Below are 115,343 nucleotides of genomic sequence, written 5' to 3' on the forward strand. Positions count from 1 at the left end.
AGGCGCATTCTCACTGACCGACTTCCGATGCCTTTACCAACGCGACGGGGAAACCATACAGAAGTTCCTAAAAAACGCCGACCGGGAAATGCACGCTTCTTATCCGAAAGGATTCGGCCGTGAAGATGTGCAGTACACCACATTGTCTAACGACAAGGTGATGCTGCTCAACTATACCTCCGGCACTACCGGTTTCAGCAAGGGAGTGATGCTGACGGGGAACAATCTTGCCGGCAACGTCACTTTCGGTATCCGCACCGAGTTGCTCAAAAAGGGAGACAAAGTGCTTTCTTTCCTTCCATTGGCGCACGCTTACGGTTGCGCGTTCGACTTTCTGACAGCAACGGCCGTCGGAACCCATGTCACCCTGCTTGGAAAAACTCCTTCGCCCAAAATCATCATGAAGGCTTTTGAGGAGGTGAAACCCAACCTGATTATCACCGTCCCGCTCGTCATTGAGAAAATATACAAGAATATCATACAGCCGCTTATCAACAAGAAGGGGATGAAGTGGGCGCTTAATATTCCTTTGCTCGACACGCAGATTTACAACCAGATACGCAAGCGGCTGGTCGATGCATTGGGTGGGCGTTTCAAAGAGATTATCATCGGGGGCGCAGCTATGGATAAAGAGGTGGAAGAGTTTTTCTATAAAATCAAATTCCCTTTTACCATCGGCTACGGAATGACAGAATGCGGACCGCTCATCAGTTATGCTCCGTGGAATGAGTTTGTATTAGGTTCTTCGGGCAAAATCCTCGACATCATGGAAGCCCGTATATATAAGGAGAACCCCGAAGCGGAAACAGGAGAAATACAAGTACGCGGTGAGAACACGATGGTAGGGTATTACAAGAATCCCGAAGCCACACAAGAGGTATTCACCGCAGACGGCTGGCTGCGTACCGGCGACCTCGGAACGATGGACGCCAATGGCAATATCTTCATTCGCGGACGCCTCAAGACCATGATTCTGAGTTCAAGCGGGCAGAACATCTTCCCGGAAGAGTTGGAAGCGAAGCTCAACAACCTGCCGTTTATACTCGAAAGTATTGTTATCGAACGCAACAAGAAGTTGGTAGCACTCGTTTATGCCGACTACGAAGCACTGGATTCACTCGGACTGAACAACCCGCACAACCTGCAAACCATCATGGATGAGAATCTCAAGAATCTGAATGCGAATGTAGCTGCCTACGAGCGAATCAGCAAGATACAACTCTATCCCACAGAATTTGAAAAAACTCCGAAAAGAAGCATCAAAAGATATTTGTATAACAGCATTGCTATCGATTGATATGTTCTAAAACATAGAGAAAGGACGAAAAAGAGGGGAGTTACCCAAAAAAGTATAAAAAAAGTTGGCTTTTCGAGAACAACGTATTGAAAAAGTACATACCTTTGCGCCGTTTTAATAAAGCAATTGATTGTATTACGTTTTTTAAAAGCAAAGAAAATGAAAAAATTAGTTTTGATGGCAGTAGCTATCGCAGCAGTATCTTTCGCATCTTGTGGCAACAAAGCAGCTGACGCAGCAAAAGCAACAGCAGATTCTATCCGTATCGCTGACTCAATCGCAGCAGTAGAAGCAGCAGCAGTTGAAGCAGTAGAAGTAGCAGATACTACAGCAACAGATAGCGTAGCAGCAGAAGCAACTGAAACTGTAGCTGAATAATTTCGGTAACAGCCAAGAGAGAATTGAAAGTCTGACCATGCACAAAGCATGAACAGACTTTTTTTTATGCCTTATCGCAAGCTGTCTTACAGTTACTTGAAATAGGAACTCTTCACAAAAGGAGCATTCAACAAATAATCCAGGCTCACCTCCACACTCTCCTCTACCGGAATGCTATATCTTTCAATTTCAGCAACAAGATGGTTTACCCCTGCCGTCTTCGCAAGATTAAAGATGGCATCGAAACCTACCATTCCACTCTGGCCAATTTCTCTGTGGTCTTTGATATGGAATATCTTGAAACGTCCCGGATACTTAGCAAAATAATCGACCGGACTGTTCTGTCCACGAACTACCCAGTAAACATCCATCTGAAAGAATACATATTCGGGGTTCGTATGTTCCAACATATAATCATACATCACATTCCCTTCCACTTTCTGAAACTCATGAGCATGGTTATGATAGCCGAACAGCAAGCCTTGTTGCTTACAGCGTTTGCCTATTTCATTGTAATAGGCACAGTAAGTTGCCAAATCCTTCAACGTTTTGGGCACATCCATCCAGGGGGCTACAATGTATTTCATTCCCGCCGCCTTATGGTCGGCAATGCATTTGTCCCACCAGGCGAGCGATTCGGAACAATCGCCCGAAGCAAGCTCTTCTGCCGACAACTGGCGTGTGCAATGCGAAGAGAGTACTTGCAAACCTGCCGATTCAACGTCTTTCTTAAACTGGCGGGGAGTGCGGTCGTAAAATTTACCGTTATTGTAATTGGCGGCTTCGACACCGGTATATCCCATGTTCGCCAACTTTTTCAGAAGGGCGATATAAGCAGGGTCGCACTTGCCGTCTTTGTTGTCGACCTTATCCAGCAAATCGCGGACGGAATAAAGCTGGATAGCTACTTCTTTTCGATTTTTCTTCTTTGTTTGCGCCGCCATAGTCATGGGCAATACGAACAGGGCAGCCAAAATATATATGTAAGTTTTAGTTTTCATGATAAATAGAATAGTATGATTATCCGCTATCTCCTCCCCTATCTGCCAAACAGAGTAATTTCACTCTCATAATCAGCCTGTTACAGCACATATATATGCTGGCTGTAGGACATATATGCGGTAGACGCAGGACATATATGCCGTGGAAGTTGGACATATATGCGGTGAAAACAGGATATATATGCGCTGCAAATACCTCATACAGAGAGGGAAAACAGCGGGTAATCATTAGAATAATAATGTTTACTCAGGGATAGAAAACAGGCACGAATCCCGCGAACTACACGATTGTCAAACAACAATCAAGGGGTCAGAAAACCGTGTTGTCCGACGTTATTCGTGCCTTCTCTCGTTTAGTTTATGTGTTTAGTCTAAAATTTTCACGCGAATGTTGCGGAACCACACATCGTCGCCGTGGTCTTGCAGTCCGATAAATCCTTCATGGTTTGCACCACCGCAGTTGTTCAGCAGTTCAAAAGCCAACGGCCATCTCTCTTCGCTGAACTTGCTTGCCTGCAACATTTCCGTCCATTGTTTGGTCCACAAGTGATATTCCACTACGTTTTCACCGTTCTGTCCGTGTACAACTGTGCCTTTGTAAACCATAATCTTCGCCTTGTTCCACTCGCCGAAGGGTTTGGAATTTTGAGGAACAGCCGGAATCATGTCATACAAAGAAGCAGACTGACGGTTGCAATCTTTACCGAGTTTCGCATCGGGATGGTTGGCATTGTCCAATACCTGGTATTCGGGTGCGGAAATATAAATCGGTTCAAGTACCTCATTGCCGTTGTTGTCCTTTGATGTCACCTCCTGGGCCAGATAGAAAATACCGGAATTACCGCCTTTGGACACTTTCCATTCCATCTCCAATTCGAAGTTCTTAAACTTATGGGCAAAAATCAAGTCGCCGCCATCGCCGTCCTGGGCTTCACCGCCGCCGGTACCGTTGAACTTGATGCAACCGTCCTCGATGGTCCATTTCGAAGGAACGCGGTCTTTTCCGTAACCACGCCATCCGTTGAACGTTGTGCCGTCAAAGATAGTGATGTAACCATCCTTATCGATAGGTAAATTCAAGCTATCTGTTTCCATTGCTTTCAATGATTTGGAGTAAGACAAAGCCACTTCTTGAGCTGCCGGCTCACTGCCGGACTTCTGACCACCGCAGGAAGTGAAGGCTCCTGCCATTAAGCAACAAGCTAAAGGATAAAATACTTTTTTCATGATACTGTTTTTTTTGTTATTTGGTTAAGTTTTTCTTCTATTATCTGGGCATATCGGGCAGTCTCCAGCCTTCGCGGTAGTGATGTTTCACCAGTTCGGCGGCAAATTGTTTGGCATTGACCGGTTCTGTCCAGGTCTTGTCGAAAGTAGGGTGTCCGTCGTGAATCTTGAATCCGTCTTTCACACAAGTACGAATCGTTTCATTATCGCCGATGTTGGTGAAGCACATATTGGCACCGTCCCATTCCAATGTTCTGTGCAAGGCCTGCAAGCGGATTGCCAATACGCCCATTACCACCATTTCATTCATCGGTCCTGCTTCCGAGAAGTCGGACTTGGTCATGACGCGGCTCGATTTGTCCTCTTTACAAGCACGCACCCAGTCCATCTCGTGACCGCCATTCATGGCATTGGGCACACGGCGGCATACTTTCGGAGCATTCGGCTTACGTCCGGAAAGCAACCACGGGTTCTGTCCGTAGCATCCGCAAATGAGCGTGTCTTTCGTTCCGTGGAAAATAGTCAGACCGCCACCGCTCTGCATCAGTTCTCTACCTTGCGGGAATCCCTTCGGACGTTCGGGCATCAGACCACCGTCATACCAATGTATCTCTACTTCGGGCATCGCTACTTTCGGCATATTGTCGCGGGCAGGGAAAATCATCTTCACGTGCTGCGCCTGAGGAGCACAAGCACTCAGCAGCAGTGTAGAAGAACCTTCCACCTTCGTAGGATAACCTAACTTCAAAGCCCGGAACGGCTGATGCAGAATGTGGCAAGCCATATCGCCCAACGCACCCGTTCCGTAGTCCCACCATCCGCGCCAGTTCCAGGGATGATAAATCTCGTTATACGGGTTCAGTTTAGCCGGTCCGGTAAACAAATCCCAGTTCAGTGTGCTGGGAATGCGGTCTGCTTTCTCAGGAGCATTCAGTCCTTGCGGCCAGATAGGACGGTCGGTAGCGCATTCCACTTTGGTCACTTCACCGATTTCACCATTCCATATCCATTCGCAAACCAAGTCTGTACCTTCGTCAGATGCTCCCTGGTTACCCATCTGTGTGGCAACTCCGGTGGATGCAGCCAACTTTGTCAGCAAACGGGATTCATAAACCGAGTGGGTCAAAGGTTTCTGGCAGAATACGTGTTTGCCCAATGTCATCGCATCGGCAGTGATGATGGCGTGCGTGTGGTCGGCAGTAGCAATCATCACGGCGTCAATGGATTTACCCATTTCATCATACATCTTGCGATAATCCCAATATCTCTTTGCTTTCGGGAATTCATCAAACACACCTTTTGCATATTTCCAGTCTACGTCACAAAGAGCCACCAGGTTTTCAGTAGCTTTCACTTTGCTGATATTGGCATGGCCGATACCGCCGATACCCACAGCAGCGATATTCAGTTTATCGGTCGGCGAAACATGACCGTGACTCATACCCAAAATAGAACTGGGAGCAATGGTTATACCTGCCAAAGCGGCAGCCCCCGTCTTGAGAAACTTTCTTCTTGAAATGTCTGACATGATGTTATTTATTTAAGAGTTAATAATTTTTGGAAGGTTACTGTGCAACAATCCATATCCATTTTTCATATTTTTCCTTCGCTCACGAATCTGCTCCAGCGTATGCAAACTGCCGATAGCAGGCAAGTCGTGAGTACGTGTATCTTGCAGGAATGTCCATGCATACTCTGATGCAACGACAGAATCACGCATCAACGGCAGGCGGGGATTGCGCTGCCCGGTCAGCAGCGACTCGGCAAACAGTTCACACAGCACGTCTATGTTTTTCCCGCCGAAAGGTTTCTCTACCCGAAGCGTCCGGTTCACACCGTGAAGTTCGACTACAGCCGTCTTGAAGTCATGCGTCATACGCACCACCCCTTTGGTTCCGATAATATCTACATAGGAATTATGTGTCTGGTCTTTGGATAATTGCCCGTAAACAAAACCTTGAGTAATATCAAAGACTACGCCGTTCTGAAAGGTTCCGTGACACTGTACCCACCACGGGTCTTTGTAGCTCCACATATTCACTCCCTGCGCATTCCACGTCCGGTAGTCGCAACCGGCATACCAGCGGGCGATGTCTACATAATGCATTCCGCAGTCATGAAAAGCAGGTCCTTCGTATTCGTGCCCTTCGCCGGGCGCCAACCCAGGCGTCATGTGGCAAATCCGCACAATGGCAAGTTCACCGATTTCTCCCTCCTGTATATACTCCTTCATCAGATTATGATACCAGGAATTGCGCAAATATAAATTCACGGTAGAAAGAAGCCCTGAATTTTCCGTCATCTCCACCACTTTCCATTCGTTTTCTATGGTATCTGCCACGGGTTTTTCCGAAATGATATGCTTGCCGTAACGAACCGCCTTTGCTATCTGCTCCATCCGCGAATCGGCCAACGTGAACAATCCGACTACCTGTACGCTTGCATCTTCAAAAATACATTGATTATCTTCTACCACAAGCGACTCCGGAGATAACTCCTCAGCCAGACTGCGCAGCTCCGGATTCGTATCACATATATAAGCAATATCCCATCGCCCACTCTTACGCATCGCCTCCCAATAGAATCGTCCCATTCTACCGAAACCGATGATGCCAACCTTTACCTTTGTGTCTACTGAAAATTGCGTGTTCATAAAAAACATAGAATTTAAGTACAAAAAAACAAACCCGATTATCGACCTTTTCCTCCAAACGGAGTTATCGAAAACCGACAGTGCAAAACTAACCAAATAAGCAACACGCTATCCGGCTTGAACAACTTTATGTAGATTAAAATAAAAGCTAAATATCGTTTATACAGATATTTAGCTTTTCAAAGGATTACCAAAAATGTAGATAATATGGAAGGGATTTTCACCCCATTATGGTCTATTATTTCTCTTGATTGGAATTTATTTTCATGATTTCATTCTCAAACTCGTCTCTATCTACCGCCGCTTTGTTCCTCATCTTGGTGCGATAGTTATAGACCGTACTCGTAGAGCAACGAAGGAAATTGGCAATCTTATTGCTATCGGTAATTCCCAAGCGCAACAAGGCGTAAATGCGAAGTTCTCTATTCAACAGTGCATTCTGTTTCAACACAATCTGCTCTTCCTCTTTCAGCAACGCATTAAAATCGGCAACGAAAGTAGGATACAAACTCAAAAAGACTTTGTCGAAACGGGCATACAACGCATTCAGTTCTTCGTCAATGAGCACAGATGACTTCAATTTTTTAATCAACTCCTCGTATTGCTTATTGATAGCACACTTATACAACACATTTTGATACTTCTCCATCTTGCTGATATAGCTGAAACATACATCGAAAAACTCTGCTATATAATGTTCTTTGACATTACTGATTTCGTACAACTGGTTATTCGTATCATTCAACTGGCTATTCATGCAGTTGAGTTTGTCGTTCAACCGCAAAAGTTCCTTATTACTTTGTGCTAATGCCTGCTTGATTCTCAATATCTTCTTCATTTGAACATAGATACATATCACCAGCAAGACCAAAAGAAACAAAATGATACTCGTTGAAATAAGAAAAGTGGTAAGATTCGACTTGGAACGTGCCAGCTCCGCCTGATAAGCAGTATTAATAATGGTATTGAACTTATAAATTTGGATTGCCCTGAAATGAATACCCGAAGAAATAACATCGTCAATGGCAGATTGTGTAAACTTAAAAGCATCTGCCAACTTCTTTTCCTCATAGTTTATCAGCGCGAGATTCTGCAAAGACGCATTCTCCCGTGTAGCATTCCGCGTATCGGCTATTGCCGATAGTATCAAATACTTCTTCTCGTCATCATACTTTTTCTGAACCCTGCATAAAATCGAATACAGGTGGGTAGCTCTTGCATAATTAGGTGTTCCTACCTCTTCGGTATTCAGCAATTCGATAAACATCTCTTTCGCTTTCAGTGTATCCCGCCAAATATAATACGATGCACGATGTATTTTATACTCCCAGGAAGTATGGTCCATAAGTGCAATCAGCGAATCCTGATAAACTGCCTGCTGCCGTCCATACGTATTATTGGCAGCCGAAACGGAATAATGATCCCAAAAACTGGCATACGTTTCATAGTAAGTAATCCGTAAATCTTTGGAAAGTGTGGAAGAATTTATGTCTTTCAATATCATTTCCGCCTCCCTGAATCTGCCGGACATGGAATACAAAAGACTCAAGTGCAAGGAGGATTGGACTGTCAAATCAGACTTGTTCAATTTGCGGGAGATTTCAATATTATCTTTCACATAGTGAATAGCCGAATCTATATGAAACTTTTTATATTCTTCGTACAACCGAAGATTGATTCCATATTTTCCTTCAAGCGTCAGACCGGCGCCTTTTAACATACACTTTATTCGGCTTATTTTATCTTCTTTCTTCTGAATAAAAATGTGTTTTCCATCTATAACCCTATGCAAAGAGTCCGTCAACAACTTCAATTCATTATCCGCATAAAGAGCACTGCCGATTCCTAAAGCAACCAACAGAAGCAACAATCTCTTTCTCAGCAAAAAACACTTGATTTTCATAATATTAACAGGGGATAAAAACAAAAAAGCGATTTATTCCTCGGAACAAATCGCTTTTTGTATATGAAGTAAATCTGCTCTTATTCAGCAACTACCTCGAAAGGAATTTCTACAGAAACTTCCTTGTGAAGTTTAACTACAGCTTTGTAGCTACCTACTTCTTTCACAGCGTCTTTTACAACGATGATCTTTCTGTCGATTTCGTGTCCAAGTTTTGCCAATGCTTCAGCAATCTGGATGTTACCAACAGAACCGAAGATTGTACCGGTTGAGCTAACTTTAGTTGCAATAGTCAAAGATACGCCTTCCAACTTAGCAGCAGCAACTTCAGCGTCTTTCTTGATTTTCTCAAGTTTGTGAGCACGTTGTTTCAGTTCTTCGGCCAACATTTTCTTTGCAGAAGGAGAAGCGATGACAGCTTTTCCAGTCGGGATAAGATAGTTACGACCGTATCCGGATTTTACGTTTACGATATCGTTCTTATAACCCAAGTTTACTACGTCTTCTTTTAAAATAATTTCCATACTTTTCCTCCTTCTTATTTCATCATGTCAGTTACATAAGGCAGTAATGCCAAGTGACGAGCTCTCTTCACAGCCTGCGCAATACGACGTTGGAACTTCAAAGAAGTACCTGTGATACGACGCGGAAGGATTTTTCCCTGTTCGTTCAAGAATTTCTTCAAGAATTCAGGATCTTTGTAGTCGATGTAACGAATACCGCTTTTTTTGAAACGGCAATATTTTTTCTTCTTAACGTCTACTGACGGCGGAGTTAAATATCTGATTTCCGATTGAACTTGTTGTGCCATGATTAATCCTCCTTTTTGTTTGATTTAACACTTCTTCTCTTCGCAGCGTATTCAGCAGCATACTTATCCATCTTGAAAGTCAAGAAACGGATTACGCGTTCGTCACGACGGAAGTTTATTTCCAACTTGTCAATTACAGTAGGTTCTGCATTGAACTCAATCAGTTGATAGAAACCTGTAGACTTCTTCTGAATGGGATAAGCCAATTTCTTCAGTCCCCAGTTTTCTTCATTGATAATCTCAGCACCTTCAGCTTGAAGAATACCTTTGAATTTTTCTACCGCTTCCTTCATCTGAACATCAGATAAAACGGGAGTTAAAATGAAAACGGTTTCGTATTGATTCATACTTTCGTTTAATTAAATAAATAAATCTTTGATTTTTAATTGCGAGTGCAAAGGTAGGCATTTTATTTTGAACTACAAATATTTAATCTTTTTTTGTATCCGAATGTAGGAATTATCCGTGAAGTGGCTTAACTTTGCAAAGTTGTTTAAACAATAATTTCATGATAGAGCAATTTAATTTCGACATCCGGCTTATTTTCGCCATATTGAATGGTAAAGTTTCAGCGGCAATCAACCGTAAACTGTACCGTAACTTCCGACAGAATGGTTTGGAAATCAGTCCGGAGCAATGGACAGTACTCATTTTCTTATGGGAAAAGGACGGAGTGACCCAACAAGAGTTGTGCAATGCAACTTTTAAAGATAAACCCAGTATGACCCGTTTGATTGACAATATGGAACGGCAACATCTCGTTGTACGCATCTCTGACAAAAAAGACCGCCGCACCAACCTGATACATCTCACCAAAGACGGAAAAGAACTGGAAGAAAAAGCACGTGTCATCACAGGGCAGACATTGAAAGAAGCCCTTCAAGGTATCACACTTGAAGAACTGAGCATCGGACAGGAAGTATTGAAAAAGGTATTCTTCAATACGAAGGATTAGATAGAGAAACAGCCCTTTAAATCCTAAAATCCACTAAATAGTACCGCCATAGTGGATTTTTTATTCAAATAATTTCGCCCGTTAAAGAATTATGCTTTAATTTGTGACTGGAATATAATAATCTATTAAAATACACACACATGAAAGGCTTATTAAAGAACTTGGGATTGATTTTAATCTTGGTTGGAGTCGTTATCCTGCTGGGTTGTTCCTTTACAGGCAATGTAAACAACAATGCCATTCTGGGTACTTCGGTAGTATTGGTAATACTGGGACTCATTTCTTATATCGTTATCAATAAGAAAATCGCTGATTAATTTCGTAGAAATCAATAAAAAATCCCGAAAACGAATGTTTCCGGGATTTTTTATTGCGGTTACCGGGCTACAACCTCACATTAAGACTCAACGTCCGGCGTAATCAGTTTATAACCTTTTCCGTGGATGTTGATAATCTCGATAGAATCGTCTTCTTTCAGATGCTTACGCAACTTGGTGATATACACATCCATGCTGCGGGCGTTGAAATAATTATCGTCAATCCAAATAGTCTTAAGCGCGAAATCACGTTGCAGAATCTCATTGGCGTGAGCGCAAAGCAAGCCGAGCAATTCGGATTCTTTGGTAGTCAGTTTGGTCTGCTTGCCATCCGCAGCCAAGATTTGTTTTTGGGTATCGAAAGTAAACTTACCAATCTTGTAAGAGTTGCTTTCTTTGTTTTTCTTTCCGCGGACACGTCTCAGGATTGCTTCAATTCTGAACGTCAGTTCTTCCATACTGAACGGTTTGGTGATATAATCATCCGCACCAATCTTAAATCCTTCGAGAATATCTTCTTTCAGCGTTTTTGCCGTCAGGAAGATAATAGGTATTTCAGCATTCGCCGCACGGACATCCTGTGCCAGCGTGAAACCATCTTTCTTAGGCATCATCACGTCAAATACGCACAAATCATATTTATTCTTCAAGAAAGCCTTATAACCGGCTTCGCCGTCGGGATACAACTCGGCAGAATAACCTTTTGCCTGTAAATATTCTCTTAAAAGCATGCCAAGATTCTCATCATCCTCGCACAATAAAATACGCAGTTTCTCGTCCATATCAATTATTTTTTAATAAAGGTAATGCTATAATAAATTTAGTTCCCACGTTCAGGTCGCTTTCCGCCCGGATGGTTCCCTTATGGTCGGTGATAATTTTCTTCACATAAGCCAATCCCAGTCCAAAGCCCTTCACATCGTGCAGATTACCCGTATGCACACGATAGAACTTTTCAAATATCTTTTTCAGGTTTTCCTTCTTGATTCCGATACCGTTGTCCTGTATCGAAATCATCAGTTTGCCTGATTCATTCCATGTTCTCACTTTCAGTTCCAAGTCTTCCTCCGGTTTCTTGTATTTCACCGCGTTGTCCATCAGATTAAAGATTACATTCGTTATATGCATCTCATCTGCAAATATAACAGGATCGACGGCTTCAAGGTTCGATGTTATCTTACCATTGTATCTCTCCACTTTGAGGGTGAAGGTATTGATAACTCCTGCTATCAGTTCGTTCGCTTCAATCTCTTTCATCTTCAGCGTTGCTTTCTGACGGTCGAACATCGACATCTGGAGTACTTTTTCCACCTGGAAGCGCAATCGCTTGGTTTCATCGTTTATAACTCCCGATATATGCTGAAACATCTGCGGGGATTTTCCTACCGCGGGGTCTTTCAGCATTTGCGCCGCCAACGAAATGGTGGATATCGGCGTTTTAAACTCGTGCGTCATATTGTTGATGAAGTCATTCTTCATCTCTGTCAGTTTCTTCTGACGGAATACGATATAAATTGTAAAGATGAATGTCACCAACAACACGATTGTAAATATCAGCGACGGAATCATGAAGCTGATTGAGTCGAAGAGATAATCTCTTCTTCCCGGGAAATGCACCTTCAATACACTCATCTTTGCAGGGGGGTCGTTCTTGAACAACGCCTGCTGATAGAATTCGTCACTTCCCTTTCCGTCGTAATCCGCACAACGATAGACTTCCCGTCCGTCTTTGTCAATCACCGAAAAGTGAAAAGGCAAGTCTATACCATTATTATATAGGTTCGATTTCAGATAACCGTTCAAGTCGCCAAACCGTACTCTTTCGCCAATCGACTTGTCGCTTGCCCGATAAATCATCTGCCAAACCACTTCGTTGAGCAACTCGCGCTGGTACATATATCGGTTTTTGATAGCTTCGATAAGCGAGCGCGAGGTTTCCGGAATCGTTTTCGTTCCCCTATAAGGAGAAATCATCGCTTTCGGAAGTTCGGACGGTTTGGTAGTCATCACCTTCAATTCAAAATCCGTATATACCTTTCCGTCTTTAGACTTCATGGTAAACCGTTGCGTCTGCTGAACCAAGCCGTTCTGCCGCAATGAAGCACTGTTCTCCATCAACGCTTTTCTCTCGGCTTCGGAGACGTCTTCAATCAACCATCGTTGCGTTTCCGCATATTCCACATCCTTAGATACCTGATCCAAGCTATTGCGTACTGCCGCATCGAACCCTTCTTTCCGGGTCTTCATCATTTCCTCTATGTAGCTGACCTGCAAATACAGCAAACTGAGGAAAGAAAGCCCCATTATAATACCTAATATCCAAATTGTTGACTTCTTCATAGCAACAAAATTAACACAGCCTAATTAACACTCCTAACACATTAACTTGATTTAACCGGAACTTCCCGGAAATTAACCGAAAGGAGAAATTTAGGTTGTATTCTGATTACTACAACAATATAACCCCTCCTTTGGTTTGCAAATTTAATAAAAAATTAAATTTTCACCTTGCGTTTTTCTATCTTTATTAATCATGGTTAAACAAAAACCGCCCCTTTTTACTTAAAAAAGGAGGCGGTTTTAACACTATTAAAAAACTACGGACTATTCTTCGGTTTGTTTGGCTTCAAAATCCTTCATCAGTTTATCCTGAACATCGGTCGGTACAAGTTCGTAGCCGGAGAACTTCATGATAAACGATGCGCGTCCGCCGGTAAGCGAGCTGAGTGCCGTAGAGTAAGACGACATTTCTTTCAAAGGCACCTTAGCCACCAGTTTTTCGAAACCTTTCTCGCTGCTCATACCCATAATCATGGCACGGCGTCCCTGGAGATCGCTCATCACATCTCCCATTCTGTCGGACGGCACGAATACTTCCACATCATAAATCGGTTCGAGAATTTTCGGGCCTGCATTCTTGAATGCTTCGCTAAAGGCGTTGCGTCCGGCAAGCATGAAGGAGATTTCGTTGGAATCTACCGGATGCATCTTACCGTCGTACACAATGACCCGTACGTCGCGTGCATACGAACCGGTCAGCGGACCTTGTTCCATGCGCGACATGATACCTTTCATAATGGCAGGCAGGAAGCGTGCGTCGATAGAACCACCTACGATGCTATTGATGAATACGAGTTTGCCACCCCATTCCAACGTCACTTCTTCGGTACCTTTTACGTTTATCTTGAATTCCTGTCCGTTGAACTTGTAGGTATCGGGCACAGGCATACCTTCTTTATACGGTTCGACAATGAGGTGAACTTCGCCGAACTGGCCTGCACCACCGGATTGTTTCTTATGGCGATAGTCGGCGCGGGCAGCCTTCGTTATTGTTTCGCGATACGGAATCTTCGGTTCTTCGTATTTGACTTGAAGTTTTTCGTTGTTTTCCAAACGCCATTTCAACGTACGGAGATGGAATTCTCCCTGTCCGTGCACCAAAGTTTGTTTCAGTTCCTTCGACTGTTCGATTACCCACGTCGGGTCTTCTTCGCGCATACGGTTAAGGATGGTCATCATCTTTTCCACATCAGCTTCGTTGACGGGTTTGATGGCACGCGAATATTTGGAGTTCGGATATTTGATAAAGTTGAATTTATAGTCACACTCCTTGCCGTTGAGTGTGTTTCCGGTCTTTACGTCTTTGAGTTTCACGGCTGCGCCGATGTCGCCTGCACGTAATTCTTCCACTTTCACGCGGTTGCCGCCTGCCACGACATAAAGTTGTGCGATACGTTCTTTCGAACCACGGTCGGCATTCAGCAAATCGTCGCCTTCGTGCACTTTGCCGCTCATTACTTTAAAATAAGATACTTCGCCGATATGCGGCTCTACGCTTGTCTTGAAGAAATAGAGCGACTGCGGACCGTTTGCATCGGGAGCAATCTCCTTTCCGTCCGTATTTGTCACCTTCGGCATTTCAGATACGAAAGGAACCACGTTGCCCAAGAACTCCATCAGACGGCGGACACCCATATCCTTACCGCCGCAGACACAGAACACGGGGAACATACCTCGGGCGATGAGTCCTTTGCGGATACCTTCGCGCATTTCGTCTTCCGAGAGGGAATCCTGTTCAAAGAATTTCTCCATCAGACTTTCATCGTTTTCGGCAGCCGCTTCGACCAAAGCTTTGTGCATTTCCATTGCTTTGTCCATCTCTTCTGCCGGAATATCTTCAATCGTGGGAGCACCGCCTTCGGGTTTCCACGAGTATTTCTTCATCAACAATACGTCAATCAGGGCATTGAAGCCGGGACCCGTACTGATGGGGTATTGGATGGGAACAACTTTGGAGCCGTACGCTTCTTTCAGTTGTTCGAGGATGTTATCGTAGTCGCATTTTTCATTATCAAGCTGGTTGACAAGGAAAATGACGGGTTTATTCAACTTTTCTGTATATCGGAAGTGGTTTTGCGTGCCGACTTCGACGCCGTATTGGCCGTTGAGGAGAATAATTGCAGTGTCGGTCACGTTCAAAGCAGTCACAGTGCTGCCTACGAAGTCGTCCGAACCCGGACAGTCGATGATATTTAGTTTTTTATTGTTCCATTCTACATGGAGAACGGTGGAGAAAACGGAGTAACCATACTCTTGTTCAACAGGGAAATAATCGCTTACAGTGTTTTTGGCGGCAACAGATCCGCGACGTTTTATAACTCCACTCTCGAAGAGCATTGCTTCCACGAGAGTGGTTTTCCCGGCGCCCGAACTACCTAACAAGGCTATGTTCTTGATTTCATTCGTCTGATATACTTTCATAATATATAAGATTTTAGTAATTACTCAGTATGTTTCTCACATACCATTTATTTAGTTGGCGCAAATTAGGGATTAATTGGGGGAAAAACAACTTTTGGGGTAATGTTACTAAACAATGTTATGTAGCATATGACCGGCAGAAAGAGATTTCGGGCCGTTGTTTTGTGTTAAGAGAAAACAATTCTTTGATACATTCTCCGATAATAGTCTTACTTTTGCAGGCAAGAAACTCTAACAACATAGTCATGGCAGGTATTTATCTCCACATTCCTTTCTGCAAAACCCGTTGCATCTACTGTGATTTTTACTCAACTACGCGAAGCGAACTGAAATCGCGCTACGTGCAGGCACTCTGCCGGGAGCTTGAGATGCGGAAGGAGTATCTGAAGGGGGAGCGGATAGAGACGGTTTATTTCGGTGGCGGCACTCCTTCGCAACTGGAGGAGGAGGACTTCAAACTATTGTTCGACACTCTGCAAAAGTGTTATGGGATGGAGCACTGCCATGAAATCACGTTGGAAGCCAATCCCGACGACTTGTCGGCAGAATACCTGCAAATGTTGTCTTCGCTGCCGTTCAACCGCATCAGCATGGGGGTACAGACGTTTGACGATGCCACGCTTACATTGCTGAAACGCCGCCACAACGCCCGCACTGCCGTCGAAGCGGTGAACAGATGCCGGCAGGCCGGGTTCCGCAACATAAGTATCGACCTTATATACGGACTGCCGGGCGAAACGAAGGAGCGTTGGGAAAGCGACCTCCGGCAAGCCATCGGCCTGCAAGTGGAGCACATCTCTGCCTATCACCTGATTTATGAGGAGGACACTCCTATCTATAAGATGTTAAAGCAGCATCAAGTGCACGAAGTAGACGAGGATTCCAGCCTGGAGTTTTTTACGTCGCTGATAGAGATGCTGCAAAAAGCGGGATTCGAACATTACGAAATATCCAACTTCTGCCGTCCCGGCAAGCACTCTCGCCACAACTCTTCGTATTGGAAGGGAATCCCCTACTTAGGCTGCGGGGCTTCCGCCCACTCCTTCGACGGAGCAACGCGTGAATGGAACGTTTCGTCCATCGACCTATATATAATAGGTATAGAGAATGGCCAACGCAACTTCGAAACGGAGCGACTCGACCTCACTACCCGCTACAACGAGTTTATCATCACTACCATGCGCACCACCTGGGGAACTCCTTTGGAGAAGCTGAAACAGGCTTTCGGCAACGAACTATGGGAGTATTGCCGGAACATGGCTGCGCCTTACCTGCAAAACGGAAAATTGGAAGAACGCGACGATGCTTTGTGCCTGACGCGTGAAGGGATTTTCATTTCCGACAGCATAATGAGCGATTTGCTTTGGGTGGAATAACACAAGGGTAATCCGTAGACAAACTCTCCGCATCGCACTACTTTTCAACAACCGACACGACAAATGCGTTAAAATGATTCTTTTTCACTCCAAAAAGGACAGGTCGTTTGTGCGCAAACAACTGGTAATAAAATCATTATATATCAGTAACAAACTTCCATCCGATTAGATATAAAGTTACGTTTGATTGTTCATAAACTATAAACGCAAGTTTCGTTTTTATAAATGAAGCCTTCGTTTATAAAAATGAAAGCTCCGTTTATATAAACGAAGGCTTCATTTATAGTTTGCAATCGGTAAAAAGAAAGATGGATATTACGCTCCGAGAAGTTTGTATCCGATAGAGGAGAACTTTATGACGGGTCGTCTGAGGGCAGGATAGCGGTCGTTCTTGTCTGCAAACCGCTTGATTTTCCAACAATATCCCCATCGCTTACCATCCAATTCAGATGACATTAAAATTGCGAAAAGTTTTTTTATACAAGAATGTTTGCTAAATTTACACGAAAAACACCGGACATATGGGAAAGAATACTATATTCGTACTGATTGTAGCTGCTATTTGCGCGTGTTGCCAAGCAGATTCAGTTGCCACAAGCGAAGCGGTTATCATTGATTCGTCACAGGTCGTCCATAAAAAGACAACACTCATGTCTTCCGTTATGGAAGTTTCCAATGTCATACCGCTCGAAACATCCGATTCCTGCCTATTGGGCGAAATAGAGAAAATAATCAAACGGAACGGAATCATTTATGTAAAATCACGCAACAACCCTTTGATGCTGTTTGACGAAAAAGGCCGTTTCCTACATACAGCCGGAAAGATAGGAACAGGATCGGAAGAGTATTCCATGCTGGTGGATTTTGACATAAAATAGAGTATAAGATAAAAGATTGATGAAAATCTGCCATAGTCATTATCAACGCTAATCCTAATAAACAGATGAAAACCAACAGGGAAAAACTACTGCAAGATGCGTTCGTCATGTTTCTGCAATACAACTACGAACGGGCAAGCTACAGCCTGCTCACACAAGCTACCGGAATTTCCAAAGCAGGAATCTCATACTATTACCCCACCAAGCAGGAATTATTCGTGGCAGTGGTAGACCGCTACATATTCGACGTGCACGATGCAGACCTCAAGTTTACACCGGCTTCTTCGCTGGCCGAATTTATCGACCACTTCATTGAAAACGTGCGACGGACAATGGAATGGTATATCATCATACTCCAACAAGCTGAAAATACGGGCGACAGCACCGCTTTCTCCAATTTCTTCGGCTTCATGCTGCAAATACAACGCTATTATCCCAATGCCAAAGTCAAGCTATCGGCCTTTTGGGATAAGTTTCTCTCGCGGTGGAACACAGCCATCACCGAAGCCATAGAACGCGGAGAGCTGCGCCGGGACATTGACATAGAATGGGCAGGCAAAATGTTCTGCAACGCCTACTTAGGTATGTCGTTCATGCAATCTTTCTCCACAGGACTCGACGTTGAAGAGCTGAGACGCTCCTACAACCACCTTTACGATATGCTGAAAACACACTGATATACAAGCATTTCATTCCAACGCTACGGACTAAGCAAGTATAAAACCGACCAATCTTCCGAATTTAACCGGAAGATTGGTCGGTTTTATTTATAAATTACTTATATTTGCCCCCGAAAAGCATTATTCAAACATCAGAGAGACGAAGTAAAAACCTTATTTTCAATAATAATTAAAAAACAAAAGAGTATGACGTATCTTATTACAATCGGATGTATCGCCCTCTATCTGGGTTACTTCTTCTACACGAAACAGAAAAACGCACAACGCGCAGCAGTAGTCAGCCGGACGGATTTCAAAACGGAATTCACAAAGGCAGAAGCGTATCGGAAACAATTCCTCGATTCCGACGGACTTTTCCTGAAAGATGTGATGAAGCAAGAGCGAATCGACGCCGTCAACTACGCCAATATAGAGTATAGCGTGGCTGATTCGCTGAAAGACGGTATGAAAAACAAACTAAAGGGTATGGCAACATTGGGCACGGTGCGCTTCCGTTCGGTGCACACGCCGAAATACCTAATACTGAGCAACGAAACCCTGCATCTGTTCGATACGGACACGGACGGAGAGATAGATGCACATCTGACGTTTTCTCCCCACCACCTGCGCGAATCTCATTTGGAAGAATATCCGCTCAAAGGGCAGGAACAGGCACAGGCGGAAGCACGCGGCAACAACGTGCGTGCTTACAAACTGTCGTTGCAGACAGACGAAAGTCCGGTAGAACTGATTATTTACTCCTGCCTGATTTTCACCAATATTCCCGAACTGCCAGGCAGTCCCGAAGAAACTGTACGCGACATTGTGGTAGCGAACGACTTCCTCAAACAATTAGGCGACCTATACCCCAACCTAAAAGTTTCGCTTCCTATTCTCTGAACAACGCAATAGCGTATTGCTACATGAATAAATTAACCAAACAACAGATTCTTATGATTACAAAAGCAATGAAAAACAGTCGGATTGCCTTCATGACAATCGTCATCGTCACACTCTCTTCCTGTTCCTCCGGCAAAAACCGTTTAGGCATGGCCTCGGAAGAGGGTATCAATAAAGTAAAAGAATTAGTCCGCGCCCACGTCAACCCCGACGAAAACAAAATCTACCGCCTGCAATGGAAAGAGGACCGCGACGAACGCAAGTTGGACAATATACTGACGCACATCGATGTAGACTATATCGACAAGAACGACAAAGACTACTCTCTTTCCATCAACCTGAAAGACGGAGAATTCGTACCCGACGAACCACGGAAAAGCCCAAGAGACCTGTACTCTTACGAATATTCCACCCCTATCGACCTTGCTGACATCACCGTTGCCGACATCCAACGAATGACACAAGAGGGGCACGACCTGTTCAGCACACAAGAAGACGCCAAAGAGTATGAAATGAAATCGGTGGAAGCCTACGTGTTCTATATCCGACCCGTAGATAAAAGAGATATCGACCTTTGGAAAAAGAGCGAAAGCTGCAAAACTGAACACAAAGAGCTAAACTTCTCTTTCCAACTAAACTACATCAAAAAGGACGAACAACCGGAAGTGCGGGGACGCCATACTTGGACCAATTATTACACCATACCATTCACCGTAAACAAAGAAGGCAAGGTGGAGATAAAGGAATAGCCGCGCCTACACAGAAAATGCTCTTACCATCGCACATACCGCCTGCCGTCCGCTCCTGTAATATACGGACGGCAGGTTTTGTTTGTTATAACAAGCACCATATTTCTTCCCGGCCTTTGTGTCGGAAACCGTTAAATCCCCTTCAGTTATACAATTTTTTTCTTTATCTTTGCCATTCAATCTTTAAAAAGGCATACCAACAATGTTTATCATCATCGGAATCATGCTAACAGGCATACTCGCAGGCTACCTGCTGCGCAACAAACGGTTGACATGGATTTCTAAAATCATCACTTTCCTGATATGGGTGTTGCTGTTCCTACTCGGAACCGATGTAGGTGCAAACGAAGCCCTTATCAAAGGATTGCCCACCTTAGGACTGGAAGCGGTCATTATTACTTCGGCAGCCGTTGGCGGGAGTACCCTATGCGCGTGGGGACTTTGGTACCTATTATATATAAGGTATAAAAAGAAGGAGGTAAACCGATGAAAGGCAGTCTGATTATCGTTTCTTTCTTTATAGCCGGTATGCTGTGCGGAACTTTTCACCTTATCCCGTACGATTTCTCCGGAAGTAATCTCAGCTATTATGCCTTGTGCGGGCTGATGTTTTGTGTAGGTATCAGTATTGGCAACGACACAAACACACTGAAAAGTTTCCGTTCGCTCAATCCCCGACTGCTACTTCTTCCGGTTGCGACGATACTCGGTACATTGGCGGGATGTGCCGCAGCAGGAGCGCTGATAAGCCAGCGAGAAGTGACAGACTGGATGGCAGTAGGCGCCGGATTCGGTTATTATTCCCTCTCCAGCATCTTCATCACCGAATACAAAGGAGCGGAATTAGGAACCATCGCCCTGCTCTCCAATATCATGCGCGAAATCATTGCTCTGCTATGCGCCCCTTTGTTAGTGAAATATTTCGGAAAGTTGGCCCCCATCTCCGTCGGCGGTGCTACGACGATGGATACCACCCTGCCCATCATCACCCAATATGCGGGAAAGGAGTTTGTCATCGTCTCCATCTTCCACGGCTTTGTGGTCGATTTCAGCGTTCCTTTCTTAGTGACGTTCCTTTGTTCCGTTTGAAAACGGCTAATGATATACGCCGCCACCGGAAAACCCTATCTGACCGTCACCAACGTAGCACCGAAACCGTATTCCTGAAAAGAAGCATCCTGATAACGGCAAGTGTTGTATTTCCGTTTCAACTCGTCGATGATGGCTTTGCGGAGCACTCCGTCGCCTTTGCCGTGGATAAAGACAATCTTCTGTTCGCGCCGGTTCTTATAAGTATCCATCACTTCACGAAACTTATCCAGTTGGTAATTCAGCATTTCGGCATTGCTCATTCCCCGGATATCGTCCAGCAATTCGTCAATGTGAAGGTCTATCTCGATAATCCCGTTTCTGCCACCGCGTGGCTGTCCGGGCTTCATGGCAGGTTGCTGTTTCGGTTTATCGGTTGACTTCTTCTGCAACAAGGCAGCCTGAATCTCTTCTGCCGACACATAGACTTGCTTGGCGGGGATATCGTCCCTTACAATGTCGTATATCAGAGCCGGTTCTTCAAAGAATACGGAGTCGCTAAAGGTATGGAGTTTATAGAATTTCACTGTGTCTATTCGCAACTCTACGCTGACGGCAGGTTTGATAGCCGCAGGTTTGCCGTCTTTGAATGCTATCAATTGTACTGCTACCCGTTCTATTTCATTGAGCGCGTCTTTGGTGAATTCCTCAAGCAACAGTTTGGTATTAGGTTCCACCAAGCCGTACGAACGGTTTTTCCAGACTTTTCCTTCGGCACTCAGGTAGGTATAATAAAGGTAGTAGTTACTATCGTTCACCAAATAGGTTTCAAAAGGAGTAGTCATCATTGCTTTGGCGTCTTCGGGCACGTAGGCAAGGAATACGTTCAATACATCACCGCCACGCATTTCAGGTTGTCGGCGGATGACGGGCATTTCGAGTTTCGACGGTTTGGCAGGTTCTTCCGGTTTTGGCGACGAAGCGGCCGGCTTTCGCTTGATGTTATAATCGTCTGTTTCAATCACTACACATTCGCGCATCGGCATCGGGATGTCAAAACCGTCCGCATCTTCTACCAATACCGTATCTTTTCCCTGGAATCCTTTTACAATTCCACCGCCTACTTCACTGAGGAAGCGTACTTTATCTCCTATTTTCATGATTACATATTCAAATTAAAGTTCTAATTATAAGAAATATGAAGCAAAGATAGAGATTTTTATTATAACTTTACCGCACGACGGATTGGATATATTTTTAAAACCCTGCCAACAACAGCCAATGAACAAATCTATAAAAGTCATCGCTTTCGATGCAGACGACACCCTGTGGAGCAACGAACCATATTTTCAAGAAGTAGAAAAGCAATATATCGCCCTGCTGCAACCTTACGGCACTCCCGAAAAGACTGCCGCCGCCCTCTTTCAAACCGAAATGAATAACTTGAATTGTCTTGGTTACGGTGCCAAAGCCTTTACCATCTCCATGATTGAGACAGCTTTGCAGTTGAGCGGACAAACGATTCCGGCAACGGACATCGAACGCATTGTCAGTCTGGGGAAATCATTACTGCAAATGCCCGTCGAGCCACTTGCCGGAGTAGAAGAGACACTGAAGATACTGAAAGACACAGGAAAATACAGATTGGTAGTCGCCACCAAAGGAGATTTGATTGACCAGCAGAACAAATTGGAACGTTCCGGACTGGCGCCCTATTTCGAGCATATCGAAATAATGCCCGATAAGACAGAGAAAGAATATCTACGGATGCTGAATATCCTGCAAATCGCACCTGCGGAACTTGTCATGGTCGGCAATTCATTGAAATCCGATATTCAACCCGTTCTTTCTTTAGGAGGATACGGGATACACATTCCCTTTGAAGTGATGTGGCAACATGAAGTAGTGGATACATTCACACATAAGCACTTGAAACAGATAGAAAAATTCAACGAATTGCTTACCCTATTCGGATAGTCATACGTTGCTTGTCGGAACATCAGCTATCAGGATTGTCAGCAGAGAAAATTCAAACAGGCTCTTCAAATCCGAGGAATGCCAGATATCTCCGTTTTGCCCGGTTCACAAGTTCTTCATTCACACAACTATCCGGTGCAAACCACGAATACGGCAATTCAATCTTCTTTTTCCTGACAGACTTGTCCCAGTTGCCCACCACCTGTCCTTTATGAAGAATAACCGGATAAAACAAACCGTTGTTGGTAAATGCTTTGGAATAATGTTCTTTGGGCAAAACATCCGTCCGGTCTTTATAACCCAAAAGATATTCGTCGTAGGAAGGAAGAAGATGCAAACTATCGGAAACTTTACCGCAAGTGCGGCACGCTTCATGAATATACCATATCTGCCCGTGCCATTGCTCTACCGTCAATTCCGAGTTTATCAAATAGATAGCCTGTCGTGCTTCCGATACCGGTAGCCCCGACCACCAGACAAAATCCTGCAATACAGCCGGAGCATGACTACGAAAATAGCTCCGCGCCAAGCGAGCCAACGACTCGTCTTTCGTCAGTTCCGGTACGGAAGGGACACGTTCTTCCAAAAGAGCATACGTAAACTTCCCGCCTTTATCCTCTCCGCTACAAACAATGCCTTCCTGCTCCGCACGTGCCATAAGCCGAGTCATACGCTGATTGTCGGCCTCAGCTACAATCCCCGCACGACAAAAATGTTCAGTGATTTCCTGCTTGGTCAAACTTTTATTCCCGCAAAGAATCTTCTCCAGCAAACGATTGCTTTTCGAGAAAAGTTCATCGATTATCTCCAAATCATACCCTTTGGCAAAGGAGTCATTGGCTGCCTTGATGCGTTGGGCAGAAAGTTTCAGCATCCAGCGTATATCTTCCGCCGCTACAAGGTGCCAAGTAGGACGCATCACATGGGTGCGCAGAATTTCACCATCCTTCAAAGCCTTCTCCACTGTCTGAACAGTAGCCGACTTCAACCGCATTCCTACCGCCCATTTCACCATCGTATAGTTTTGCGCCTGTACTGCTCCCATCCAGGAAACCAACTCTTTCGGCGTACGGAAAAGAGGGTTCAACAACTGCTGATTCTGCAAACGGATATCCGGTATCTTCATAGAAATAAATTTTATAGCACAAATATATTCATTCCCTCCAACAAAACCACCACAAAAAGAGATAATCTTGAACGTTTGGAAAGAAGAATCAAAGAAAAATATCTATTTTTGTCATCTCAAACTTAAGATTATAAAAATAATGCGTTATAGACTTTCAGCTCCTTCCGCCATCAAAGCCACCATTCAATTACCGGCTTCCAAGAGCATCAGCAACCGTGCACTCATTATTAATGCACTGGCGGAAGGCAAATATACTCCCGACAACCTGTCCGATTGCGACGATACACTAGTGATGATAAAGGCGCTCACCCGAAATGAAGCAACCATAGACATCATGGCAGCCGGAACCGCCATGCGTTTTCTGACAGCCTATCTGAGTGTCACACCGGGCGAACGAACCATCACAGGAACAGCACGTATGCAACAACGTCCCATACAAATATTGGTGAATGCTCTTCGCGAATTGGGAGCGGAAATAGATTATACCCATCAGGAAGGATTCCCGCCTCTACACATAAAGGGAGCGGTATTGAAAGGAAATGAAATTACGCTGAAAGGGAATGTCAGTTCGCAGTATATTTCTGCTCTGCTGATGATAGGACCGACTCTTAAAAACGGGCTGGTGCTGCATCTGAGCGGTAAGATTATCTCACGTCCTTACATCAACCTTACCTTACAATTAATGCAGGATTTCGGAGCCAGAGCAATATGGACTTCTCCGGACAGCATCTCCGTAGCTCCGCAACCTTATACAAGTATTCCGTTTACGGTGGAGAGTGATTGGAGCGCAGCTTCCTACTGGTATCAGATTGCAGCATTATCTCCGAAAGCGGAAATCGAACTATTGGGACTATTCCGCAACAGCTATCAGGGAGACAGCCGTGGAGCGGAAGTCTTCTCACGGTTAGGGATTACCACAGAGTTTACTGCCAAAGGTGTCAAACTCAAAAAGACAGGAAAAGCTCCTGAACGGCTGGAAGAAAACTTTATCGACATACCCGACCTGGCACAGACATTTGTCGTTACTTGTGCCTTGATGAATATTCCTTTCCGTTTCACAGGGCTACAAAGTCTGAAAATAAAAGAGACCGACCGCATTGCTGCTTTAAAGAATGAACTCAAAAAGTTGGGATACGTTATCGAAAAAGAAAATGACAGCGTACTGATGTGGAACGGCGAACAATGTGAACCGGAAGCAACTCCCGTCATTGCAACCTACGAAGACCATCGTATGGCAATGGCCTTTGCCCCGGCTATAATCTGCCACCCAACTATGCAAATTGCCAATCCTCAAGTGGTCAGCAAGTCGTACCCTCGTTATTGGGACGACTTGAAACAAAGCGGATTTCAGATTATAGACGAAAAATAAACAACAAGCAATCGTCTGTTCAGAACGATTGCTCATTCGCCATCTTCCACATATTAAGGAAAGACGCTTTGGTGATTTCCACCACCTTGTCCCAGTTCAGCCGTTCGGCATGGTCGGACGGAAGGTGATAATCGGGATGTCCGTCCGTGTGATACCAAATGATGGGAATACCGACTTTGGCAAACGTTCCATTATCACTTCCGCCCACTGGGTTATCCCATGCACGGTAATCCGGTTCCAACCGCAAACCATATTTCTTGATATCCTCTTTCAGCCACTCGCCAAAGGCAGGATGGGCAGAGGTATAGAAGTAAACCACATGACGGGGTTGCTGCGGCTTGCTATTACGCCCAATCATATCGAAGTTCAAATAACCTTTAATCTGAGAGACAAAGGGACACGTCTGCACAAAATACTTTGAACCAAGCAATCCTTTTTCTTCTCCGTCCCAAAAAGCAAAGATTACATTTCTTTCGGGTTGTTTTCCGCCGACTACAAACGCTCTTGCTATTTGCAGTACCGCCGATACGCCGGACGCATTATCGTCCGCACCATTATAGATTTGGTCTCCGTCAAGTGCCGGGTCTATCCCCAAATGGTCAAAATGAGCGCCTACTATCACATACTCTTTACTGTTTTTACCGGGAATCATTCCCAATACATTTCTCATGGAAAGTTTTTGGTGTACTTCCTGTTTCAATTTGGCAATAGAGTCGGGATGCACTTCCAGCCGTCCTTTTTGCTGGCGTTCTTTGCGATAGGCTTCGAAAGGTTGGAAATAGCTGTCGTTCAAAGGCTGCACCCCCATCCATTGCAAGAGAGAGGCAATATATTCAGAAGCGGCAAACGAACCGTGGAATCCCGCTTCACGTCCTTGCAGTTCGTCACTTGCCAGGAAACGGACAGTGGCTTCGGCAGAAGAGCGGTTGATGGAATTCAAGGCTTTGTCTACGGGAGACTGAGCGAACACAAACATTGATGCGCCCAATAAAAAAGAAATAAGCAAATAAAATCTTCTTTTCATTCGATGAAAGTTTATGTTTATAATCGGTTTTTATCTTTAAGTTGACAACACACAAAAGTAAGAAAAGAAATAGATATCATACACCTGTAGAATACAAATTTATAAGTAACTTTGCAGAAATTTGATTTAGTACGATTATGTGGATACTCATTATAGGTTTGGTGTTGCTGGGTGTCGTCGCACTGACAGCCGGAATCATCCGCAACAAGAGACTGCAAAAGAAAATAGAAAGAGGCGAACTGGACCATATGCCGGAAGTGAAGGAAGTAGATACGGAATGCTGCGGTCAACACGAGGTTTGCGAAAAAGACAGTCTGCTGGCTGCCGTCAGCAAGAAAATCGAATATTACGATGACGAAGAACTGGATATGTTCATCGGACGAGAAGGAAATGCATATACGGAAGAAGAGACGGATATGTTTCGGGATGTATTGTACACCACCAAAGCTGATGAAGTGGCAGGATGGGTGCGCAGCCTACAGCTTCGCGGCATTGAATTGCCCGACGACCTGAAAGACGAAGTGTTCCTGATAATCGGAGAGAGAAGGGTTGTTGAGAAGAAAGAAACCTGACGGATATATATCTGTTCTTCCGATTCTTAAAATTAGAACTTGTAATCAGTAAATTAAATCAGTGGATCTACTACAATATACATTCTTTCAACACGCCTTGTTAGGAAGCCTGCTGGCAAGCATCGCCTGTGGCATCATAGGTACGTATATCGTCACCCGTCGCCTGGTATTTATTAGCGGGGGTATCACTCATGCTTCTTTCGGCGGAATAGGATTAGGATTGTTTGCGGGCATTTCCCCGATACTCTCTGCCGCCATATTCTCCGTGTTGTCCGCTTTTGGTGTCGAATGGCTCAGCAGGCGGAAAGATATGCGTGAAGATTCCGCCATTGCCGTATTTTGGACATTAGGTATGGCGCTGGGAATCATGTTCAGCTTCCTGTCGCCGGGATTTGCTCCCGACCTCTCCGCCTATCTTTTCGGGAATATCCTGACCATCAATCAGACCGACTTATGGATGTTGGGCATACTGGCATTCATACTGACGGGATTCTTTTATCTGTTCATCCGCCCCATCGTATATATCGCCTTCGACCGCGAGTTCGCACGTTCGCAGAAAATTCCGGTCGCCTTGTTTGAATATGTGCTGATGATGTTTATCGCACTGACAATAGTAGCCTGCCTGCGCATGGTAGGTATCGTGCTTGCCATCTCACTCCTCACCATTCCGCAGATGACAGCCAATCTGTTTACTTACAGTTTCAAACGAATCATCTGGTTTTCCATCGGCCTCGGTTTTTTAGGTTGCTTAGGCGGATTATTCATCTCTTATCATTGGAAAGTCCCTTCGGGAGCCTCAATCATATTTTTCTCCATCCTGATTTACGCAATCTGCAAAATAGGAAAAAGTTGCCGCAGGAAACGGGTCTCCCGGCAGGAATAACGTAAAGACATTATTATAAAGTTAGTATATGGAAATAAAGATTCAATCACTAGAAAATATCCGCCAGGCAGCGCATGAATTTATCGCCGCTATGGGCGACAACACAGTATTCGCCCTTTACGGAAAGATGGGTGCGGGCAAAACAACCTTTGTCAAAGCACTCTGCGAGGAATTAGGCGTAGAGGATATCATCAGCTCTCCTACCTTTGCCATCGTCAATGAATACCGTTCGGACAAAACCGGAGAACTGATTTATCACTTCGATTTTTACCGCATCAAGAAACTGAGTGAAGTGTACGACATGGGATACGAGGATTATTTCTACAGTGGCGCTCTTTGCTTTATCGAATGGCCGGAACTTGTAGAAGAATTATTACCGAGTGATGCGGTAAAAGTGACGATTGAGGAATTGGAAGACGGAAGCAGAGTCATCAAACTATGACAGGACAATACATCGTACAAGGAATCTTTGCGCTGGCAGGTATCGTATCCCTGCTGGCGTCATTACTCAACTGGGAATGGTTCTTCACAGCACACAATACACAAACCGTTGTCAGGCATGTGGGACGCAATCGGGCACGATTATTTTACGGCCTATTGGGAGTTTTCATCATCGGTATGGCAGTTCTCTTTTTTGTAAAGACACTAAAGGCCGATACACTATAATATTTTTCAGACCGAAGAACCTAAGAAGATATTTCGTGACTCAATGTTCTTAGGTCTAAAATTATTAAAGGCCTGTTTATAGCAACTGCCGTGCCTTCATCTCCAAATACTTATTAATCACATCGATCGAAAGATTCTCCGGCGTAGTCAACAAAGAATAGATTCCATGCTGTTTCAGGGTGGAAACCACCAAGCGTTTTTCATAAGCGAATTTCTCGGCAATGATATGGTGGTAATACCCTTCCGTGTCCGTTGCAGGAGTAGCGATGTATTCCTTCAAGTCGGCATCTTCGAAAAAGACAACCAACAGACGATGCTGACGGTTCAGTTGTTTCAAATAAGCCAACTGACGTTTCATGCTGGAGATACCGGAAAAATTGGTATATAGCACCAGCAGACTCCGTTTGCTGATATGCTTGTTCAGGTGCACACACAATGCAGAGAAATCGGTCTCTCCGAAAGTTGTCTTTTGACTGTACAGTTTCTCAAGCAATGTCTGCATATGTCCCGGTTGCTTGGCGGCGGGAACAAACGTATCAAAATGCTCGTTAAAAGTGACGAGTCCCGCCTTGTCTTCCTTGCGCATTGCCACATATGAAAGCACCAGCGAAGCATTTATCGCATAATCAAGCAGGGTCATTCCGCAAAAAGCCTGCTGCATCACGCGCCCCTTGTCTATCACACCGTAAATCTGCTGCGAACGTTCGTCCTGATAGACATTCACCATAAGTTGGTGCCGTCGGGCACTCGCTTTCCAGTTTATCGTACGGTAATCGTCTCCTTTCACATACTCTTTTATCTGCTCAAATTCCGTGTGATGACCAATCCGGCGAATACGTTTGATACCCAGTTCGGTAAGATTATCACTTATTGCCAACAACTCATACTGATGCAACATTAAGTAAGAAGGATATACCTTGATATCCAACGGTTCGCCACAGGTATATCTTCGCGAAACCAATCCTATCCTACCCGTCACAAATACCCTGATTCGACCGAAAGAATAAACACCCCGCCGCGTAGGACGAAGCTGATAGCTGACGGTTTTCCCTTCATTCGCCTGCAAACCGATACGAAAGGAAACATCGCGTTTCTGAAATACAAAAGGGATTTCGTCTATGATTTCCAAAACAACCGGACGGGGATAGCTACTCTCCACCCGGATACCTACCTCATTCTCATCCCCATTGGAGAAACGAGGAGCACACTGACGGTGAGCCTGAATTCCCCGGATGCCGTAAAGCAGAAAACCATCCACCAACACCGCAAGGACAAAGGCAAGAAGTGCCCACTGCCCGATAGTAAAAAGCGGAGCAAATAAATACCCACTACCCAACAGTAGGATAATTAGGATAAGGGCAATATAGAAACGACGAGTTAAATACAAGTTGTGTCAATTAAAAATTAAAGATTAAAAATTAAGGACCGTAATCAGCCGACAACTGACTATCCATTATTTCGGAACTTCGACCTTATCAATCAAACGTTGCGTCACCTTCACCGGAGAATATCCCTCCATCTCCGCTTCCGCCGTCAGGATAAGACGATGCTGAAGCACATAGGGAGCTACAAACTTGATATCTTCCGGCGTCACAAAATCACGTCCTTGCAGAAGGGCGTACGCTTTCGACGCTTGCAGCATGGCAACGGAAGCACGCGGAGAAGCACCGAGATAAACAGCCTTGCTGGTGCGCGTCTGCTGCACAATCAACGCAATGTACCGAAGCAACGTACGGTCTACAAACACCTGATTCATAAAGGCACGCAGCGAAAGAAGTTCTTCTTTCGTTATGGAAGGCATAATATTTTCGAGCTTCACCAAAGCTGCATTGGTATGGTGGCGTTCGAGGATGTCCACTTCCTCTTCCAACGAAGGATAATCCATCGTTATCTTCATCAGGAAACGGTCGAGTTGTGCTTCGGGAAGTTTGTAAGTTCCCTCCTGCTCCACTGGGTTCTGAGTGGCGAGAATAGTATAAAGTTCTCCCATCTGGTGTGTGGTTCCATCAATACTAATCTGACGTTCTTCCATCACTTCGAACAAGGCAGCCTGTGTTTTGGCAGGTGCACGGTTGATTTCGTCCACCAATACCATATTGGCAAAGATAGGTCCCTGATGGAAATCAAAACCGTTGGTTTTCATGTTAAACACGGTTGTACCTAGCACATCGCTCGGCATCAGGTCCGGTGTAAACTGAATGCGGCTGAAATCGGCCTCAATCAGCCGGGCTGTCAAGCGAGCCAACAATGTCTTTGCCACTCCCGGTACTCCTTCTATCAGTACATGACCATTGGCAAGAATGGCGGTCAGAACCAAGTCCACCATCTGTTCCTGTCCCACAATGACAGAAGCAATCCGGGCCTTCAACTCTTCTATCTTCCCGGAAAAGAGCGTTAAATCTATTCGCTGTGCTGTATTCTCTTCCATATGTTTCTTCTTTATATATGATTCATTATTTCATTCATTTTATCGATCCACATTTTCATTTGCTCCGCATCTACGACACGACCGCCGTAAAGTACCGACCTGATTTCGCAGACAAGCTGCGCTATCTCTTCGCTATCCATTCCTGTTTTATGCGCAATCCGCTCGAATGTACGTCTGTCATCGGCCACTTCTTCTATGTCCACCTGTATTTCCCGTCGCAACTCTTCCGCCAGATAAGCGAATTTCTTACGCACCAGGTCGGCGTGGTCTTTCTTCTGAAAATAGAGAGTACCTATCAATTTGACAAATTCGAGCGTTCTGTTTGCCGGTTCGTGCACCACAGGAATCACCCGTTGGCGTCTTTTTGCCGTAAACAGCATAAAGAGCAGAATGGTCACCATCGTCAGATACAACGCCCAGCGTAGCGGACGATGTGCAAGCAGATAGCGCAAAGGAGACTGCTGCTCTTGTGCGGTTGCCTTCATGTATCCCTCGCTACGGACGATGGGAAGCCCCTTCATCTGCGACAGCAGACGGAAGATATAGTTCACATTGTCGCCATCCATCACTCCATAATTGGTGAACAGCAACGGAGTAGAGACAAGTATAACCTCCCCCTTCCCCCACGGACGGGCCATTGCCAACAACGGATGATAGTTGTTATATGCCCTCACTGAATCGGAATCTTCCACTACCACCTTGACAAGTTCCGACATATCTTTCTCTGCCAGTTTCCGTACCGGTAACGAATCGTATCGTCTGAAACAGGAATTGCAGAATTGCGGATAACACCGGTATAAATGGCGGGAATAAACGGAATCCGCCACCCAATAGATACTATCTCTCTTAAATATGGAAGAAGCGTATTTCTTAAAAGCCGCCGCATTAAAATAGGAATACGCGCAATAGAACTGCAACGTATCTCCCAGGTATTTGGAATAGCTGCCGCTTACCAGCATAATCTTATTGCCCCGTTCCGCCAACTTCAATAAGGCATTCACATCCGCCTCTACCATAGACAAATGGTTGGCTATCACTAAAAAGCCCTTCTTACTACCCGTCGTATCGTCTTCCATCTGGTAGAACGTTTTCTTCGTTACGGAGTAGCCATGCGGCAAAGAAGACGACAGCAAACTGTCGAACAGCGCACATCCGAACGGCTGTTCGTCCTGATGGCTGAAAGTCGGCGTCCATACAAACTTTTTCGGCAGATGATATTCCGCCGCAAACACAACCAGCAGAAATAGAACGATACAGACTATAAACCAACGGCTTCCTTTCATGCGACTCCTCCTTTCGTTATCTCTTTCTGCAAGGTCTGCATGGTTTGGAAAAGTTCTTCCGTGGCTTCAAAATTACCATAGCGTACCCGAAGAAAATGATTGGTAAGTTGGCGGAAAGCCGGCAAACGGACTTCATTGATATATTGCGTAGGCGTTTTGTACAACTTCCAGTCAATACGTTCCGCATCGCTAAGCTGTTTCAATGTCTGCAAATAGAGCAGGCGCACCGCTTCGCGATAGTCCCGGCGGGAAAGCGCAACGTCAATTCCTTCCGGAAAGTCGATTCCGTAAATCGTATCCTCTTCTACCGTGTAAGCCACCGCACTCTTGGACGAACGCATGAATAATTCGGGACGCTTCCTGTAGACAAACCAAATAATCAATAGCAGGATAACGATGGCAATACAGATAAGCACTGTCTCCGAATATTCTGTAGCAAAACGGCTGCCGAACAATTTGCGCATGAACTCCTGAAACTGCCTGCCGAACCACTCGAAAAGGTTAATTTCCGGAGTAAGCAGTTCGCGGTTATACCCATATGCAGCGTCAGACCGCCATCGGGCAAGCAACGCCGTATCACAGGCCAATGTATCAACCGGAGGAGTAAAGTCCATCTGTACAAAGTTTGTTTCAGAGTTTGTCAAAATTGTCAATATCACTCTCTACTGTGATACTATCCACCACTTCCGACGCATGACCGTACTGATATACCAGCCCGACTATGCTGAATATAGCAGACAGATAAGTACCATACCACATCAGGACTGAAAACAGATAGTGTGCAAAATTCAGCCAAACGGACGTATCCGCTTCGCCACCATCGCTCATGGAGAAAATTGCCTTCACCACATAGATTACATAATATGGTATAGAGAGAACACCCTGCAACGTACTGGCAATGATTCCCATTACAATCAACATCAGGAAAATTCCTCCCCAAGTGGCAAATCCCAACCGGAACGTCTTCTTGAACGCCTCCATCACCGAAATATCTTCAAACAAATAGATGGGAGCCATCAGAGACAAAGGAATAAGGAAGGCAAACAGCAACGGCAGCGTTAACGCCAAAGTAAAAGGAGTGAGCACGGCAAACAGCACCATGACAACCATTGCCAGCAAAACCAGAAAACCGACAGTCACGCCCATGACAAACAGCCGCTTCATATTGCGAAGCAGCAACGGCTTTATGTCTTTGAACGTAATATCGTTCAGCCGTTCTTCCCGTTCGTTGTACAACCGGACCAATCCGTAAACCAAAGAAGTCATCAGCCATCCTCCCAAACAGGCAAAAAAGATAAAGCCTGCATAGTTCAACGCAAACATTTCCGCATTAAAGGAAGCGCTATCCGTAGCTTCCGTGAGCCACGTTCCGGTTCCTACCCCCATCATTCCGTTGAAATTCATTGCCTGGAGCAGACACACCGGAAGTATCAGATAAGTTGAATAGGTAAACAACAGTTTCCAGTTCTCTTTTATAAAGTCAAAAGATACATTCAGCTTCTCGCCGAAAGAACGTTTGGCATACATCGCAATCTTAGGTTTCTGTGATTCCATGTTTTTTCCTGTTTGGTAAATAAATATAGTAGAAGATAATAAACGCCAGCGAAGCAAGAATCATTCCCAGCCGCAACGCATCCGGAAGTTCGGTGTGGCGGGTAAGACATCCTTCGATAAAGCCTGCCATCATAAATACGGGAACAGTGCCGACCACGATTTTCACTCCTCGTTTCGCCCCTCTCCGGAACGACTCCATCCTCGAATACGTTCCGGGAAACAGCCATCCGTTTCCTAAAGCCAGTCCGGCGGCACCGGCTACGATAATCGCCCAAATCTCAAGCGTCCCGTGCAGCCAAATGGCAAGGCTGGACTCCCAAAGCAATCCGTGCTGATGGAAGAATGTCTGAAAGGCTCCCACCATCACGCCATTGGAGAAAAGCATATATCCCGTACCGAAACTGGTCAATATACCCATAGCAAAACAGTTGAAAGACACCATTATATTGTTGAGCGTGATGTGCAAAAACATCGGAAGTTCAGAGAGACTGCCATAGACTCCCATCGGTTCGCCTTTGGCTATGTTTTCCAATGTCATGTCCACATAATTATTTCCCAAAATCAAACGTACAAACTCCGGATCGTTTGCAGCAGAGAGTACTCCTACCAACACACTAACTACAAAAATAAGAAACGAAGCAAGCAACTCCCGGCGTGCATCGTGCATGGTTCGGGGAACTTCCTGCGTCCAAAAAGTGATAATCCGTGTCCACTTCTCGCGCTTGTTGCGGTAGATTTCATTGTGCAAGGCAGAGGCCAGATTGTTCAGATAGATTGTAATGCGGGAGGTGGGGAAATGCGTCTGGGCAAATGCCAGGTCGGCAGTCAAGTCCGCATATGCATCGGCAAGTTGGTCGGGGGACAAACTTGCCGCCTGCTCCACTACCTTCTCAGTCTCCTTCCATCTTTCAATGTTCCGACGGATAAACGTAACTTCTTTCATACATTTCGATAGTTTCCGAATAAGTTTTGTCCGAAACCGAAAGCAAAAATAAGAGAATTAAATTATATTTGCAACGGAATCCTAAAATGTTTAACCTCAAATGTCAGAATCTACCATAATCACCGGGCAATTTGTCCGCATCAGCCAGACACCCGCCAGCATCGGCGAACGATTTGTAGCGCTCCTCATTGATTATATCTTGATTACAGTCTACATCTACTCTACGACTGCCCTGCTGTCGGTACTCTGTCTGCCGTCCAATTTCAAGTTGTACTTCTTCATGTGTGTGGTATATCTGCCGATGCTCGGTTATTCTTTTTTGTGCGAGACCTTCAACCACGGACAAAGCCTCGGCAAAAAACTGATGAATATACGTGTTGTCAAGGTAGACGGCTCTACGCCCACCGTAAGTTCCTACCTGCTGCGTTGGCTTCTCTTCATTATAGACGGGCCGCTGACAGGAGGCTTGGGACTTTTAGTCATTCTATTGACCAAAAACCACCAACGGCTGGGCGACCTTACCGGCGGAACAATGGTTATCAAAGAGAAAAACTACCGTAAGATACACGTCAGCCTTGACGAGTTCGACTACCTGACAAAGAACTACCGTCCGGTCTATCCGCAATCGGCCGACTTGTCGTTGGAACAGATCAACGTGATAACCCGGACATTGGAATCCGGAGAAAAAGACCGTATGCGGCGCATTACAGCACTGTCGAATAAAGTGCAATCGCTCCTTTCCATCACTTCGCGGGAGGAAAGCGCAGAGAAATTTCTTCGGACAGTACTGAGGGATTACCAATATTATGCGCTGGAAGAGATATAAAAAAGCATATCACTCCGAACAGCAGAATGATATGCCTTATTTATTTGAAATGAGACCGGACAATGGTTAATCCACCTGTCCCAAAGAATTTCCGTACTCCATCTCTCCCTGAACGACAAACAGAATCTCTTCAGGATCATACTCTCCCTGCCCGTCATGCTTGGCTTCTTTCACAATAAAAGCCGCAATCTCTTCCAAATCGATGTTGACATAACCGTCTTCGTCGGGCTGAGCTTCGAGAATACCACTTTCAGCGTAATATTCGTCAATCAAGTCGATAAAGTAATATAACTCGTCGTCAACGAATTTCTCCTTCAATTCCTGAGGCAGATAGTTTTTGATAAACTCGACTGTTTTTTCGTCGTCGGCATCTGCTAATAAAAAATCCTCTTCCAGTCCCATAATCATTTAAGTATTTAAGTGTTAGTATCAAGTGTCAACCGCTTAGAGCAAATTCTTCACTTTTTCTACAAATACAGGTTTGCCTACGGCTCCCACCTGTTTGTCTACAACCTCACCGTTTTTGAAAAACAATACGGTAGGGATGTTACGGATGCCGTATTCGGCGGGCAGGTCGCTGTTTTCGTCCACATCGCATTTGCCGATGATAACCTGTCCTTCAAACTCCGTAGCCAACTCTTCAATAATAGGAGCTACCATTTTGCAGGGGCCACACCACGGAGCCCAAAAGTCTACAACAACCGGTTTGCCTTCAGCAAGGAGTTCCTTGTAATTGCTGTCTGTAATTTCTAAAGCCATTTTCTTCAAGTATTAATTGTTAAAAAACTATTTTACGGGTTATTTACGCCACAAATATAATCAATTTATATGGAATCCAAGTTCGGGACGGTCTTTTAAATACGTAATTAAATCACGACCTACCGAAAGTTTTATCGGGCGGGAAATCAAATCGACCGATATATGGTTTACATCGGCATCGTCCGTCACTCTAAAGTAAAGTTCCGTATTTCCCGGACGGTCTTTCGTCAATGTTGCCAGTTCGGTGACAAGGGCGGAGTTCAATACCGACAATGGGATGACTATCGTTATCTTCCGTACCAAATCTTCCTTTACGTCCGGCAGAAGTTCCATAGAGGTAATCTTCAATTCCAGTTCATCCTGCCGCCACTGCCTTGCCTGGCAACGGGCCTTGATGTATAGGAAAGTACCTTCGTTGAGGTATCCCTGATAGGTTACCCAGTCATTTCCCCAGAAGGGAATTTCGGTAGAGCCGGAATAGTCTTCTATCTTGGCTATGCCATAAGGATTTCCGTTTTTACTGATTCCGCGACGGACACTGGTCACAATGCCTCCCATCGTTATTTCACGACCGGCAAGTGCCGCTTTATCTTCCAATTCGGTCATACGGGTATTGCAGACATAATCCAGGACAATGGCAAATTCATCCAACGGATGGGCGGAGAGATAAATACCGACCAAATCACGCTCTTTGTTCAGACGGTCGAGATCACTCCAGCGTTCCACACCCTGAGGTATTTCGGGAGTTGCCACATCAATCACATTCTCACCGCCAAACAAAGAGTTGACCGCAGCCATCTTATCTGCCTGATAACGGTTTCCGTAACGCATCAGAGTTTCCAGGAATACCTCTCCTTTGGAGTTGACTGCGAAATATTGTTCGCGCTTCAACTCCGGGAAACTATCAAAACCGCCTGCCAATGCAAGACACTCCATGTTCTTCTTATTGCAGGCGTTCAGATTGACACGTTGCACAAAATCGAATATTCCGGTAAAAGACCCGTTCTTTTCACGCTCTTCCATGATACTTTGCACGGCGGCTTCGCCTACTCCTTTCACCGCACCAAGCCCGAAACGGATATCACCATCGTGATTGACGGTAAATTTAAGGTTACTCTCATTCACATCCGGCCCGAGTGTCTGGATACCCATTGCCTTGCATTCGTCCATCAGTTTCGTGATATCGGTAATATTCGACAAACTTCGGCTCATAACGGCAGCCATATATTCCGAAGGGTAGTTCGCTTTCAGATAGGCGGTCTGATAAGCCACCCATGAGTAGCAGGTAGCGTGCGATTTATTGAATGCATAAGACGCAAACTTCTCCCAGTCTGTCCAAATCTTTTCGAGGACTTTCGGGTCGTGTCCGTTCTTACGTCCGCCCTCGATAAATTTAGGTTTCATGTGATCCAACTTGTCGCGCAACTTCTTACCCATCGCTTTACGAAGAGCATCGGACTCACCACGGGTAAAGTCTGCCAACAAACGCGACAAAAGCATCACCTGCTCCTGATAAACCGTAATACCATAGGTATCCTTCAGGTATTTCTCCATGATTGGGATATCGTACTCAATCGGTTTACGGCCATGCTTACGGTCGATAAAGTCAGGAATATAGTCCATCGGGCCCGGACGATAGAGGGCATTCATGGCAATCAAATCTTCGAATGTAGAGGGCTGCAACTCACGCAAATACTTCTGCATACCGGCAGATTCAAACTGGAATGTACCAATCGTACGACCGTCACTGTATAATTTATAGGTAGCGGGGTCGTTTATATCTATCGTGTCCACATCCACTTCGATGCTGCGGCTCAGACGGATATTCTCAACAGTTTCTTTAATAATGGACAACGTTTTCAGCCCGAGGAAGTCCATCTTAATCAGTCCCGTATCCTCTATGACCGAACCTTCATACTGGGTGACGAGCATCTTCTCGCCCGTTTCCTTGTCGTCGGCAGTGCTGACGGGCACCCAATCGGTTATATCGTCGCGGCAGATAATCGTACCGCAGGCGTGTACACCCGTACCACGTACATTCCCCTCAAGCATCTTGGCATATTTGAGCGTATCCCGCACCAACGGGTCGGGAGAGACTTCCGCTGCCTGCAATTCGGGAACGTATTCGATGGCGTTGCGGAGGTTCAGTTTCTTATCAGGAATCTTGTCGGGCACTAATTTTGCCAAACGGTCGGATTCGGAGAGAGGAAGTTTCTGCACACGGGCAACGTCTTTAATAGCCAATTTCGTAGCCATTGTACCATAGGTGATGATATGGGCAACCTTTTCCTGTCCGTATTTATTAGTCACCCACCGGAGTACCTCACCACGGCCATCGTCGTCAAAGTCCACATCAATATCAGGCAATGAAATACGGTCGGGATTCAAGAAACGCTCGAACAGCAAGTCATACTGGATAGGGTCTATCTTGGTAATCCCCAAGCAGTAGGCAACTGCCGAACCGGCGGCGGAACCACGGCCGGGACCTACCGACACGCCCAGTTCCTTGCGGGCTGCATTGATAAAGTCCTGCACAATCAGGAAGTATCCGGGGAAACCCATCGTCTTCATGATGTACAATTCAAAATTCATACGTTCCTTAACCTCTTCGGTCAACGGTTCGCCATATATCCGCTTCGCTCCGTCGAAAGCCAATTTGGCAAGATAGTCTCCCTCCAGTTTGATACGATACAGTTTATCGTAACCACCCAGACGTTTGATTTTCGCCTTTCCGTCCTCCTCACTCAGCACCACGTTGCCGTGTTCGTCCTGGGTAAACTCATCGTAAAGGTCTTTTTCCGTATATTTAGCCCTGTATCCCTCTTCCGTTCCGAACTCTTCGGGAATAGCGAAAGTAGGCATGATGGGAGCATGGTCGATGGAGTAATATTCTACTTTGTCGAGGATTTCCAATGTATTGCTCAGCGCTTCGGGCACGTCGGCAAAGAGTTCGTTCATCTCTTCGCGCGTCTTCATCCATTCCTGTTTGGTATACAACATACGAGTAGGATCATCCAAGTCCTTACCGGTGCTCAAACAAATCAGCCGGTCGTGCGCTTCGGCGTTCTCTTCATCCACAAAATGGACGTCGTTCGTACAAATCAGTTTGACGCCAAACTTTTGGGCATATTCCATCAGGTATTTGTTCACATTGACTTGCAACGGATAACATTCGTGATTGGCACGCGGCACAGTTGCTTTATGGCGCTGAAGTTCAAGATAAAAATCATCGCCAAACAGGTTCTTGTACCATTGTATGGCTTCTTCCGCTTCCGCAAACTGCCCGGCAGTAATCCGTTTCGGAATTTCACCACCGAGACACGCCGAACAGACAATCAGCCCTTCGTGATACTTTTCAAGTTCGCTTCGGTCTGTACGCGGACGCATATAATAGCCGCGCGTCCACGCGTGCGATACCAATTTAATAAGGTTGTGATATCCTTTTTCGTTCTTAGCCAACACAATCAAGTGATAACCGCTTTGGTCGGGTTTTCCCTCTTTCAAGTCCATCGTACGGCGAGCCACATACATCTCACAACCGATAACGGGTTTGAAGAGTTTATTTTCCGCCTCGGCTATCTTAGCTTTGCAAGCGGCAATCTCCACTTCCTTGTCTTCACACGCTATGGCACCGGATTCGATTCCTGCTATCCGTTTCTTCAGGTCTTTGACTTCCCCTTTGGGACCGCTATTCTTCTTATTGACATAGTTCGTAAATTCCTTAATACCGAACATATTTCCATGATCGGTCACGGCGATACCCTTCATCCCATTCTTCATCGCTTTATCGACCAGACGGGCTACACTTGCCTGGCCATCCAACAGAGAATACTGGGTATGAACGTGTAAATGGACAAAATCCTGCATAATGATAAGTAGTTAATTTGAAGGCCTAAAATTACTACCTCCCGGATTATAAACAAAAATAATCCCCAAAAAGTTATCAACATCCGCATTTCTATGCTCATTTACTTGCTGATTTTTTAAATTAAGTATATTTTTGCAGACAATATCATTAAACAGCACTCATGGGTCGACTAAAAAAATTGAAGAAGATACGTATTCACCGCGAAGGAACACATATATTATTGGCAAGTTTTTTACTGTTGTCATTGATCAATGCTGCCCTTTACTGGGGGATAACTTGCAAAATACCATTCTATATAGTAGCTGTGGTAAGTATCACGGTCTATCTGCTGATGGTAAATTTCTTCCGTTGTCCCATCCGTTTTTTCGGGCAGGATACGGAGAAAATAGTCGTAGCGCCTGCCGACGGAAAAATCGTTGTCATCGAAGAGGTTGACGAGAACGAATATTTCCATGACCGCCGGTTGATGATTTCCATCTTCATGAGCATTGTGAATGTCCATGCCAACTGGTATCCGGTAGACGGGACAGTGAAGAAAGTAGCCCACCACAACGGTAACTTCATGAAAGCCTGGTTGCCGAAAGCCAGCACGGAAAACGAACGGTCGACGGTAGTGATTGAAACTCCAGAAGGCGTGGAAGTACTTACCCGCCAGATTGCCGGCGCCGTGGCGCGCCGTATCGTGACCTATGCCGAAGCAGGCGAAGAGTGTTACATTGACGAACATATGGGATTCATCAAGTTCGGTTCCCGTGTGGATGTATATTTGCCCATCGGCACGGAGGTTTGCGTCAGCATGGGGCAATTAACGACCGGCAACCAAACAGTTATCGCCAAACTAAAATAATCCCGTCAACAATGACAAACGTTATCAAAAAGAATATTCCGAATACAGTTACTTGCCTGAATCTTTTCTCCGGCTGCATTGCCTGTGTCATGGCTTTTGAAGCAAACTACAAATTGGCGTTGCTTTTCATTATCCTAAGTGCCGTTTTCGATTTCTTCGACGGGCTGTTGGCACGCACGCTCAACGCCTATTCCGCCATCGGAAAAGACCTGGATTCGCTGGCCGACGACGTAAGTTTCGGTGTCGTACCCTCATTGATTGTCTTCTCCCTATTTAAAGAGATGCACTACCCCGCCCCCATCGGATTCATAGCTCCCTATCTGCCTTATGCAGCCTTTCTGATTTCCGTATTCTCCGCTTTGCGCCTGGCAAAGTTCAACAACGATACCCGGCAGACAAGTTCTTTCATCGGACTACCCGTTCCTGCCAATGCCTTATTCTGGGGTTCTTTGGTAGCAGGAGCACACGACCTGTTGATTTCCGAAAACTGCCATCCTGTCTATCTGTTTATCCTTATCTGTCTGTTCTCATGGTTGTTGGTGTCAGAGATACCCATGTTTTCGCTGAAGTTTAAAAACCTGTCATGGAGAGACAATAAAATCAGCTTTATTTTCCTGATTGTATGCATTCCTTTCCTCGTCTTTTTAGGAATCAGCAGTTTTGCAGCCATTATCGTATGGTATATTTTACTTTCACTTTTTACAGGAAAAAAGTAAATAAACAATCTCTTGGCACGTTTGTTGTACTATGAGTTACATCAAAGTTACAATATAAAAAATCATAGGCTGATGCATTTACTTTTATTTATACTTATCTTTATTGTCGCCATTGTCGTATTCGGACTTTCGGCTATCGGATACCTGTTAAGAGCCATTTTCGGAATAGGTCGCCCGTTGTCACGTCCGCGACAGGCGGAATCCGGACGTAACGCAACAGGACAACAAGACTACAGGCAGAGTACCCGAAATTCAACAAAGAATGAAGAAGAAATATATTCGGAGAATGTATCGGGAAAAAGGCACAAGAAAATATTCACGCAAGACGACGGTGAATATGTGGACTTTGAAGAAGTCAAGGAGTAGCAAGGAGAGCGGATATCAAAAGGCTGTGACCGACAGCCGCGTATGCGGCAGCATAATGCCGGCCGCTATCTCCGCTTAGCGGCAAAAAACTCTTTCATCAGTGCGGCACATTCCTCTGCCAGCACCCCTTTCACCACCACAGTTTTCGGATGCAGGGCGGAAGCAGCATATTTCTGATACCCCCGTTTCTCGTCTTCCGCGCCAAATACAATCCTGCCCGTTTGTGCCCAGGCAATGGCTCCGGCACACATCACACAGGGTTCGACCGTCACATACAAAGTACATTCATTGAGGTATTTGCCGCCAAGCACATTGGCAGCGGCAGTAATCGCCTGCATTTCGGCGTGAGCCGTCACATCATTCAGCGTCTCCGTGAGGTTGTGGGCACGCGCGATGATACGTTCTTTGCACACCACGACAGCACCTACAGGCACCTCTCCCCGCCCGGCAGCCTTATGCGCCTCTACCAAAGCCTGTTTCATGAAATAAGTATCGTCCAGCACACCCCTTTAATCTTTAATTGTTACTTATTTAATCTTCACCGCCTCATATCGTGTTCGCCGAAAAGAGTCGGATAATCCTCTTCCATATTCTTGTGAATAAACATGAGAATGGTTTCGCGAAGCCAACGTGACTTGTTTGTTATCTTGTATTTTTCAAGATAACGGTCAACAATCAGTTGTTCCTCGTCGCTCATCAAAATGCTCATCCGCCGTTCACGTTTGGCGCATTCGACGTGCATTTTCAGGCACTTCTTACTTCTTTTTCTCATATTCTTTTGCAAAATTACTTTTACTTCTGTAAATTCAAAGAATAAAAGCAGTAAATTTGCGAAAAAAAGATGGCGAAACATAACGAATTGGGCAAAGCCGGAGAAGCGGCCGCAGCCGCCTATCTAGAGCGGCAAGGCTACGTCGTACGCGACCGGAACTGGAGAAAAGGTCATTACGAACTGGACATTGTGGCAGTAAAAGACCAAAAGCTGATTATTGTGGAAGTGAAGACACGCAGCAACACCCAGTTTGCAGCACCCGAAGACGCCGTCGGTTTGCCCAAGATAAGACGTATCGTACGCGCTGCGGATACGTATATGAAACTGTATCAGATTGACATCCCCGTGCGTTTCGATATCATCACGGTGGTGGGCAACGAAGACAGTTTCAGGATTGAGCACATGAAAGAAGCCTTTTTTCCTCCGCTATTTTAAGTTCGCCACAGCAGAATACCGAAAACATCACATAAAAATCGAACAAGTATGAACGTAGAAACCGCCAGAGAATACTGCCTAAGCAAAAAGGGGACAACAGAGTCTTTCCCTTTCGACGAAGTATCGCTTGTCATAAAGGTCGTGGACAAGATGTTTGCCCTTATCGACTTGGAAGGAGCAGTCAGCATCTCCCTGAAATGCGACCCGGAGAAAGCGCTCGAACTACGCGAACATTATTCGGGCATCGAAGGTGCTTATCACTTCAACAAAAAATACTGGAACAGCGTCCGCTTCGACAGCGACGTGGACGACAAACTGATAAAAGAGCTTATCGACCACTCTTACGACGAGGTAATCAAGAAGTTTACAAAAAAACTACGTGCAGCATATGACGCCCTCCCCTGAATCGTTTCCGGTACCATTGATTCACATCAGTGAAACAAACTCTACCAACAGCTACCTGCAAACGCTTTGCATCCGGGAAAAGGTGGAAGAGTTTACCACCGTAGCCGCCGACTTTCAAACCGCCGGACGGGGACAACGCGGGAACTCGTGGGAATCGGAACCGTACAAAAATCTCCTTTTCAGTTTTGTGCTCTTTCCCGGTTTTCTCGAAGCACGGCGCCAGTTTCTCATTTCGCAGATTGTCTCATTAGCCATTAAAGAGGAACTGGAGACTTACACCCCCGACGTTTCCATCAAATGGCCGAACGACATCTACTGGAAAGAGAAAAAGATATGCGGCATACTGATAGAGAACGACTTAATGGGACGGAACATCAATCAAAGCATTGCAGGAGTCGGAATCAATATCAATCAGGCGGCGTTTTACAGTGAGGCGCCCAATCCCGTTTCGTTACGGCAAATCACAGGCAAGGAGCATGATGTTTTCGAGATACTCAAAAACATCATGTTACGCATACAGTCCTACTATTGCCAGCTTCAAAAGAATGACACCTCCTCCATTGTTGCCCGCTACGGAGAATCGCTGTTCAGAAAAGAGGGAATGCACCAGTACAAGGATACCGGCGGAACGTTTCTGGCACGGATTGTATGTGTAGAGCCCGACGGCAGGCTGATACTGGAAGACGAGACGCTGACTAAAAGAGGGTATATGTTTAAGGAAGTGGAATATTTACATACATAAACTTTTTTCATCTATGAAAACAAAATTAATACTCCTGTTTTCACTGTTATGGGTGCTGGCGGGTTGCAGCGACTCGAATTCGGATTCGGCAACGATAGAGATTTCACCGTCTGCATTCGACAATGTGAGTCCGGAAGGGGCTACCCTAAAGGTATCCGTAAAGTGCAATTCCGCCTGGCGGGTCAGCAGCAATCAGAACTGGTGTATTCCCACCCTGCAAGAGGGCAGCAATAACGAAGAGCTTGTTTTAACCGTACACGCCAACACCACTTCCAAAGAAAGGAGTACCACCGTCACCCTCATGGCAACGAAAACAAGCAAGACCCTCCGAATCACCCAATCGCCCGCTACCGCCACAGCCGGCGAGCACCACTACAAACTGCCCGTCATATTCCACGTTCTCTACAAAGACGCCGACAACAGGATGCAATATGTAGACAAGGGGCGCCTTGCCCAAATCATCAACGTGTGCAACCTGATGTACAGAAACAAAATCTACCAAAGTAGCATCCACAACACCAGCCAGGACATGAACCTCGAATTTGTCATGGCTACGGAAAAGCCGGACGGCACTGCTTTGGAGGAAGCGGGCGTTGAACGTATCAAATGGGAGCCCATTCCCATGTCCTGCGAACAGTTCATGAACGGAACAAGCGAACAAACCAAGAGCCATACGGCAATGCTGTGGAATCCGAAAGTGTACATCAATATTTTCGTATATCCATTCAGCGAAGACAATGTTTTAGGTATTTCACATCTGCCTTACTGTTTATCATCGCATCCGTTGGACGGTCTGCACAATGGAAACTATTATTTAAACCACGAGGTGGGATATCCCCATTGCGTATCTGTCAACAGCAAGTATATTTACACAAACGGCGATGAAACATATTACAACACCTCGGATGTCTACAACACGCTCGCACACGAATTGGGGCACTACCTCGGACTGCATCATGTCTTTTCGGAAGACGGGGACAATACCGACTTGTGCAAAGACAGCGATTACTGCACAGACACACCGACCTACAACATGACCGAATATACCAGCCTCATGAAAGGCATCGAAGATTTCAGTAAATACTCCTTCGACGACCTGTGTACAAGGACGAACTGCGAGACCGGCGATACGTTCATTTCGCACAACATCATGGACTACGCCTTCTGTTATTCGGACCGGTTCACGCCTCAACAGCGCAAACGCATCCGCCACGTACTGTCTTACAGTCCCCTCATTCCCGGAGCCAAAGCATACACATCGGCAGATACTCGTTCGTTGAGCTGCGACGAGCAGCCTCCGATACAGTTCAGGTATTAACGCATCCAGACAATAATCGAAAAAGAGGTGAACCGCCTAACGGTTCACCTCTTTTTCGATTACCAATATCTTGTCCAGCGTCTTCCGGGCTTCCGTCGAGGGGAATCGCAACACGACTTTCTGCAACGAACTCCGTGCCTTTTCATACCCCGTAGCAAACACCTTCGACAGTCCGTCCCGATAACGGGCATACTGCATTTTCGTGGGCGATGATATTTTCCGATAGTCAGCTTCCAACAGCTTCTTCTCCCGTTCGGCCATCAGGTAATAATAGTTTCCCAAAAAGATGTTGGCTGCCAAATTGTCCGCATCCAGTTGCAAGACCTTCTCATACAGACGCAACGCCTCTTTCTCCTGCCCACGTCCGACCTGCATTTCGGCACACGATTCCAGATAGCCTACATTGCCGGGCTCCCTTTGAAGCAACTCTTTGTAGAACAGATAGCCCTTGTCATAATTCCGCTTCTTCCTATAGGCAACCGCCAGTTCGTTTGCCAACTTCGTGCTGATTTCACTGTTTTTGTCAACACTTGTCCAATAGAACATCTCTGTGCGGTCTATATCCAGGCGGATTGTCTGCCGGAAATAACTCACAGCCTGTCCGTTCTGTCCGGCTTCGATAGCGGCGGCGACTTTCCGCAACATCTCGCCCGCCGATTGTGCGTTCAACGCCGTCGGCAAGGCGGAAAACAATAAAAAGAAGATAGTTAAGGTTCTCATAATCCAATATTTGCTACTTAGTTGGCGACACGCAAAGATACAATAAAAAAATAAAAAACGTACCTTTGCACACAAAAAGAACAACCCGTCCGATAAAAGTGTTTTCGTAAAATGAAAGATAAAAAACAAACGTCCGTCAACAGACGGATTTTACAGATTGCCATACCGTCGATTGTATCCAATATTACCGTCCCGCTATTAGGGCTGATTGACGTCACCATCGTCGGCCACCTCGGCTCGCCGGCCTATATCGGTGCCATTGCCGTGGGCGGAATGCTGTTCAACATCATCTACTGGATTTTCGGGTTCCTGCGCATGGGGACAAGCGGCATGACTTCGCAAGCCTACGGGCAGCACGACCCCGGCGAAAGCACGCGCCTGCTGATACGCTCCGTCGGAATCGGGCTGTCGATAGCCTGTTGCCTGCTGCTACTCCGGCATCCGATTCTGAAACTGGCATTCACGTGGATAGAGACCACACCCGAAATCGAACAATTGGCAACCGCCTACTTCCACATCTGCATCTGGGGCGCTCCCGCCACATTGGCTCTTTACGGGTTTTCGGGATGGTTTATCGGGATGCAGAACTCGCGTTTCCCGATGTACATCGCCATTGCGCAGAACCTTGTCAATATCGCCGCCAGCCTTTGCTTTGTCTATCTGTTGGAGATGAAGGTGGCAGGCGTCGCCACGGGAACCCTTATCGCCCAATATGCAGGCCTCTTCATCGCCGTGCTGCTATACATACGCCGCTACAATCCCCACCGGCCGCCCGTCGCGTGGAAGGAGGTATGGCAGAAGCAAGCGATGTCGCGCTTCTTCCGGGTGAACCGCGACATCTTCTTCCGCACGCTTTGCCTGGTTGCAGTGACGCTGTTCTTCACCTCTTCGGGAGCGGCGCAGGGGGAAGTGGTATTGGCAGTCAACACTTTGCTGATGCAACTCTTCACCCTTTTCTCCTACATCATGGACGGCTTTGCCTACGCCGGCGAAGCACTGGCGGGACGTTACATCGGCGCGCAAAACCATACCGGCCTGCGCGCCACCGTGCGCCACCTTTTCTATTGGGGCTTCGGACTGTCGCTGTTGTTCACCGCCTTCTATGGGGCGGGAGGAAAGGAGTTTTTAGGATTGCTGACCGACGACGCTTCCGTCATCCAGGCATCGGACACCTATTTCTATTGGGCACTCGCCATCCCCCTGGCAGGCTTTTCGGCTTTCCTGTGGGACGGCATCTTCATCGGCGCCACCGCCACCCGCCAAATGCTCTACTCCATGCTCATCGCATCGGCGGGCTTCTTCGGACTCTACCACGCCTTTCATTCCCTCTTGGGAAATCACGCGCTATGGCTCGCTTTCCTCGCCTATCTTTCGTTGAGAGGAATCGTACAGACCTTCCAGGGAAAGCGGATACTGAAAAAAGTAATCGTATCTCCCTAAGGCTATCTGACAAATTATCTTTATATTTGCGCCAAACAATCAAAAAAGATAAGATATGGCTAAGTATAAAAGAATCTTACTGAAACTCAGTGGCGAGAGCCTCATGGGCGAGAAGCAATACGGCATTGACGAAAAAAGACTGGCCGAATATGCGGAGCAAATCAAAGCAATCCACGAACAAGGTGTACAGATAGGCATCGTTATCGGCGGCGGCAACATCTTCCGTGGACTGAGCGGGGCCAACAAAGGCTTCGACCGCGTGAAAGGCGACCAGATGGGTATGCTGGCAACCGTTATCAACAGCCTTGCCCTGAGTTCCGCTTTGGTAGCCGCCGGTGTAAAAGCCCGCGTACTGACAGCCGTCCGCATGGAACCCATCGGAGAATTCTACAGCAAATGGAAAGCCATCGAACACATGGAAAAAGGCGAAATCGTCATTATGTCCGCCGGCACGGGCAATCCTTTCTTCACCACCGACACCGGCTCTTCACTGAGAGGCATTGAAATCGAAGCCGACGTGATGCTGAAGGGAACGCGCGTAGACGGCATTTACACCGCCGACCCCGAAAAAGACCCGACTGCCACCAAATTCGACCACATCACATACGACGAGGTACTGAAACGCGGACTGAAAGTAATGGACCTGACAGCTACCTGTATGTGCAAGGAAAACAACCTGCCCATCATCGTTTTCGACATGGACACGGTAGGCAACCTCAAAAAAGTAATCGACGGAGAAGAAATAGGTACACTCGTACACAACTAATCGGCTCCCCCTACAAAGAACGATACGACACAAGGCAGAAAATCTCCCCGGCGAGGTTTTCTGCCTTGTGTCGTATAAGGCTCTCTGCCACGCCCTTAAGAACTATCTCTTCCTTGCCTGAGAACTATTGCTCCGACTGCATACAAGTAGCGGCCGGATTGCATGAGTTTATTCGTCTGACTATAGTGTACGTTTCGTCTGACTATAGTTAGACGAAACGTACACTATAGTCAGACGAAAGTTCAACTACAGTCAGACGAATAGTTTTTAGTATAAACAACCTTAGTCCTTAGCAAGCGGAACGTCAGTTCTTCGCATACGAAAGATTAAATTGTACGCTCTGCCGGGCAAACGCTTGCTTATCATCGGCGAACGATATACTTTTGCACACCATTTAAAAGAAAACGAAAAAACAATGAACAGCAAAACCAAAGGCTTTATCTATGGAGCGATTGCCGCCGCAAGCTACGGCATGAATCCTCTTTTCGCACTCCCGCTCTACGCGGCAGGCCTGAGTGTGGACACGGTGTTATTCTACCGATACTTCTTTGCCGTCATCGTATTGGGGATACTGATGAAGATGCAGCACCAACCGTTCGCCCTCCGGAAAACCGACATACTGCCACTGGCGATTATGGGACTGCTGTTCTCGTTCTCTTCCCTGCTTCTTTTCATGAGCTACAACTACATGGACGCAGGAATCGCATCGACCATCCTGTTTGTCTATCCGGTGATGGTGGCCGTCATTATGGCGGTCTGCTTCAAGGAGAAGATTTCCGCCATTACCGTGTTCTCCATCCTGCTCGCGCTTTCGGGCATCGCACTGCTCTATCAGGGAGACGACGGAAAACCGTTGTCCGCCATCGGCATCCTGCTCGTCCTGCTGTCGTCGCTCTCCTACGCCATTTACATAGTAGGCGTGAACCGCTCGACACTGAAAGAACTGCCTACGACAAAACTGACGTTCTACGCCATCCTGTTCGGGCTTTCGGTCTATATCGTCCGCCTGGATTTCTGCACCCAACTGCAAATGGTCCCCTCTGCGTGGCTTTGGGCGGACGTATTGGCACTCGCCATTCTTCCCACCTCCGTATCGTTGGTCTGCACAGCCTTAGCCATCCATTACATAGGCTCGACACCGACCGCCATCCTCGGCGCATTGGAACCCGTGACAGCCCTGTTCTTCGGCGTTCTCCTGTTTCATGAGCAACTCACGCCCCGGCTGATGGCGGGCATTCTGATGATAATCACCGCCGTTACGCTGATTATCATCGGCCGGTCGCTCGTAAAAAAGATGAGTATGCTGTTGCAGATGAACAAAAAATAATATACTTTTGCTCATTAATCAATCAAATAGCAACTTTAATTATCGAAAAATATGGTAGACGTAAAGACTTGTCTTGACAATGCACAAGAAAAAATGGATATGGCCATCATGTATCTGGAAGAGGCACTGGCACATATCCGCGCCGGAAAAGCGAGTACCCGACTGTTGGACGGAATCCGTGTAGACTCTTACGGAAGCATGGTGCCCATCAGCAACGTAGCAGCCGTGACCACTCCGGACGCACGCAGCATCACCATCAAGCCCTGGGATAAAAGTATGTTCCGCATCATCGAAAAAGCCATCATCGACTCCGACCTCGGTATCATGCCCGAAAACAACGGCGAAATCATCCGCATCGGTATCCCCCCGCTGACGGAAGAACGACGCAAACAACTGGCAAAACAGTGTAAGAGCGAAGGCGAAACCGCCAAAGTAAGCGTACGCAACGCCCGCCGCGACGGTAACGACGCACTGAAGAAAGCCGTAAAAGACGGATTGGCAGAAGATGAACAGAAGAACGCAGAAGCCAAACTGCAAAAAATCCACGATAAGTATATCAAGCAAATCGACGATATGCTGGCGGAAAAAGACAAAGAAATCATGACTGTTTAAATTGAAAATTGAGAATTAAAAATTGAGAAATAGGATGCAGCATACTACTATGTGACGGTTCGTTCTCATTTTTTAATTCTCAATTCTCAACTCTCAATTTATGAAAGGATTAGTAATCAAAAACACAGGTAGCTGGTATCAGGTAAGAACAGACGACGGACAATTCATCGAATGTAAAATCAAAGGGAATTTCCGGCTCAAAGGAATACGCAGTACCAACCCGGTAGCGGTGGGCGACCGTGTTCAGATTATACTCAACCAGGAAGGCACTGCTTTCATCAACGAAATAGAAGACAGGAAGAACTACATCATCCGCCGTTCTTCCAATCTTTCCAAACAATCGCACATCCTTGCCGCCAACCTCGACCAGTGTATGCTGGTGGTCACCGTCAACTATCCCGAAACGTCCACCACCTTCATCGACCGTTTTCTCGCATCGGCAGAGGCTTACCGGGTACCCGTCAAACTGATATTCAATAAGGTAGACGTTTACGACGAAGACGAACTGCGCTACCTGGACGCGCTTGTCAGCCTATATACCCATATCGGCTATCCCTGCTTCAAGGTGTCCGCCAAAAACGGCGACGGAATCGAAGCCGTCAGAAAATCCTTAGAAGGCAACATCACCCTATTCTCCGGTCATTCGGGAGTAGGCAAATCCACACTTATCAACGCCATACTGCCGGGAATAGAAGCCAAAACCGGCGAAATCTCCTCTTACCACAACAAGGGAATGCACACTACCACGTTCTCCGAAATGTTTCCTGTAGAGGGTGACGGCTATATCATCGACACACCGGGCATCAAAGGTTTCGGCACGTTCGATATGGAAGAGGAGGAAATCGGGCACTATTTTCCTGAGATATTCGAGACGTCTGCCGACTGCAAATACAACAACTGCACCCATCGCCACGAACCAGGATGTGCCGTACGCAAAGCTGTAGAAGAGTATTTCATCAGCGAATCGCGCTACGCGTCTTACCTGAATATGTTAGAAGACAAAGAAGAGGGCAAATATCGGGCTGCTTACTGATTTCCTTCGTCCAGGCAGCCTGTAAACTCTCTTCTTCTCTCTCACAAACGCTTTCCTAATAAAGTTTCTTTTGCTTTTTTTATAGAACTCTATTGTATTTTAAATACAAAATGCTACTTTTGCATTTAGAGTCATTACAATATGTAAAAAGCAATACTATGAAAATCAATCCGACACTACGGAGAACAAGCAGGGCACTGTTCCTTTTGTTCTCGTTCTGCGCGCTATCCGTTCAACTGATAGCCCAAAACGCAGACAAGAAAATCAACGAAACGTCGACGAAAACCAACAAAGGAAACATCATCCGGGGAGTGGTGTACGACACGGATGGGCTTCCGCTTATCGGAGCTACGGTGCGCAACCTGCAAAACCAGTCGGGAACCGTTACCAACAACGACGGAGTATTCACGCTTGCCGGAACCAAAGAAAGCGTGCGCCTGCTCATCTCCTACATCGGGAAAAAGCCGCAGGAGATACGTGCCACCGCAGGAAAAAGCATCAAAGTTATCCTGGAAGATGACAACAGTGCCTTGAAAGAGGTGGTCGTAACGGGTATCGTGACGAAAAAGAAAGATACGTTTACGGGGTCGTCCGCCACATTCTCGGGAGAGGAACTGAAATCCGTAGGTGTGCAGAACCCGATAGCCAGCTTGAAAACGTTGGACCCATCGTTCAATGTGCTTGACAACGACTTGTTCGGGTCAGACCCCAACCGTCTGCCCAACATCGAAATCCGAGGAAAATCGAGTATGTTGGGTATGCGCGACGAGTTGTCGGAAGATCCCAACCAGCCTCTCTTCATCTTAGATGGTTTCGAATCTTCGCTCGCCGCCATCTACAACTTAGACATCAACCGCATTGCCTCCATGACTATCTTGAAAGACGCCGCCTCAACCGCCATCTACGGCTCCAAAGCAGCCAACGGTGTGGTAGTGGTAGAGACGGTGAAGCCCAAAGCCGGACAGTTAAGGCTCAACTACAGCGGTTCGATGGATGTATCCTTCCCCGACCTGAGCAGCTACAACCTGATGAATTCCGAAGAAAAACTCCGGTTTGAGCAGATGATGGGAAAATACACCTCCAACAATTCGATTGAGGAGATGATTAGTTACGACAATATTTACCAGAAACGGTTGGCAGACATCCAAAGCGGAGTAGACACTTACTGGCTGTCGGAACCGTTGCGCACGGGTATCAATCATCGCCACTCGTTGTATGTGGACGGCGGTTCAGAAGGTTTTCTCTTCGGATTGGGAATCAACTACAATGGAGTGGAGGGCGTCATGAAAAGGTCGCAACGCGACGTAATGGGAGCCAACATCGACCTGACCTATCGCGTGGGTAGGCTGCAATTCACCAACAAATTCACTGCACAGCAGACCAAAACGGACAACCCGATTGTCTCATTCGGCGAATATGCCGCCGCCAATCCTTATTTCAAGAAATACGACGAGGAGGGAAAGGTGAACAAGCTGCTTGACAACAACCGCATTGAGGGCGCCGTCGGCAATCCGCTCTACAACGACTCGCAAAACAGCCGCAACGAAGGCAAAGACCTGATGCTGTCCAACTTCCTGATTGCCGAATACTCACCCGTCACCGACCTGAAACTGCGTGCACGCTTCGGACTTACGCACACCAACAGCAAAGGCGACAACTTCATCTCGCCGGACGACACCCGCTACGAAACGGTGAACATACTGAAACGAGGCAGCTACGGACACTCGGAAATGGAACAGACCCGCTACGAGGGAGAAGCAACCGCCATCTATGCGAAAGTGCTGAAAGAAGCCCACCGCTTCAACGTAGCTCTCGGTGCCAATATCTCCGAACAGAAATCACTCACGCAGGGATATTCTGCTTCGGGCTTCCCTTCGGGCGACTTTACGTATCCTTCTTTCTCCAACGGATATACGGAAGGCGGACGCCCCAGCTACTACGAATCGGTGTCGCGCTCGGTAAGTGCCTATATGACCGGCGGCTACTCCTTGTTAGACCGCTATCTGATGGACGTCAGCTACCGTGTGAACGGTGCATCCGTATTTGGTTCGAACAAGAAATACATCAACACATGGTCTGTGGGACTGGGATGGAACCTGCACAACGAAAAATTCATCCGCGACCACCTGCGCTTTATCAACTATTTCAAAATTCGCGGTTCGGTCGGTAATCCCGGAAACATGAACTACAGTTCGTCCATGTCGCTCACCACTTTCCGCTACTCATATGCAGCCTACAACTACTTCGGACTGAGCTCCGTACTGAGCCAACTGGGCAACGACGACCTGAAATGGCAAACCACACTCGACAAGAATCTCGGTCTCGACCTGACCATGTTCAACAACCGGCTGGTGCTGACCCTAGATTATTACCACAAAACGACAGACCCTTTGCTTATCGGTATCGGACTGCCCTCTTCGGCAGGTCTCACTTCCTACAACACGAACCTCGGAAAGCAGATATCCAAAGGATTCACCGGCATCGCACAATATTATATCTTCCGCGATTTCAACAAACGTCTCACCTGGTCGGTACGCGGAACGATTCGCTTGGCAAGCAGCAGGCTGGACGGCATCGGCAACGCCCTGGAAAAACTGAACAAATACGGCCAAAGCCGCTCTACCGTACGCTATTACGACGGCGCCGACCCGGATGACATCTGGACCGTACGCTCTGCAGGTATCGACCCGGCAAACGGACGCGAACTGTTTATCAAGAAAGACGGCACCTATACGTACGACTTCTCTTACGACGAAGAGGTAATCGTGGGCAACACCCGCCCGAACGCCGAAGGAACCATCGGCTCGAACTTCGGCTACAAGGGATTCACCGTCGGCGCAACCTTCCGTTACCGCATGGGAGCCGAAACCTTCAACAACGCCGTCTACTCGAAAGTAGAAAACATCGGAATGGCAGGACTGACCAAGAACCAGGACAAACGCGCCCTATACAACCGTTGGCAGAAACCGGGCGACATCGCGCAGTTCAAGAACATCGCCGATGCAACCAACACCCCGATGTCGTCACGCTTTGTGCAGAAAGAAAACACCCTGTCGCTCGAATCGTTCCAAATCGGTTACGAATTCGACCCGCAACTTGCTGGCAAACTCGGCATCAGCGGTATGCGCATCAATGCTTATATGAACAACATCTTCCGGCTGTCTACCATCAAGGAAGAGCGCGGAACCAGTTATCCGTTTGCCCGAAGTGTGTCATTAGCCCTTTCATTCACTTTATAAACCTACACTTATCATGAAAGCAAGTATTAAAACATATGTATGGATATTGGTCGCCGTGGTGCTGACCACCGGCTGTTCCGACTGGCTGGACTATTCACCCAAAGACCAATATGTAAAGAAGCAACAATTCTCCACCGTGGACGGATTCTATTCTGCCGTCAACGGAGTGTACAACCGCATAGGCTCCAATACGCTTTACGGGCAGAACCTGAGCTACGGCATGATAGACATCCTCGCACAACGGTACACGCCGGGCAGCAACAACTCCAATTCGCTCAATTATTTATGGAGCACTTACGACTACAGCAGCACCAACCTGCAGGCAAGCATTGACGCCATCTGGAAAGAAGCTTACTCCACTATCTTAAACATCAACGTCATATTGAGCGCACTGGAGGAGCAGAACGGAGTGCTGACGCAAAAAGATATGGAACTGATAAAAGGCGACTGCCTTGCCCTGCGCGCTTTCATCCACTTCGATCTGCTGCGCCTTTTCGGTCCGAACTACAATGACGGCTCGGCAGAGCAACCCGCCATTCCTTACAACAATTCGGACAAGGCGCAAGCCTACGAACTGTTGTCGTCCCGCCAATTCATCTACGACTATCTGATGCCCGACCTCAACTTAGCGGAAGAGCTGCTGAAAGAAGCCGACCCGATACTGACCGAAGGAGTGCTGAACAGCAACAACGAAAACGGAAACAACTACCGACGCTACCGCCAATTGCGTCTCAACTACTTCGCCGTCATCTTGATGAAAGCCCGTGTCCATCTTTGGGCAAAAGACTATACCAACGCCCTGACAGAAGCCGAACGCCTCATCGGCGACGACTATGTGAAAACCACTTTCCCATTCGTTGACTCCGACAAACTGTTGGGCAGCATCTCGCCCGACCGGGTTTTCTCTTCCGAAGTACTGTTCGGACTCTACAATGCCGACCGCGAATCCATCTATTCCGACAACTTCGACGGAACCAACCTTAGCGGAGCAGCCCTTCTGCAACCGAAGGCAGGGTATATCCAGCAGCTTTTCAATCAGGCCGACTACCGATTCTTGTCGCAATGGCGTGCCAACGGCAACCTGTATAGTTTCTGCAAATACGCCAAAATAAGCTACAACGAAGAGAATCCGCCTTTCTACGCTTTCCTGATGCCGCTAATGAGAATCAGCGAAGCCTATTATATAGCCGCCGAATCTTCCATCATGAAAGACCCCAGCAACCTGATGGCAGGAATAACGGCTGCCCAGACCTACCTCACTCCCATCAAACAGGCACGCGGAATAGGGCTTCCGGGGATGTTCGAACTTCTCACCGAGCACTCCAAAGAGTACCTGCGCGAATTCTGGGGTGAAGGACAGATTTTCTTCATGCTCAAAAGAAACAACCAGGGATTGAACAACCTGTACAATGCGAATACCGATGGCAGTATCACAGCAACCTACCAGTTACCATTGCCGGCAAGTGAACAAGAAAACCGTTAAAAAAACTCAGCAATCATGAAACATATTATTTATACACTCGCCCTTTTACTATTGGCAGGTAGTTGGCTCACCTCCTGCGCCGAAGAAGATTTCACGACCTTTCAAGGAGAAAAATCGGGTATTTACATCCAAAACGTCACCGGATATACGATAACGGGGGTTCCTACTTCGTTTTCCGACTCCATCACATATTCCTTGTCCGTCTACCCGGAAAGTTCGTCGGAAATAGCCGCCTCGGTAAACGTTTATCTCATGGGCAACATTGCCGACTACGACCGCCCGTTCGTGCTGAAAGTAGACGAAGAAAAGTCCACAGCCAAACGGGGCGTACATTTCGACTACGACGAAAGCACCTGCTTCATCCCGGCAGGCAAAGCCAGCAACAGTGTTTCCGTTGCGCTGAAACGCCATCCGGACCTCACCGAATCAACCCTGCGAATCGAATTCTATCTGGAAAGCAACAACGAATTTACCACCGAACTCGAACAGTATAAAAACAGCGCGTCGTGGAACACACAAGGGGAATACATCTGCGGAACGCGGTTCAAAATTATGTTCCACAACAAATATGACACTCCGAAAGACTGGTCGAAAAATCATTTCGGCGACTGGTCTATCCTCAAGGAGCAACATCTGAACACCATTATGGGATGGTCGCACGAGGACTGGCTGCGTGGAAGATGCCCCTACTACCAATTCGGCTATGCCGCACGGGCACTGAAAGAAGAGTTGCAAGCACTCGCCGACGCCGGTACCCCGGTGATGGACGGAGATGCTTATATGCAACTGGGCCCCAACTATCAAGTAGATTATTCCAACTATGAAACGTCCAACCGCTAAACTTGAACGATTATGAAAAAGATTACAAAAAACACCCTATATCTTGCCTTGCTGCTCTTTCTTACAACCGCCTGTTATGAAGACAAAGGCAACTACGACTACAGCGAAGTGCCGGAAATCACCGCCGAAGGATTGCCCGAACAGGTGACGCTGCTCCAGAAAGCCGATGTGCTGTCCATCGCCCCCACCCTCAAGTCATCCACAGAAGGAATCATCCGGGAGGGCGATCCGAACTACGAATTCGGCTGTTTGCTATACATACGAAGCGGACGTTTGCCGAACGGCTCACGCTATATTGACATCAACGAAGAAAGAAAACAAAAGATAGAATGTATACCTGACGTGGGTCCTGGCGAATATGTCTGCTGGTACACCGTGACAGATAAACGAACCAGTGTCACTACCAACTTCAAGGTGGATGTCAAAGTGGTATCCACTACCTACGAAGGCTGGATGGTACTTTGCGACGAAGGAGCGGAAAACCGTGTACGGCTTGACTTGATATCTGTCATATCCAAAGACCGTATCGTTGTTGCCCGCAACCTCTTGGGAATGAATGCTCCCCTACTTCGGAATGCCAAGAAAATCTATTTCGACGCTTACCCGAAAGACGTAAGAGGAGATGCCATCTTCATCAGCAGCGAGGAAGGAATCTACGAAATAGACAACGCCAGCCTGGAAACTTCCGACAGAAACGATATCAGTTGTTCGCTGTTCCTCAAGGCACTGGAGGACGAAAAACCGGATGTGATTGCCAGTGTGTACTTCAACAATCAGTTTGTCATCACCGACAAAGGCAACCTCTACAAGCGAAACACCTGGAACGCCGGAGGTGGTTTTGAATTTCCCATCAACACACTTATCTCGAACGGGAAGCCGGAATTTACTCTCGCACCGTTTATCGGTACCATGCAAACCCACAATGCGGAAACGGAACTCATCGCACTATTGTATGACAAAGACAACCGGCGTTTCCTGAAATGGGATGACGCCAAAGAGGAACTCTGTGCGTCATTCTCCGACCCGGAAAATGCACTCTTCTCCTTCTCCACCGAAAAAGAGATGATAGCAATGGAAAGCACCAAGTTCGCCTCGGCCACCGTCTATTCGATACTGCAAGACGAAGCACATAAGCGCTATGTCTACGGCATCAACCTTGCCGGAAAAAGTTACCAGCAAACCTATTACCGGCAAATAGAGGCTACGGACTTTGACAAGGCAAAGCACTTTGCATTCCATTCGCTCTATCCGTATATGTTTTACGAAACCGGCAACAAGGTATATTGCTACCACCTGCAAGGACAAGGCCTCATACCTTCCGCCACTCTGACGTTGGACGGGGAGGAAATCACGATGATGAAGTTCAATCCATTTCAGACACCTGCCGAAAGGCTGTCCGACACATCCGACGAATTTCTGGAGCAGGAACGTTATCTGATAGTGGGTTCGTATAAGAAAGACGACTCCGACCCCAACAACGGAATCGTACGTTTCTACAAGTTCGACAACACCAACGGCACACTGACGGAAGTAGCCAAATACACCGGTTTTGCCAAAGTGCGCGATGTAACCTATCGTGAACGTTGGAAATAACGTTGTTACGCTTGATGGCAAACTTCCGGTTTCTTAGATGGAAAGTTCCGCCCGATTGGTTTTAAACAATAAATGCAAGTTTCGTTTTTATAAACGAGACTTGCATTTATTGTTTGTAATCGGTAGAAAAAAGATTGTGATTACTTCAGCAACTCACCCAACTTTTGTTCCAACTGGTTTCCGCGATAATTGGAGCCGATAATGATTCCTTCCGGACTTACCAGCAGTGTACAGGGGATGCTGTTCACTCCATACTTCTGCGCACCGGCATTCTGCCAGCCTTTCAAATCGGAAAGTTGCGGCCACGGCATTCCTAACTGTTCAATCGCTTTGAGCCAAGCCTCTTTTTTGTTATCGAGCGACACACCTACTATCTCAAATCCTTTATCGTGAAATTTCTCATAAGCAGCCTTCACGTGCGGCATTTCCGCTCGGCACGGACCGCACCACGAAGCCCAGAAATCAATCAATACATATTTTCCATTGCCCACAAATTCGGAAAGTTTGCGCATATTACCCTCCTTGTCCGCCATTTCAAAGTCCACAAACTTGTTGCCTGAACGGCGCGCTTTTCCGGCATTGAGCTGAGCCAATACTCTCTTCACTGACGGGTATTCCTGAAAATCCTTTCCGGCACTCAAAATCAACTGTTCCGCTTCATCCTCCGAATAGAAACCTTTGACCGACGGGAACAGGTAGGCTCCCAACACATTGTCTTTGTTTTTTATAAACAGACTGTTCATGGCTTGCGACCGACGATCGCGCACGCTGTTGAACACTTCGATAAGCTCCTTTTTCCGCACATCAGAGGTCTGCGGATTGCGAAACTCGTCCGCCATCTTGTCAATACCGAGACTTGCAGCTTCTCTGTTATAAGCAGCCATCGTGTCAGCGTATTCGTTGAGCCGCTCGCTCAGCGTACCTCCGCTCTGCACCGGAAAATCCTTTCCTGTAAGGTCGAGCGTGATAGTCGCCTCTTCCAACGCGACCAATGCATAAAAACCATGTTCGCTTCTCTGATAAACCGATGCGATATCGTTACGCTCCGTCTCACCCTTGAAAACAAAGGCGCCGTTTTCAATTCTGGCAGAATCCTGCGGCACACGGGTATTCTTCGACATCATGGAAAGGTAGACTTTCTCTCCATTCATTTCCTGGGGAACTTTCCCCAAAATCGTGTATTTCACACCGGCAAAAGAGGCCAGCGACATACACAGCATACTACATACAAATACAAATCTTTTCATACATTTTGTTTTATAAAGTCAACAATTCCCACCAACCTGCTCTATCCGGAAGGTGACACGGCAAAGATACAAAAAGAATCAACCCATCATCCGACTATACTCTATTTTCTGAAAATAACACTCCATGTATTAAACCTTTTTGGAAATATACCATCTAACTGCAATAAGAAAACATATCTACAAACAATCATATTGTATGTAATCATGAATAAGAAAACTAAATGGGGCATCATTATTCTTATTGGTGCAGGTATCATCGGCGGAGGACTCTACTCCCAACTACCTAAGAAAAACAACGAATTGGCAGCCGCCGACAAAGTAATGAGCGGCAACAAGAAAAAGGGAAAGCAAATTCTAAACGTGAACGCCAAAATCATTAAGCCACAATCCCTAACTGACGAATTTACAACTACAGGAGTACTTCTTCCCGATGAAGAAGTGGATTTATCTTTCGAAACTTCCGGAAAGATTGTCGCAATCAATTTTGAAGAGGGAACAGCCGTAAAGAAAGGCCAGTTGCTTGCCAAAGTAAACGACCGGCAGTTGCAGGCACAATTACAACGCCTCGTTTCGCAACTGAAACTGGCAGAAGACCGCGTATTCCGCCAAGATGCGCTCTTGAAACGGGACGCTGTCAGCAAGGAAGCCTACGAACAAGTGAAAACGGATTTGGCTACGCTGAATGCCGACATAGAAATCATCAAAGCCAATATCGAACTGACCGAACTTCGCGCTCCGTTCGACGGAATTATCGGACTTCGCCAAGTGAGTGTCGGTACTTACGCCTCTCCCACCACGGTTGTAGCCAAACTGACCAAAATAGCTCCCCTCAAAGTAGAGTTTTCGGTGCCCGAACGATACGCCAAACAGATTAAAAAAGGAACGAGCCTCAACTTCAATGTGGCAGGCAATCTCGATGCTTTCGGCGCACAAGTGTATGCCGTCGAATCGGCCATCGACCCTAACCTGCACCAGTTTACCGCCCGTGCGCTGTATCCAAACGTGAAGCATATCCTGCTTCCCGGACGCTATGCAAGCGTATTGATAAAAAAAGAAGAGATAGAAAATGCCATCGCCATCCCTACGCAAGCCATCGTACCGGAAATGGGTAAGGACAAAGTTTACCGCTACAAATCGGGAAAAGCCGAACCGGTGGACATCATCACCGGACTCCGCACCGCATCCGAAGTGCAGGTGATACGAGGACTGCACATGGGAGACACAATTATCACCTCGGGAACATTGCAGCTCCGTACCGGACTTGCCGTGACACTTGACAACATCGACTAATACCCAAACGCCTTATGAATATATCCGAATTAAGCATACGCCGACCGGTATTAGCCACCGTACTGACCATCATTATCCTACTCTTCGGATTCATCGGATACAATTATCTCGGTGTCCGCGAATATCCATCGGTGGATAATCCGATTATTTCCGTCAGTTGCTCCTATCCGGGAGCTAATGCCGACGTTATCGAAAATCAGATTACCGAACCTTTGGAGCAGAACATCAATGGTATTCCGGGTATCCGCTCCCTCTCCAGTGTCAGCCAGCAAGGACAGAGCCGCATTACGGTAGAGTTTGAACTGTCTGTCGATTTGGAAACGGCGGCCAATGACGTGCGCGACAAAGTTTCGCGCGCACAACGCTACCTGCCCCGCGACTGCGACCCGCCAACCGTGTCGAAAGCCGATGCCGACGCCATGCCTATCCTGATGGTAGCCCTGCAAAGCGACAAACGTACACTGTTGGAGCTGAGTGAGATTGCAGATTTGACAGTCAAGGAGCAGTTACAAACCATCTCCGATGTAAGTAGCGTATCCATTTGGGGAGAGAAGCGCTACTCCATGCGTCTTTGGCTCGACCCGGCAAAAATGGCGGGCTACGGTATCAGCCCTATCGACGTTAAAAACGCTGTGGACAGTGAGAATGTGGAACTTCCTTCGGGTAGTATCGAAGGAAATACCACCGAACTGACCATCCGCACCTTAGGACTGATGCATACGGCCGATGAATTCAATGATCTGATTATCAAGGAAGAGAATAACCGCATCGTACGCTTCAGCGACATAGGGCGTGCCGAGTTAGGGCCTGCCGACATCAAAAGCTACATGAAGATGAACGGTGTGCCGATGGTAGGTGTCGTAGTCATTCCACAGCCAGGTGCCAACCACATTGAGATTGCCGACGCCGTATATCAACGCATGGAGCAGATGAAGAAAGACTTGCCGGAGGATGTGCACTACAACTACGGCTTCGACAATACGAAGTTTATCCGCGCCTCCATCAACGAAGTGAAGTCTACGGTCTACGAAGCCTTCGTGCTCGTTATCATCATCATCTTCCTCTTCCTGCGCGACTGGCGTGTCACACTTGTGCCCTGTATCGTGATTCCCGTCTCCCTTATCGGTGCATTCTTTGTCATGTATTTGGCAGGGTTCTCCATCAATGTGCTTTCCATGCTTGCCATCGTATTGTCCGTGGGACTGGTGGTAGACGACGCCATCGTTATGACAGAGAATATCTACATCCGCATCGAAAAAGGAATGAGCCCCAAAGAGGCGGGTATAGAGGGAGCGAAAGAGATTTTCTTTGCCGTCATCTCGACCACCATCACGCTGATTGCCGTATTCTTCCCCATCGTCTTTATGGACGGTATGACGGGACGTCTGTTCCGGGAGTTCAGTATCGTCATCTCCGGTTCGGTCATCATTTCTTCGTTCGCCGCACTGACCTTCACACCGATGTTGGCAACCAAACTTCTTATCAAACGGGAAAAACAAGGTTGGTTCTACACCAAGACAGAACCGTTCTTTGAGGGAATGAACCGGTTGTATAGCCGCTCGCTCGCCGCCTTCCTCCGCAAACGGTGGATTGCGCTTCCGTTCACCTTCCTTACGATTTGCCTGATTGGTATTCTGTGGAGTGCGGTTCCTTCGGAAATGGCTCCGTTGGAAGACCGTTCGCAAATCACTATCAATACGAGAGGGGCCGAGGGTATCACTTACGAATACATACGTGATTACACCGAAGACATCAACCTACTGGTAGACTCCATCCTACCGGATGCGGAAGCGGTAACCGCCCGTGTATCAAGTGGAAGCGGAAACGTACGCATCACTCTGAAGGATATGAAGGACCGCAACTACACACAGATGGCAGTGGCAGAGAAAATATCGAAAGCCGTACAGAAGAAAACAATGGCACGCTCCTTCGTGCAACAGCAATCTTCTTTCGGCGGACGCCGCGGAAGTATGCCTGTACAGTATGTGCTCCAAGCCACCAATTTGGAAAAACTGGAAGAAGTGTTGCCCAAATTCATGGCAAAGGTATATGAAAGCCCGGTATTCCAGATGGCGGACGTCGACTTGAAGTTCAGCAAACCGGAAGCACGCATCCAAATCAACCGCGACAAGGCGAGCATCATGGGAGTAAGCACCAAGAACATCGCCCAAACCTTGCAATACGGCTTGAGCGGTCAGCGCATGGGATACTTTTACATGAACGGAAAGCAGTACGAAATACTCGGCGAAATCAACCGCCAGCAGAGAAACAAACCTGCCGACCTGAAAGCAATTTATGTCCGCAGCACCGGTGGAGACATGATTCAACTGGACAACCTGATTGAACTGGAAAGCGGTATCGCCCCTCCCAAACTGTATCGCTACAACCGTTTCGTATCCGCCACCATCTCTGCTGGGCTGGCAGACGGAAAGACCATCGGACAAGGATTGGACGAAATGGACAGAATAGCCAAAGAGACCTTAGACGATACGTTCCGTACGGCTTTGGCAGGCGACTCTAAGGAGTATCGCGAAAGTTCTTCCAGTCTGATGTTTGCCTTTGTCTTGGCGATTCTCCTGATTTACCTCATTTTAGCGGCGCAGTTCGAGAGCTTCAAAGACCCGTTGGTTATCATGCTGACAGTACCGCTCGCCATTGCCGGAGCATTGGTGTTTATGTACTTTGGAGGTATCACTATGAATATTTTCAGTCAAATCGGTATCATCATGCTTATCGGGCTGGTAGCCAAAAACGGTATCCTGATTGTGGAATTCGCCAATCAGAAACAGGAGGCCGGCGAAGACAAGATGAGTGCCATCAAGGATTCGGCTCTGCAACGCCTGCGCCCGATTCTGATGACGAGTGCTTCTACCGTATTAGGACTTATCCCATTGGCTTTTGCCACCGGTGAGGGAGCCAACCAGCGCATCGCTATGGGTACGGCAGTAGTAGGTGGCATGGTGGTCTCCACCTTGCTCACCATGTACATCGTGCCGGCTATCTACAGTTATATTTCAACCAACAGAGTAAAAAAACTAACCAAATGAAACTTTGCATGAAACGCATCACATATATAGTTACCGCTTGTGCCTTCTTATCGGTTTCTACCGCGAAGGCACAGCAGGTGCTCACCTTAAAAGATTGTCTGGAAGAAGGGTTGCAGAACAATTATTCGCTACGCATCGTCCATAACGAAGAGCAAATCAGCAAGAACAACGCGACACTGGGAAATGCAGGTTACCTGCCGACGCTGGACTTCTCTGCCGGATATACCGGAAGTTTGGACAATACTGAAAGCAAAGCCCGCGCCACCGGAGAAATAACCAAAACGAATGGAGTGTATGACCAGACAGTCAACGTCGGGCTAAACCTTAACTGGACCATCTTTGACGGATTCAACATCAGCACTACCTACAAGCAGTTGAAAGAGTTGGAGCGGCAAGGCGAAACGAACACCCGCATAGCCATCGAGGATTTCATTGCCGACCTGACTTCGGAATACTATAACTTTATCCAACAGAAGATTCGTCTGAAAAACTTCCATTATGCCATGTCGCTCTCCAAAGAGCGTCTGCGCATAGCCGAAGCGAGCCACCTTGTCGGCAAGTTCTCCGGACTGGATTATCAGCAGGCAAAAGTGGATTTCAACGCCGACAGCGCCCAATACATGAAACAGCAAGAATTGCTGCACTCTTCGCGCATCCAACTGAATGAACTGATGGCAAACAACAACGTGAATCAAATCATCATCATCAAAGATTCTACCATCGACGTACGCAGTGACCTGATGTTTGAGGAGTTGTGGAATGCCACCTTAACGACAAATGCATCTTTGCTGAAAGCTGACCAAAACACCACATTGGCACAGTTAGATTACAAAAAGGTCAACTCGCGCAATTATCCTTACCTTAGGCTAAACACCGGATACGGGTATACCTTAAATAAATATGACGTGAACGCCACAAGCCGAAGAGGAAACTTAGGTTTCAACGCCGGAGTAACCGTCGGATTCAATATATTCGACGGAAACCGCCGCCGTGAAAAGCGCAACGCAACGCTTGCATTCAAGAACCGCCGCCTGGAACGGCAGAACCTTGAACTGGCACTCCGTTCCGACCTCAGCAACCTGTGGCAAGCCTACCGCAACAACCTCCAGCTATTGAACCTGGAACGGCAGAACCTTATCACTGCTAAGGACAACCACGACATCGCCATGGATCGTTACATCCAGGGAGACCTCTCCGGCTTTGAAGTGCGCGAAGCGCAAAAGAGCCTGCTTGACGCGGAAGAACGTATTCTCTCTGCGGAGTATAACACGAAACTTTGTGAGATTTCGTTGTTACAGATAAGCGGGAAGATTACAAAGTATCTGGAATAGAATTACACCCTCATATTCAACCTGTTACACCATCTATATATCCTGCAAGTTGGACATATAGATGGTGAAAGTAGAAGATATAGATGCTGGAAACAGGACATATATGCGCTGCAAATCGGTCAAATGTCCTTTGTTTCCCTATCATCCCATGATGTATCGGGCAAACCGACCCATCCGGTTCACCAGATTCACAATCAGCCAGGAAACAGCAAAAGCCACGATTGCCGCAGTCGGTATCTGCAACGGAATAGGCATATCAAGCGCTCTCATCAATAACACAGACGGACCGGTAAAGAAATAATGTATCATATAAATTCCGAATCCGCACACTGTCAGGTTAGCCAGCGCCTTGCGTATTCTCTCCGAACGGACATTGACCTTTTTGGCCAGCATAAACACGGGAGTGGTCATCATTACCACATTCAGCGAACAGTAAGTAAAGAAAAGCTCCAACATCTCTTCCGTGCAATCCGGCAAAGCGATCATGTAGCGGAAACCTAAGAACGTCACCACATAGCCGGCTACAAACATCGGAAGACCTACCGACAATGTTTTCTTCAAATTCCAGTCGAGGTCTTTCAGATAATGTCCCAATAACAAATATCCGTTGAATCCGGCAAAGGCGTACAACATACCGAAAGAGTTCCATGAGCAACCGCCCCACAGATAAGGAGATACGAACTGGTAATAGTAAGGCAGCAACAAAGTCACGCCCCAGGCCAGCAGAAACATCAGTTTTGCACGTTGCGAGGCCTTTTCCACCCACGCCGAGAATATGGGCAGATAAAGATAAAGCCCGATGAGCAGGTAGATATACCACATATGTACTGCCAAAACCGAGAAGTTGAAAGGAATGGTCAGGATATACCGCACAGCCACCCAAAAGGATTGCTGCATCACTTCCTCTCCGGCATAAGGAAAGAAGTCAAGAATCACTTTAGGCTCCAGCCCCAATACGCCCGTCAGCCAGGGAAACAGATTGTAGATGACAGACCATATCAGAAAAGGATACAAGACACGGGAGATGCGTTTCTTATAAAAGGCGGAAATATCCCCTCCGACGGGTAGAAGCAACGCACCAGTTATCATCACAAACAGAGGGACGCAGGGACGGAGAACGGCTCCATAAATGGCTCCCCACAATTTGATTTCTCCGATATTGGGGGCAGTGCCCGGATAAAAATTAAAAGGGTCGGTGCAATGGGCAGCAGACGACTGTAAACATGGCGATAAGGCGTACAACATCCAGCCATACGATATGCTGGTTCTTTTGAGTTGTCAATTCGATAGTCGATGGGGTCATGATGATGATAATAAGTAGTAAGTAGTAAGTAGTAAGTAATAAGTAGTAAGTAGTTAAGTAGAAATGAATGAAAAAGGGATACCCATACGCAAACAGACAGGTATCCCTTCAATAAATTGCTTTATATAAATAGACTTAGTGCCAGTTTATTTAGCACAATTCCACGGTTTCAATTGTTTGAAGAAATCGTTGCCTTTATCGTCTACCAAGATGAATGCCGGGAAATCTTCCACTTCAATCTTCCAGATAGCTTCCATTCCCAATTCGGGGTATTCGACGCACTCGATGCTCTTGATGTTGTTTTGCGCAAGGATAGCTGCCGGACCACCGATAGAACCTAAATAGAAACCTCCATATTGCTTGCAAGCATCCGTCACTTGCTGGCTACGGTTGCCCTTTGCCAACATAATCATGCTGCCGCCGTGGCTTTGGAACAGTTGTACATACGAGTCCATACGTCCTGCCGTAGTCGGTCCCATAGAACCGCAAGCCATACCTTCCGGAGTTTTAGCCGGACCTGCATAGTAAATAGGATGGTCTTTGATGTATTGCGGCAACTCTTCACCACGATCCAAACGTTCTTTCAATTTGGCGTGGGCAATGTCGCGACCTACAATAATCGTTCCGTTCAACGACAGACGGGTCGATACCGGATATTTAGTCAGTTCTTTCAGGATTTCATCCATCGGACGGTTCAGGTCGATTCTTACTACATCGCCTTCGCCTGCCTGACGTAGTTCTGCCGGAATCAGTTCACCCGGATTTGAATCGAGTTTTTCAATCCAGATACCTTCCTTGTTGATTTTACATTTAATGTTACGGTCGGCAGAACAGGATACGCCCAAACCTACCGGACAAGAAGCACCGTGGCGCGGCAAACGGATGATGCGGACATCGTGAGCCAAGTATTTACCGCCAAACTGTGCACCAAGCCCAATTCTGTGAGCTTCCGCCAACACTTCTTTTTCCAGTTCGACATCACGGAATGCACGACCGTATTCGTTTCCTGTTGTCGGCAAGTTGTCGTAAAAATGAGTAGAAGCCAGTTTCACTGTCAGCAGGTTCTTTTCGGCAGAAGTACCGCCGATAACAAAAGCGATGTGATAAGGAGGACAAGCGGCTGTTCCCAAAGTTTTCATCTTCTCAACTAAGAAGGGAACCAATGTGCCGGGATTCAGAATCGCTTTTGTCTCCTGGTAAAGATAAGTCTTGTTGGCAGAGCCGCCGCCTTTGGTCACGCAAAGAAACTCATATTCCATGCCTTCGGTAGCTTCGATATCAATCTGTGCGGGAAGGTTGCATTTCGTATTGACCTCGTCATACATATTCAGAGGTGCATTCTGAGAATAACGCAAATTTTCTTCGGTATATGTCTTATATACACCTAAGGAAAGAGCCTCTTCGTCCGAATAGCCTGTCCATACCTGCTGTCCTTTTTCGCCGTGGATGATGGCAGTACCCGTATCCTGGCAGAAAGGAAGTATCCCTTTTGAAGCAACTTCCGCGTTGCGCAGGAAAGTCAATGCCACATATTTATCATTTTCACTTGCTTCGGGATCGCTCAGAATCTTAGCAACTTGTTCGTTGTGCGAACGGCGAAGCATGAACGATACATCACGAAAAGCTGCGTTAGCCATCGCTGTCAAACCTTCTTTCTCAATTTTCAGGATAGGATTTCCTTCAAACTCGCTTACTGACACATAGTCCTTTGTAAGCAGATAATACTCAGTCGTATCTTTCCCCTTTTCAAACATGGGCTGATACTTAAACGGAGGTGTTGCCATAAGTCTCTTATTTTATTATATAATGTTAGTTAGTGTGGCAAAGGTAATGATAAATTGAGAATAGAGAATTAAGAATTGAGAAATAAAAATATGGTAGCGCATAAAAAAACAAGTAGGCTAACAGATGAAATTCTCATTTATCGCCTACTTGTTTTTAAACATCAAGATGATTGCCGTTACTCAATCTTTTCAATCCGTTTAATCAGTTCATTGCCAAGCTCGGTTTTCTCTTCAATATGTTTCAACACAGCCGTCACAAACGGATTGCTTTCAAAATCACCGCGCACTTGTTCAAAGTCCTGCTTCATCTCGTCGTGCGAACCGTCGGCACCGAATCCGGTCATGGAAGAGAGCGAGAACTCCTTCTTTGCATCTTCATACACCATCTTATCCAGCCCTACGACTGCTTCCTGCCAGGATTTTACGATGCGAATCACATCCTGCGCCGTAATAGTCTCCGGATTCAAGCCGTAAAATTCCTGAATCTTGTTGTAAGCCCACGTCCACTCGTATGTATAATAATTCTCGTGCATCTCCGAGAAACAAGCATTGATGGACTTCAGCCGATTAATAGTACCTTTCTCAATACCGTCCAACAGACGGTCTATCTCGCTCTTGGGAGCAATCAGCCCGGAGACGTCCACCCACTCGCCGATTCCGATTTCCGTATCTGGTTTCAGTCGTTGGCGGATTTCTTCGTTGCTTTGGAAGTTGATGCCTTCCAACCGCTTGATAATCGAGTTGCCCAAGAATTTGTGAATGGCTATCTCGTACAAACGGATACCGTTGTTCAAAGAGGAGTTCTTGATTTTGGCACTTTGGTAAGAATAAATTTCGGACGTCACACCGGATACCCGTCGCAGCTCTTTCAGAATGGAACGTCCTTTGAACATCTTCTGTATGGTATAAGGACTCAGGAGGTTGTAATTGATATAGTCCAACCGGTTCGGGTCCTGACGCTTGTCACGCTTCGGCCATTTCTGCGCGTCACGTATCGTACCCACACTCCGCAGATTGACACCCGGAACCAGGTAAGTCGTATCCCGTTGCTCTATCAGATAAGAAAAAGGAAGGTCGGAAGTATCGGCGTGATTGACGTGGCGCCCCATCACAAGAGAAAATGCCCCGACACGCGCCGGCCACAGGATGTACGAATCGGAAGTGGTTTTCGCCCCTCGCTCCATTGTCCCCTGGTGAATCGGACCTAACTTATACATATGGTTGCTTTGATTGGAACCTGAGCCTGCATTCATGAATGAGAACATTCCGGCAATCAGCAAAGTCGATTTGTGATGTGTCACAGTGAAAGGCCCTGCGAAAATGGCACAGGCTTCTCCGTTCTCCCCCTGGCAGTTACTAAAGAACAAAGAATCGGAAGCGGAATAATTGTGTCCCAATTTACAGGACTGCCCGACGAAACAACGGCTCAACATCGTACCATCTTCCACCTGCGAACCGGATGAGATAATAAAATCATCGCAAATTACTCCATCGCCGATGCGCACCGGAGCCGTCACGTTGCTATTGACACTCCCGTTGGTCAGACGGCAAGTACCGCAAATATGACAATAGTCGCCAATCCGCACATTCCGGATAGAACCGGTATTAAGAATCATGACATGGCTGCCGATACTTCCGACGGCAGATGCGTGTTTGCTGGAATAGTAATCCGTAATGGATTTCATACGGTTTATCAGTTCGGGGCGGTGGCGGTACAGCGCAAGGATATACGCCTGATGGGCAGACAACTTGTCGTTAATCAGCACCTCACGCCCTCCGGTCTCATTGAGCACTGCCACTTCCACGCCGTTGCCGAAAGTGGTCAGTCCATCCACCAAGATGATATCTACATTTTCGATAAAGGTATCACTGCCAATCTCATAGTTTGCAATGTAATTCTGAATGTTCTCAATGCAGCAGTTATCTCCTACCGTCACATTGTGCAGCGTCACATGACGCAATCCCGAATGTTTCTTAATGCCTCCCCGCAATGTAAATTCAGCATCAAATACCCCTAACTTCACTTCTCCCGAAAAACGGGTGTGATGGACATACTCACAATTAAATCCATCAGCTACCAACACATTTCCCCAATCATCCGCCAGACACGACTGGTCCTTCAACCGAAGCACTTCCGCTTCGGTCAGTCTACGATAGTCTTTCATACAAATAAATATAGTAATGTGCTGCCTTTCCAAAACAGTAAAATAGCAGCACATTGATTAATTATTCTTCCTCTTGTTCGTAGGTCTGATAAAGAAAATCGTTATAGGGATATTTCTGAACGTGCAATTCTTTCACTCGCTGATAAACCACACTTTTCAGTTCATCCATATTGATTCGTTCGCGGGCGGAAATAAAGAGGCAGTTGTCCTCCATCTTTGCCATCCACGTCTTCATCAGTTCTTCGAGTGTTAAGTTTTCCTTTGTTCGGGGGGTAAGGTCGTCCGGCGCTTTCTCCACGTAGGTATAGGCGTCTATTTTATTGAATACAAGTATCATGGGTTTTCCACCGCCGCCAATTTCGGCAAGTGTCTTATTCACCACCTCAATCTGTTCTTCAAATCCGGGGTGGGAAATATCGACTACGTGCACCAGCAAATCCGCTTCGCGCACTTCGTCCAAAGTCGATTTGAAGGAATCGACCAAATCGGTAGGCAACTTACGGATAAATCCTACCGTATCGGACAACAGGAACGGAAGATTCTCTATAATCACCTTACGTACGGTAGTGTCGAGCGTAGCAAATAATTTGTTTTCCGCAAAGACTTCGCTCTTTGCCAAAAGGTTCATCATTGTCGATTTGCCGACATTGGTGTATCCGACCAGTGCAACACGTATCATGCGTCCGCGATTCTTGCGCTGGGTAGCTTTCTGTTTGTCGATTTCCGCCAGGCGTTCTTTCAACAACGACATACGGTTGAGGATGATACGGCGGTCCATTTCGAGCTGTGTCTCACCCGGACCGCGAAGTCCCACCGAACCTTTACCGCCACCTGCACCAGAACCACCTCCCTGGCGTTCCAAGTGTGTCCAAAGTCGTTGCAGGCGCGGCAACATATATTTATATTGTGCTAACTCCACCTGCGTCTTTGCATTGGCAGTCTGTGCACGCATGGCGAATATATCGAGAATCAACGAAGTACGGTCGAGAATCTTCACTTTCAGTTCGGCTTCGATATTGCGAATCTGTTTGGCGGAAAGTTCATCATCGAAGATGACCATTCCCACTTCACGTTCTTCTTCCTCTTCGTTATGGATATATTGTCTGATTTCTTCCAATTTTCCTTTTCCTACATAAGTCACCGAGTTTGCTGTGGGTAACTTCTGTGTAAACCGTTTCACAACTTCCGCCCCAGCCGTCTCGGCAAGGAAGGCCAATTCATCCAAATACTCGTTCGTCTTGCGCTCATCCTGCGTCTGAGTGATAAGCCCGACAAGTATAGCTGTCTCTACTTTGGCTTCGGATATTACAAATTCTTTCATTCTTTATGCTTATTAACGTGAGTTTGATAACAAATAAGTGATTGGAAATATGCTCACAAAAGACAAAATTACTATTTTTTTCGTTATGGCAGACGAATTATACAAAGTTTTTAACGTAACGCTTCGTTGGATATATCGGTTACTCTACTTCAACAGATTCAACAAATGTCAACAACAAGGCAAGACCCTATAAAAAAAGAAAGAGCCCGGTGCAATACCGAACTCTTTCTTTGTTATAGGGTCATGTTTAATCAATCCCACTTTGTGAGAGACACTTCCTATTTTTGCCTCTCTTCTTCATTTATTCAAATTCTGCCGTTAGAAATCATCAGCAGAGAAACCAGTCCGACGGAATCCCGAAACCTTATAAGTCAAGCCGTTGTCATCATCGTCGAACTGTACCATATACACGATACTATCGGCAGGCATACCGCTTGGTGTCTTCGCTGCATTCTCCAGTACCTTACCGTCGGTAATCTTCACTTTTGATTCATAAGCTACATTATCGGCAAATCCTTCTGTAGAAAAGGTTCTTTCTGCATAATTCACCTTTACCTTCACTTTATATTCCCAGAAGTTACCCAAATCATCCAGCCACATTTCCGTATTACTATTGTTAGCTGTATTGTAAGTAGTCATTTGCAAATGACCCACTCCATAAGGGTCTTCCACTTCTTTTCCATCAACAATTGCGTCTACCGTTATCCACCAGTCGCCTGCCATTTTTTCAACGGCAGTACCGCCCGGTTCCGTTTCATCCTCGCACGCTACAAAGGCAAAAGCCAATGAAGCCAAAAACAACATCATATATTTCTTCATAATCGTATATTTATTTTTTTACTATAATATCAAAAGACAACTGTCCGGCATAATCAACGGTCCATTTCAAAGTTCCGTCTGCAGGATTCAATTCTGTGTTAGTCATTTGGTCCATTGAGTCATTCCAGCCTGCAACATAACTTTCCACCGGAGTAATGGTGTTGTCATCGTTCAATTCAAATTTGCCCACCATTGCGTAATCCGGGCCATAGCCTGCACGTTGGTCATACCAGCCTCCTAAGAAATCGCTGATATAAAATACACCGGGTTTCAACTGGAAGATGATGATTTCATATCCGCCAAAAGCCACCTCGGAAGGGACGGTACGCTTACTTCCCTCAGCCACGGTATAGATTCCCGACTTTAAAGGAGATTCCGTATTATCTGCCACATATACTGTTCTTGTGAAAGTTTTGGCAAAACCATCTTCATTATAGGCTGCATACACCAGATTATAGATACCCGGGGTGTTTACATCCACACTTCCTTTTACCTGTACGGAAGAGGTAATATCTTCACCGTTCATTTCCGCATAGTATCCCGGTTCCACAAAAGGTTGCCCCTTCTCTATAACTATCTTCTCGCCTCCTTCTCTTTCCAACGTTACGAAATAGGTGACTTTCGAAGTATCATCCGTTGATTTGTCGCAAGCTCCAAAAACGAACGGCAAACATACCAATATGCTATATAATATTTTTTTCATATATAAAACTTACTAAGTTATTAGCTTCTATTTAACATCCCACCAAACCGGAGTGCTGCCCGGTACTGCTGCCGGAGTATTCGTATTATGCTGACGTGCGCTTAAAGGATAAGTCATGCGCTTCATCAATCCGCCCGCTTCCAAACCGTTAGTCCACGGAGCAACCAAATCGCCCGGAGTATATACAGATGCGTCTTTTTGTATCTCAGCCGCCGAATGAGACGACAGTTTCGGACAATCCGTACGACGGATTTCGCTCCATGCTTCCATATGATCCATATAGAAAAGAGCAACCCATTTCTGCATATAGATAAGATTCAGCTTATCTGCCGATGTCGAAACAGTAGCCCATGCACACTCTCCCTCCAATATGCTACTCTCCTGTCCTGCAAATCCACGAACTGCAAAGTCGGCGGCAACTCCCGCTTCATACGCACTCTTTGCAGCGGTATCGTTATTCAGGAAACGGATATATACTTCCGCAATCAAGAATTGCAGTTCGGCTTGAGTAAAGAAGTAAACAGGTTTGGTGGCTCCGATGGAATAATCAATGGCGCTCACATTTTTATTCTTCCAGTTATCCGTTCCCAAAACACTTTGCATATGTGTTTTTCCTCCGGGAAGCTGTCCGACATACTTTCCGTCCGCATCCGTTTTATTAATACCGTAATCGATGCGGGGGTCATCCGTAGCAGTCAGGTATGAAATAAGCGGATAGGCTGCACAATGATTGCCCGTCAATCCGACGGCATTCGTATTATACCACGGATTGCGCTTATCTGTTTCATCCAAGAAGCAATCCAGTTTCACGTCTCCGGCAAAGAATTCATTATTTTGTACCAGCGCCTTCACTTTTTCCGTATAAGCGGCAGCATCCACATTGGCGTCAATGAAGCGCAAGTACATACGCAAACGGAGAGCATTGGCGAATCCTTTCCATTGGGAGAGGTTTCTGTTGAATATCAAATCGGGCACATCCATAGCGCTTCCGTCCAATGCGGCTTCTGCCATGTCGATTTCATTCAGTACGCCTTTGTACACAACATCGCCCGCGTCCCACTTGGGAGTTGCATTGGCATTTCCCTGCAAAGCCTCCGAATAAGGCGAGTCGCTGGTGTTGTCCACCATGATTTGAAAAGCATATGCTCTCAAGATGGTAGTGGCAAACCGGTCGGCAGGATTGGAGGTCTTTGCCAAAACCTGGTTTGCATCTTCCAATGCCCCAGCAAACAAGGTTCGATAAGAATAATCCATCTGCTGTGATGCTTCGGTAAATGTATATTCGCACAGCGTATTATACTGATTGGATTCCGGTTTTTGCTCATAATACTGTGCAAAGAACCCTGCGTAGTTATAGACTTCTCCTCCTACCACCGAAGCAATGGATGCACTGATGGAAGGAAATATCAAATCGGCCGTTATCTGGTCGTTCATCGGATAGTTAGGGTCATCATTGATATCCAAGTCGCAACTGGTGAAAAGCACTGTAGTTGCCAATGATGCATATAATAGTATTTTCTTCATATTTATTGCTGTTTAAAATTTAACCATTAAGTTGAAACCGAAACGGCGCGAACTGGGGTTAGCCGTATATTCCCCATAGTTACCTTCAAGGTCATTACCGAATGAAGTCATTTCGGGATCAATAAATGTATTGCTGGATGGAGTCCAAACAAACAAGTTGTTGCCATAGGCCGAGACTTTGATTGCCTGGAAAGGAGTTTTTGCCAGCCATTTCTTCGGCAAATCCCAACCTAACACGACCGAGCGAAGTTTGACATAGGATTTATCTACCAAGAAGCAGCTTCCCATATCCGAACCGCCATCACCCCAATATTGATAGATGTTGGAACTGGTAATAGGAGTTGTATTTTCCACATATGTCACTTGGTCGCCATTTACTATTTTATTTACCGAGTTGGGGACAATAAAGGGGTTGCGGTCGTTGTAAGCCGTCTGTATCGCATTACCAGTGAAGTAGTTGATATCTTTGGTACGCGAATACATGACTCCACCCTGACGGATATCGAAGTCAACACCCAAGCTCAGCCCTTTATACTTCAAATTGGTAGCTACACCCATCTGGTATTTATTATTCATATTTCCGCAAATACCAAACTCGGTGTCTGCAACAGGCAGACCTGTGGAGGAGTTTACGACAATTCTTCCCTGCGGGTCGCGTTCGGGCACCTGCGCTTTAAATACGCCGACAGGCATTCCGGTTACGGCATACATACTTGTACCGCCGTTCAAACCGTAGATAATGGTGATTCCGCCCAATTCTTCCGGCAGACTGATTACCTTACTTTGGTTTTTGGTAAAATTCCAGGTAAGTTCCCAGGAAAAATCTTTCGTTCGTATGGGAGTAGCACTGACCAACACTTCAATACCATGATTGCGAATCTTACCCAAATTCATGTTTTGTGCCGTATATCCTGAAGCGGGGTCCATTGCCAACGAGAAAATCTGCTTGTCGGTATTGCGGTTATAGTAAGATACGTCAAACGACAATCTGTTTTTCAAGAAAGCCATGTTCAAGCCTATTTCAGCTTCCGTAGTCATTTCCGGACTTAAAGTGTTGCTTCCAAGCACATTTCCTGCCGAATAAGCGTTGACTCCTCCCAACGGGAAAGTGAGCGAACCGAAAGGGATACTGTTTGATGACTGTCCGTATACGGGATTGACCATATATACACTGGCGTCGTTACCCGTCTTACCCCAACTGGCACGTAACTTACCGAAAGTGATGGCTTCTTTCCATGCGTCTTTCAACAATTCGCTGAAAATAAAACTACCTGTAAATCCCGGATAAAAGAAGCTGCGATTGCCTTTGGGGAGCGTTGACGACCAGTCGTTGCGGGCAGTAACCGTCAAGTAGAGCATATTTTTCCATGCACCTTCAAACTGTCCGAACACACCCATCAGGCGCCTCAACTCCATACGTTGGCTAACGATAGGTGTTTTGCTGGTATTCTTGAGGTTGAACCATGTCGGGATTGTCAAGTCGTTCACTTCCGAATAGAGATAAGAAGATTTACGCTCGTTGCCATTGAATCCCACCAATGCGTTGACATTAAAATCACTGACCGGCATACTGAAGCTAAGCAAAAGGTCTTGATTGATTTCACGGCGACGGGTGATTTGCTCCGAATATTGTCCGGTTTCGCCGGAGAACGGGCTGCTTGAGCCTTGCCCCTCTCCATTGGGAGTTCCTTCATAATAAAGAGCATACAGATTCGGCTTTCCCTTATCGCTTTGTCCCGTTGTCGTATCCAGTCCCATGCGATATGTAAACTTGAAGTATTTCAAGAACTCATAATCCAACTGGAATTTTCCATAGAATCTTTCCGATTCGTATCCGTTCAGATAGTTGTTCAATATGTAATACGGATTCATTACCCCATACGGAGTGTAATAATATCCCGGCGTATTGAACGGGTCGTTCTGATCTTCCAGCCCAATGATGCTTACATCGCGCGGAGACTGATACAAGGAGTTGAGCATGGATAGTCCCTGTCCGGTAGTCGCAAATTTATTTTGCTGGCGAGCATAGTTTAATGAAGAAGAGAATGTCAATGCACCGACTTTATGACTACCACGTGCAGAAAACGTATATTTGTCATAACTGTCGGCATCTGTAGGAATCATACCATCATCGCTGATTTGAGAGAAAGAAACAAAATAATCACTCTTGTCGGTAGCTCCGTTGAACGAGATACTGTTACTGTATCTGAATCCTGCATCGAAAAAGTCTTTGATATTGTCGGGCATTGCTACATAAGGTTTCAACTTCTGGGAGTTGTTGTATACATTGCCCCATAACTGCATGGAACCGTCAAAACGAGGTCCCCACGAACCATTTTCCAATTCCGTATGGTTGCCATTCCATCCCATACCGAATTCATTCTGAAATTCGGGCAGACGTAGAACGGTAGACCATTGCACGCCACCGTTATACTCTACTCCGACACCTTTGTCCTTCCGGCCGCTTTTGGTAGTAATCATGACCACACCGTTGGCCGCCCGGCTTCCATACAAAGCAGTAGCCGCAGCACCTTTCAAGATGGTCATGTTTGCCACATCGTCGGGATTGATAGCATTGGCTCCGTTTCCAAAATCGTATCCGCTGTTCAACCCATCGGTAGAGGATACTGTGGAGTTGTTCAACGGTACTCCATCTACGACATACAGTGGTTGATTGGTACCGGACAGTGAGCTGACTCCACGGATAATCACCGAATTGGATGCTCCCGGGTCGGATGAAGTATTGGATATCTGTACACCGGCAATCTTACCTGCCAAACTTGACATGACATCCGAAGTACGGTTCTCGGCAATCTTGTCACCGCCCACGGAAGTCGCCGAATAACCTAATGCTTTCTCCGACCGCTTTATTCCCATTGCCGTGACAACAACTTCGTCAATTTGCTGAGCATCAGATTTGAGTACAATTCTCAGATTAGGCTTGACGGCCACTTCCTGTGTCTGCATTCCGATGTACGAAACCTGCAAAGTCTTTGCAGAACTTGGTACATTCGTCAAATTGAAATTACCATTTACATCTGTAATCGTACCTTGAGTGGTACCTTTTACTAACACAGAAGCGCCAACAACAGGCTGCCCATCCTCTTCCGAAATCACAACACCTGTGATGTTCAAAGTCTGAGCAGTTACCAAACTTATACCTGTAAAAAGGCAAGCCAATAACAGCATCAATTTTCTTTTCATAAATTCTCTCTTAAAGTTTAACTTTTCATTAATTGTTTCTTAACTCTAACACTTTGCAAATGTATTAATAAATATGAAACCAACAATCAATTCAATAAAAAAAGGTTTCAAATCTAACACATTATTATTTTAATAATGCTTTTTTATATAAAAAGATATTAGTTTGAGGTATAAAAACTGCTTTTAACAAAACTATGTAGTGTTATTTTGCTCAAACAAAATGTCTTATTTAAGATTTTCTTTGCTTATTTTTCGTCACAAAACCTCTTCTTTGACGCATCTTTTTGCTTTTCGCACAGGAATTACTATAAAAAAGTAGTATTTAATTCTAAGTTTTGTGAATACTGGGTTTCCGCAGGATTATTTATTCAGAGATATTAATGCATCTTCATCTTTTGGTGTAGTATAGGAACTATGTTTCATTTGTTCTATTATTAACTAAAAAGAAAAAGTATGGAAAAGATTAGTTACAATCTTGTGTTTAACAGAAAAAAGAAATTGAATAAAAAGGGAACGGCCTTAGTACAGGTAGAAGCCTATCTGAACAGGAGGAAAATATATTTTTCCACCAAAATATATCTTAAGGCCGAGCAGTGGGATGCCAAACGAAGAATGGTGAAGAGTCATCCTAATGCCGATGTTCTGAACCGTATGTTGTATGAGTATATGGCCGCAATAGAACAAACCGAACTTGAATTGTGGCAGCAAGGAAAAGCGATATCACTGGATTTGTTAAAAGAATCTCTCGACAAACCCATAAGTAATGAAAGGACATTTTTAAGTTTCTACAAAGAAGAGGTTGCTAACTCTTCGCTGAAAGAAAGCACGAAGCAAAATCATCTTTCGACACTTGAATCGCTTCGGGAATTCAAGAAAGACATATCGTTTGCGGATTTGACGTTTGAACTTGTCACCTCGTTCGATAACTATTTGCAGTCCAAAGGCTACCACCTTAATACCATCGCCAAGCATATGAAACATCTGAAGCGGTATGTCAACGTTGCCATTAATAAGGAATTTATGGATGTGCAGAAATATGCATTCAGAAAATACAAGATTAAAAGCGTAGAAGGCAGACACACGCATCTGTCGCCGGAGGAGTTGTGCAAATTTGAAGATTTACAGTTGACAGGGAAATTTACAAGATTACAGAAAACAAAAGACGCCTTTCTGTTTTGTTGTTATGCCGGATTGCGTTATTCCGATTTTATAAATCTGACCTCTGCCAATATCGTAGAGTTTCATCAGGAAATCTGGCTTATATACAAATCGGTAAAAACCGGCACAGAGGTCAGGTTGCCATTATACCTGTTGTTTGAAGGTAAAGGAATCGGTATATTGCGGTGCTACCAGGAAGAGACAAACAGTTTTTTCAAGTTAAAAAACAACTCCAATATCAATAAGGAGTTGAATTTGCTGGCAAACTTGGCAGGTATCGACAAACGGGTATCCTTTCACACTGCACGCCACACGAATGCTACCTTATTATTATATAGCGGCGCGAATATAACCACTGTGCAAAAGCTGTTGGGCCACAAAAGTGTAAAGACCACACAAGTATATGCAAATATAATGGATATAACTGTTGTACGCGATCTTGAGAAAGCGGCTTCATTCAAGAGAAAAGGCGGACGTAGAATTTAAACTGACGAGTTTCAATTTTACTTCTTCTATTTGAAACTTTAGTTTCAACACTATGAAACTGAAGTTTCATCCGCTTGAAACTAAAGTTCCAAAGCATTCGGAACTAAAGTTTCAACGTGGTGAAACTAAAGTTTCATCTTGCTTGAAACTTCTGTTTCAAGCGGATGCAACCGATGGATTCACTACACGCTTCTGTTACTTGGATTGAATGGGTGACAGATTGGTTCGGTTGTCTCGTACAATAGAAAAGCAATAGGATGCAGATTATCAATAGGATATGATAGTCATAACGGTGGAAATGCGGTAGAACGAATCATTGCTTTCATCACTCCGCTTAACGATAATGTATTGATAATCCGTAGGATATGTCTGAAAGGCGGGGATACTATACAAATCTTCATTATCCTGTTAACCGTTCATAATAAAGAAGTTAGGAGGGTTATTTAGTTCTGCAAAGACTTAATAAAGAAAAGCCGATACCAATTTCAACTCGGCGGCTGTCATCCCATAAGTTACCTACTCGCTTCATTTGCTGAGAATACCTCCCATCCCCTCTCTCACAATCTCCGCCAATATGGGCTTCGCTCCGCTCACGAAACATTCCACGGCAATCACCATCAGAATCAACCCCATCAGGCGCATCATCACATTATTGCCCGTTTCTCCCAAAATATTCACCAATCTTGTAGAAGCACGAAGGATAAAGAAAGTCAGCAGATAAATCAATGCAATGGTACCTATCAGCACTCCTTTCATCTCATACGAATGCGCATCCTGCATCAACACGATGGCATTGGCAATCGCACCCGGTCCGCACAGCATAGGTATACCGAGAGGGGTGATGGAGATATCGTCCGCATATGTTTTTATCTCTTCATCCTTCAGTTTCATCGGCGTATAACGGGCTTGAAGCATATCAAATCCTATCTTGAAAATAATCACTCCTCCGGCAATACGGAATCCGTTGGTAGAAATACCAAAGAACTTAAAAAGAAACTGACCGGCAAAAAGGAAAACCATGATTGTGACAAACGACACAATAGTAGCACGGCGGACGATAGACCGACGCTCTTTCTCCGTCATCCCATGAGTCATTGTAAGAAAGACAGGCATGGTCCCCAAAGGATTGGTCAACGTAAAAAATGAAGTGAAACAAAGCAAAGCAAAAGGCAAAAGTGCACTATCCATGGCTATATCGTATTTTTATGCAATTATTAAACGCAGCAAAAATACGACTTAATCCAGAAAACTTATAATAAATCCATCAATTCTTTCAGGGAATGGAGATGATAAGTGGGAAGAAAGGGGAAAACAGTCCGTTCCGACACGTTATAGAAAGCCTGATGCATCCCCACCCCATGCGCTCCGGTGATATCCGCTTCCCAGCTATCGCCAATCATCAACGATTCGTGCAACTCGGACTGAGTGGCAGACAAAGCGAAATGAAAGAGTTCGGGACGGGGCTTCAACAGTCCGAGGTCTTCCGAAAGAATCACCTTCCGGAAATAACCTGCCACACCTGCCGAATGCATCTTGCGCGACTGCAATTCACGAAAGCCATTGGAAAGGATGTACAAATTGTATTTAGGAGCAAGGTACTCCAACACTTCTTTAGCATAAGGCATCAAGCCGCTTTTGGTAGGAATAATGGCAAAGAAGTCTTTTGAGAACCGTTCGGCCAAAGCCTCATCTCCCACTCCCACCGCCTGCAAAGGATAAAAGAAGCGTTGGCGGTTCAATTCATCTTTCGTCACCTTTCCTTCGGCGTATTCCACCCACAGTTCGGTGTTACGTTTCTGATACAGCGTATAATAATGGTCGAACGAATCAAAGTAACGGTCGAACGAATATTGCCGATATACTTCTTCGAAGGTTTCACGGGCATTGCGGGAGAAAGCCCAAATAGTGTCGTCAAGATCAAAAAAAAGATTTTTATATTTCATCAGTAGTCACGGGGAATATTAAAAAACAAAAAAGCCAATGTGCTAATTTCTTGATTCCGGGAATCAGCACATTGGCAACTCAAAAAAGAAATCCTATCTTATTTTACCTGGATAACCAAGTATTTGGATACACTCCAGAATTCATTAGGATTGGTAATCTTCAATGTCAACTGACCTTTGTCATCTTTCACCAACTCGTAAGAACCGGTAGGATGAGTAGTGAGCAACTCTGCACGCTTGGAATACAACTTGATTTCTTTGGTTGTACGAATATCAATCTGGGTAAAATAATCTTTGTTGAAATCAGCACCCTTCAAGACATCTCCGCTTTGGAGAATCTTTTGAGATTTCAATTCCGATTTTGTGCCGAATACGAACCAGGCAGCGTTCAGACTCTTTTCCTGTTCGGCAACGGTTTTAGCTTTGGCTTCATTTTCGGCAGCCAGTGTTTCTTTGGCAGCAGACAAGTCGCTGACGGCAGCATCTAATTCCTGAATGCGGATATTCTTGGAAGCCAATTCTGTCTGAAGTTCCTCGATGCGTTGTTGTTTAGCGTTCAATTCAGCAGTCAAGGCGGCAACAGCCTTCTTCATCTGTGCAGAACTGTACTTGCTGTTTTTCAACTGTTCCTGCAATTTGGCAATCTGTGCTTTGTTTTCTTCCATCTGCTTAGAGATGAATTCGATATCGGAAGCAATCTGCTGCTTGGCGCTGGCAGAATTTTCAGTAATTGTTCCGCGTTGCAAATCCACACGGTTTTCGGCTGCATTGATCTTACGGAAACCTTCCTGAACTTCATTGAAAGTTCCCATCATATCATCCAGTTCAGCATTGCGCTGGGTCAGTTCCATCAAAAGAGAATCATTTTCTGCCTTCAGGTCTTTGCTTCCACCTTTAAAGCCATCACACGAAGCCAACATGGCTGCGCACACAAATAAAACTGCTAACTTTTTCATACGTTTACGTTTTACGTTTTTTTAATGAAGTTATTTTAATCGTCTATTCCTGCTAATACAATCACAATCTCGCCCCGTGGCTCGGTGGCGGTAAAGTGTTCTATCAGTTCTGCCAAACTGCCGCGTACCGTCTCCTCATGGAGCTTGGATATTTCACGCGACACAGTTGCTTGACGTTCAGCACCGAAATACTCGGCAAACTGTGTCAACGTCTTCAACAGACGGTGAGGCGATTCATAAAACACCATCGTACGGCGTTCTTCTGCCAATGCCTTCAGTCGTGTCTGACGTCCTTTCTTTTGGGGCAAGAATCCCTCGAAGCAAAACTTCTCGTTCGGCAGTCCCGATGCTACAAGCGCCGGAACAAAAGCCGTTGCACCCGGTAAACATTGCACCTCGATACCATTGCGCACACATTCGCGAACCACCAAAAATCCGGGATCGGAAATCCCAGGTGTTCCAGCATCCGAAATCAACGCAACCGTTGCACCGCCCTTTATTTTATTAACAACACTTTCTACCGTTTTATGTTCATTAAATTTGTGGTGAGATTGCATTGAATTTTTTATTTCAAAGTGTTTCAGCAAGATACCGGATGTACGCGTATCCTCTGCCAAAATCAAGTCGGCCTCTTTCAATACTTTGATAGCGCGAAATGTTATATCTTCAAGATTTCCTACCGGTGTAGGCACTACATACAGCTTTCCCATATTTTCATTTATGCCGGTTGGTTAAAATACTTCTTTAACAACTCCAAAAAGTCAACAACCGCTTCATTCTCTTCGTCTATTTCTGTTTTCGAAGCAAGAAATGCAACAGCAGTCTCATAAGCCCCCATCACCGATATCTGCTCAATTACACGATTCATCAATTCAGTATCTCCCTTAAACAGTTCGCGTGAGAAACGGAAAGAATCATTTAAACTGATGGAACGACGCAAACCGGCAGCTAATTTTATGCTCTCCCCCAATATAGTAGACTTAGGTTCTTCTTTCTTTAAGACAACAGGGTCTTCCTCCGGAATGGCAGGCTCAATGAATGGAACGACAATCTCTTTCATTGTCGTATCTTCCACTACCGTTTCTACTACCATTGTTTCTTTCACAACAGTTTCTTCTACTACGGAAGAAGCCAAATCATTATTTACTACAACAGAACCTATTTCCTGCGAAAATTCATCCAAACGTCCTTGCATACGTGTAATACTTCGCTTCAACAACTCAGAAGAAGTCCGGTTCGGCTCTTTTGAAAAAGATTCCATGAGACATTTCAACTCATGAACATCCAATTCGATATCTGCTAATAGCTTCTGTTTCATGTCCATCCATTATTAATATTGGCGCGAATGTAGGAATAATTTATGCAATAATTCATGCGGCAACTTAAAATAATGGATATTTTAACAGTTCTTGCACATTGAATTGTTTACCTTTGTGCAATCATTTATTTAATCAAGAAAGCACAAAATCACATGGTATTATTTTCGGAAGACCACATACATGAGACGAAAAGAAGAGGCAGAATTGAAGTTATCTGCGGCTCTATGTTCTCAGGAAAAACAGAAGAGTTGATTCGCAGAATGAAACGGGCTAAGTTTGCACGTCAACGCGTTGAGATATTCAAACCGGCTATTGACACCCGTTATTCGGAAGAGGACGTTGTTTCGCACGACAGCCATTCCATTGCCTCCACGCCCATTGATTCATCGGCAAGTATCCTATTGTTCACTTCCGAAATAGACGTAGTAGGTATCGATGAAGCACAATTTTTCGACAACGGACTGATAGACGTCTGCAACCAACTTGCCAATAATGGCGTCCGCGTCATCATTGCAGGACTGGATATGGATTTCAAAGGAAATCCTTTCGGTCCCATGCCACAACTGTGTGCCATAGCCGATGAAGTCTCCAAAGTACACGCTATCTGTGTAAAATGCGGAGAGTTGGCCTCCTTTTCACATCGTACGGTCAAGAACGACAAACAGGTTCTTTTAGGCGAAACAGACGAATACGAACCTCTTTGCAGGCAATGCTATCTGCGTGCATTGGAAGAGGACAAGCAAAAGATATAAATCCAACAACAGACAACTATGGAAAGGAAAAAAATAACATTCGACAGTTTTATACGTGGTGCCATCGGATGCGTGATGGTAATAGGAATATTAATGCTTGTAGAACGGTTGAGCGGAGTGCTGTTACCTTTCTTTATTGCCTGGCTGATTGCCTATATGGTTTATCCGTTAGTAAAGTTCTTCCAGTACAAGCTAAAGTTAAAAAGCCGTATCCTCTCCATCTTTTGTGCATTGTTCCTGATTACTGTTGTAGGAGTGGCTTTGTTTTATCTGTTAGTTCCGCCGATGGTTTCCGAAATAAGCAGGATGAATGCTTTATTAGTAAGTTACCTCACGCATGGCGGCGGCAGCAATGTTCCCCAAATGCTTTCCGAATTTGTTCATGAGAATCTCGATTTGGTGGCATTAAACAGAATACTGAGTGAAGAGAACATTCTTTCTGCAATCAAAGATACCGTTCCTAAGATGTGGACTTTGCTCGCAGAGTCATTCAATATTCTGTTCAGCATCCTTGCTTCCTTTATTATATTACTGTATGTAATCTTTATACTACTCGATTATGAAGCCATAGCTGAAGGATGGCTGCACCTGCTCCCAAACAAATACCGGAAATTCGCTTCCAATCTGGTCTATGATGTGCAAAATGGTATGAACAGATATTTTCGCGGACAAGCATTGGTCGCATTCTGTGTAGGTATTCTTTTCAGTATAGGTTTCCTGATTATTGATTTCCCGATGGCTATCGCCTTAGGACTTTTCATTGGGGTCCTCAATATGGTTCCTTACTTGCAAGTCATCGGTCTCCTTCCTACTATTGTATTGGCTCTCCTCAAAGCTGCCGATACCGGACAAAACTTTTGGATTATCATTGTATGCGCCCTGGCGGTCTTCGCCATCGTGCAAATCATACAGGATACTTTCCTTGTCCCCAAAATCATGGGAAAGATTACCGGACTGAATCCTGCCATCATCCTTTTATCTCTTTCTATTTGGGGTTCTTTAATGGGAATGTTAGGAATGATCATCGCTTTACCGCTTACCACTTTGATGCTTTCCTATTATCAGCGCTTCATAATTAACAAAGAAAAGATAAAATATGACGAAATAGAAACCTCTGATAATCAATAGCAAAGTCATAAACAAGAAAAATAATTAAAACTTTTTTCTACAAAACACTTGCAATTTAAATAAAAGTCACTACCTTTGCACCCGCAATCAGGAAATAACTGATTAGCAAATAAGGATCGATTCGCTAGCTCAGCAGGTAGAGCACAACACTTTTAATGTTGGGGTCCTGGGTTCGAGCCCCAGGCGGATCACTTTTAAAAGATTGAAAATCAAGCGGTTATCTAAAACAGATAATCGCTTTTTTCTTTATATACACTATATTTTGCTACGTTTGTGTAAACCAGTGTGTAAACCGGAAAACCGAATGAGCGAAACAATTAAAGTGCTGTGTTACAAATCAAAAACTCTTAGTAATGGTGAACATCCTCTGATGTTATGCGTCTGTAAAGACCGCAAAAGAAAGTTTCGGGTCAGTCCGAAAACCCTGTGGGTATGTTAAATTTACCCTGTTAGTTTGCATAATCTAAAAATAAAGAATGGTATATCTCCGACTCCCCTAAACTGTGCTCTGAATGCTTTAATTTTTGCAGTAGGTGCTTCGGCCTATGAATTGTGGCTGGAAGATGTAAAAGCAGGAAAAATCACCGACAAAGACGGAACCGCATGGCCGGTAGACAAAATCACCATGTCAGACTTCTACAACTACCTGTCGGGAGAGGACGGCAAGGACGGACAGTCTGCCTACGAATTATGGAAAACAACAGCCGCCGCAGGACAACTGGACAATCCGCAAAAGCCCGGAGAAAAATGGCCTGCAAACGAAGTATCGGAACTTGATTTCTACAGATTCTTGGCAGGCAAGGACGGAGAAGATGGAAAAGACGGCACAGACGGACTGTCGGCATACCAGCTTTGGAAAGAGGACCTCGCCAAACGTTGCGGCACGGACAATCCGATATTGGACCACAAGACAGGAGCCAAATGGGATTGCGAAAAAATACCCTGGATGATTTTTACAGTTACCTGTGTGGAAAAGATGGTGAAGACGGTTCGGACGGAACAGACGGCAAACCCAGAGAACCGGGAAAACCTGGTGCGGAAGTGACAGTCGTACACGATGTTCCGAATGTAATCGCCGAATACTCCCAGCCGGAATTCGGAGAATACGTCCGCACGACCGACGGCGGCGTACGCTATACCGTATATGACGAAAAAGGACAAGCCGCACCGGGAGCAGTGGTAAAAGGAATGCCCGGTATTGCTCCCGACAAAGAATACACAGCCGACAGCGAAGGCAAGTTCATCGTCCCCAAAGAAGATTTGCCGGAAATACAAGCGGTGGAAGCACGGTGGGGAAAGACCAAGAGCGTTACCATAGCGGGCGGCACTCCGAAAGAGTCGGCCATGAACACCTATGTGCCCAACCGTATGCACATGAGACTCAAGCTCAGTAAATACGGCCCGAATCTGATAGACAGTTATCAAAGGCTCTATTTTGATATGCAGAGGAAAATAAACCCCGATGACGAGTGACAACAACTGCCTACTTATCTGCCCAATTTCGTACGAACGTTAGAAGCCTACCAAGTAAGTGCCAAAGACAATCCGGCAAGCATAATGACCGACCAAAAGATACATGGAAACTCATACATCTCCACTAGTGGAAATGTGCTGTCCTATATCTGCCTGGATACCTACCGCCCCGTCATGCGCAACAACGGCGCCTTCAAAAACAACTGGGACGATTTCTGGAACGGCAACAACACCTACTATACGGTAAAGAGTGCAGTTCCTTACTACGGAGAGTCGATTCTGTGAAACGGCACGGCTTTTCTGCCTCCTTACCAGATGGGACCTACGCTCAAATCAATCAAGATGAAAACATTCATCAGGAGCGACGAGCCTTCCTTCTCCAGCGCGGAAGGAGTGCTGGACTACGCCAACGTAGATATGGCCAAAATCTATAAAACAAACGATTACAAAACGGTGAGAGACGCAGACAAGCCGGAATATACGGAAGCCTCGTTATATACGAAAAACGAAACCAAACAACTGAAAGTAGCGTACGTCGAATTCAAATACATCTCCTCGCAGGGAAACCAGGAAGCGACAAGTTCGAACAAGTCATCCTCTTTCAATGAACCTGCCTACAAAGTGTTGGGCCCCTTCCTGAATGCAATCATCAAAGTAACGACCAGTCCGGCCAACTCGTACATTTTCTACAACAACCTGAGCATCGGAACGTTGAAACAGAGAGCCGGAACGACAAATGCCTTCTACATCGAAAGGCAGAACAACGCTACGACCTTCGCAATACCCGATGTGATTTACGAACCTTAACCATAAAGAATAGAAACAATGAAAACAAGAACTGTTTATAAATCATTTATGCTGTTTTTAGGGCTTATGGCCTGCGGAAACACAGCTACCCAAGCGCAGGAAATCCGCCGGATTGCCGAAGCGGACAACGGTTCCGGTGCAACGCGCGAGAAGAAAGCATGGGAGATAGGAATCGGCGCGACGGGATTGCAGATGACCCATTTCAGCGTAACAGGCTTTTACAAGAACAGCAAAGGCGGCTACAATGTGGAAACGAGCAAAAAGGACGCACTCTTCGGCGGACAGCTCTATGCCGCACGTGAACTGAACGAACATTTCTACCTCGACGCGCAGGGAACGGTGCAATACGCACGAGACCCGGTGTCCAACGGCAAAGAATCCCGTTGGACAGGAATGGCAGGATTAGGACTGCAATGGAGGCTCGGCGAATATTTCCATTCGCCCTATATCGACCCTTTCCTGCGGGTCGGCGTCAATTATATGTACAAGAACTTTTCGGTAGCCTACAACGGCCTTGAAGAGTTCGACGGCGAAGAAATGGGGTGGAACTTCACCAACGACTACAACAAAGAGGGAGCAGACAGAAAACACCTCGTCCCGGTTTCCTTAGGAGCCGGAGTGAATATGTGGCTGAACGACCGCTTCGGGCTGGGTCTGCAAGCCGATTACCTGCTGATGCCCTACAAGCAAGTCGCCAATGCCTGGCAAGGAAGCATACGTCTGATGTGGCGCATCGGAGGCAAGTCGAAAAAGCCGAAACCGGAAGTCCGGTATCTGGAAAGAACCGTAGAGAAGATTGTCGAGAAGCCCGTCGTTGTGACCGGCCATGTGGATGCAAAGGGTTCGTCTTCCTACAACCGCACACTGTCGGAAAAACGCGCGGCAACAGTGGTTGACGCACTGGCTAAGAAGGGAGTTCCGCCAACTGCTTTAAAATTCCGGGGAGTGGGCAAAGCAATCTCGTACGCACCCGAAGCAGCCTCCGACTCTATCCGAAGGGGAGACCGGAAAATAACTGTCGAGGTCATCACCAACACGGATTATTGGAACCACATCCGACAGACCGTCTACGGACAACGAACCTCAACACCGGACAACGCTCCATAGCAGTGCCGGCCATTGAACGTGAGTGCCGATATAAAGTACCCTATATCGCACTCACATTATCCCCTCAATCTCCCCTCAACGATTAACAAACAACTTCCTCTCCATTAACTGCAAACTTCTTTTCCTACAACGGCAAACTCTCCGAAAATAGCTCACAAACTATAAACGAAGCCTCTGTTTATATAAACGAAGGCTTCATTTATAAAAACGAAACCTTCATTTATATAAATGAAAGCTTCGTTTATAGATTGTAAGCACCACTTTGGAAGTTGATTATCGTTACGGCAGAAGTTGATAACCGACAGCATACAACTTTATTCCCAATAGAGTGAGCCGCTTCGACCTGTATCGGACGCCCGTTACAGCAGGCGTTTTTCCACACAATGCCCGCTATTTTCTTCACCTTTATGCAAAAATTCATCGTTCCATGCATATTTTCTCCAAAATAATGCATACTTTTGCAACGTTCTTAGAATAATTATACAATGAAGAAGAAAGCAACCCGATTGGATGCCATCAAAATGATTATCTCAAGCAAAGAGATTGGTTCGCAGGAAGAGTTGTTGCAAGCGCTCAACAGCGAAGGCTTCGAACTGACACAGGCCACTCTCTCTCGCGACTTGAAGCAACTGAAAGTTGCCAAAGCCGCCAGCATGAACGGAAAGTACGTTTATGTACTTCCCAACAACATCATGTACAAGCGTCCGACCGACCAAAGCGCCGGTGAAATGCTACGCCACAACGGATTCATCTCCTTGCAGTTCTCCGGCAATATAGCCGTCATCCGCACCCGTCCCGGATATGCCAGCAGCATGGCCTACGACATTGACAACAATGAGTTTGACGAAATCCTCGGAACCATTGCCGGAGACGATACGATTATGTTAGTGTTGCGCGAAGGAGTGGCGCCCGGCAAAATACGCCAGCGCCTTTCGCTCATCATACCCAATATCGAATAATCACATACCTATATTATATATATAAAGAAATGAACACACAACAAATAGATGTTATGGTAGCCGACGCCTCACACGAGGTTTACGTTGACACTATTTTGGAAACCATCAGAAAGGCTGCCGCCGTACGCGGAACAGGAATCGCCGAACGCACGCATGAATACGTGGCGACGAAAATGAAAGAAGGAAAAGCAATCATTGCCCTTTGCGGCGACACGTTTGCCGGATTCACTTACATCGAATCGTGGGGCAACAAGCAGTATGTAGCCACTTCGGGTCTGATTGTTCATCCCGATTTCCGTGGAGCAGGACTGGCAAAACGCATCAAACAGGCTTCTTTCCAACTGGCACGTCTCCGATGGCCGTGGGCTAAAATCTTCAGTCTCACCTCGGGCGCGGCAGTGATGAAGATGAACACCGAACTGGGCTACGTCCCCGTCACCTTCAACGAGCTGACCGACGATGAAGCCTTCTGGAAAGGATGCGAAGGCTGTACCAACCACGACATCCTCGTGGCAAAGAACCGCAAGTTCTGCATCTGCACAGCCATGCTCTACGACCCCGCCGACCCGCGAAACAAGAAAAACGAACAGGATAAAAATAACATTTAAAATAAAAGCATACAGTGTCATGGAAGAAAAAAAGAAAAAAGTAGTGGTGGCCTTCAGTGGCGGACTGGACACATCGTTCACCGTCATGTACCTCGCCAAAGAGAAAGGTTACGAAGTATATGCTGCCTGCGCCAACACAGGCGGTTTCAGCGAAGAACAACTGAAGACGAACGAAGAGAACGCCTACAAATTGGGAGCGGTGAAATACGTCACACTCGACGTCACCCGCGAATACTACGAGAAGAGCCTCAAATATATGGTTTACGGAAACGTGCTGCGCAACGGGACGTACCCCATCTCGGTAAGTTCCGAACGTATCTTCCAGGCCTTGGCCATCGCACGTTATGCCAACGAAATCGGCGCCGACGCCATTGCACACGGTTCTACCGGAGCGGGCAACGACCAGATTCGTTTCGACATGACTTTCCTCGTGCTGGCTCCGAATGTGGAAATCATCACGCTCACCCGCGACATGGCACTGAGCCGCCAGGAAGAAATCGACTATCTGAACAAACACGGTTTCAGCGCCGACTTCACCAAACTGAAATACTCGTATAACGTAGGTTTGTGGGGTACTTCCATCTGCGGCGGCGAAATACTCGACTCCGCTCAGGGATTGCCCGAAACCGCTTACCTGAAGCACGTGGAAAAGGAGGGCAGCGAACAGCTTCGCCTGACTTTCGAGAAGGGAGAACTGAAAGCCGTCAACGACGAGCAGTTTGACGACCCCATCAAAGCCATACAGAAAGTGGAAGAGATAGGAGCCGCCTACGGTATCGGTCGCGATATGCACGTAGGCGACACGATTATCGGTATCAAAGGCCGCGTAGGTTTCGAGGCCGCCGCTCCGATGCTGATTATCGGCGCGCACCGCTTCCTCGAAAAATACACGCTGAGCAAATGGCAGCAGTACTGGAAAGACCAGGTGGCCAACTGGTATGGTATGTTCCTGCACGAGAGCCAATATCTGGAACCCGTGATGCGCGACATCGAAGCCATGTTGCAGGAAAGCCAGCGCAACGTGAACGGTACGGCTATCCTCGAACTCCGTCCGCTCTCTTTCTCTACCGTAGGCGTGGAATCGGAAGACGACCTCGTGAAAACCAAATTCGGAGAATACGGTGAAATGCAGAAAGGATGGACGGCTGACGACGCGAAAGGATTCATCAAAGTGACTTCCACCCCGTTGCGCGTCTATTACAACAACCATAAAGACGAAGAGATATGATTAAGGCAGGAATCATTGGCGGCGCAGGATATACAGCAGGCGAACTCATCCGCCTGCTGCTCAACCATCCGGAGACTGAAATCGTATTTATCAACAGCAGCAGCAATGCCGGAAACAGAATCACCGACGTACACGAAGGACTGTACGGTGAAACGGATTTAAGATTCACCGACCAGTTGCCTTTGGATGCAATCGACGTCCTTTTCTTCTGCACCGCCCACGGCGACACGAAGAAGTTCATGGAGAGCCACTCCATACCGGAGGAGTTGAAGATTATCGACCTCTCGATGGACTACCGCATCAAAAGCGACAGCCACGACTTCATCTACGGTCTGCCCGAGCTGAACCGCCGTGCCACCTGTACGGCAAAGCACGTAGCCAATCCCGGATGTTTCGCCACTTGTATCCAGTTGGGCTTGCTCCCGCTTGCCAAGAACCTCATGCTGACGGACGACATCATGGTAAACGCCATCACAGGCAGCACCGGAGCCGGTGTGAAGCCGGGAGCTACCAGCCATTTCAGTTGGCGCAACAACAACATCAGCGTCTACAAGGCTTTCGAACACCAGCACGTGCCCGAAATCAAACAGTCGTTGCAACAGTTGCAGAACAGTTTCGACTCCGACATCGACTTTATCCCGTACCGGGGTGATTTCCCGCGCGGCATCTTCGCCACTTTGGTGGTAAAGACGAAAGTAGCCCTCGAAGAAATCGTCCGTATGTACGAAGAGTACTACGCGAAGGACTCCTTTGTGCACATCGTAGACAAGAATATCGACCTCAAACAAGTAGTCAATACCAACAAGTGTCTGATACATCTTGAGAAGCATGGCGACAAGCTATTGGTCATCTCCTGCATCGACAACCTGCTGAAAGGCGCCAGCGGACAAGCGGTTCACAACATGAACCTGATGTTCAACCTGGAAGAGACTGTGGGACTGCGTTTGAAACCCAGTGCGTTTTAACAACGGAACAACTAATCGTTATCAACATGAATTTATTCGACGTATATCCTTTATACAATATTAATATAGTCAAAGGAAAAGGCTGCAAGGTGTGGGACGAGAACGGAACGGAATATCTCGACCTCTACGGAGGTCACGCCGTTATCTCCATCGGCCATGCACATCCTCACTATGTAGAGCAAATCAGCAACCAGGTAGCCAACCTCGGTTTCTACTCAAACTCGGTAATCAACAAGCTGCAACAGCAGGTAGCCGAACGCTTGGGTAAGATTTCGGGTTACGACGACTACACGCTGTTTCTTATCAACAGCGGTGCCGAAGCAAACGAAAACGCCCTGAAGTTGGCCTCCTTCCACAATGGACGCACCAAAGTAGTTGCCTTCACCAAAGCCTTCCACGGACGTACCTCGCTGGCAGTGGAAGCCACCCACAATCCCTCCATCATCGCTCCTATCAACAATAACGGGCACGTTGTCTATCTCCCTCTGAACGACACCGAAGCCATGCGACAGGAGTTATCGAAAGGAGACGTATGTGCCGTTATCATCGAAGGTATACAAGGCGTAGGCGGCATCAAGATACCGACAGCCGGATTCATGCAGGAACTCCGCAAGGTATGTACCGAAACGGGAACCATCCTGATTCTCGACGAGATTCAAAGCGGATACGGACGTAGCGGAAAGTTCTTCGCTCACCAATACAATGACATCCGGCCCGATATCATCACCGTAGCCAAAGGCATCGGAAACGGTTTCCCGATGGGAGGCGTTCTTATCAGTCCGATGTTCAAACCCGTGTACGGACAGTTGGGAACCACTTTCGGCGGCAATCACTTGGCTTGTGCGGCAGCCCTCGCCGTCATGGACGTCATCGAACAGGAGAACCTGATAGAAAACGCGGCCGAAGTGGGCAATTACCTGCTGGACGAACTGAAGAAATTCCCGCAAATCAAAGAAGTGCGTGGACGTGGACTTATGATTGGGCTTGAATTTGAAAACCCCATCAAGGAATTACGTAGCCGTCTCATTTACGATGAGCATATATTTACAGGAGCAAGCGGCACGAACGTACTGCGTCTTTTGCCGCCGCTCTGCCTCAGCATGGAAGAAGCGGACGAGTTCCTCGCACGGTTCGGAAAGGTACTCTAACCAATCCATTTGATTAATAAACAGCCAACAATTAAAAGCAGTCTCTATCGGAAATTCATTTCTTATGCAGGCTGCTTTTTGTTTTTTCGCAATTTACCGTTACCTTTGTCTGTGACAAGTCATTAAAAACAAGCGTAATATGAAAATAGCCATCATCGGTGCAGGCAACATGGGCGGTTCTATCGCCCGTGGTCTGGCAAAAGGAAGCCTGATAGCAGCCTCAGATATCATCGTGTCCAACCCCCATGCGGACAAATTGGAACAACTGAAAAAGGAATTTCCGAACATCTCCACCACTCACGACAACACCGAAGCGGCAACAGGAGCAGATATCGTCATCCTTGCCGTAAAGCCCTGGCTCATGCAGCCTGTCATGCACGAACTGAAGCTAAAAAGCAGGCAGATACTTATATCGGTGGCTACCGGTATAAGTTTTGAAGAATTGGCACATCATGTAGTATCACCAGAGATGCCGATGTTCCGCCTTATCCCCAATACCGCTATCAGCGAACGGGAAAGCATGACACTCGTTGCGGCACGCAATACGAGCGACGAACAGGACGCATTCATCCTCCGTCTTTTCAGCGAAATGGGCACAGTGATGCTCATCCCCGAAGAGAAAATCGCAGCCGCCACCGCACTGGCTTCCTGCGGCCTTGCCTATGTGCTTAAATATGTACAGGCAGCCATGCAGGCCGGCATCGAAATGGGTATCCGCCCAAAGGATGCAACGACCCTGATAGCCCAATCGCTGAAAGGAGCCGCCGCACTGCTTCTGAACAACGACACTCATCCCGCCGTAGAAATCGACAAGGTAACCACTCCCGGCGGAATCACCATCAAAGGTATCAACGAACTGGATCACAACGGGTTTACCACCGCCGTTATCCGGGCAATGAAAGCATCGAAATGATAATTAACAACTAAACAACCAATCATATGAATGACCAAATTAAACAGATAGCCGAACGCCTTCGCGGATTGCGCGAGGTGTTTGAACTGACTACCGCCGACATGGCACATAACTGTGACGTCCCCGTAGAAGAGTACCGCCTTGCAGAGACCGGCGAGTATGACATCTCCGTCAGTATGTTGCAAAAGATAGCGCGCACATATAACGTCTCGCTCGATACACTGATGTTCGGCGAAGAACCGAAAATGAGCAGCTATTTCGTAACCCGTGCCGGCAAAGGCGTCAGCATCGAACGTACGAAAGCCTACAAATACCAGTCGTTGGCTTCGGGCTTCATGAACCGCGTTGCCGACCCGTTCATCGTCACCGTCGAACCCAAAGCGAAAGACGAGCCTATACACTACAACCAACACACCGGACAAGAATTCAACCTGGTGATTGAAGGCCGTATGCTTATCAATATCGAAGGCAAAGACATCATCCTCAATCAAGGCGACAGCATCTATTTCAATTCCAAACTCCCACATGGCATGAAAGCGCTCGATGGCAAAACGTTACGTTTTCTGGCAGTAATTATGTAATCAACATCATGGTAGAAAGATTTTTATCACAGACCTCTTTCAGTTCGCAAGAGGACTTCAAGAAGAACTTCAAAATAAACGTTCCGGAAAACTTCAACTTCGGCTATGACGTGGTAGACGCCTGGGCTGCCGAGCAACCCGACAAAAACGCACTGCTTTGGACAAACGACAAAGGCGAAAGCCGCCAGTTCTCATTTGCCGACATAAAGCGGTACACGGACATGACCGCCTCTTACTTCCAAAGCCTGGGCATCGGTCGCGGCGATATGGTGATGCTGATTCTGAAACGCCGCTACGAGTTTTGGTACAGTACCATCGCTCTACACAAATTGGGGGCAACGGTTATCCCCGCCACTCATCTGTTGACCAAAAAGGATATCGTCTACCGTTGCAACGCCGCCGACATCAAAATGATTGTGGCTGCCGGCGAAGGAATCATCCTGCAACATATCAAAGACGCTCTGCCCGACTGCCCCACTGTCGAAAAACTGATTAGCGTCGGACCGGAAATTCCCGAAGGCTTCGAAGACTTCCACCGGGGAATAGAGAACGCCGCTCCATTCGTGCGCCCGAGACGTGCAAATACCAACGACGACATCTCGCTGATGTATTTCACATCCGGCACTACCGGCGAACCCAAAATGGTAGCACACGACTTCACCTATCCGTTGGGACATATCGCCACAGGCAGCTTTTGGCACAACCTGGACGAAGAGAGCCTTCATCTCACCATTGCCGACACCGGTTGGGGAAAAGCCGTATGGGGAAAACTGTATGGGCAATGGATTGCCGGAGCCAACATCTTCGTGTATGACCACGAGAAGTTCACGCCTGCTGCCATCCTCGAAATGATACAGAACCATCGCGTCACCTCTCTCTGCGCGCCGCCCACCATCTTCCGCTTCCTGATTCACGAAGACCTGATGAAGTTCGACCTCTCCTCACTCAAATACTGCACCATCGCCGGAGAGGCTCTGAACCCCGCCGTATTCGAAACATTCAAGAAACTAACGGGTATCAAGCTGATGGAAGGCTTCGGACAGACGGAAACAACCCTCACCGTAGCCACCATGCCGTGGATGGAGCCGAAACCAGGAAGTATGGGACTGCCCAACCCGCAATACGATGTAGACCTGATAGACTGCGAAGGTCGCTCGGTCGAAGCCGGAGAACAGGGCCAAATTGTTATCCATACAAGCAAAGGCAAGCCCCTCGGACTTTTCAAAGAGTACTATCGTGATGCGGAACGTACACGCGAAGCATGGCACGACGGTATCTATTACACAGGCGACGTTGCATGGAAAGACGAAGACGGCTATCTTTGGTTCGTAGGTCGTGCCGACGACGTTATCAAAAGTTCCGGCTACCGCATCGGCCCCTTTGAAGTAGAAAGTGCCCTGATGACTCACCCCGCCGTTGTGGAATGCGCCATCACCGGAGTACCCGACGAGATTCGCGGGCAGGTAGTAAAAGCTACGATTGTGCTGTCGAAAGAGTACAAAGCACGTGCCGGAGAAGAACTGATTAAGGAGTTGCAGAATCATGTGAAGAAAGTAACTGCTCCTTATAAATATCCGCGCGTAATTGAATTTGTCAACGAGCTTCCCAAGACTATCAGTGGCAAGATTCGCCGTGTGGAAATCAGAAAAAACGACGAAAAATAAACAGACTCCTTAATAGAACGAGGATATACATACATTTCCCAAACGGAATAGTGTATGTATATCCTCGTCTTTGTATCCCCCACTAACACACGAAATTCAGGAACCAAATCATCAGAAAACAGATATTGGGCAAACATCGGCACAGGTTTTTCTCCATCCGGTGTCTATAAATCAATATTTATACTTACATTTGCCACTATATTTATTACAACGTATCAAACCTCAATAATATGAGAATCACTTTCCACATCATTATCTTATTACTAACCGTCCAATTATTGACAACCCACACGGCAGCAGCCAGTACAAACAACGGGACGCCGCACTCTCCCAATGACGTATTTGAAACATTAATGGAAAAGATAAGAACGGACTTCGCACAGAATCCGCATATCGACAACATACTGCACAAGTACGATGACGGCAAAGGATGCTTTACCGACATAGACTACGGCCGTCGCGACCGCACCAACTGGGAACCCCTCATCCACATAAACCGGCTCTACGATTTCGCCTTTGCCTACACGCATCCGCAGAATACATATTATCAGAACGAAGATATCTACAACAAGATAGTAAAAGGCTTGGAGTATTGGTACGAACGCAATCCGCACTGCAACAACTGGTGGTACAATCAGATTGCCGAACCGCAGAAAATCGGTATATTGCTTATACAGATGCGCACCGGCAAAAAACAACTTCCTCCCGCACTGGAAACGAAAACCCTGCAACGCATACGCAAAGAAGGAGGACACCCCGCCAAATGGACAGGTGCCAACCGGACAGATATCGCCCTGCACTGGATTTACCGGTCGTGCCTGGAGAAAAACGAAACCGACCTGAAAACAGCCCTTGAAAATGCTTATAGCCCGATAGAATATACGGTCAAGGAGGGATTCCAGCATGATAACTCCTACTTCCAGCACGGTGTGCAACTTTATATCGGAGGATATGGCGATGAAATCCTGAAAGGAATCACCCAAGTAGCCATATACACGCAAGGAACCCCCTATGCATTGAGCGATGAAAAGATACAACTCCTCAGCAAATTCATGCGCGGAACTTACTACCAGACCATACGTGGAAAACATATGCTCTTCGACGTGCTCGGCAGAGGAATAAGTCGGAAAAACATTACCGACAAGAGTGCCACCGCCCTGTTTGCCCAACGGATGATTGTCTTAGACCCGAAGCACGCCGATGAATACAAGGCTATCATCGCCCGCCTGGAAGGCGAGCAGCCTGCCGACTACAAGTTGCAACCGCTGCACACCCACTACTTCCGAGGCGACTATACCCTGCACGTACGCCCAGGATATACCTTCGACGTACGTATGGTATCCAACCGAACCATGCGTTGCGAATATGGCAACGGAGAAAATCTGAAAACGTATTTCATGTCAGACGGCTGTACCAATATAGTGACGCAAGGAGACGAATATGCAGGTATTTTCCCTGTATGGAACTGGTGCAGAATCCCCGGTACCACTGCTCCGCAACTGGATACGATTCCAATGGCGCCGAGCGACTGGCAGACCAAAGGAACGTCGGTTTTTGCCGGCGGCGTATCCGACAGCCTCTACGGAGTGTCCGTCTACGACTATACAGACAACTATGCAGGTATCAACACTCAAGCTAAAAAGGCGTGGTTCTTCTTCGACAACGAAATAGTGTGCTTAGGAGCAGGAATCCATTCCTCTGCCCAAGCCCCTTTATACACCACTATCAACCAATGTCTGCTCAACAATACGCACATACTGTTGTCACAACGCAACAGACAGTCAACCATTAAAGAAGGAGAATTCTTCCACGACTCACCCGACTGGATATGGCACAACGGAATCGGCTATCTCTTCCCTCAAGGGGGCAAGATATTCCTAAGCAACCGGCAGCAAAGCGGCTCGTGGTACGACATTAACCGTACCCAGCCCAAAGAGATGCAACACCGGGATGTCTTCACACTCGGATTCGACCACGGAACCAACCCTCGCAATAACTCTTACGCCTATATCATTGCCCCCGGAATAACTTCCCCCCGGCAGATGGAAACATACAACAAAAAGAATCCCGTCGAAATCATAGCCAATACGGACACCATGCAGATTGTAAGACACAAGAAGCTGGGCATCTGGCAAATGGTATTCTACCGTGAAGGTACGTTCAGCCATAAGGACATCACCATACAGGTAGATAAGCCGTGTGCTTTAATTATCAAAAATATCTGCCGCGATCATGCAGAAATGCATATCGCCGACCCCGCACAAAAACAATCGTGTATCAAAGTAGACATATGCATCCCTAAAGTTTCAAAAAACATCCGAAGTATCTTGTGTGATTTCAAACATACAGCTCTCCGCGCCGGTGCATCTCAAAAATATCTTATTACCCGTAATAAAACAAATTAATGAAAACAACAATCAACTGTTTCCTTCCTTTCGGCCGATTGGAAGAAACTATGCAGACGGTTAAAGAATTGCGTGCATCTGCGCCGGTAGACAAAATTTATTTATTGGCTCCGCCAATGACCGATGTTTGCATCCCCGACTGCGAAGTTATCACTGTAGAGAATGTGCAATCCACACAAGCTATGCAAGCTATTGCCGCACACTCCGACAAGACATATACCTTGCTTTACACCAAACGCACTGCACTCAAAATGATTCCGTTTGCTCTCGAAAGAATGACACAAGTGATGGAAATGACACAGGCAGGTATGGTCTACGCCGATCATTATCGGAAAGTGGACGGTATACAGCAACCGGCTCCGGTCATCGACTATCAATCAGGCAGCCTGCGGGATGACTTTGATTTCGGTTCCGTATTGTTGTTTGACTCCAACGCTTTTAAGAACGCCCTAAAAGATACTGAAAAAGATTACCAATATGCCGGATTGTATGATTTGAGACTCAACATATCCCAAAAGAGTCAATTAATACATATCAACGAATATTTATATACGGAAGTAGAAAGCGACAAGCGCAAAAATGACGAAAAGCAGTTTGATTATGTAAATCCTAAAAACCGTCAGATACAGATTGAAATGGAGCACGCCTGCACCTGTCATCTGAAGAAGATTGGCGGACTTTTAGATTTGGAGGCCAAGCCTGCCGACTTTACCGGTTACGACTTCGCCTACGAAGCTTCTGTCATTATTCCCGTACGTAACCGCATCCGTACCATTCGAGAAGCCGTCCGCTCGGCTTTAAGCCAACAGACTTCCTTTCCGTTCAATGTGATTGTTATCGACAACCACTCAACAGACGGCACCACCGAAGTTCTTCGCGAACTAAGTGCCGACGAACGGCTGATTCATGTGATTCCCGACAACGATGACCTGAACATCGGCGGATGCTGGAATGTGGGTATCCACCATGAGAAATGCGGAAAATTCGCCGTCCAGCTCGACAGTGACGATATCTACAAGGACGAACATACGCTGCAAATCATTGTCGACACCTTTTACAAGGAGCAATGTGCTATGGTAATCGGCACTTACATGATGACCGATTTCGATATGCACGAAATAGCACCGGGCATTATCGACCATAAAGAATGGACGCCGGACAACGGACGGAACAACGCTTTACGTATCAACGGTTTGGGAGCTCCGCGTGCATTCTACACTCCCCTGCTCAGGGAAATCAAAGTGCCGAACACAAGCTATGGAGAAGACTATGCTCTTGGACTGAGATTCTCGCGCGAGTACCGGATAGGCAGAATATACGATGTGATTTACCTTTGCCGCCGGTGGGAGGGAAACTCAGATGCTGCGTTACCTATTGAGAAAATCAACCAAAACAACCTGTACAAAGACCGGCTTCGCACATGGGAACTGGAACAACGCATCCGGCAACACGATACCACGCCAGAGAACATCTGCGAAGAAATCGAACAACTATACCAAAGACAAATCCTTTCATGGAAACTTGCCAAGGGAAACCATCAGGCTTTGGAGCAGTATCGGACACAGACAAAAATCATCGCCGATCTGATAGATGATACCTATATAGAAGCACAGTTGTTCCCGAACCCGAAGCGCATCCTGTCGACCACCGCACAGACAGATGCTACCTCCATCCAGTCACGCCCTTGTTTCCTCTGCCAGACAAACCGCCCGCAGGAACAAGAGTGCCTCAACTACAGGAATTACCAGATATTGGTAAATCCCTATCCCATTTTCAAACAGCACCTCACCATCGTCGACAAAGAACACAAACCGCAATCCATAGCCGAACGTTTTGAGGACATGATGGATTTGACCAATGTCATGAGCGAGTATTTCCTCATGTACAACGGTCCGGAATGTGGTGCTTCCGCTCCCGACCATGCTCATTTTCAAGCCTGCAGCAAGGGAGAGAGCTTAAGTGGAATGTGGTACGAAATCAGAAACGACTTCACGGTATTGACAGACAACGAAACGCTGAACATAACTTATGTAAGCGAACCGGTCAAATTAATCAATATTAAAGCAGACAGCAAGGAAACAATGTCTGCCGCCTTCCATCAGATTTACGACATCTTGGCCGCCGACAGCAACGGCAAAGAACCCATGATGAATATTTTAGCCTGGTATGGGCTGGACAACACCAAAGAATATTTCGAAGAGGATTACGACAGCGAATTCGAGGAGGTAGCCGACCTTCCTTATAGTTGCCTTATCTTCTTACGCAGCAAACACCGTCCAGAGTGTTATTATGCGGAAGGAGACAAACAGATTCTCGTCAGTCCTGCCATCGGCGAAATGAACAGCATATTCCCGATTGTGCGTGAAGAAGATATGAAGAAATTAACTCCTGAAAAGATTTATGAAATCTACAAAGAAGTATCCATATCCGAAGAAAAATCGCAAGAAATCACAGAACGCATCGAAGCCTTATTATGACAGAACCTCAAATAGCAGTCGGCATCCTTTCGGAAAAAGAGATTCGTTTCTCTTTTCCGGAAGTTTTCCTCTCTTCGGACGGAACATCAACCTCCGGAGCACAGCAAGCCGTTTGGCAGAAAGGGAAAATCCGTTGGCAGAACAAAGAGTACAACGAATTATCCTTCACTCCCCTACAGCGTGCTTCTTCTTTCTTTGAACTGCAAGACGTAACCATTGGCATCAACTTCCATTGGGAACGTAAAGAAATTCAACAATTTGCCGGAGAACTGAAGATTATTGTCGAGGGCAACCGGCTGACTGCTATCAATCTAATTCCTGTCGAAGAGTACCTCACCAATGTTATCTCATCGGAAATGAGTGCCACTGCTTCACTGGAACTGCTGAAAGCACACGCTGTCATCTCCCGAAGCTGGCTGTTGAACAAATTGAAAACAGAAAAGGAAAAGCCGGCCAGTCCGGCTATTTCCCAATTCCCGATTCTCAATTCCCAACTACTCAAATGGTACGACCACGAAGCCCACAAGCACTTTGATGTGTGTGCCGACGACCATTGCCAACGTTACCAGGGAATGACACGTGCTTCAACGCCGCAGGCTGTTGAGGCCGTTTCCGCCACACGGGGGGAAGTGCTGATGTACGAAGAGAAGATTTGCGACACACGCTTCTCCAAATGCTGCGGCGGTGCTTTCGAGGAGTTTCAAAACTGCTGGGAATACGTAAAGCATCCCTATCTCACCGGACAACGGGACAGTCGGACGGAACGCCGCCTGCCCGACCTGACCATAGAAACCGAAGCCGACCAATGGATACGTACTTCGCCCGTTGCATTCTGCAACACACAGGACAAGAAGATGCTCAACCAGGTTTTAAACACCTACGACCAAGAAACAGCCGATTTCTATCGATGGAAAGTCAGCTACTCCCAACAGGAATTGTCCGAACTGATTCACCGACGTTCGGGAATTGATTTCGGAAAAATCATAGATTTGATTCCCGTGGAAAGAGGAACCTCCGGCCGCCTTGTCCGGTTGAAGATAGTAGGAACGTTGCGTACGCTCACCATCGGGAAAGAGTTGGAAATACGCCGCACCCTATCCGCCTCCCATCTTTACAGTTCCGCCTTCGTTGTAGACAAGGAATACACGGAAGAAGAGCCTGAACTCCCCTCCCGCTTTATCCTTACCGGTGCGGGATGGGGGCATGGAGTGGGGCTTTGCCAAATCGGCGCCGCCGTAATGGGAGAGCAGGGCTATACCTACGAAGAGATACTGTCGCACTACTACCCCGGCAGTACGATTGAGCGACCATATACCTAAAGTCAGACCGATACCATGAAAACACCGACCTCAAAAAGGAACCCCTGGAGCTGGATTCCAACTCTTTACTTTGCCGAAGGGCTGCCTTTCGTAGCAGTAATGACCATTGCCGTCATCATGTACAAGCGCTTGGGATTGTCGAACAGTGAAATAACCCTTTACACCTCGTGGCTTTATCTCCCCTGGACAATCAAACCTCTATGGAGTCCTTTCGTCGATTTGATCAAGACGAAACGCACTTGGATTATCGCCATGCAGGGACTTATTGCCGCCGGATTTGCAGGAATTGCCTTTTTTATTCCCACGCCCCACTACGTACAGTCTACACTTGCCTTTTTCTGGCTCTTAGCGTTCAGTTCCGCCACGCACGACATTGCAGCAGACGGTTTCTATATGCTTGGACTCAACAACAAAGAACAATCTTTCTTTGTAGGTATCCGCAATACATTCTACCGGCTTGCCAATATCTTCGGACAAGGAATTCTGGTGATGCTGGCAGGATGGCTGGAGACATCGCATAACAATATTCCCTTAGCCTGGAGCATTACGTTCTACCTGATGGCAGGAATATTTATCGCGCTCACCCTCTATCACCGTTTCGTCCTCCCCCGCCCCGATTCCGACACCAGGCGCCCCGGCGTGGCAACAGGGGAGTTGCTGAAAAATTTCCTGCTAACCTTCGTCTCTTTCTTCAAGAAAAAACAGGTCGGACTTATGTTCTTCTTTCTGCTCACCTACCGGTTAGGAGAGTCGCAATTGGCCAAGATAGCCTCTCCTTTCCTGCTCGACGCTGCGGACAAAGGCGGCCTGGGATTATCTACGGCAATAGTCGGAATGATTTATGGCACGATAGGCGTCATCGCCCTGTTGGCCGGAGGGATTATCAGCAGCTTCCTTGTTTCGCGAGACGGATTCAGAAAATGGTTACTCCCTATGGCCTTAGCTATCAACTTACCGGACATTTTGTATGTGTGGATGGCTGCCACCACTCCGGACAACCCCATCTACATAGCCATTTGCGTTGCCATCGAGCAGTTGGGCTATGGATTCGGCTATACGGCCTATACACTTTATCTGATATACATCGCGGAGGGTGAGCACAAGACGGCCCATTACGCCATCGGCACCGGATTTATGGCACTTGGAATGATGTTGCCGGGAATGCCCGCAGGATGGCTACAGGAGCAACTCGGATACACTAATTTCTTCATTTGGGTGTGTATCTGCACAATACCCGGTATTGCCGCTTCGCTTATGATTCGCAAGCAAATAGAGAGATAAAAGAAGGTATCGAAGCGCTGTTTTCACCCGTCCCATCACTGATTTGCAGCGCATATATGTCCAATACGCAGAGAAGGTCTGATAGATGGCCTCATTAAGCTAGTTGATTTTCAGCGATATACTTCCCAAAATAGCAAATCCTAAAGAGAAGGTTATATGGAGGTCGTAAATAAGCCAACTAACTGCAAGTAATAGGTATATAATTCTTTTGAAGATAAATCTCTAAAATATAACATCTTTCAAAGATGTATTATGCATAGACATTAATGGCGTATGAAAGGAGTACATAACTCCCTACATACGCCACTTTTTAAGTTTCACGAGCAGCAGAAGTGAAATATTGAGGAATTTTACTTATCTTTGACAAGATTATACAAGGTATATATGAGGAAGAATAAAAAAGACAATTATAGAATATCAACGGTTAAGTATGCGAAGTCAGTAGCCTTAGTGTATATCAAGGAATACGAGCTTGATAAGGTAACCAAATTTGGCTTGCCAGAGATAGATGACCGTTTTGATATATGGAGAGTGCCTGTTTTATCTATGGATGGTGCTAAAATTGGCGAAATAGTAATTGATGCCATTTCATCCTTTGTTGATATCAATAAAACTACAACAAAAGAAATCTTAGAAAATAGACTTTTAGGAAGGAAACCTCTCTCGTCATCAAAGAAAAATTGTAAGAGAACACCTAAAATCTCTATGTTATCCAACACCATTCGTATGGGTGATTCGGAAGAGTTACTAATGGATATGCCTAACGAATGTGTTGATTTAGTATTTACTTCTCCCCCATACTATAATGCTAAGCCAGAATATGCTGAATATCTTTCTTATGAAGAGTATTTGTTGAAAATGCGTAAAATAATCCATCAATGTGCACGTGTTTTGAATGAAGGTCGTTTCTTTGTACTAAATGTTTCACCTGTCCTTATTCGTAGAACAAGTAGGAATGAAGCGTCAAAACGAATCGCTGTGCCGTTTGATTTTCATAGAATTTTCATTGAAGAAGGATTCGAATTTATAGATGATATTCACTGGGTAAAACCTGAAGGTGCAGGGTGGGCAACTGGACGAGGTAGGAGATTTGCAGCAGATAGAAATCCTTTGCAATATAAACCTGTGCCCATAACTGAATATATACTTGTTTACCGAAAGAAAACAGACAAACTCATAGACTGGCTAATTAGAGAGCATCCAGATCAACAGGCTCTTCAAGAGTCAAAAATTGAAGATGGTTACGATGTTACAAACATTTGGAAAATCACTCCTGTTCATAATAAGCACCATCCAGCGGTATTTCCTGTTGAATTAGCAGAAAAGGTTATTAAGTATTATTCCATAAAAAATGATGTGGTTTTAGATCCATTCGCAGGAACAGGAACGACAGGTAAAGCTGCGATAAAACTAAATAGACGCTTTGCTCTACTTGAACAGGATGAGAAATATGTAAACCTAATGAAAACTGATTTTGTTCATCTGACAAATCTGATAAACATTGATTGGGTTAATATAGACTTAAATAATAATGTAACTTTATTCTAACAACAATGAAACTATCAGATTGTATTGCTCCACAAGGATTGAGTTTGGTTAAATATAGTGGTAAAGAGTTTGTTGACAAACTGGGGCTTGAGATTGTTCAAGGTGTAGTTGCTTCAATTCTCAAAGGAAGGAATGTTCGTGATTTAACGGAGAGTTTAACACAAAGAAGAGTGTTGCTTGTGAGCACTTCTATTATTGTCACATATTTGAAGGGCCTTTCATCTTTTCAAGATTTTGAAGAAACACTGAATGATTTGGTTAAGAAAAATGTCAGGATGAGGCTCTCGTCTGAAGAGAAAACATATCTTTTATGGTTCATCGGACTTACTGGTAAAAGTATTCAGAATGTTATTAGAGGTACTCAATTAGAAAACTACATTGACGTCTTTGATGCAAATTTGAGTGAAATATGCGCCGACATTGAGGATACTTATGGAGATATTACGCTACAAGTCAATTACAACGAGCAGGGGTATTTTTTTAAATGGAAGAACTTATTAAGATGCTTACTTGCGGCTGGAGCTGCTACTCTTACCGTAAGAGGGTCTGAAAAATCCTTATATGGAAAAACATTTGAAAAGTTTGTTTTGGGCTCAGTTCTAACTATTCTCGGTTTTAATCATATAAAAAAGTCGGATGTTGCCAAGTCAGATAAGGTTTTTTGGTTATCTGAACGATTGGATAAAAGAGAAAGTGATGCAACCTTATTAATAAAGGCTGGTATTGGTGTTAGATTTGATATCGGTTTCATCGGTAAGGGAAATACTGAAGTAAGCCTTGATAAGGTTTCTCGTTTTGAACGTTTTCTAGATCTTGGAAAAAAAACCTATGCAACGACAACTATCATCCTTGTCGATAATATAGGTGCAAATAGTAGAATTGTTACTATGGCGAGAGAAATTGATGGATACATTTTACAGATGAGGGAAACATATTGGGTATATAGTTTGGCAACAATACTAAATAAACGATTTGGTTATCACTCTGAAATTCTCAATTATACAAAGGAACAATCGTTAGCCTATATTGACGAAAAGATGCGTAATGTTAATCTTAATACATTTTTTAGAGATGACGAATCAATAGATATAGATGAATGAGAAAGTGAACTAAAATTCCAGTAGATATCTCCTAAATCGGGATATTCCTAAAATGGGATATTCAGTAAATGTTCCTTTTTCTAATAAATCAAGAGAAAAGTTTTAGTTTACGTGAACTTTTCTCTTGATTTTTTAGTTCAAATCCCCCATTCTTCTATCTTTTTATGGAATATTATTTAACGTCAGTTCGATATAACTTAAAACAATGTAAGTTGCCTGTCTTTGATGAATTCTATATCAATGACGGACAACTTGCTATCTTTTGATCTTATATCGAACTCACGTTATTTACATATTCTCTTTTTTCCTTCCCAACCATGCATTATGTATATGTCTTTTTTAGGGATATTCTCATCTTATTTCAAGGGAGCAATACTTCAAACACTATCACCGGAATATATCTACAAACATTTGCTCTCTTCTGTAACAACCTGGTTATTAACCCGTAAAAGTTTCATTTCTTATTCATCCGCGACTCGATATCCTCCAACGCACGGCTGGCAACGGATATGCAACTCGGCACCATTTCGCGCAAATGATTGCGTATGAATTCGGACATCCGCTTCAAAATAGCCACATCGTCCGTCTGAATCAGGCGTGTCAGATTCATTATCAGCAAACTGCGGTCGGCCTCTTCCAATCCGTCATATTCTTTCACGCACATATCCACATAGGCCTCATCATCGCAAATCAGCCTTCCTTCGATCAAGCGGAACATCGGGGCGTATTTGTACTCCTTGTCCAGTCCTAGACTGCAAATCTCGTTTTTCAACGTCTGATACTCTTCTTCTTTATAAAGATTGGAACGAAGCTGGTAGCCGGAGAAATACATGATTAACTTCGCACGATACAACCGAGCTACTCTTTCTGCAATCTCTTCCTTCACCGCCGCATCAAACTCATCGCGATGTGCCACCATAAAACGTGCCTTTGCATCGTCTATGTTGAGCGTATAGCGAGTGAAGAGGAAGGTATTCACCGCCTTGAGGCGTTCGGCTTCGGACAAGGATTCGAAATAATTGTTCACTATCTCAAAGCCCTCCTTCTCTTTTCGCTGCTCCATCATGTGCAATGCGTAGTTATTCACCAGTTCCGGCGTACGTTCGCCTGCCTGATAACGCTCTGCCATACGCTCTGGCGTCTGTTCGGGGTCCAGTCCCGCCTTCAGCTTCGCTATAAATGCATCGCCGTCCATCGCACCTTTCAGTTCCGAGCGCACTTTTTCGTCCGTATCGAGGATAATAAAGGTGGGATAAGCCTTCACCGCATAACGGGCTGCTAACTCCTTGCCCTCTTTTTCGGCATTCAGCTTAAGACAGACGAAGTTCTTATTCATAAAGTTGCCGACATTCTTCTGCGGGAATGTCTCACGTGCCATCTTCTTACAAGGACCACACCAGTCTGTATAAAAATCAATAAACACTAGCTTCTTCTCTTGGCGGGCAGCATCCATCGCTTCCGAAAAAGAGAGCGAACGGAAATTCGTTTGTGCCAGCAACGGGAAAGACAGGCCTATCGCCACGGCGATCAATAACAATTTTTTCATTCTATTCTGCTTTTAATAAATTTATAAACTTGAATTACGGTATTCCACTTTCACTACTTTCAGATTCGTTTTCCACGGATAACTTTCCGTACGATAAGTGTGCGGTTCCACAACAATGTCGTTCGGGTCGTCTTTGATGGTATATTTAGAAACCGTACCTTTTTGAGATTCGCTATAGGTAGCTACGATAAAATCGGTCGGAGTATCGTTGGAATGGGCATCCATAGCCAAATAGGTAATTTCTCCCTCCATCGTTGCTACTTTCTTGGCGATGTTGCGCACATAATCGTAAGCCCACAAATCGGCTCCTACCGCATAAAGAATCACAGGTTGCACGGAGAAGAAGGCATAATGGCCGGCTTTATCAAAATCCGTAGCCACGGCTTTATCAACCGTGCGTGCCAATGACTTGCTTACTCCTGCTGCTCCGTATCTGGTTACTTTGAATTTATAGATGTAATAGTCGCCATTGGCATCGTTCATCAACGCATACGAGTATCCTCCGCTAAATCCGTTTTCGCCATACACCAAATCACGGACAGGGGTGTACTTATTTTGGTCGAACCAGAAAGGCGATTCGGAATCAGTGCATTTCACAGTATGGGTAACGGCATAACTTGCCGCATTCTGAACCGTAAAACAATGATTGGTTTCGTCAAAGAAAGCCACCGCCTGCAAATAGGTAGAGTTATCCTGATAAAACACATAAGGAGAAGGTTTGTACAACACAGAAGTATTCGCATCATATCGGTTCATCGGATTGCCGTATGCTTCGGAAGAGAGCAACGAACCACAAAAGAAAGCATCTCCTTCGGTAAGCAACACCCGCCAGCTACGTGCCCGGTTCATATTGCTCGAACCATAAGGATGGGGAACGATATCGGCAAAATTCAACGGACGCGTCACCTCAAGAGTGGGGAATACCATTTTGTCCAGCGATACATCTTCCAATACTCCGAACTTCTCCAACGAAGACGAATGTTCCAAAGAGTACGCACCGTTTTCCGCCGTTGCCCATAAGTTGACTACATGAGGAGTAGCATACGTACCTGTGAAAACGATGTTTCCAGCTTTCTTCAATCCCACAGTGTTATCAAACAAATCTGCCATCATCGTAGTGTCACGTCCTTCAATCATACTCACAAAATCCATACCACACGTACCGTCTTCCTTATCTCCCCACAAATAGAAACCGCGGACAAAAGGACTCAACACAGTCAGCGAAGCCACCTTCTCCCATTGCATACCGGTCTCCTTGTCCGTAGCACGAAAATAAAGACGATAGTTTCCGGAAGGAATATCCAGTGGATACTCCAAATCCTTTTCTGTGCTAATCACCGTATGCTTATGCGCATTCTCCGTCACTTCCTTGTTACAAAGATACCACTGATAATCGAACTGATTCTCGTCGCTACCCGACAAAAGCCCTTTCAATGTGACCGGAATAACCAATGTCTCCTTATAACCGACGTTATAATATTCATCCTCAATACCGCTTATTTCCAACTCGTTAATCGGAGAAAGCGAATCATTTCCCTTGTCGGCCGTACATGAAGCCAACCCCAAAGCTGCAAGCCCAATGCACAGTATTTGTATTTTTCTCATTGCCATCATAATTTTCGTTTATTTAAAATAATCTTCTGGTTTCGTAAAAGGCGCCCAGCCTTTACTGCCCCCTAAAGTTGTCACATTGCTAACATACATCATTGTTCCGTCTTCATCCAGCACTACTGTTTCACGCGACTCTGCCATCTCCAGCAAGTACGCAGCTACAGTCTGACTGATGGCTTCGGCTCTTGGCATAGGCATTACCGTTCTGTCGGCGTAGTCTGCCACTGTCGTATTTGTCAGCTCCATAATCAGACGGAATTTCTTTGCCGAGAAATTACCGAAAAGCCCGATTCCCGTTCCACCTTTATCCTGTCCATACCATCCGCCCGAAGAGGTCAGCCCGTCTGCGCCACGCGGCATGGAGAGCACATCATAAAAGAATAAATTATGGATGGACGCATCATGATTGCCCGAAAAAGCCACATTGTCCGTCGGGCTGTAGACACCGGGATAATCTCCATAATTCTCATATCTCAAATCGAAATGTTCGTTGGGAAGCAACTGCAATTGTAACTGCAAGGTATCCTCGTTCATCTGCTCGGAGCGATGTACCGTAAACTTCACTTCCGTGCTTGTCTCTCCCGCCTTAATTACATACTCATCCTGCAATCCCGTGAAGTCGACTCCGCCGACAGCCGTCGTACTATCATTGTTTACAGACAACCGGAAAGAACGGTCATACTCCTTCAGCGTGCCCGAAGCCATCACTTTCAACGACAGTTCAACGTCATCCTCTACGATTGTTCCGAAAGAGATATCCGTATAAAACTGATGCCCCCACAAAGAAGGAAGAATATGGGTAGCCCCCCTACGTACATCAAAATAAAGGCAATCTTTTCCTTCGTATCCCATTAGTTCTTTCTCACAACTCGTCAATAGGGAAAATATTCCCATCAAAGTGCAACCTATTAATATATGTTTCTTCATACGATTTCGTTTTTATTATTCAGATACTACGCGTTTATCCATTTCCACTTCCGGCATCGGCCATACATAATTCTGCATATCTATTGCTACGGTACTTTTCACCGCATTTCCACTCCAGTCTTTCTTAAAACCGTTGCCTGCCAATATGGAAGGCATGGCGTGGCGTTTATAATAGAAAAACAACTGGCCTTCGCCTATCACTTCGCGCATGAATTCATTGGTGATATACTCCTGTATGCTCGCTTTCGTATCACTCTCCGTCAGTGTGAGGTTCACACAGTTACGAACTGCCCGAATGGCATTCACATAACCCACGGCTTCTTCCAAGTCGTCCGTACATTCGGCGGCAATCAGATATATCTCACTCATCCGTACAAGCGGAATCATGTAACGATGTGCGGCTGCGGTCACTCCTTCGTACTTATTCAGACAGAGCACCTTGTGCGAGCCTACCGTACCCCCTTCTTCGTCGCTTTGGTTCACCTCTTCCACTTTCCACATATATTCTCTCCGCAAGTCGCCCATGTCATCAAAATAATAGGTCAGCTTGGATTCGGCATTCCCCTCTTCCAGTGTCTCTCCCTGAAAGCAGAGAATCGAATTCAGGTTTACCGACCGGTTGAACATCCGGTCAAACAGGTTCGTACGCGAAGTGTTGTAAAGCGAGAATATCACCTCCGACGAGAAAAGAAGGTCGGGATTGAGCGTTGTCGTAACCGCCGCTTTTTTCGTCCACGGGAATATTTCCTTTTCCTCACTCTCTGCAATCAATCCCTTCGCTGTCTGATAAGCCTTCTCCTTGTCGCCTACCCAAAGATACGCCCTTGCCAACAAGGCCTGCACAGCAAAATAATTCACCCGATATTGCCGGTAGCGCAAGTTGGTATTTTCATTCGGATTGTCGGAAGCACCGTTCAATACACCTTCCGTGCGTATCCTGTCGTCTTTCAACAAATCCGCAGCCGCATTCAGGTCGCGTATCACCTTTTCCATCACCGTCTTTGCCGGCAACAAAGGCTGTATATCCTTCGATGAAGTTTCCGCATAAGGAATCGTGACGGTTTCTGCCGTATTCTCTCTATAAACAGGGCCGTACACGCGCATCAAGTCAAAATGAAAGAACGCACGCAACGCCAGCGCCTCCCCTTTCACGTAAGGATAGTAAACGGCATTCAAGGCAGACCCCGCCTCGTCGCAATGCTCCAAGAGAGTATTCAAATTGGCTATCAATTCATATTGCGTGGTCCAAAGTGCATTGGAAGTGCTCTTAAACTGTTCCGGCTGATAATTTGCATAAGCATAATAAGTATGTGTACTGTTTTTCGACACATCGTAATACTGTGCCATTACGTCGATAGCGCCCATTGTCAGCGTCGACGAGTAGTTCTCGTTCATCTTGGCATAAACCCCGTTCAGAGAAGACAAAAAACCTTCGTTTGTTTCATACAACTTGTTTTCCATTATGGAGTCTTCCATATCAACAGCCAGCCAATCGGCACACGACGTGAAAGACGTTACCAACATTAGCGCCATCGCTCCTGCCTTTATTTTATCTTTTGTTATCATAAAACTCTTAATTTAAACGGTTAAAAACGTAAGCCCAAAGAAGCGGATACGCTTCTGGAGAAAGGATAATCGAGTCCTCGTTCTTCCTTGACGGTAGACAGGCGGAAGATATTGTTGGTATAAATACGGAATGTCACCGATGACAGCCCTGCCTTTTTTATCCAATCGGAAGTAGTATCTTCGTATCCCAATGATATACTCGTACACTGCAACGTATTTTCGTCGGCAATGAAACGGGAAGAGATTTTCGTCTCCGACGTATCATCAATCCGCTTAAACTGGGCCACATCTCCCGGTTTCTGCCAACGGTCGTGCAAGGCGCGCTTGTCCTGATTGTAACGTACGGCAACATTGTTAATATTCTCAACCTTATTCAGCAGCGTTTGCAAAACAGTCTGTCCACCCAAGCGGTAAGCAAAGTTCACGCCCAGCGAGAAACCTTTGTAGCGTACGGTAGTTCCGAGGTTTCCCTGAATTTTGGGGGTCGAATCGCCGCATTCCACCTCTTCTGCCGAATCCCACTTGTAAGTGTACGTTCCGTCCTTCTTCTGGAACACTTCATTTCCGTTCATCGGGTCGATACCCATCGAACGGATTGCCCACAAGGCGGTGGCACTGGCTCCGTCGTAATACCGAATCAAAGTCTGTCCGGCACGTCCTTCCTGATTCAGTTTCTCCAACAGGTCGCCTATATTATAATAGGTAGTGGTAGTATGCAGCAGATTGGCGGTCACTTTCCACAACAGTTCACGTTGGCGGATGATGTCGTATCCGAGGGTCATGGAGACATTGTTGTTTTTGGTTGCTCCGATATTCATCGGGATAAAAGAAGTTCCGGTAGAGGTCGGCTGCTCCACGTTAATCAGTTCAGGGTCGGATTTGCGCAATGTGTAGTCGAGCGCCACGGCCAGCCGCCTGTCGAACAAGGTGGCGTTCAAACCGATGTTGTGTGTCTGCGTACGCTTCCACTTCAGGTTCTTGTTTCCCCATTTGCTGGCTATGGCAGCCAGTCCGAACGGATTGGGATATTTGGTATAATAGGTATATACGTTATTTGCCAGTTTGGCATCCACGTTCTGATTGCCGGGATTACCGAACGTATAGCGCAGACGTAGCGTATTTACCAGTTTCGACTGACGGCAGAACTTCTCGTTATGAATGTTCCAAGCCACACCCAACGAATAGGTCGTAGAGAAAGGATTATTCACTCCAAACACCGAAGCTCCGTCCGAACGCACATTGAAATCGAACAAATAACGCATATCATACGCATAGTTACCATTCAGATAGAAACTGGCAGAACGCGCTTTAGCAACCGAAGAGCTTGGCTTTCCGCCGTCGGGATAGGAATTGGAGAAATTCGGATTATAGAAATTATCACTGATATACCCTTGCGTCAGGTATGCGCCCATCGTGGTGTTGTTTTCGGAAAGCTGCGCACCGCCTACAAAGTTGTACGTATGCACGCCAATAGCGTCTCCGTAGCTGGCAAGCAGACTTCCGTCATAGTTCGTACTGTTGTTGTCGGAGCGCGAGAAAGTACCTCTTTTCAATTCCTCAACATTCGTAAAGGAGGAGTCAAAAGGCGATTTGAACACTTCCGTCTTTCCGCGTGTGGTCGTGAATCCGAATTTACCAACAATACGCATCTTGTCGAAGGGACGGAACTCGACATTGAAATTATTATTCAACGTCAACTGGTCGCCTCTATTAAAACTTTTCTGCTGGAAATTCCACAACGGGTTGTAAGCATACTCCGTTCCTCCCAATACCTGATAGCTTTCGAGCACTTTGTACACCTCGC

General features: G+C 46.1%; 104 protein-coding genes, 1 tRNA gene and 2 pseudogenes (1 of these 107 running past the window's edge). 61 read left to right on the forward strand and 46 right to left on the reverse strand.

Features of this window, described 5'->3' with window-relative positions; translation table 11 throughout:
* Together QZ331_RS03245 and QZ331_RS03250 are read left to right on the forward strand one after the other, a co-directional pair.
* Nucleotides 1-1,297: AMP-binding protein (locus QZ331_RS03245; RefSeq protein WP_294627998.1), on the forward strand; the 1,297-nt coding region annotated here is incomplete at its 5' end.
* Between the two features lie 159 nt (nt 1,298-1,456).
* Nucleotides 1,457-1,675, forward strand: a complete 219-nt coding sequence (locus QZ331_RS03250) for a hypothetical protein (RefSeq protein ID WP_294627999.1) — start codon at nt 1,457-1,459, stop codon at nt 1,673-1,675.
* A gap of 92 nt (nt 1,676-1,767) precedes the next feature.
* On the opposite strand, the gene QZ331_RS03255 is transcribed toward QZ331_RS03250, so the two are convergent.
* The 8 genes from QZ331_RS03255 to rpsF form a co-directional block, all read right to left on the reverse strand.
* Nucleotides 1,768-2,676 carry a sugar phosphate isomerase/epimerase gene (locus QZ331_RS03255; RefSeq protein WP_294628001.1) on the reverse strand — a complete coding sequence of 303 codons (909 nt, stop codon included), beginning with the start codon at nt 2,674-2,676 and terminating at the stop codon, nt 1,768-1,770.
* Nucleotides 2,677-3,042: 366 nt separating this feature from the next.
* Nucleotides 3,043-3,903, reverse strand: a complete 861-nt coding sequence (locus tag QZ331_RS03260) for a DUF1080 domain-containing protein (protein ID WP_294628003.1) — start codon at nt 3,901-3,903, stop codon at nt 3,043-3,045.
* Nucleotides 3,904-3,943: 40 nt separating this feature from the next.
* Complete coding sequence (locus QZ331_RS03265; protein ID WP_294628005.1) at nt 3,944-5,431, reverse strand: Gfo/Idh/MocA family oxidoreductase; 1,488 nt, start codon at nt 5,429-5,431, stop codon at nt 3,944-3,946.
* Between the two features lie 12 nt (nt 5,432-5,443).
* Nucleotides 5,444-6,556, reverse strand: coding sequence for a Gfo/Idh/MocA family oxidoreductase (locus QZ331_RS03270; RefSeq protein WP_294628007.1), 1,113 nt, complete (start codon nt 6,554-6,556; stop codon nt 5,444-5,446).
* A 238-nt stretch (nt 6,557-6,794) separates the two neighbouring features.
* A complete protein-coding gene (locus tag QZ331_RS03275; protein ID WP_294628009.1) occupies nt 6,795-8,459 on the reverse strand; it encodes a DUF6377 domain-containing protein in 1,665 nt (554 codons plus the stop codon).
* Nucleotides 8,460-8,539: 80 nt separating this feature from the next.
* Nucleotides 8,540-8,983 (reverse strand): 50S ribosomal protein L9, encoded by a 444-nt coding sequence (gene rplI / locus QZ331_RS03280; protein WP_294628011.1) that lies wholly within the window; start codon nt 8,981-8,983, stop codon nt 8,540-8,542.
* Between the two features lie 14 nt (nt 8,984-8,997).
* Nucleotides 8,998-9,270 (reverse strand): 30S ribosomal protein S18, encoded by a 273-nt coding sequence (gene rpsR / locus QZ331_RS03285; protein ID WP_002562536.1) that lies wholly within the window; start codon nt 9,268-9,270, stop codon nt 8,998-9,000.
* Between the two features lie 2 nt (nt 9,271-9,272).
* Complete coding sequence (gene rpsF / locus QZ331_RS03290; protein WP_024987198.1) at nt 9,273-9,617, reverse strand: 30S ribosomal protein S6; 345 nt, start codon at nt 9,615-9,617, stop codon at nt 9,273-9,275.
* 161 nt (nt 9,618-9,778) lie between these two features.
* Between rpsF and QZ331_RS03295 the strand changes: the two genes are divergently transcribed.
* Nucleotides 9,779-10,225 (forward strand): MarR family transcriptional regulator, encoded by a 447-nt coding sequence (locus QZ331_RS03295; RefSeq protein WP_294628033.1) that lies wholly within the window; start codon nt 9,779-9,781, stop codon nt 10,223-10,225.
* Nucleotides 10,226-10,365: 140 nt separating this feature from the next.
* Nucleotides 10,366-10,542 (forward strand): hypothetical protein, encoded by a 177-nt coding sequence (locus tag QZ331_RS03300; protein WP_294628034.1) that lies wholly within the window; start codon nt 10,366-10,368, stop codon nt 10,540-10,542.
* Between the two features lie 80 nt (nt 10,543-10,622).
* Here the strand turns inward: QZ331_RS03300 and QZ331_RS03305 are convergent, their stop codons facing one another.
* The 3 genes from QZ331_RS03305 to QZ331_RS03315 form a co-directional block, all read right to left on the reverse strand.
* Nucleotides 10,623-11,324, reverse strand: a complete 702-nt coding sequence (locus QZ331_RS03305; protein WP_294628036.1) for a response regulator transcription factor — start codon at nt 11,322-11,324, stop codon at nt 10,623-10,625.
* 1 nt (nt 11,325) lies between these two features.
* The gene (locus tag QZ331_RS03310; protein WP_294628037.1) at nt 11,326-12,882 is read right to left on the reverse strand and encodes a HAMP domain-containing sensor histidine kinase; all 1,557 of its coding nucleotides are present in this window, start codon (nt 12,880-12,882) and stop codon (nt 11,326-11,328) included.
* Nucleotides 12,883-13,146: 264 nt separating this feature from the next.
* Nucleotides 13,147-15,303, reverse strand: a complete 2,157-nt coding sequence (locus QZ331_RS03315) for an elongation factor G (RefSeq protein WP_294628039.1) — start codon at nt 15,301-15,303, stop codon at nt 13,147-13,149.
* A 245-nt stretch (nt 15,304-15,548) separates the two neighbouring features.
* Between QZ331_RS03315 and hemW the strand changes: the two genes are divergently transcribed.
* On the forward strand, nt 15,549-16,679 hold the full coding sequence (gene hemW / locus QZ331_RS03320) for a radical SAM family heme chaperone HemW (protein ID WP_294628041.1): 1,131 nt from the start codon (nt 15,549-15,551) through the stop codon (nt 16,677-16,679).
* Nucleotides 16,680-16,994: 315 nt separating this feature from the next.
* On the opposite strand, the gene QZ331_RS03325 is transcribed toward hemW, so the two are convergent.
* Nucleotides 16,995-17,135, reverse strand: coding sequence for a hypothetical protein (locus QZ331_RS03325; RefSeq protein ID WP_294628043.1), 141 nt, complete (start codon nt 17,133-17,135; stop codon nt 16,995-16,997).
* Between the two features lie 65 nt (nt 17,136-17,200).
* Between QZ331_RS03325 and QZ331_RS03330 the strand changes: the two genes are divergently transcribed.
* The 6 genes from QZ331_RS03330 (at nt 17,201) to QZ331_RS03355 (ending at nt 20,954) form a co-directional block, all read left to right on the forward strand.
* Nucleotides 17,201-17,557, forward strand: a complete 357-nt coding sequence (locus QZ331_RS03330; RefSeq protein ID WP_294628045.1) for a 6-bladed beta-propeller — start codon at nt 17,201-17,203, stop codon at nt 17,555-17,557.
* Nucleotides 17,558-17,622: 65 nt separating this feature from the next.
* Nucleotides 17,623-18,234: a TetR/AcrR family transcriptional regulator gene (locus QZ331_RS03335; protein ID WP_294628047.1), complete on the forward strand. Its 612-nt coding sequence runs from the start codon at nt 17,623-17,625 to the stop codon at nt 18,232-18,234.
* A gap of 189 nt (nt 18,235-18,423) precedes the next feature.
* Entirely contained in the window at nt 18,424-19,116 is a 693-nt protein-coding gene (locus QZ331_RS03340) for a hypothetical protein (protein ID WP_294628049.1), read from the forward strand.
* Between the two features lie 53 nt (nt 19,117-19,169).
* Nucleotides 19,170-19,865: a hypothetical protein gene (locus tag QZ331_RS03345; RefSeq protein WP_294628051.1), complete on the forward strand. Its 696-nt coding sequence runs from the start codon at nt 19,170-19,172 to the stop codon at nt 19,863-19,865.
* Nucleotides 19,866-20,067: 202 nt separating this feature from the next.
* Nucleotides 20,068-20,355, forward strand: a complete 288-nt coding sequence (locus tag QZ331_RS03350) for a LysO family transporter (RefSeq protein ID WP_294628053.1) — start codon at nt 20,068-20,070, stop codon at nt 20,353-20,355.
* A complete protein-coding gene (locus QZ331_RS03355) occupies nt 20,352-20,954 on the forward strand; it encodes a lysine exporter LysO family protein (protein WP_294628054.1) in 603 nt (200 codons plus the stop codon). Before QZ331_RS03350 ends, QZ331_RS03355 begins: the two co-directional genes overlap by 4 nt.
* A gap of 35 nt (nt 20,955-20,989) precedes the next feature.
* Here the strand turns inward: QZ331_RS03355 and QZ331_RS03360 are convergent, their stop codons facing one another.
* Nucleotides 20,990-22,054 carry a DUF2027 domain-containing protein gene (locus QZ331_RS03360; RefSeq protein ID WP_294628056.1) on the reverse strand — a complete coding sequence of 355 codons (1,065 nt, stop codon included), beginning with the start codon at nt 22,052-22,054 and terminating at the stop codon, nt 20,990-20,992.
* Between the two features lie 121 nt (nt 22,055-22,175).
* Here QZ331_RS03360 and QZ331_RS03365 point away from each other — a divergent pair, with 121 nt between their 5' ends.
* A complete protein-coding gene (locus QZ331_RS03365; RefSeq protein ID WP_294628058.1) occupies nt 22,176-22,871 on the forward strand; it encodes an HAD family hydrolase in 696 nt (231 codons plus the stop codon).
* A 52-nt stretch (nt 22,872-22,923) separates the two neighbouring features.
* On the opposite strand, the gene QZ331_RS03370 is transcribed toward QZ331_RS03365, so the two are convergent.
* Nucleotides 22,924-23,997: a winged helix DNA-binding domain-containing protein gene (locus QZ331_RS03370; RefSeq protein WP_294628060.1), complete on the reverse strand. Its 1,074-nt coding sequence runs from the start codon at nt 23,995-23,997 to the stop codon at nt 22,924-22,926.
* 139 nt (nt 23,998-24,136) lie between these two features.
* Between QZ331_RS03370 and QZ331_RS03375 the strand changes: the two genes are divergently transcribed.
* Nucleotides 24,137-25,366: a 3-phosphoshikimate 1-carboxyvinyltransferase gene (locus QZ331_RS03375; protein WP_294628062.1), complete on the forward strand. Its 1,230-nt coding sequence runs from the start codon at nt 24,137-24,139 to the stop codon at nt 25,364-25,366.
* Nucleotides 25,367-25,385: 19 nt separating this feature from the next.
* Here QZ331_RS03375 and QZ331_RS03380 read toward each other — a convergent pair whose 3' ends face one another.
* Nucleotides 25,386-26,390: a M20/M25/M40 family metallo-hydrolase gene (locus QZ331_RS03380; protein WP_294628063.1), complete on the reverse strand. Its 1,005-nt coding sequence runs from the start codon at nt 26,388-26,390 to the stop codon at nt 25,386-25,388.
* 137 nt (nt 26,391-26,527) lie between these two features.
* Between QZ331_RS03380 and QZ331_RS03385 the strand changes: the two genes are divergently transcribed.
* The 4 genes from QZ331_RS03385 (at nt 26,528) to QZ331_RS03400 (ending at nt 28,511) form a co-directional block, all read left to right on the forward strand.
* Nucleotides 26,528-26,962, forward strand: a complete 435-nt coding sequence (locus tag QZ331_RS03385) for a phospholipase (RefSeq protein WP_294628064.1) — start codon at nt 26,528-26,530, stop codon at nt 26,960-26,962.
* A 61-nt stretch (nt 26,963-27,023) separates the two neighbouring features.
* A complete protein-coding gene (locus QZ331_RS03390; RefSeq protein WP_294628066.1) occupies nt 27,024-27,845 on the forward strand; it encodes a metal ABC transporter permease in 822 nt (273 codons plus the stop codon).
* A gap of 28 nt (nt 27,846-27,873) precedes the next feature.
* Nucleotides 27,874-28,287, forward strand: coding sequence for a tRNA (adenosine(37)-N6)-threonylcarbamoyltransferase complex ATPase subunit type 1 TsaE (gene tsaE, locus QZ331_RS03395; protein ID WP_294628068.1), 414 nt, complete (start codon nt 27,874-27,876; stop codon nt 28,285-28,287).
* A complete protein-coding gene (locus QZ331_RS03400; RefSeq protein WP_294628070.1) occupies nt 28,284-28,511 on the forward strand; it encodes an immunity 17 family protein in 228 nt (75 codons plus the stop codon). Before tsaE ends, QZ331_RS03400 begins: the two co-directional genes overlap by 4 nt.
* A gap of 76 nt (nt 28,512-28,587) precedes the next feature.
* Here the strand turns inward: QZ331_RS03400 and QZ331_RS03405 are convergent, their stop codons facing one another.
* The 6 genes from QZ331_RS03405 to QZ331_RS03430 all read right to left on the reverse strand — a co-directional run bounded on the left by QZ331_RS03405 (nt 28,588) and on the right by QZ331_RS03430 (nt 34,719).
* Nucleotides 28,588-29,898: a DUF58 domain-containing protein gene (locus QZ331_RS03405; RefSeq protein WP_294628072.1), complete on the reverse strand. Its 1,311-nt coding sequence runs from the start codon at nt 29,896-29,898 to the stop codon at nt 28,588-28,590.
* A 66-nt stretch (nt 29,899-29,964) separates the two neighbouring features.
* Nucleotides 29,965-30,939, reverse strand: coding sequence for a MoxR family ATPase (locus QZ331_RS03410; RefSeq protein ID WP_294628074.1), 975 nt, complete (start codon nt 30,937-30,939; stop codon nt 29,965-29,967).
* A gap of 11 nt (nt 30,940-30,950) precedes the next feature.
* Entirely contained in the window at nt 30,951-32,222 is a 1,272-nt protein-coding gene (locus tag QZ331_RS03415) for a DUF4350 domain-containing protein (protein ID WP_294628076.1), read from the reverse strand.
* Nucleotides 32,219-32,836 (reverse strand): DUF4129 domain-containing protein, encoded by a 618-nt coding sequence (locus QZ331_RS03420; protein WP_294628078.1) that lies wholly within the window; start codon nt 32,834-32,836, stop codon nt 32,219-32,221. Before QZ331_RS03420 ends, QZ331_RS03415 begins: the two co-directional genes overlap by 4 nt.
* 16 nt (nt 32,837-32,852) lie before the next feature.
* Nucleotides 32,853-33,776: a hypothetical protein gene (locus tag QZ331_RS03425; protein ID WP_294628080.1), complete on the reverse strand. Its 924-nt coding sequence runs from the start codon at nt 33,774-33,776 to the stop codon at nt 32,853-32,855.
* Complete coding sequence (locus tag QZ331_RS03430) at nt 33,757-34,719, reverse strand: stage II sporulation protein M (RefSeq protein WP_294628082.1); 963 nt, start codon at nt 34,717-34,719, stop codon at nt 33,757-33,759. Before QZ331_RS03430 ends, QZ331_RS03425 begins: the two co-directional genes overlap by 20 nt.
* A gap of 100 nt (nt 34,720-34,819) precedes the next feature.
* On the opposite strand from QZ331_RS03430, the gene QZ331_RS03435 reads away from it, so the two are divergent.
* Entirely contained in the window at nt 34,820-35,545 is a 726-nt protein-coding gene (locus QZ331_RS03435; RefSeq protein WP_294628083.1) for an RDD family protein, read from the forward strand.
* A 66-nt stretch (nt 35,546-35,611) separates the two neighbouring features.
* Here QZ331_RS03435 and QZ331_RS03440 read toward each other — a convergent pair whose 3' ends face one another.
* Genes QZ331_RS03440 through dnaE form a run of 3 tightly spaced genes read right to left on the reverse strand, consistent with a single transcriptional unit; the run spans nt 35,612 to nt 40,171 of the window.
* Complete coding sequence (locus QZ331_RS03440) at nt 35,612-35,947, reverse strand: hypothetical protein (RefSeq protein ID WP_294628084.1); 336 nt, start codon at nt 35,945-35,947, stop codon at nt 35,612-35,614.
* Nucleotides 35,948-35,989: 42 nt separating this feature from the next.
* Nucleotides 35,990-36,304, reverse strand: coding sequence for a thioredoxin (trxA, locus tag QZ331_RS03445; protein WP_294628086.1), 315 nt, complete (start codon nt 36,302-36,304; stop codon nt 35,990-35,992).
* A 60-nt stretch (nt 36,305-36,364) separates the two neighbouring features.
* A complete protein-coding gene (gene dnaE / locus QZ331_RS03450) occupies nt 36,365-40,171 on the reverse strand; it encodes a DNA polymerase III subunit alpha (protein ID WP_294628088.1) in 3,807 nt (1,268 codons plus the stop codon).
* Nucleotides 40,172-40,332: 161 nt separating this feature from the next.
* Between dnaE and QZ331_RS03455 the strand changes: the two genes are divergently transcribed.
* The 3 genes from QZ331_RS03455 to QZ331_RS03465 all read left to right on the forward strand — a co-directional run bounded on the left by QZ331_RS03455 (nt 40,333) and on the right by QZ331_RS03465 (nt 42,101).
* The gene (locus QZ331_RS03455) at nt 40,333-41,019 is read left to right on the forward strand and encodes a phosphatidylserine decarboxylase family protein (protein ID WP_294628090.1); all 687 of its coding nucleotides are present in this window, start codon (nt 40,333-40,335) and stop codon (nt 41,017-41,019) included.
* An 11-nt stretch (nt 41,020-41,030) separates the two neighbouring features.
* On the forward strand, nt 41,031-41,735 hold the full coding sequence (gene pssA, locus QZ331_RS03460) for a CDP-diacylglycerol--serine O-phosphatidyltransferase (RefSeq protein WP_294628092.1): 705 nt from the start codon (nt 41,031-41,033) through the stop codon (nt 41,733-41,735).
* Nucleotides 41,736-41,807: 72 nt separating this feature from the next.
* On the forward strand, nt 41,808-42,101 hold the full coding sequence (locus tag QZ331_RS03465) for a DUF4834 family protein (RefSeq protein ID WP_294628093.1): 294 nt from the start codon (nt 41,808-41,810) through the stop codon (nt 42,099-42,101).
* Between the two features lie 65 nt (nt 42,102-42,166).
* On the opposite strand, the gene QZ331_RS03470 is transcribed toward QZ331_RS03465, so the two are convergent.
* Both QZ331_RS03470 and QZ331_RS03475 read right to left on the reverse strand, forming a co-directional pair.
* On the reverse strand, nt 42,167-42,604 hold the full coding sequence (locus QZ331_RS03470) for a nucleoside deaminase (RefSeq protein ID WP_294628094.1): 438 nt from the start codon (nt 42,602-42,604) through the stop codon (nt 42,167-42,169).
* A gap of 35 nt (nt 42,605-42,639) precedes the next feature.
* A complete protein-coding gene (locus tag QZ331_RS03475; RefSeq protein ID WP_294628096.1) occupies nt 42,640-42,873 on the reverse strand; it encodes a hypothetical protein in 234 nt (77 codons plus the stop codon).
* Nucleotides 42,874-42,942: 69 nt separating this feature from the next.
* On the opposite strand from QZ331_RS03475, the gene QZ331_RS03480 reads away from it, so the two are divergent.
* Genes QZ331_RS03480 through QZ331_RS03495 form a run of 4 tightly spaced genes read left to right on the forward strand, consistent with a single transcriptional unit; the run spans nt 42,943 to nt 45,773 of the window.
* Entirely contained in the window at nt 42,943-43,308 is a 366-nt protein-coding gene (locus tag QZ331_RS03480) for a YraN family protein (protein ID WP_294628097.1), read from the forward strand.
* A gap of 48 nt (nt 43,309-43,356) precedes the next feature.
* Nucleotides 43,357-43,713: an MmcQ/YjbR family DNA-binding protein gene (locus QZ331_RS03485; protein WP_294628099.1), complete on the forward strand. Its 357-nt coding sequence runs from the start codon at nt 43,357-43,359 to the stop codon at nt 43,711-43,713.
* Nucleotides 43,697-44,455, forward strand: a complete 759-nt coding sequence (locus QZ331_RS03490; RefSeq protein ID WP_294628101.1) for a biotin--[acetyl-CoA-carboxylase] ligase — start codon at nt 43,697-43,699, stop codon at nt 44,453-44,455. Before QZ331_RS03485 ends, QZ331_RS03490 begins: the two co-directional genes overlap by 17 nt.
* A gap of 13 nt (nt 44,456-44,468) precedes the next feature.
* On the forward strand, nt 44,469-45,773 hold the full coding sequence (locus QZ331_RS03495) for a zinc-dependent metalloproteinase lipoprotein (RefSeq protein ID WP_294628103.1): 1,305 nt from the start codon (nt 44,469-44,471) through the stop codon (nt 45,771-45,773).
* Between the two features lie 36 nt (nt 45,774-45,809).
* Here QZ331_RS03495 and QZ331_RS03500 read toward each other — a convergent pair whose 3' ends face one another.
* Nucleotides 45,810-46,493: a hypothetical protein gene (locus QZ331_RS03500; protein WP_294628104.1), complete on the reverse strand. Its 684-nt coding sequence runs from the start codon at nt 46,491-46,493 to the stop codon at nt 45,810-45,812.
* A gap of 111 nt (nt 46,494-46,604) precedes the next feature.
* Here QZ331_RS03500 and QZ331_RS03505 point away from each other — a divergent pair, with 111 nt between their 5' ends.
* The 9 genes from QZ331_RS03505 to QZ331_RS03545 all read left to right on the forward strand — a co-directional run bounded on the left by QZ331_RS03505 (nt 46,605) and on the right by QZ331_RS03545 (nt 58,826).
* Nucleotides 46,605-47,933 carry an MATE family efflux transporter gene (locus QZ331_RS03505; RefSeq protein ID WP_294628106.1) on the forward strand — a complete coding sequence of 443 codons (1,329 nt, stop codon included), beginning with the start codon at nt 46,605-46,607 and terminating at the stop codon, nt 47,931-47,933.
* Between the two features lie 55 nt (nt 47,934-47,988).
* Nucleotides 47,989-48,699 carry a UMP kinase gene (gene pyrH / locus QZ331_RS03510; protein ID WP_294628108.1) on the forward strand — a complete coding sequence of 237 codons (711 nt, stop codon included), beginning with the start codon at nt 47,989-47,991 and terminating at the stop codon, nt 48,697-48,699.
* 415 nt (nt 48,700-49,114) lie between these two features.
* Complete coding sequence (locus tag QZ331_RS03515) at nt 49,115-50,026, forward strand: DMT family transporter (RefSeq protein WP_294628110.1); 912 nt, start codon at nt 49,115-49,117, stop codon at nt 50,024-50,026.
* A gap of 51 nt (nt 50,027-50,077) precedes the next feature.
* Nucleotides 50,078-50,638, forward strand: coding sequence for a ribosome recycling factor (gene frr / locus QZ331_RS03520; protein ID WP_294628112.1), 561 nt, complete (start codon nt 50,078-50,080; stop codon nt 50,636-50,638).
* 100 nt (nt 50,639-50,738) lie between these two features.
* Nucleotides 50,739-51,671: a ribosome small subunit-dependent GTPase A gene (gene rsgA / locus QZ331_RS03525; RefSeq protein WP_294628114.1), complete on the forward strand. Its 933-nt coding sequence runs from the start codon at nt 50,739-50,741 to the stop codon at nt 51,669-51,671.
* Nucleotides 51,672-51,829: 158 nt separating this feature from the next.
* A complete protein-coding gene (locus QZ331_RS03530) occupies nt 51,830-54,910 on the forward strand; it encodes a SusC/RagA family TonB-linked outer membrane protein (RefSeq protein WP_294628115.1) in 3,081 nt (1,026 codons plus the stop codon).
* Nucleotides 54,911-54,923: 13 nt separating this feature from the next.
* Entirely contained in the window at nt 54,924-56,393 is a 1,470-nt protein-coding gene (locus QZ331_RS03535; RefSeq protein ID WP_294628117.1) for a RagB/SusD family nutrient uptake outer membrane protein, read from the forward strand.
* Between the two features lie 15 nt (nt 56,394-56,408).
* Nucleotides 56,409-57,233, forward strand: a complete 825-nt coding sequence (locus tag QZ331_RS03540; RefSeq protein WP_279095979.1) for a DUF4843 domain-containing protein — start codon at nt 56,409-56,411, stop codon at nt 57,231-57,233.
* Nucleotides 57,234-57,245: 12 nt separating this feature from the next.
* The gene (locus QZ331_RS03545) at nt 57,246-58,826 is read left to right on the forward strand and encodes a PKD-like family lipoprotein (protein WP_294628121.1); all 1,581 of its coding nucleotides are present in this window, start codon (nt 57,246-57,248) and stop codon (nt 58,824-58,826) included.
* Nucleotides 58,827-58,966: 140 nt separating this feature from the next.
* Here QZ331_RS03545 and QZ331_RS03550 read toward each other — a convergent pair whose 3' ends face one another.
* Complete coding sequence (locus QZ331_RS03550) at nt 58,967-60,073, reverse strand: TlpA disulfide reductase family protein (RefSeq protein WP_294628123.1); 1,107 nt, start codon at nt 60,071-60,073, stop codon at nt 58,967-58,969.
* 204 nt (nt 60,074-60,277) lie between these two features.
* Between QZ331_RS03550 and QZ331_RS03555 the strand changes: the two genes are divergently transcribed.
* Genes QZ331_RS03555 through QZ331_RS03565 form a run of 3 tightly spaced genes read left to right on the forward strand, consistent with a single transcriptional unit; the run spans nt 60,278 to nt 65,741 of the window.
* A complete protein-coding gene (locus QZ331_RS03555; protein WP_294628125.1) occupies nt 60,278-61,363 on the forward strand; it encodes an efflux RND transporter periplasmic adaptor subunit in 1,086 nt (361 codons plus the stop codon).
* Between the two features lie 14 nt (nt 61,364-61,377).
* Nucleotides 61,378-64,410, forward strand: a complete 3,033-nt coding sequence (locus QZ331_RS03560) for an efflux RND transporter permease subunit (RefSeq protein WP_294628127.1) — start codon at nt 61,378-61,380, stop codon at nt 64,408-64,410.
* An 8-nt stretch (nt 64,411-64,418) separates the two neighbouring features.
* Nucleotides 64,419-65,741 carry a TolC family protein gene (locus tag QZ331_RS03565; RefSeq protein ID WP_294628129.1) on the forward strand — a complete coding sequence of 441 codons (1,323 nt, stop codon included), beginning with the start codon at nt 64,419-64,421 and terminating at the stop codon, nt 65,739-65,741.
* 141 nt (nt 65,742-65,882) lie between these two features.
* On the opposite strand, the pseudogene QZ331_RS03570 reads toward QZ331_RS03565, so the two are convergent.
* The 8 genes and pseudogenes from QZ331_RS03570 to QZ331_RS03605 form a co-directional block, all read right to left on the reverse strand.
* Nucleotides 65,883-67,044, reverse strand: a pseudogene (locus tag QZ331_RS03570) (acyltransferase).
* A gap of 146 nt (nt 67,045-67,190) precedes the next feature.
* A complete protein-coding gene (locus QZ331_RS03575) occupies nt 67,191-68,828 on the reverse strand; it encodes a fumarate hydratase (protein WP_294628131.1) in 1,638 nt (545 codons plus the stop codon).
* 176 nt (nt 68,829-69,004) lie between these two features.
* Complete coding sequence (locus QZ331_RS03580; protein WP_294628133.1) at nt 69,005-70,993, reverse strand: DUF4954 family protein; 1,989 nt, start codon at nt 70,991-70,993, stop codon at nt 69,005-69,007.
* 61 nt (nt 70,994-71,054) lie between these two features.
* On the reverse strand, nt 71,055-72,314 hold the full coding sequence (gene hflX / locus QZ331_RS03585; RefSeq protein ID WP_294628135.1) for a GTPase HflX: 1,260 nt from the start codon (nt 72,312-72,314) through the stop codon (nt 71,055-71,057).
* 318 nt (nt 72,315-72,632) lie between these two features.
* Nucleotides 72,633-73,133, reverse strand: a complete 501-nt coding sequence (locus QZ331_RS03590; protein ID WP_294628137.1) for a lipid-binding protein — start codon at nt 73,131-73,133, stop codon at nt 72,633-72,635.
* A 10-nt stretch (nt 73,134-73,143) separates the two neighbouring features.
* Complete coding sequence (locus tag QZ331_RS03595) at nt 73,144-73,836, reverse strand: BT_2262 family domain-containing protein (protein WP_294628139.1); 693 nt, start codon at nt 73,834-73,836, stop codon at nt 73,144-73,146.
* Between the two features lie 27 nt (nt 73,837-73,863).
* On the reverse strand, nt 73,864-75,360 hold the full coding sequence (locus QZ331_RS03600) for a SusD/RagB family nutrient-binding outer membrane lipoprotein (protein ID WP_294628141.1): 1,497 nt from the start codon (nt 75,358-75,360) through the stop codon (nt 73,864-73,866).
* Nucleotides 75,361-75,372: 12 nt separating this feature from the next.
* Nucleotides 75,373-78,564: a SusC/RagA family TonB-linked outer membrane protein gene (locus QZ331_RS03605; RefSeq protein ID WP_294628143.1), complete on the reverse strand. Its 3,192-nt coding sequence runs from the start codon at nt 78,562-78,564 to the stop codon at nt 75,373-75,375.
* Nucleotides 78,565-79,017: 453 nt separating this feature from the next.
* Here QZ331_RS03605 and QZ331_RS03610 point away from each other — a divergent pair, with 453 nt between their 5' ends.
* Entirely contained in the window at nt 79,018-80,208 is a 1,191-nt protein-coding gene (locus QZ331_RS03610) for a site-specific integrase (protein WP_294628145.1), read from the forward strand.
* 525 nt (nt 80,209-80,733) lie between these two features.
* On the opposite strand, the gene QZ331_RS03615 is transcribed toward QZ331_RS03610, so the two are convergent.
* The 5 genes from QZ331_RS03615 to QZ331_RS03635 form a co-directional block, all read right to left on the reverse strand.
* Nucleotides 80,734-81,396 (reverse strand): MarC family protein, encoded by a 663-nt coding sequence (locus QZ331_RS03615; protein ID WP_294628147.1) that lies wholly within the window; start codon nt 81,394-81,396, stop codon nt 80,734-80,736.
* Nucleotides 81,397-81,458: 62 nt separating this feature from the next.
* Nucleotides 81,459-82,151, reverse strand: a complete 693-nt coding sequence (locus QZ331_RS03620; RefSeq protein WP_294628149.1) for a YjjG family noncanonical pyrimidine nucleotidase — start codon at nt 82,149-82,151, stop codon at nt 81,459-81,461.
* Nucleotides 82,152-82,249: 98 nt separating this feature from the next.
* Nucleotides 82,250-83,107 carry a hypothetical protein gene (locus QZ331_RS03625; protein ID WP_294628151.1) on the reverse strand — a complete coding sequence of 286 codons (858 nt, stop codon included), beginning with the start codon at nt 83,105-83,107 and terminating at the stop codon, nt 82,250-82,252.
* Nucleotides 83,108-83,142: 35 nt separating this feature from the next.
* Nucleotides 83,143-83,817: a 16S rRNA (cytidine(1402)-2'-O)-methyltransferase gene (gene rsmI / locus QZ331_RS03630; RefSeq protein ID WP_294628153.1), complete on the reverse strand. Its 675-nt coding sequence runs from the start codon at nt 83,815-83,817 to the stop codon at nt 83,143-83,145.
* 8 nt (nt 83,818-83,825) lie between these two features.
* Nucleotides 83,826-84,425 carry a hypothetical protein gene (locus QZ331_RS03635; protein WP_294628155.1) on the reverse strand — a complete coding sequence of 200 codons (600 nt, stop codon included), beginning with the start codon at nt 84,423-84,425 and terminating at the stop codon, nt 83,826-83,828.
* A 153-nt stretch (nt 84,426-84,578) separates the two neighbouring features.
* Here QZ331_RS03635 and QZ331_RS03640 point away from each other — a divergent pair, with 153 nt between their 5' ends.
* From QZ331_RS03640 to QZ331_RS03750, 23 genes and pseudogenes are all read left to right on the forward strand, one after another.
* Complete coding sequence (locus QZ331_RS03640; protein ID WP_294628157.1) at nt 84,579-85,178, forward strand: thymidine kinase; 600 nt, start codon at nt 84,579-84,581, stop codon at nt 85,176-85,178.
* Nucleotides 85,179-85,196: 18 nt separating this feature from the next.
* Nucleotides 85,197-86,306: an AI-2E family transporter gene (locus tag QZ331_RS03645; protein WP_294628159.1), complete on the forward strand. Its 1,110-nt coding sequence runs from the start codon at nt 85,197-85,199 to the stop codon at nt 86,304-86,306.
* 118 nt (nt 86,307-86,424) lie between these two features.
* A tRNA-Lys gene (locus tag QZ331_RS03650) sits at nt 86,425-86,497 on the forward strand.
* Between the two features lie 113 nt (nt 86,498-86,610).
* Nucleotides 86,611-86,712, forward strand: a pseudogene (locus QZ331_RS03655) (Arm DNA-binding domain-containing protein); the annotation flags it as partial.
* Nucleotides 86,713-86,760: 48 nt separating this feature from the next.
* A complete protein-coding gene (locus tag QZ331_RS03660) occupies nt 86,761-87,351 on the forward strand; it encodes a hypothetical protein (RefSeq protein WP_294628161.1) in 591 nt (196 codons plus the stop codon).
* Nucleotides 87,348-87,779, forward strand: a complete 432-nt coding sequence (locus QZ331_RS03665) for a hypothetical protein (RefSeq protein WP_294628163.1) — start codon at nt 87,348-87,350, stop codon at nt 87,777-87,779. Before QZ331_RS03660 ends, QZ331_RS03665 begins: the two co-directional genes overlap by 4 nt.
* An 84-nt stretch (nt 87,780-87,863) precedes the next feature.
* Nucleotides 87,864-88,064, forward strand: coding sequence for a hypothetical protein (locus tag QZ331_RS03670; protein WP_294628165.1), 201 nt, complete (start codon nt 87,864-87,866; stop codon nt 88,062-88,064).
* A gap of 57 nt (nt 88,065-88,121) precedes the next feature.
* Entirely contained in the window at nt 88,122-88,586 is a 465-nt protein-coding gene (locus QZ331_RS03675) for a hypothetical protein (protein ID WP_294628167.1), read from the forward strand.
* Nucleotides 88,587-88,604: 18 nt separating this feature from the next.
* On the forward strand, nt 88,605-89,693 hold the full coding sequence (locus QZ331_RS03680) for an OmpA family protein (RefSeq protein WP_294628168.1): 1,089 nt from the start codon (nt 88,605-88,607) through the stop codon (nt 89,691-89,693).
* A 485-nt stretch (nt 89,694-90,178) separates the two neighbouring features.
* Nucleotides 90,179-90,652 (forward strand): arginine repressor, encoded by a 474-nt coding sequence (argR, locus tag QZ331_RS03685; RefSeq protein WP_294628170.1) that lies wholly within the window; start codon nt 90,179-90,181, stop codon nt 90,650-90,652.
* A gap of 29 nt (nt 90,653-90,681) precedes the next feature.
* Nucleotides 90,682-91,260: a GNAT family N-acetyltransferase gene (locus QZ331_RS03690; protein ID WP_294628172.1), complete on the forward strand. Its 579-nt coding sequence runs from the start codon at nt 90,682-90,684 to the stop codon at nt 91,258-91,260.
* A gap of 19 nt (nt 91,261-91,279) precedes the next feature.
* Nucleotides 91,280-92,488 carry an argininosuccinate synthase domain-containing protein gene (locus QZ331_RS03695; RefSeq protein ID WP_294628173.1) on the forward strand — a complete coding sequence of 403 codons (1,209 nt, stop codon included), beginning with the start codon at nt 91,280-91,282 and terminating at the stop codon, nt 92,486-92,488.
* Nucleotides 92,485-93,453, forward strand: a complete 969-nt coding sequence (gene argC / locus QZ331_RS03700) for an N-acetyl-gamma-glutamyl-phosphate reductase (RefSeq protein ID WP_294628175.1) — start codon at nt 92,485-92,487, stop codon at nt 93,451-93,453. The genes QZ331_RS03695 and argC overlap by 4 nt, the downstream gene beginning before the upstream one ends.
* Nucleotides 93,454-93,479: 26 nt before the next feature.
* Complete coding sequence (locus tag QZ331_RS03705) at nt 93,480-94,601, forward strand: aminotransferase class III-fold pyridoxal phosphate-dependent enzyme (RefSeq protein ID WP_294628177.1); 1,122 nt, start codon at nt 93,480-93,482, stop codon at nt 94,599-94,601.
* Between the two features lie 139 nt (nt 94,602-94,740).
* Nucleotides 94,741-95,514, forward strand: coding sequence for a pyrroline-5-carboxylate reductase (gene proC, locus QZ331_RS03710; protein ID WP_294628179.1), 774 nt, complete (start codon nt 94,741-94,743; stop codon nt 95,512-95,514).
* Nucleotides 95,515-95,540: 26 nt separating this feature from the next.
* Nucleotides 95,541-96,095, forward strand: a complete 555-nt coding sequence (locus tag QZ331_RS03715) for an XRE family transcriptional regulator (protein ID WP_294628181.1) — start codon at nt 95,541-95,543, stop codon at nt 96,093-96,095.
* A gap of 8 nt (nt 96,096-96,103) precedes the next feature.
* A complete protein-coding gene (locus QZ331_RS03720; RefSeq protein WP_294628183.1) occupies nt 96,104-97,759 on the forward strand; it encodes an AMP-binding protein in 1,656 nt (551 codons plus the stop codon).
* A 230-nt stretch (nt 97,760-97,989) separates the two neighbouring features.
* The gene (locus QZ331_RS03725; protein WP_294628185.1) at nt 97,990-100,164 is read left to right on the forward strand and encodes a polysaccharide lyase 8 family protein; all 2,175 of its coding nucleotides are present in this window, start codon (nt 97,990-97,992) and stop codon (nt 100,162-100,164) included.
* Nucleotides 100,164-102,641, forward strand: a complete 2,478-nt coding sequence (locus tag QZ331_RS03730; RefSeq protein ID WP_294628187.1) for a DUF4922 domain-containing protein — start codon at nt 100,164-100,166, stop codon at nt 102,639-102,641. The genes QZ331_RS03725 and QZ331_RS03730 overlap by 1 nt, the downstream gene beginning before the upstream one ends.
* Entirely contained in the window at nt 102,638-103,960 is a 1,323-nt protein-coding gene (locus QZ331_RS03735; protein ID WP_294628189.1) for a SpoIID/LytB domain-containing protein, read from the forward strand. The genes QZ331_RS03730 and QZ331_RS03735 overlap by 4 nt, the downstream gene beginning before the upstream one ends.
* A 15-nt stretch (nt 103,961-103,975) precedes the next feature.
* Nucleotides 103,976-105,241, forward strand: a complete 1,266-nt coding sequence (locus tag QZ331_RS03740; protein WP_294628191.1) for an MFS transporter — start codon at nt 103,976-103,978, stop codon at nt 105,239-105,241.
* A gap of 384 nt (nt 105,242-105,625) precedes the next feature.
* The gene (locus QZ331_RS03745; RefSeq protein WP_294628193.1) at nt 105,626-106,789 is read left to right on the forward strand and encodes a site-specific DNA-methyltransferase; all 1,164 of its coding nucleotides are present in this window, start codon (nt 105,626-105,628) and stop codon (nt 106,787-106,789) included.
* A 5-nt stretch (nt 106,790-106,794) separates the two neighbouring features.
* Nucleotides 106,795-107,889, forward strand: a complete 1,095-nt coding sequence (locus tag QZ331_RS03750; protein ID WP_294628195.1) for a CfrBI family restriction endonuclease — start codon at nt 106,795-106,797, stop codon at nt 107,887-107,889.
* A 454-nt stretch (nt 107,890-108,343) separates the two neighbouring features.
* Here QZ331_RS03750 and QZ331_RS03755 read toward each other — a convergent pair whose 3' ends face one another.
* The 5 genes in view from QZ331_RS03755 to QZ331_RS03775 are tightly spaced (at most 21 nt apart) and all read right to left on the reverse strand, a layout consistent with a single transcriptional unit that may run on beyond the window.
* The gene (locus tag QZ331_RS03755) at nt 108,344-109,435 is read right to left on the reverse strand and encodes a thioredoxin domain-containing protein (protein WP_294628197.1); all 1,092 of its coding nucleotides are present in this window, start codon (nt 109,433-109,435) and stop codon (nt 108,344-108,346) included.
* 21 nt (nt 109,436-109,456) lie between these two features.
* On the reverse strand, nt 109,457-111,049 hold the full coding sequence (locus tag QZ331_RS03760) for a PKD-like family lipoprotein (protein ID WP_294628199.1): 1,593 nt from the start codon (nt 111,047-111,049) through the stop codon (nt 109,457-109,459).
* A 9-nt stretch (nt 111,050-111,058) separates the two neighbouring features.
* Nucleotides 111,059-111,973: a DUF4843 domain-containing protein gene (locus tag QZ331_RS03765; RefSeq protein ID WP_294628200.1), complete on the reverse strand. Its 915-nt coding sequence runs from the start codon at nt 111,971-111,973 to the stop codon at nt 111,059-111,061.
* A 15-nt stretch (nt 111,974-111,988) separates the two neighbouring features.
* Entirely contained in the window at nt 111,989-113,539 is a 1,551-nt protein-coding gene (locus QZ331_RS03770; protein ID WP_294628202.1) for a RagB/SusD family nutrient uptake outer membrane protein, read from the reverse strand.
* Nucleotides 113,540-113,559: 20 nt separating this feature from the next.
* A protein-coding gene (locus tag QZ331_RS03775; RefSeq protein WP_294628204.1) for a SusC/RagA family TonB-linked outer membrane protein crosses the window boundary here: on the reverse strand, nt 113,560-115,343 show its 3' portion. 1,348 nt of this gene lie beyond the right edge of the window; the window shows 1,784 of its 3,132 coding nt (coding positions 1,349-3,132); its start codon lies beyond the right edge, outside the window; its stop codon occupies nt 113,560-113,562.

The organism is uncultured Bacteroides sp., assembly GCF_910586915.1.
Lineage (GTDB): Bacteria > Bacteroidota > Bacteroidia > Bacteroidales > Bacteroidaceae > Bacteroides.

Excerpts from the sequence above, each read along its gene's own strand:
- QZ331_RS03675 (WP_294628167.1), top strand. The coding sequence starts at position 88,122 with ATGAAAACATTCATCAGGAGCGACGAGCCTTCCTTCTCCAGCGCGGAA.
- QZ331_RS03705 (WP_294628177.1), top strand. The coding sequence starts at position 93,480 with ATGAATTTATTCGACGTATATCCTTTATACAATATTAATATAGTCAAA.
- QZ331_RS03770 (WP_294628202.1), bottom strand. The coding sequence starts at position 113,539 with ATGATAACAAAAGATAAAATAAAGGCAGGAGCGATGGCGCTAATGTTG.
- QZ331_RS03400 (WP_294628070.1), top strand. The coding sequence starts at position 28,284 with ATGACAGGACAATACATCGTACAAGGAATCTTTGCGCTGGCAGGTATC.
- QZ331_RS03680 (WP_294628168.1), top strand. The coding sequence starts at position 88,605 with ATGAAAACAAGAACTGTTTATAAATCATTTATGCTGTTTTTAGGGCTT.
- QZ331_RS03315 (WP_294628039.1), bottom strand. The coding sequence starts at position 15,303 with ATGAAAGTATATCAGACGAATGAAATCAAGAACATAGCCTTGTTAGGT.
- QZ331_RS03480 (WP_294628097.1), top strand. The coding sequence starts at position 42,943 with ATGGCGAAACATAACGAATTGGGCAAAGCCGGAGAAGCGGCCGCAGCC.
- QZ331_RS03750 (WP_294628195.1), top strand. The coding sequence starts at position 106,795 with ATGAAACTATCAGATTGTATTGCTCCACAAGGATTGAGTTTGGTTAAA.
- QZ331_RS03745 (WP_294628193.1), top strand. The coding sequence starts at position 105,626 with ATGAGGAAGAATAAAAAAGACAATTATAGAATATCAACGGTTAAGTAT.
- QZ331_RS03295 (WP_294628033.1), top strand. The coding sequence starts at position 9,779 with ATGATAGAGCAATTTAATTTCGACATCCGGCTTATTTTCGCCATATTG.
- QZ331_RS03275 (WP_294628009.1), bottom strand. The coding sequence starts at position 8,459 with ATGAAAATCAAGTGTTTTTTGCTGAGAAAGAGATTGTTGCTTCTGTTG.
- QZ331_RS03475 (WP_294628096.1), bottom strand. The coding sequence starts at position 42,873 with ATGAGAAAAAGAAGTAAGAAGTGCCTGAAAATGCACGTCGAATGCGCC.
- QZ331_RS03715 (WP_294628181.1), top strand. The coding sequence starts at position 95,541 with ATGAATGACCAAATTAAACAGATAGCCGAACGCCTTCGCGGATTGCGC.
- QZ331_RS03730 (WP_294628187.1), top strand. The coding sequence starts at position 100,164 with ATGAAAACAACAATCAACTGTTTCCTTCCTTTCGGCCGATTGGAAGAA.
- QZ331_RS03350 (WP_294628053.1), top strand. The coding sequence starts at position 20,068 with ATGTTTATCATCATCGGAATCATGCTAACAGGCATACTCGCAGGCTAC.
- QZ331_RS03755 (WP_294628197.1), bottom strand. The coding sequence starts at position 109,435 with ATGAAAAAATTGTTATTGATCGCCGTGGCGATAGGCCTGTCTTTCCCG.
- argR (WP_294628170.1), top strand. The coding sequence starts at position 90,179 with ATGAAGAAGAAAGCAACCCGATTGGATGCCATCAAAATGATTATCTCA.
- QZ331_RS03740 (WP_294628191.1), top strand. The coding sequence starts at position 103,976 with ATGAAAACACCGACCTCAAAAAGGAACCCCTGGAGCTGGATTCCAACT.
- QZ331_RS03455 (WP_294628090.1), top strand. The coding sequence starts at position 40,333 with ATGGGTCGACTAAAAAAATTGAAGAAGATACGTATTCACCGCGAAGGA.
- QZ331_RS03720 (WP_294628183.1), top strand. The coding sequence starts at position 96,104 with ATGGTAGAAAGATTTTTATCACAGACCTCTTTCAGTTCGCAAGAGGAC.
- QZ331_RS03640 (WP_294628157.1), top strand. The coding sequence starts at position 84,579 with ATGGTATTATTTTCGGAAGACCACATACATGAGACGAAAAGAAGAGGC.
- QZ331_RS03355 (WP_294628054.1), top strand. The coding sequence starts at position 20,352 with ATGAAAGGCAGTCTGATTATCGTTTCTTTCTTTATAGCCGGTATGCTG.
- QZ331_RS03695 (WP_294628173.1), top strand. The coding sequence starts at position 91,280 with ATGGAAGAAAAAAAGAAAAAAGTAGTGGTGGCCTTCAGTGGCGGACTG.
- QZ331_RS03385 (WP_294628064.1), top strand. The coding sequence starts at position 26,528 with ATGTGGATACTCATTATAGGTTTGGTGTTGCTGGGTGTCGTCGCACTG.
- QZ331_RS03690 (WP_294628172.1), top strand. The coding sequence starts at position 90,682 with ATGAACACACAACAAATAGATGTTATGGTAGCCGACGCCTCACACGAG.
- QZ331_RS03610 (WP_294628145.1), top strand. The coding sequence starts at position 79,018 with ATGGAAAAGATTAGTTACAATCTTGTGTTTAACAGAAAAAAGAAATTG.
- QZ331_RS03255 (WP_294628001.1), bottom strand. The coding sequence starts at position 2,676 with ATGAAAACTAAAACTTACATATATATTTTGGCTGCCCTGTTCGTATTG.
- frr (WP_294628112.1), top strand. The coding sequence starts at position 50,078 with ATGGTAGACGTAAAGACTTGTCTTGACAATGCACAAGAAAAAATGGAT.
- rplI (WP_294628011.1), bottom strand. The coding sequence starts at position 8,983 with ATGGAAATTATTTTAAAAGAAGACGTAGTAAACTTGGGTTATAAGAAC.
- QZ331_RS03515 (WP_294628110.1), top strand. The coding sequence starts at position 49,115 with ATGAACAGCAAAACCAAAGGCTTTATCTATGGAGCGATTGCCGCCGCA.
- QZ331_RS03670 (WP_294628165.1), top strand. The coding sequence starts at position 87,864 with ATGACCGACCAAAAGATACATGGAAACTCATACATCTCCACTAGTGGA.
- QZ331_RS03590 (WP_294628137.1), bottom strand. The coding sequence starts at position 73,133 with ATGAAGAAATATATGATGTTGTTTTTGGCTTCATTGGCTTTTGCCTTT.
- QZ331_RS03495 (WP_294628103.1), top strand. The coding sequence starts at position 44,469 with ATGAAAACAAAATTAATACTCCTGTTTTCACTGTTATGGGTGCTGGCG.
- QZ331_RS03425 (WP_294628080.1), bottom strand. The coding sequence starts at position 33,776 with ATGGAATCACAGAAACCTAAGATTGCGATGTATGCCAAACGTTCTTTC.
- QZ331_RS03760 (WP_294628199.1), bottom strand. The coding sequence starts at position 111,049 with ATGATGGCAATGAGAAAAATACAAATACTGTGCATTGGGCTTGCAGCT.
- QZ331_RS03435 (WP_294628083.1), top strand. The coding sequence starts at position 34,820 with ATGTCAGAATCTACCATAATCACCGGGCAATTTGTCCGCATCAGCCAG.
- QZ331_RS03615 (WP_294628147.1), bottom strand. The coding sequence starts at position 81,396 with ATGGATAGTGCACTTTTGCCTTTTGCTTTGCTTTGTTTCACTTCATTT.
- QZ331_RS03575 (WP_294628131.1), bottom strand. The coding sequence starts at position 68,828 with ATGGCAACACCTCCGTTTAAGTATCAGCCCATGTTTGAAAAGGGGAAA.
- trxA (WP_294628086.1), bottom strand. The coding sequence starts at position 36,304 with ATGGCTTTAGAAATTACAGACAGCAATTACAAGGAACTCCTTGCTGAA.
- QZ331_RS03325 (WP_294628043.1), bottom strand. The coding sequence starts at position 17,135 with ATGTCATCTGAATTGGATGGTAAGCGATGGGGATATTGTTGGAAAATC.
- QZ331_RS03545 (WP_294628121.1), top strand. The coding sequence starts at position 57,246 with ATGAAAAAGATTACAAAAAACACCCTATATCTTGCCTTGCTGCTCTTT.
- QZ331_RS03250 (WP_294627999.1), top strand. The coding sequence starts at position 1,457 with ATGAAAAAATTAGTTTTGATGGCAGTAGCTATCGCAGCAGTATCTTTC.
- QZ331_RS03375 (WP_294628062.1), top strand. The coding sequence starts at position 24,137 with ATGCGTTATAGACTTTCAGCTCCTTCCGCCATCAAAGCCACCATTCAA.
- dnaE (WP_294628088.1), bottom strand. The coding sequence starts at position 40,171 with ATGCAGGATTTTGTCCATTTACACGTTCATACCCAGTATTCTCTGTTG.
- QZ331_RS03410 (WP_294628074.1), bottom strand. The coding sequence starts at position 30,939 with ATGGAAGAGAATACAGCACAGCGAATAGATTTAACGCTCTTTTCCGGG.
- QZ331_RS03565 (WP_294628129.1), top strand. The coding sequence starts at position 64,419 with ATGAAACGCATCACATATATAGTTACCGCTTGTGCCTTCTTATCGGTT.
- QZ331_RS03260 (WP_294628003.1), bottom strand. The coding sequence starts at position 3,903 with ATGAAAAAAGTATTTTATCCTTTAGCTTGTTGCTTAATGGCAGGAGCC.
- QZ331_RS03550 (WP_294628123.1), bottom strand. The coding sequence starts at position 60,073 with ATGAAAAGATTTGTATTTGTATGTAGTATGCTGTGTATGTCGCTGGCC.
- QZ331_RS03735 (WP_294628189.1), top strand. The coding sequence starts at position 102,638 with ATGACAGAACCTCAAATAGCAGTCGGCATCCTTTCGGAAAAAGAGATT.
- proC (WP_294628179.1), top strand. The coding sequence starts at position 94,741 with ATGAAAATAGCCATCATCGGTGCAGGCAACATGGGCGGTTCTATCGCC.
- QZ331_RS03605 (WP_294628143.1), bottom strand. The coding sequence starts at position 78,564 with ATGAAAAGAAAATTGATGCTGTTATTGGCTTGCCTTTTTACAGGTATA.
- QZ331_RS03380 (WP_294628063.1), bottom strand. The coding sequence starts at position 26,390 with ATGAAAAGAAGATTTTATTTGCTTATTTCTTTTTTATTGGGCGCATCA.
- QZ331_RS03370 (WP_294628060.1), bottom strand. The coding sequence starts at position 23,997 with ATGAAGATACCGGATATCCGTTTGCAGAATCAGCAGTTGTTGAACCCT.
- QZ331_RS03620 (WP_294628149.1), bottom strand. The coding sequence starts at position 82,151 with ATGAAATATAAAAATCTTTTTTTTGATCTTGACGACACTATTTGGGCT.
- rsmI (WP_294628153.1), bottom strand. The coding sequence starts at position 83,817 with ATGGGAAAGCTGTATGTAGTGCCTACACCGGTAGGAAATCTTGAAGAT.
- rpsF (WP_024987198.1), bottom strand. The coding sequence starts at position 9,617 with ATGAATCAATACGAAACCGTTTTCATTTTAACTCCCGTTTTATCTGAT.
- QZ331_RS03415 (WP_294628076.1), bottom strand. The coding sequence starts at position 32,222 with ATGAAAGGAAGCCGTTGGTTTATAGTCTGTATCGTTCTATTTCTGCTG.
- QZ331_RS03560 (WP_294628127.1), top strand. The coding sequence starts at position 61,378 with ATGAATATATCCGAATTAAGCATACGCCGACCGGTATTAGCCACCGTA.
- QZ331_RS03335 (WP_294628047.1), top strand. The coding sequence starts at position 17,623 with ATGAAAACCAACAGGGAAAAACTACTGCAAGATGCGTTCGTCATGTTT.
- QZ331_RS03600 (WP_294628141.1), bottom strand. The coding sequence starts at position 75,360 with ATGAAGAAAATACTATTATATGCATCATTGGCAACTACAGTGCTTTTC.
- QZ331_RS03555 (WP_294628125.1), top strand. The coding sequence starts at position 60,278 with ATGAATAAGAAAACTAAATGGGGCATCATTATTCTTATTGGTGCAGGT.
- QZ331_RS03635 (WP_294628155.1), bottom strand. The coding sequence starts at position 84,425 with ATGAAACAGAAGCTATTAGCAGATATCGAATTGGATGTTCATGAGTTG.
- QZ331_RS03365 (WP_294628058.1), top strand. The coding sequence starts at position 22,176 with ATGAACAAATCTATAAAAGTCATCGCTTTCGATGCAGACGACACCCTG.
- QZ331_RS03430 (WP_294628082.1), bottom strand. The coding sequence starts at position 34,719 with ATGAAAGAAGTTACGTTTATCCGTCGGAACATTGAAAGATGGAAGGAG.
- QZ331_RS03490 (WP_294628101.1), top strand. The coding sequence starts at position 43,697 with ATGACGCCCTCCCCTGAATCGTTTCCGGTACCATTGATTCACATCAGT.
- QZ331_RS03420 (WP_294628078.1), bottom strand. The coding sequence starts at position 32,836 with ATGGACTTTACTCCTCCGGTTGATACATTGGCCTGTGATACGGCGTTG.
- QZ331_RS03485 (WP_294628099.1), top strand. The coding sequence starts at position 43,357 with ATGAACGTAGAAACCGCCAGAGAATACTGCCTAAGCAAAAAGGGGACA.
- QZ331_RS03330 (WP_294628045.1), top strand. The coding sequence starts at position 17,201 with ATGGGAAAGAATACTATATTCGTACTGATTGTAGCTGCTATTTGCGCG.
- tsaE (WP_294628068.1), top strand. The coding sequence starts at position 27,874 with ATGGAAATAAAGATTCAATCACTAGAAAATATCCGCCAGGCAGCGCAT.
- QZ331_RS03300 (WP_294628034.1), top strand. The coding sequence starts at position 10,366 with ATGAAAGGCTTATTAAAGAACTTGGGATTGATTTTAATCTTGGTTGGA.
- QZ331_RS03645 (WP_294628159.1), top strand. The coding sequence starts at position 85,197 with ATGGAAAGGAAAAAAATAACATTCGACAGTTTTATACGTGGTGCCATC.
- hflX (WP_294628135.1), bottom strand. The coding sequence starts at position 72,314 with ATGAAAGAATTTGTAATATCCGAAGCCAAAGTAGAGACAGCTATACTT.
- QZ331_RS03500 (WP_294628104.1), bottom strand. The coding sequence starts at position 46,493 with ATGAGAACCTTAACTATCTTCTTTTTATTGTTTTCCGCCTTGCCGACG.
- QZ331_RS03440 (WP_294628084.1), bottom strand. The coding sequence starts at position 35,947 with ATGGGACTGGAAGAGGATTTTTTATTAGCAGATGCCGACGACGAAAAA.
- QZ331_RS03595 (WP_294628139.1), bottom strand. The coding sequence starts at position 73,836 with ATGAAAAAAATATTATATAGCATATTGGTATGTTTGCCGTTCGTTTTT.
- pssA (WP_294628092.1), top strand. The coding sequence starts at position 41,031 with ATGACAAACGTTATCAAAAAGAATATTCCGAATACAGTTACTTGCCTG.
- QZ331_RS03465 (WP_294628093.1), top strand. The coding sequence starts at position 41,808 with ATGCATTTACTTTTATTTATACTTATCTTTATTGTCGCCATTGTCGTA.
- QZ331_RS03360 (WP_294628056.1), bottom strand. The coding sequence starts at position 22,054 with ATGAAAATAGGAGATAAAGTACGCTTCCTCAGTGAAGTAGGCGGTGGA.
- QZ331_RS03725 (WP_294628185.1), top strand. The coding sequence starts at position 97,990 with ATGAGAATCACTTTCCACATCATTATCTTATTACTAACCGTCCAATTA.
- QZ331_RS03310 (WP_294628037.1), bottom strand. The coding sequence starts at position 12,882 with ATGAAGAAGTCAACAATTTGGATATTAGGTATTATAATGGGGCTTTCT.
- QZ331_RS03765 (WP_294628200.1), bottom strand. The coding sequence starts at position 111,973 with ATGAAGAAACATATATTAATAGGTTGCACTTTGATGGGAATATTTTCC.
- rpsR (WP_002562536.1), bottom strand. The coding sequence starts at position 9,270 with ATGGCACAACAAGTTCAATCGGAAATCAGATATTTAACTCCGCCGTCA.
- QZ331_RS03535 (WP_294628117.1), top strand. The coding sequence starts at position 54,924 with ATGAAAGCAAGTATTAAAACATATGTATGGATATTGGTCGCCGTGGTG.
- QZ331_RS03345 (WP_294628051.1), top strand. The coding sequence starts at position 19,170 with ATGATTACAAAAGCAATGAAAAACAGTCGGATTGCCTTCATGACAATC.
- pyrH (WP_294628108.1), top strand. The coding sequence starts at position 47,989 with ATGGCTAAGTATAAAAGAATCTTACTGAAACTCAGTGGCGAGAGCCTC.
- hemW (WP_294628041.1), top strand. The coding sequence starts at position 15,549 with ATGGCAGGTATTTATCTCCACATTCCTTTCTGCAAAACCCGTTGCATC.
- QZ331_RS03540 (WP_279095979.1), top strand. The coding sequence starts at position 56,409 with ATGAAACATATTATTTATACACTCGCCCTTTTACTATTGGCAGGTAGT.
- QZ331_RS03505 (WP_294628106.1), top strand. The coding sequence starts at position 46,605 with ATGAAAGATAAAAAACAAACGTCCGTCAACAGACGGATTTTACAGATT.
- argC (WP_294628175.1), top strand. The coding sequence starts at position 92,485 with ATGATTAAGGCAGGAATCATTGGCGGCGCAGGATATACAGCAGGCGAA.
- QZ331_RS03580 (WP_294628133.1), bottom strand. The coding sequence starts at position 70,993 with ATGAAAGACTATCGTAGACTGACCGAAGCGGAAGTGCTTCGGTTGAAG.
- QZ331_RS03530 (WP_294628115.1), top strand. The coding sequence starts at position 51,830 with ATGAAAATCAATCCGACACTACGGAGAACAAGCAGGGCACTGTTCCTT.
- rsgA (WP_294628114.1), top strand. The coding sequence starts at position 50,739 with ATGAAAGGATTAGTAATCAAAAACACAGGTAGCTGGTATCAGGTAAGA.
- QZ331_RS03305 (WP_294628036.1), bottom strand. The coding sequence starts at position 11,324 with ATGGACGAGAAACTGCGTATTTTATTGTGCGAGGATGATGAGAATCTT.
- QZ331_RS03270 (WP_294628007.1), bottom strand. The coding sequence starts at position 6,556 with ATGAACACGCAATTTTCAGTAGACACAAAGGTAAAGGTTGGCATCATC.
- QZ331_RS03340 (WP_294628049.1), top strand. The coding sequence starts at position 18,424 with ATGACGTATCTTATTACAATCGGATGTATCGCCCTCTATCTGGGTTAC.
- QZ331_RS03625 (WP_294628151.1), bottom strand. The coding sequence starts at position 83,107 with ATGAAAAAGTTAGCAGTTTTATTTGTGTGCGCAGCCATGTTGGCTTCG.
- QZ331_RS03265 (WP_294628005.1), bottom strand. The coding sequence starts at position 5,431 with ATGTCAGACATTTCAAGAAGAAAGTTTCTCAAGACGGGGGCTGCCGCT.